Genomic DNA, 114,280 nt, shown 5'->3' on the forward strand with positions numbered 1-114,280 from the left:
CCTTGGCGGCATCCAGGAAGGCACGCACCCTGACCTGGGATTGGATACCCACCCGCTGGGTGAAATAACCGACCATGCCGGGGACTTTTTTCAGCAGGTAGTTGAACTGCCGAGCCTCGCGAAAACTGATGCCATCCGGTGCATTGGGGGTGTAGAGCAATGTCGGGAAATCGGTGTGACTGAAGAGGAAATTGCCCATTACCCATTCGCCGTCCAGCATCAGACGATGGATGGCATAAGTGGTGCGCGTGGAGGGCGCGGTCTCGCCCATGCTGGCGATACTGCGCTCCAGCCAGGCCCAATCAACCCCGGCGATCTCGCCCTGCAGGCGGCATTCAAGGCCGGCGTTCTGCATCTGGAGCTGAGTGATGGCCAGGGTCGCATTGCGTCGCAGGCCATAGTCCGCACTGCCGACGTTCAGCAGTTCAGCCTTGACCTTGTTGATGTAGCGTTGGCCGACCCAGGTGCCGGTCACCGAGCGCGCGACCATGAGCGCGCCCGTGGGCCCCGTGAGCGGGCTCAGGTCAACACCTTTCGGGCCTCTGAACTGCGCTGAGCGGGAGAATTTCTCGTCGAGAAAACCTACACCGTCGGCGTAACCGTCGCGGTACAGCTGCGTGTAGGTCAGGGGCTCAGGGGTCGATGAGCCAATCAATGCGGGGGGCGAGAAGGCCCACACGGTGTCGGGGTCCACATCGTTGCCCCTACGTCCCAACAGCAGGTTCAGGCGCTGTTTGGCCTGTTCATGCAGATAGTCGTTGAAGCTTTGGAACTTCGCGTCAGACAGCGGAAATTCATTGTAGGTGAGCTGCGCGCCCTCGCTGTCGTCCACCAGTTTCAATAGCTTCTGGCGGGTGTCGATGCTGGTGGAGCGGAACCAGTTCGGTGTGCTGAATTCATAGTCATCGACCCGTGTGGCCAGCACATGCTCCGCCATCGCCTTGAGGCACGCGGCGTGGCTGCCGATGTGGCCGAAGCTGATTTCTTTGTAGTCATGCGCGCGTGGCTCGATGCTCAAGCCGGTCAATACGAGTTTCATTGCTCTGCGAAAACGCAGCGCGACCCGCTTGATCAGGTAGTCGGTGAGGGCGCCAGGCGGTTGTCGCGTGCCGCTGTCCAGGCTCCAGCCAAGGAGATGGTTCCGGCACTCGACCTCACTGTTGAAGGCCAGGAATTGCTGTTCCCGTGGCGCCTGTGGCGTGCACAGCAGCAGGCGGGTCACGGCGCCGCTGGCGTCGGTCTCGCGCAGCACCCACAGGTCCTGCAACTGCGCTTCGTGCAGCGACAGGGTCGCGGCGCTCAGGTGCGGGTCGCTGCCTTGGCGCAGACGAGAGATCAGCCCGTAGTCTTCATCGCTGAGATGTCCCTGAAGCAAGGCGGTGTACGCCAGTGCGTTGATGCGTTGGTCGAGCATCCGCTCGATTGCCTGGCTGACAGCCGGTTTGGCATGCATCTGTTGTTGCAGGTCGGCGAACGCTATACGTGGCTGCAACGTGCTCAGCGTCTGCACCAGCCAGGTGGATGTCAGGTCCTGGTAGGCCTTGGGCAGTGGTGCGCCTTGATAGGTCAGCGTGGTTTTGCTCAGGAAGTCCGAGCCTGCCAGCGCGTCGCCGGTTTGCAGCCCACGCAGGGCCAGGTCGATCAGGGTGCGCTCGTGTTCGTATTCGCCGATGGGGGGGACGTAGCGCCGGGTGCTGATGACCAGGTCTTCCGGTGCCAGGTCGTGGATGTCCAGTTCATCGCTCAAGCGTTCGAGCAACTGATAGCGGGCCAGGGCTTCAGGTGTGGTCACCGGGCTCAGCAGATCGAGCAGTTGTTGGCGAGCCTCGTTGTAACTTTCCAGGTGGGTGGCGAGCAGGGCGCGGCGGGTCTCGCTGGCGCTGCGATACCAGTCCGGCGCGCTCTGGCGCAGGTAGTGTTCCACCAGAAGCCGGGCGCGCCACGCCAAGCGTGCGCTGAAGTCCGGCAGGGCTGCGGTAATGGCACGGTCCAGCGCGTCGATCAGTTGCGTGGCGTCCTGCGCCGGATTGTCCTCCAGGCTCAGGGCTCGCTCGATGTCCAGCGTGCGCTTGTCGATCAGCGCGTTGTAGGTGTGTTCAAACAGCGGTTTGTCGTTGATCGGCGTCAGCACCAGCGGCCAGATCGCCCCCGGCGTGATATCGCCATAGCGCGCGGGTAGCAGTTGCATAAAGGCGCGCCGTTGCTCGGCATCGTCCATCGCCTGCAGCCACTGCGTGTTCAGCTGCGCCAGTGAGCCGAAGCACTCGATGCCACGCGCAGGGGTGTACAGCATCACTTCGCCTACCGGGTGCGTAGACGTCAGGTCGGTGACCTCCGGGCTGGATTTTTCCGTCAGCACAAAGGCGCCCGCCAGTTCGACGGTGCGTTGCTGGTAGAGAAAGCTCAACGCATACAAGCCTGGACGCAACGTGCTGCCCAGTGGCACACGTTCAAGCATGGCTTGTTGCTGCGGATGCAGCAGGCGGTCCTCGGCACTGAGCGCCGTTTCGTTGGCCAGCGCCGTGTACCCGGCGTCAAACGTCATGAAGGATTTACGGGGTTTGCCATCGATTTGCTCATAGTGATCGAGGTGCTGCAAGTGGGCGTTCAGTGTGGTCTTGAGCGCCGTCACTTGGGTGGGCAGATTGCTCGACGTCAGCCCTTGATAGAGGGGCCGGCTCTTGGCCAGGAACTGCTGGCGATAACTCGCCAGGATCCGATTGGTTTTCTCCAGGTAGGCCAAGGCTGCGGACGGCGTGTGTTCGGGTAATAATGGCGATTCGACTTGGAGCAGATGATGCCCGATCTGATTGAGGTGACCTTTGATGCCTTCAAAGGTCTGGGGTGTGGTGCTCACAGGTACGCTCTCCATGCTGTGGGTAAGAACCCTCAGCATGCGCAGGCGTGCAGTTGACCAGGCGGTAGATAAATAGCGCAGGCGGGTGCCGGCACTTCACGCAGACTTGCCCGGCGCCCATGGGGAGCGAGGTGCCATGAGCGCAGCGTGCGCTCGGAGATTTCCCACAAGTCTTTCGGGTTGTCCCTCGGAACTTGCCTCACTAATCTTCGCCGGTCGTTGTCCATTCAGCGACCGGGACTGCAAGCCCGCCGAAAGTATGTTGGAGCTCATAAGCGCCGCTATAATCGTGGCGCTTTTCATGGTCATCGCTTTTATGGTGGCTGTGTGCGGGAGACCTTTGGGTCTACCCGGGATGCTCCTTCCTTGGTCTTGCAGGCCCGCACACAGCTGCCACCCATCATCTGCAAGTGATGTTGGTAGTTCCCATTATTTGAGGAGCATTACCATGATCAAAGACAGTCCAAATCCCCCATCCGACACTCGAACCACCGACCACCTCTTCAGCGTACTTCCCCATCTGAACAGCGAAACCTTGCTCGCCAATGCATCCCAGGACCTGGCATCCGTGCAGGCGCTGGCGGGGACTCTGGCGTTTGACGTCGACGGCCCGCAGCGTGACGCGGTGCTGGGGATTTATCGGATGGTAGAGGGTATCCAGTTGATGGTGGACCGGGTGCTGGATTTATCTGAGGTGCCTGCGCAGCCGTAATTCGGCGCCTATCAAGCCCATTCGCGGGCAAGCCCACTCGCACATTTGAGCGCATTGCCAAGTCGGGCACCGATCAACAAGTGGGCTTGCCCGCGATTGGCCGCGAAGGTCACCGCAGCTCTATACCCTGGCGCCGACGTCACGGCTACTGACCAACCGTTCCATTGCCTGCCCCAACCCCGAAGCCTGGCCACCCACCAACAGGTGCCAAACACCGCTATCCAGCTGGCTCACACCCTGGCATCCCAGCGCCGTCAACTGAGCTTCGGACACCAGCGAATCATCGCCCAACTCCACCCGCAGCCGCGTCATCGCCACCGCTTCCAGCTGCCGCACATTTCCCCGACCGCCCAGCGCGCTCAGCCATTGCTCGGCTTCCTGCACATTCACGGCGGCCAACTTATCCCCAGGTGCCACCGCCACTGGTGGGCTGGCCACAAACGATGGCATCGCCAACCGGATCTCATCGGCAATGCTGTCCGCCAGCGGCCCGACCACCACCTGCAAACTTCCCCCATTGCCCGGCCGCACCACTGCCATTGCACCCAGGGCTTTCAACTCGGCATCCACCGCTTTGTTGCGGTCGACCATGTCCAAGCGCAGGCGCGTGGTACAGGCCCCCACACTGAGCAAATTGGCCGCACCGCCCAAGGCCCGGATGTAAGCCGTGGCGCGCTGGTTATCGGTCATTACTTCAGCCTGTGCCACCTGGATATCCTCACGCCCCGGCGTTTTCAGGTTGAAGCGACGGATGCAGTAACTGAAGACGCTGTAGTAGATCGCGGCATACGCCAGGCCCACCGGGATCACCAGCCAGCCGTTGGTGGACTTGCCCCAGCCCAGCACCATGTCGATAAACCCACCGGAGAACGTGAAGCCCAGGTGGATATTCAACATATTGGTCAGCGCCATGGACAGGCCGGTCAGCAACGCGTGGATCAGGTACAGGAACGGCGCCAGGAACATGAAGGCGAATTCAATCGGCTCGGTTACCCCAGTGAGGAACGAAGTCAGGGCCATCGACAGGAAAATCCCGCCCATCACCTTGCGCCGCTCCGGCAGGGCATTGCGGTACATCGCCAGGCAGGCGGCGGGCAGGCCGAAGAGCATCACCGGGAACATGCCGGTCATGAATTGGCCGCCTTTGGGGTCACCGGCAAAATAGCGGGTCAGGTCGCCGGTCACCACTGCACCCGTCACCGGGTCGGTGAAGGTGCCGAACACGAACCAGGCCATGTTGTTGAGGATGTGATGCAGGCCGGTGACGATCAGCAGGCGGTTGAATACACCGAAGACAAAGGCGCCGAAGCTGCCACTTTCCATCAGCAACACACCGAAGTTGTTGATGCCGTGTTGGATCGGCGGCCAGATCAGGCCAAAGATCACCCCCAGCGCCACCGCCGAGAATCCGGTGACAATCGGCACAAACCGCCGCCCGCCGAAGAACGCCAGGTACTCCGGCAGCTTGATGTCCTTGAAGCGGTTATACAGCGCACCAGCCATCAGGCCGCTGGCGATACCGGCGAGCATGCCCATGTTGATGCTGCTGTCCATCACCTTGAGGGTGGAGACCATCACCAGGTAGCCAATCGCCCCGGCCAGCCCGGCCGTGCCGTTGTTGTCGCGGGCGAAGCCCACGGCGATGCCGATGGCGAAGATCAGTGCCAGGTTGGCGAAGATCGCCTGGCCGGCATCGTGCATCACCGCGATGTTCAACAGGTCGGTGTCACCCAATCGCAGCAGCAGGCCGGCAATCGGCAAGATGGCGATGGGCAGCATCAGCGCGCGGCCCAGGCGTTGCAGCCCTTCGATAAAAAGTTGGTACATGGCGGGTCTCCTTTTTCTTGTTGTTGTCAGCTCAGCGGCCAGTGGTGTTGACAGGCTTGGCGAACCGCTTTGGCGCTGCTCAGGTCGAGCAGCCCTTGGCTCAGTTGCCGGCATTGCGCCGCGTCCAGGTGACGGACGCGGTCCTTGATTTCTCCGATTTGCGGCGGGCTCACCGACAGTTCGCTGACCCCCAGGCCGACCAGCACCGGCGTGGCCAGCGGGTCGGACGCCAGGGCGCCGCACACGCCGACCCAACGTCCGTATTTCGCCGCGCCGGCACAGGTCTGGGCGATCAGCCGTAACAGCGCCGGGTGCAGCGCATCGACACGCGCGGCGAGGCCCGCGTGGTCGCGGTCCATGGCAAGGGTGTACTGGGACAGGTCATTGGTGCCGATGGACAGGAAGTCCGCATGCCGGGCCAATTGCTCGGCCATCAGCGCTGCGGCGGGGACTTCGATCATCACCCCCAGCTCGGGGCGTTGGGTCAGTTCCAACTCTGCACACAACTCATCCAGGCGCTGGCGAATCTGCAGCAGTTCGTCGACTTCGCTGACCATCGGCAGCAGGATGCGGCAGCGCGCCAACGGGCTGACTTGCAGCAGCGCGCGCAGTTGCTGGTCGAGCAATTCCGGGCGTACCTGGGCCATGCGGATACCGCGCAGGCCCAGTACCGGGTTGGCTTCGACGGGCAGCGGCAGGTAGTCGAGTTGTTTGTCGCCACCGACATCGATGGTGCGGATGATCACCGATTTATCACCCATGGCATCCAGCACGGCTTGATAGGCCTGGCGTTGTTCCTGCTCATCCGGCGCGGTGCGGCGGTCGACGAACAGGAACTCGGTGCGCAGCAGGCCGACGCCGTCGGCGCCGTTCTCGAACGCCACCTGGGCCTCGGCACTGGAGGCGACATTGGCGGCCACTTCGACGCTCACGCCGTCTGTGGTGCGCGCCTGTTCTTGGGCTTGCGCCTGTTGTTGCTGACGGCGCAGTGCCTGCGCGTCGCGAAGCTGATGCACTTGGGCATGGCGCGCCTCGCTGGGGGCCAGTTCGAGGCGACCGTTGCCAGCGTCGAGCACCACGCGTTGGCCTTGCGGCACATTGAGCACCTCGGCCCCCAGGGCGACCACACAGGGCAGGCCTTTGCCCCGCGCCAGGATGGCGACGTGGGACGTGGCGCCGCCTTCGGCCATGCAGATCCCGGCAGCCTGTTGCGCGCTCAGTTGCAGCAAGTCCGATGGCGTCAGTTCGTGGGCGCTGACAATTGCCCCAGCAGGCAATTCAAAGTGCCAGGCTTCGCCCAGCAGCGCGCGCAGTACCCGTTGTTGCAGGTCGCGCAGGTCATTGGCGCGCTCGGCGAACAGCGGTTTGCCCAAGGCCAGCAACACCGCGCACTGCGCCTGGATCGCATCCCGCCAGGCGTGGGTAGCGGCGCTGCCGTGCTCGATGGCGGCGGTGGCGGCGTCCAGCAGTGTCGGATCTTCCAGCAGCGCAAGGTGGGTGGCGAAGATCTCTTCTTCCTCGACGTTCTTGCGTTGGCGGGCATGCCCCAGGGTGCTGCGGATTTCGCTGCGCACCTGCTCCAGGGCGACGTCCAGGCGTTGCAGTTGTTCGTCGGCCACATGCCTGCCGGGGTCTGCCGGCAGTTCGATACCGCTCAGGCGGAACAACGGCCCGCAAACCAGGCCCGGTGCCGCACACACGCCTTGCAACACACCGGCTTCGGTAGCCCCACGGCGCGCAGTCGCCACCACCGGCGTATGGGTTTCTTCGTTGAAGGGCACCGACAGCGCGGCCACCAAGGCCTGCAACGCGGCCTCGCAATCGTTGCCACGACAGCTGACGTGAACTTCATCCCCTTCGCCAATCCCCAGTCCCATCAGGCCAATCAGGCTATCGCACGCGGCTGACTGACCGGCGAAATGCAACTGTGCCTGGCTGCTGAAACCTTGGGCGGTCTTGCGCACCAACGCGGCGGGGCGCGCATGTAAACCGCCACGGTGGGTAATGCGCACACGGGCGCGGGCTTCGCTGACGGAGTGATCCACAGCCGTCTGCAGCGGCGCCGTCGAGCGAGCCACAATGTGCAGCAACGGTTCGCCGACGTTGATGCGGGTGGCCGCCACCGAACGCAGCTCAAAACGCTCGCCGTTGGTCAGGATGATCAGGCTGACCAGGCTCTTGCACTGGCGCGCAATGCGATCCAGATCAAACTGCACCAGCGCCTGGCCCTGGCTCACCCGTGCGCCTTGCTTCACCAGCAGCGCAAAGCCTTGGCCGTTCAATTCCACGGTGTCGATGCCCACATGCATCAAGACCTCGGCACCGTTCCCGGCACGAATCGTCAGCGCATGCCCGGTGCGGGCCACATGAATGATCTCCCCGTCACAGGGCGCGTACAGGCAATCGTTGAGTGGGTCGATGGCGATACCGTCGCCCATGGCGCCGCTGGCGAACACGTCATCGGGGACGTCGCCCAGGGCCAGCAACGGCCCGCTGAGAGGCGCGTTGAGGGTCAATTCATTATTGTTGTAGGACATGGCACGGTACTCATCAGGAAAGCGCGACTCAGTGAGTGCGGGTAACTTTGCTCAGGTGGCGCGGCTGGTCCGGGTCCATACCCCGAGCGACCGCCAGGCCGGCCGCCATGACGTAGAAACTCATGATCGCCAGGATCGGATCCAGGCTCGGGTGTTCGGCGCGGCTCAGGGTCAGGTCGCGTTCGGCGATATCGTCCGGCGCGGCCAGCAGCACGCGGGCACCGCGTTGGCGCATATCGGCGGCCAGGCTCAACAGGCCGGCTTGTTCGGCACCGCGCGGGGCGAACACCAGCAGTGGGTAGTTTTCATTGATCAAGGCCATCGGCCCGTGACGGACCTCGGCACTGCTGAAGGCTTCGGCCTGGATCGCCGAGGTTTCCTTGAGCTTGAGCGCGGCTTCCTGGGCGATGGCAAACCCGGCGCCACGGCCGATCACCATCAGTTGCTGGCAACCGCGCAGGGTATCGATGGCGCTGCTCCAGTCTTGCCCGGCGGCTTCGCGCAGGCCTTCGGGCAGGGCTTGGCAGGCGAGCAGCAAGTCGGCCTCCTGGTTCCAGTGGCCGATCAACTGCGCGCTGGCGCTGAGGGTGGCGATAAAGCTCTTGGTCGCAGCCACGCTGAGTTCCGGCCCGGCGCACAGGGGCACATGGAATTCGCAGGCGGCTTCCAGCGGAGAGTCTTCGGCGTTGACCAGCGAAATGCTCAAGGCCCCCCGCTTGCGCAGCAGGCGCAGGCTGTTGACCAGGTCCGGGCTCTGCCCCGACTGGGAGAAACCGAACGCCACCTGACCGCTGACTTTCATCGGCGCTTGCAACAAGGTCACCACCGACATTGGCAACGACGCCACCGGGATGCCCACATGCTGCATGGCCAGGTAGGCGAAGTAGCTGGCGGCGTGGTCCGAGCTGCCCCGCGCAATGGTCATCGCCACTTGCGGCGGCTGGCGGCGCAGGCGGCCGGCGACTTCTTCCAGCAACGGTTCCAGGCGTTGCAGTTGCGCCGCGACGGCGTCACAGGAGGCCAAGGCCTCTTCAAGCATTTTTGAAGACAATGGTTTCTCCTTCGACCATGACGTCGGTGAGGTGCAGGGAGCGGTCCAGGCGCACGCAGTCGGCGAAGCTGCCGGGTTGCAGGCGGCCGCGTTGTTCCAGGCCCAGGTAGTCCGCCGGAAATTGCGACAGGCGTTGTGAGGCTTCGATGATGGGCAGGCCGATTTTCACCAGGTTGCGCAGTGCCTGATCCATGGTCAGGGTGCTGCCGGCCAGGGTGCCGTCGGCCAGGCGCACGCCGCCCAGGCATTTGGTCACGGTGTGGCTGCCCAGCTTGTATTCGCCGTCGGGCATGCCGGCGGCGGCGGTGGAGTCGGTGACGCAGTACAGGCACGGGATCGCGCGCAGGGCCACGCGCATGGCGCCGGGGTGCACGTGGAGCAAATCCGGGATCAGCTCGGCGTACTTGGCGTGGGCCAGTGCCGCGCCGACGATGCCGGGTTCGCGGTGATGCAACGGGCTCATGGCGTTGTACAAATGAGTGAAACTGGTGGCGCCGGCGGCGAGGGCGGCGACGCCTTCTTCATAGCTGCCCAGGGTGTGGCCGATCTGCATGCGCACGCCGCGCTCGCTGAGGGCGCGGATCAGGGCGTCGTGGCCGGCGATTTCCGGGGCGATGGTGATCACCCGGATCGGCGCCAGGCGCAGGTAGGCTTCGACTTCGGCCATCAAGGCGGTGTGGGCGAAGTTGGGCTGCGCACCGAGTTTTCCCGGATTGATGTAGGGGCCTTCCAGATGCACGCCGAGTACCCGGGCGCTGCCCGTAGGACGCTGCTCGCAGAAGCGCCCGAGTTGGCCGAGCACGCTGGTAATTTCCTCCACCGGCGCGGTCATGGTGGTGGCCAACAGCGACGTCGTACCAAAACGCACATGGGTGCGGGTGATGGTCTCGAAAGCGTCGGCGCCTTCCATGATGTCTTTACCGCCGCCGCCGTGGACGTGCAGGTCGATAAAGCCCGGCAGCAGGTACGGCAGGTCGTTTTCAGCCGGGTCGCAAGGCTCGCCTTCAATGGCGATGACCTTGCCGTGCTGGTGCACCAGGCGGCCGCGAATCCAGCCGTGGGGCGTGAGGATATTGTCTTCGGACATGGGCAGTTCTCTAAGGCCGCAACTCGGCGGCAAAGTCATAACGGCGAAGCTCTGCGACAAAGTCGTAGTAGTCGTTGCGGCAGTAGGTGTCGGTGATTTCGATCGGCGTGTTGTCGGCGGTGTAGCCGACCCGCGTCATCAGCAGCATGGCGGTGCCGGGGGCGATGCCCACCAGCTTGGCGAACTCGTCGGAGGCGTTGATCGCCTGGATGTGTTGCAGCGCACGGACGATGGGTTTGCCGATGCCTTCCAGGTATTCGTACAGCGAATTGCCGATGGCTTGCGGCTGCGGCAGTACCGAGGCAGGCATGGCGGTCATCTCGATGGCCATCACGGTGTCGTCGGCCTTACGCAGGCGTTTGAGGCGCGCCACCTTGTCGGTCGGCGACAGGCCCAGGCGGATCAGTTCTTCGTGGGTCGGCGGCGTGATCTCACGCTCCAGCCATTGGGAGCTGGGCACAAAGCCCTTGAGGCGCAACATCTCGCTGAACCCCGACAAGCGCGACAGCGGCTGCTCCAGGCGTGGCGTGATAAAGGTGCCGGAGCCCTGGCTGCGGCGGATCAGGCCTTGGGCGAACAACACTTCCAGCGCTTTTCGGGCCGTCACCCGCGAAATGCTCAGCTGTTCGCTGAGGGCGCGCTCCGAGGGCAGGGCCTGTTCGGATTTCCACTGGCCGGCATGGATCGCCGCTTCCAGGTTGCGGGCCAGTTGCAGGTACAGCGGCGTGGATTGTTTGTCGTCGGGACGCAGCGTCAGGATGGGGTTCATCTATGAGGTTTCCGATGCGGTTATTGGAGTGTTGTCGCCCGGTATTGGTCGGAAGCTAATACCACTTAAATACCATGTCAATGCTGCCAAAACGGTGCAAGTACCGGTTTCAGGGCACCTTAACGGTGCCTGGTATCAAGTGGTATTAGAGAGGTCTTTATTGCGCGCAGAGGTGCGCAGCCCGCGCGGTGAATTGGTATTCACCGGCAGGTGCTGCCGAGGGCAGGAATCTTTTTTGATTTATTTTACGAACGGTCCAGCGTCAGGGCCGAATCTCGATCAGCGTGCCGTCCTTGACCAGGTTCCAGACTTCGCGCATGTCGACGTTGCGCATGCCGATGCAGCCGTCGGTCCAGTCCAGGGTGTGGAACCACTGCTCCGGGTAGTCTTCGGTGTCGGGGGTGCCGTGGATCATGATCATGCTGCCGGGCTTCACGCCTTCGCGGCGGGCGCGGGCGGCGTCGCTGATATTCGGGTAGGAAATGTGCATGGACAGGTTGAAACGGTCGCTGGTCTTGCGCCAGTCGATCCAGTACAGGCCTTCCGGGGTGCGGCGGTCGCCCTCGATCAGCTTGTGGCCCTTGGGGTTTTTGCCCAGGGAAATCCGGTAGGTCTTGAGGGGCTTGCCGTCGTTGATCAACTGCAATTGGTGGGCGGACTTGAGCACCAGGACTTTTTCGACCGTCTTGCCGCCCAGGGTTTCCACGGTAGAGGCTGGCGACAGCGTGGCGAACGACAGGCAAATCAGAGCAAGCAACCAACGCATTAAAACGGTATCCCTATGGCGACGAGCTGCCGAATGGTTATTGGGCGGGCTTTGAAAGAGGTGGCACGGCTTCGCTGCGCACCGGGAACGACTGCTGGCGGCGGTCAGCGAAAAAGTATTCTAGGGTACGCCCGACCGTGCGGAAAGCCAGCTCGGACCAAGGGATGTCGGCCTCGTCGAACAGCTGTACTTCAAGGCTTTCGGGGCCTGCGGCGAAGTCCAGGTCGACCAGTTCGGCCCGGTAGAAGATATGCACCTGGCTGATGTGCGGCACATCGATCAGGGTATAGAGGCTCAGGTTGCGTACGCGGGCGCAGGCTTCTTCCTGGGTTTCGCGCACGGCGGCTTGTTCGACAGTCTCGCCGTTCTCCATGAAACCGGCGGGCAGGGTCCAGTAACCCAGGCGCGGCTCGATGGCGCGGCGGCACAGCAGCACCTTATCGCCCCATACCGGCACGGTACCGGCGACGATATTGGGGTTCTGATAGTGAATGGTCGAACAGTGATCACACACAAAACGCAGGCGGGCGTCGCCTTCGGGAATGCGTTGGGTAACCGGTTTACCGCACTGGCTGCAGAAATTCATGCTGGGGTTCCTGGAAAGTGCGTCTATCTTGGCTTGGCCGGGAGGGGCCTGCAAGTTGTCGTTTAGCGACACCGCCCAGGTTTTGGGGTTGGGCGCCCGGCAGCTTTGGTGCATGATGCAAGGTAGCCAACAGACCGAGATGACTCATGCTGGACGAGCTACTTCGCCGGGTAAGCAATCACACTCCCCACACGCTGGAAACCGACGGGCGTTTCCCCGAGGCTGCGGTGCTGGTGCCGATTACCCGCAGTGACGAACCTGAGCTGATCCTGACCCTGCGCGCCAGCGGCCTGTCGACCCATGGCGGCGAAGTGGCCTTTCCCGGCGGGCGCCGCGACCCCGAAGACCCGGACCTGATCTTCACCGCCCTGCGCGAAGCCGAAGAAGAAATCGGCCTGCCCCCCGGCCTGGTCGAGGTTATCGGTCCGCTGAGCCCGCTGATCTCCCTGCACGGTATCCGGGTCACACCCTATGTGGGGGTGATCCCCGATTACGTCGAATACCTGGCCAACGATGCCGAGATTGCTGCCGTCTTCAGCGTGCCCTTGGATTTTTTCCGACAGGACCCGCGCGAACATACCCACCGCATCGATTACCAGGGCCGCAGTTGGTACGTGCCCAGTTATCGTTTCGGCGAATACAAGATCTGGGGCCTGACGGCAATCATGATCGTCGAGCTGATCAATTTGCTCTATGACGATGCCCAGATCAGCCTGCACCAGCCGCCCAAGAGCTTCATCAATATCTAAGCCGTCGTTTGAACGGTCAGCCGTGAGGGAAAACCATGAAATACCGCCTGGGCGACGCCCGCGTCGAAACACATCCACACAGCTGGGTCGCGCCGAATGCCACGCTGGTGGGCAAGGTCAAGCTGGAGGAGGGCGCCAACGTCTGGTTCAACGCGGTGTTGCGTGGCGACAACGAACTGATCCTGATCGGCAAGAACAGCAACGTCCAGGACGGCAGCGTCATGCACACCGACATGGGCTATCCGCTGACCCTCGGCACCGGCGTGACCATCGGCCATAACGCCATGCTGCACGGTTGCACAGTCGACGATTACAGCCTGATCGGTATCAACGCGGTGATCCTCAACGGCGCCAGGATCGGCAAGCACTGCATCATCGGCGCCAACTCGCTGATTGGCGAAGGCAAGGAGATTCCCGATGGTTCGCTGGTGATGGGCTCGCCGGGCAAAGTGGTGCGTGAATTGACTGACGCACAGAAACGCATGCTCGAAGCCAGCGCCGCGCACTATGTGCATAACGCCCAGCGTTACGCGCGGGATCTGGTAGAGCAGGAAGAATGAGTGCAGTTGAACGCCCCGTCGCCTCGCCGTGCGTGAGCATTTGCGCGCTGGATGATGACGATATTTGCACCGGTTGCCAGCGCACCGTGGATGAAATCACACGTTGGAGCCGCATGGACAACGCCGAACGCCGGGTGGTGTTGGGGTTGTGTCATGAGCGGGCGGTGGCGGGGGGGTTGGTGTTTATGGCTTCTGGTAAATCCGGCGCCTGATGGATCGCCATCGGGAGCAAGCCCCCTCCCACACTTAACCGCGTTTGATCTGTAAGCATGCGGTCAAGATGTGGGAGGGGGCTTGCCCCCGATAAGGCCCTCCCAGACGACATATTTCAAAATGTGAAGTACCCTGTGCCCCTTGTTCACAGGTCCCTCGCCCCATGCTCTTCCTGATCGCCTACATCAGCAGCGTCGTGCTGATCAACTTCGCCTTCTCCACCGCCCCGCACCTGGATGTCATCTGGTCGGCCTGGGGTGGCCTGGTGTTTATCCTGCGCGACATGGTGCAAACCCGCTTCGGCCACGGTGCGATCATCGCCATGCTGGCGGCGCTGGTGTTGTCGTATATCACTTCGGACCCGTCCATCGCCCTGGCCAGCGCCACGGCATTCGCGGTGTCCGAGTGCATCGACTGGCTGGTGTTCAGCATCACCAAGCGCCCGCTCCACGATCGCCTGTGGATAAGTTCGGCGCTGAGCATTCCCCTCGACACGTTTATCTTCTTCGGCCTGATCGGCGCACTCACCCCTGCCGTGGTGGGCACGGCCTTGGCGTCGAAATTCGCCGGGGTCACGGTGGTGTGGCTGATCATGGCCTGGCGCATCCGCAAGCGGGCCGTCGCCAACTGAGGCCAATTTTTACAGTTCATGTAAAATGCCGGCCTTTCTCCCCATGATCCGCTCCCCTGAGGACCTGAGATGACCCGAATCGGAACTCCATTGTCGCCAACCGCGACCCGCGTTTTGCTGTGTGGCTGCGGTGAGCTGGGCAAGGAAGTGGTGATCGAACTGCAACGCCTGGGCGTTGAAGTGATTGCCGTGGATCGCTACGCCAATGCGCCGGCCATGCAGGTTGCGCACCGCAGCCATGTGATCAACATGCTCGACGGCGCTGCCCTGCGTGCGGTGATCGAGGCGGAAAAACCGCATTTCATCGTGCCGGAAATCGAAGCCATCGCCACCGCGACCCTGGTGGAGCTGGAGGCCGAAGGCTTCACGGTGATCCCGACCGCCCGTGCCACGTCGCTGACCATGAACCGCGAAGGTATCCGTCGCCTGGCCGCTGAAGAGCTGGACCTGCCGACCTCGCCGTACCACTTCGCCGACACCTTCGAAGACTACAGCAAGGCCGTCCAGGACCTGGGCTTCCCCTGCGTGGTCAAGCCGGTGATGAGCTCGTCGGGCAAGGGCCAGAGCCTGCTGCGCAGTGCTGATGATGTGCAGAAAGCTTGGGACTACGCCCAGGAAGGCGGGCGTGCCGGTAAAGGTCGGGTGATCATCGAAGGCTTTATCGATTTCGACTATGAAATCACCCTGCTGACTGTGCGTCACATCGGCGGTACCACCTTCTGCGCGCCGGTCGGCCACCGTCAGGAGAAGGGCGACTACCAGGAATCCTGGCAGCCACAAGCGATGAGCCCGATTGCCCTGGCCGAGTCCGAGCGTGTGGCCAAGGCAGTGACCGAGGCGTTGGGCGGTCGTGGCCTGTTTGGCGTGGAGCTGTTCATCAAAGGCGATCAGGTGTGGTTCAGCGAGGTGTCGCCGCGCCCCCATGACACCGGTCTGGTGACCCTGATTTCCCAGGACCTGTCGCAGTTTGCCCTGCATGCGCGCGCCATCCTGGGCCTGCCAATCCCGTTGATCCGTCAGTTCGGGCCTTCGGCTTCGGCGGTGATTCTGGTGGAAGGGCAGTCGACCCAGACCGCGTTCGCCAACCTCGGCGCCGCCTTGAGCGAGCCGGACACGGCGTTGCGTCTGTTTGGTAAGCCAGAAGTGAATGGCCAGCGCCGCATGGGCGTGGCGTTGGCGCGGGATGAGTCGATTGAAGCGGCTCGGGCCAAGGCGACCCGTGCTTCGAAAGCGGTTGTTGTAGAGCTCTAAAAGCATCGTGCCGGTCAGTTAAGCGTACATCGCCTCCTGTAGGAGCGAGCTTGCTCGCGAAAAACGTCAACGATAACGCGTGCTTCCTGAATGAACGCGGCGTCTGTGAGTTTTTCGCGAGCAAGCTCGCTCCTACAAAAAGCCTTAACTGACTGGCATTCGGGCTTGCCCCCGATAGCTGTTTATCAGGCAACCCTGTTCAAATCATTATCCCGCGTCTCTTTCAGGCACAGCACAGCAATCAAGCTGAGCAACGCTGCCGCCGACACATATCCGCCGACATAACTCAGCCCACCCATCGCCACCAGCTTGGTTGCGAAGAACGGTGCGGCCGAAGCGCCAACAATCCCACCCAGGTTATACGCCGCCGAAGCCCCGGTATAACGCACGCGTGTCGGGAACAATTCTGGCAACAGCGCACCCATCGGCGCGAAGGTCACGCCCATCAGGAACAGCTCCAGGGCCAAAAACAGTGCCACAGCCCAAGTCGAACCGTGGGTCAGCAACGGCTCCATGGTGAAGCCCGACAGAATCGCCAGGACCGCACCGACGATCAGCACCGGCTTGCGCCCGTAGCGGTCACTGGCCAACGCCGCCAACGGTGTCGCCAGGCCCATGAACAGCACTGCAAAGCACAGCAATCCAAGGAACGTCTCGCGGCTGTAGCCCAGGGTCGAAACGCCATAGCTCAGGGAAAAGGCCGTGGTGATGTAGAACAGCGCGTAGCACACCACCATCGACGCGGCGCCCAGCAGTACCGGCAACCAATGCTGGCTGAACAGTTCCACCAGCGGCACTTTCACCGGGGCTTCTTTCGCCACGGCATTGGCGAACACCGGGGTTTCATGCAGCTTCAGGCGCGCATACAGGCCGACCATCACCAATGCTGCGCTGAGGATGAACGGGATGCGCCAGCCCCAACTGCGGAACTGCTCGTCATTCAGGCTCATGGCCAGGATCAGGAACAAGCCGTTGGCCGCCAGGAAACCGATCGACGGGCCCAGTTGCGGGAACATGCCGAACCAGGCGCGTTTGCCCTTGGGGGCGTTCTCGGTGGCCAGCAACGCCGCGCCACCCCACTCGCCGCCAAGCCCCAGGCCCTGGCCGAAACGCAGCACGCACAACAGGATGGGCGCCCAGGCACCGATGCTGTCATAGCCGGGCAGCAAGCCGATCAGCGTGGTACACACGCCCATCAGCAGCAACGAGGCCACCAGGGTCGACTTGCGGCCGATGCGGTCGCCAAAGTGGCCGAACAGCGCCGAGCCCAGCGGGCGGGCGATAAAGGCGATACCGAAGGTCAGGAACGACGCCAGCATCTGCGCGGTACCGGAGGTCTGCGGAAAGAACACCGGCCCGATCACAAGGGCGGCAGCCGTGGCGTAGATATAGAAGTCGTAGAACTCGATGGCGGTGCCGACGATGCTTGCGGTGGCGACACGGGCGGTCGAGTTGGTCGGGGCGGCGGTCGCGGCCTCGTTATAGGTGGTGCTCATGGAGGTATCCCTGACGGTCGTTGCGCGTTTGGACGCGGATTATTATTGGGTCGAACCCCCTTGGATCAGGGTAGTGCGCGGGGCGGCTCGGGATGGGAGCGAACACCGGTCAGACAGAATGCAGCGGTGCCTGGACGCGCTCAGTGCGGATAGCACACGGTCGGGCGGGGCTTGGGTAAGCCGCAGGGATTATAGGAAGGGGTGTGGAAATACAACAAGTGGCTCGAGCACCCCTCCCACACTGGAGTGTGGTTTGTCAGGAAATCAGGCGGCGACCGGCACCCGGCTGGTGTGCCAGATCAGGACCTTGCTTACCCGGTTGTCCTCGGTCTCGAGGATTTCCAAGCGGTAGCGACCGATTTTTACGCACACCGCGCAATCCGGAATAGTCTCCAGTGCTTCGGTCACCAAGCCGTTGAGGGTCTTGGGCCCGTCGCTGGGCAGGTGCCAGCCCAGGCTCTTGTTCAATTCGCGGATCGAGGCGGCGCCGTCGATGATGTAGCGGCCATCGGGTTGCGCTTCGATATGCGGGTTGTCCGCACTTTGCTCGTTTTCGAATTCGCCGACGATTTCTTCGAGAATATCTTCCAGGGTGACGATACCCAGTACTTCGCCGTATTCATCCACCACCATGCCCAGGCGTCGTTGCTGCTTGTGGAAGTTCAGCAGTTGCAGTTGCAGAGGTGTGCTTTCCGGGACGAAGTAGGGCTCGTAGGAAGCCTCGAGCAAGGCTTCCTTGGTCAGGCTGGCGTCCGGCAGCAGATGCTGGATCAGCCGGGTGTTCAGTACGGCTTCGACCTGGTTGATGTCACTGTGGAACACCGGCAGGCGAGTGCGCGGGGAGGTGCGCAGTTGCTCGATGATTTCTTCGATCGAGTCATCCAGGTTGATACCGTCCACTTCGCTGCGGGGTACCAGGATGTCATTGACGGTGATGTTGTCCAGGGCGTGGATGCCTGGCATGCCAGGTGTGCGGCCTTCGTCGGCCTCAGGCTGCGGTTCGTCGTGGTCGGGCTGTGGCGCGTCGCTGTGTTTCACTACCCCGGCCTTGCGCGCAAACGGGCGCAGCAGCAACAGGCTGATGCCATTGAGCAACCAGGCGGCGGGGTAGAGGATTTTCAGTGGCACGCCCAGCAGCGTGTTGCCAAAACCCAGCACCGCTTGCGGATGACGGGTTGCCAGGGCGCGGGGCAGGTAGTCGGCCAGGATCAGCAGGACGGCGCAGGAGATCAGCCAGCCGAGCCACGGGCCGTTCTGCGCCCAGGCATAAATCGCCAGCAGGGTGCAGAGGATTACCACGGCTGCGCGGCACAGGCTGTTGCACAGGATCAGACTGTGGCGCGGGAAACTCAGGCGGGCGGCAGCCTTGTCGCCCTGGCGTGTGCCGGGGCGCAAGGCCAACAGGTGTTGTTGTGCGGCTTCGATGGCGGTAAACAGCGCCGCCCATAACACCAGCAAGGCGATTACTGCGAGCATCGGCCCCAAGGGCAAATTGTCCATTTTTTGCTGCCCGTCAGATATGCAGGATGTATTCGCGAACCAGCTTGCTGCCGAAATAGGCCAGCATCAGCAGGCAGAAACCGGCCAGGGTCCAGCGAATCGCCTTGTGCCCGCGCCAGCCAAGGCGGTTGCGGCCCCACAGCAATACGCTGAACACCACCCAGGCCAGGCATGCCAGCAGGGTCTTGTGCACCAGGTGCTGGGCAAACAGGTTTTCGACGAACAGCCAGCCGGAGATCAGCGACAGCGACAGCAGCGTCCAGCCGGCCCACAGGAAACCGAACAGCAGGCTTTCCATGGTTTGCAGCGGCGGGAAGTTCTTGATCAGGCCGGAAGGGTGCTTGTGCTTGAGCTGGTGGTCCTGCAACAGCAGGAGCAAGGCCTGGAACACCGCAATGGTGAACATGCCGTAGGCCAGGATCGACAGCAGGATATGAGCGAGGATGCCTGGCTCTTCGTCGATCACCTGCACCGTACCGGTGGGGGCGAACTGCGCGAGCAGCACCGTCAGCACACCCAGTGGGAAGAGCAGGACCAGCAGGTTCTCGACGGGAATCCGATAACAGGCCATCAGTGTCAGCGCAATGACCGCCGCCGCGATCAGGCTGGCGGCGCTGAAAAAATCCAGGCCCAGGCCAACCGGCGTCATCAGATGGGTGAACAAGCTCGCGGCATGGGCCAGCAGGGCGAGGACGCCAAGGCCGACCAGCAGGCGTTTGTCCGCCTTGGCGCCTTTGGCCAGACGAGAGCCCTGATAGAGGGTCGCAGCGGCATACACGATGGCGGCGGCGAGGCTGGGTAGCAAACTGGGTGACAAGGGGAGCATAAATCCTGATAGACAAGCCCGAAAGGCGCTGAGTTTGGCACACACCTGCGCTCCACGAAAGACTCCCCGGCCAGACAGCGGGTGTGCATGGGCTCAGTCTTCGCTATAATCCGCGACCTGCCCACGCCGCAGGCTCGCCGAACGCTGTTTTTAATAGCGATTTACCACAGCCTGGGCCGCCATTACCTCGGTCTACCAATGCATTTCGATGAATAGGGCCTGAAAGGATCGCGCATGTTTGAAAACTTGACTGACCGTCTCTCGCAGACGCTGCGCCACGTAACCGGCAAGGCCAAGCTGACCGAGGACAATATTAAAGACACCCTGCGTGAAGTGCGCATGGCGTTGCTGGAAGCCGACGTCGCCTTGCCTGTGGTCAAGGACTTCGTCAACTCGGTCAAGGAGCGTGCGGTTGGCACTGAAGTGTCCCGCAGCCTGACCCCGGGCCAGGCCTTTGTGAAGATCGTCCAGGCCGAGCTCGAAAGCCTGATGGGCGCGGCCAACGAAGACCTGAACCTCAGCGCCGTGCCACCGGCCGTCGTATTGATGGCTGGCCTGCAGGGTGCAGGTAAGACCACCACCGCCGGCAAGCTGGCGCGCTTCCTTAAAGAGCGCAAGAAGAAATCGGTAATGGTGGTCTCGGCTGACGTGTACCGTCCGGCCGCGATCAAGCAGTTGGAAATGCTCGCGGGTGAAGTAGGCGTGACCTTCTTCCCGTCCGACCTGAGCCAGAAGCCGGTCGACATCGCCAACGCCGCCATTAAAGAAGCCAAGCTGAAGTTCATCGACGTGGTCATCGTCGATACCGCCGGTCGCCTGCACATCGATGAAGAGATGATGGGCGAGATCAAGGCGCTGCATGCCGCGATCAACCCGGTCGAGACGCTGTTCGTGGTTGACGCCATGACCGGCCAGGATGCGGCCAACACCGCCAAGGCCTTTGGTGATGCACTGCCGCTGACCGGCGTGATCCTCACCAAGGTCGACGGCGACGCCCGAGGCGGTGCCGCACTGTCGGTACGTGCCATCACCGGCAAGCCGATCAAGTTCATCGGTATGGGCGAGAAGAGCGAAGCGCTTGAACCGTTCCATCCTGAGCGTATCGCCTCGCGTATCCTCGGCATGGGTGACGTGCTCAGCCTGATCGAACAGGCCGAAGCGACCCTCGACAAGGACAAGGCCGATAAGCTGGCCAAGAAGCTGAAGAAGGGCAAGGGCTTCGACCTCGAAGACTTCCGCGACCAGCTGCAACAAATGAAGAACATGGGCGGCCTCGGCGGCCTGATGGACAAGCTGCCGAATATCGGCGGTGTGAACCTGGCGCAAATGGGCAATGCCCAGAATGCGGCAGAGAAGCAGTTCAAGCAGATGGAAGCCATCATCAACTCCATGACCCCGGCCGAGCGCCGCGACCCCGAGCTGATCAGCGGTTCGCGCAAGCGTCGGATCGCCATGGGTTCCGGCACCCAGGTGCAGGACATCGGTCGCTTGATCAAGCAGCACAAGCAGATGCAGAAGATGATGAAGAAATTCTCCGCCAAGGGCGGAATGGCCAAGATGATGCGCGGCATGGGCGGTATGTTGCCCGGCGGCGGCATGCCGAAAATGTAAAGTATTCGAGCGGGAGTTCACTCCTGCTCCGACCCACAGGGATGTGGGATCTCCAGCAAACCCGCCGTTGGCGGGGGCTGACCTGCCGTTTTAACCGACGGCTCTATAGCAGATCTGAATGGCACGCTGATAGGCGCCAGAAAAAGACATTTGCAAAAGTCCGGATATTCCTTAGAATATGCGGCCTTTCGGGCACCTATGCCCGCTGTGCATTTAGATTTGCAGCACCGACTACAGGAACGATGTTCACATGCTAACAATCCGTCTTGCCCTTGGCGGCTCCAAAAAGCGCCCGTTTTACCACTTGACCGTAACTGACAGCCGCAACCCACGTGACGGCTCTCACAAGGAACAAGTTGGTTTCTTCAACCCGATCGCTCGTGGTCAAGAAGTCCGCCTGTCCGTGAACCAAGAGCGCGTAGCCTACTGGCTGAGCGTTGGTGCACAACCGTCTGAGCGTGTTGCCAAGTTGTTGAAGGACTCGGCTAAGGCCGCAGCCTGAGCAATATGAACGCGACGCCAGCTGTTGCTGATGATTTGATCGTTATCGGCAAGATTTATTCTGTTCATGGCGTTCGCGGCGAAGTGAAGGTGTATTCCTTTACTGATCCGACTGAAAACCTGTTGCAGTACAAAACCTGGACGCTCAAGCGCGAAGGTAGTGTGAAACAGGTCGAGCTGGTCAGTGGACGCGGGAGCGATAAGTTCCTGGTCGCAAAGCTCAAGGGTCTTGATGATCGTGAAGAAGCTCGTCTTCTGGCTGGTTATGAGATCTGCGTGCCGCGCAACCTGTTCCCTGAATTGACCGACGGCGAGTACTACTGGTACCAGCTGGAAGGTCTGAAGGTTATTGATCAACTCGGGCAATTGTTCGGGAAAATCGATCATCTTCTGGAAACCGGCGCCAATGATGTAATGGTGGTCAAGCCTTGCGCTGGCAGCCTGGATGATCGCGAACGCCTGTTGCCCTATACCGAGCAATGCGTGTTGGCCGTCGACCTGGCAGCGGGCGAGATGAAGGTGGAATGGGACGCGGACTTCTAAGCGTGGCTAATTTGCGCATTGAAGTGATCAGTTTGTTTCCCGAGATGTTTTCCGCCATCAGTGAGTACGGCATCACCAGTCGGGCGGTGAAACAGGGGCTGTTGCAGCTTACCTGTTGGAACCCGCGAGACTACACGACGGATCGACATCACACTGTGGACGATCGCCCATTTGGCGGTGGCCCGGGCATGGTGATGAAGATCAAGCCCCTGGAAGACGCGTTGGCTCAGGCCAAGGCTGCAGCCGGGGAGAAGGCGAAGGTGATTTACCTGTCCCCTCAAGGCCGCCAGCTGAAACAGGCTGGGGTCCGCGAACTGGCGAATGAGGAAGCACTGATCCTGATTGCCGGTCGCTATGAAGGCATTGACGAGCGTTTTATTGATGCTCATGTCGATGAAGAGTGGTCGATTGGGGACTATGTCCTGTCTGGCGGCGAGCTGCCGGCGATGGTCCTGATAGATGCGGTTACACGACTGCTGCCTGGAGCTTTAGGGCATGCGGACTCCGCGGAGGAAGATTCCTTCACGGATGGTTTGCTGGATTGCCCGCATTACACCCGACCGGAGGTGTATGCGGATCAGCGTGTTCCCGACGTATTGCTAAGTGGCAATCACGCACACATCCGGCGTTGGCGTTTACAGCAGTCCCTTGGTCGGACCTATGAACGACGCGCCGATCTTCTGGAAAGCCGCTCGCTTTCTGGAGAAGAGAAGAAGCTGCTCGAGGAATACATCCTCGCGCGGGACGATAGTTAACAACGTATCGATGGTAGGTCCATTGACTTACCTTAGGAGCACAGCATGACTAACAAAATCATCCTTGCACTCGAAGCAGAGCAGATGACCAAAGAGATCCCTACCTTTGCCCCGGGCGACACTATTGTCGTTCAGGTGAAAGTGAAGGAAGGCGACCGTTCGCGTCTGCAAGCGTTCGAAGGCGTGGTAATCGCCAAGCGTAACCGTGGTGTGAACAGTGCTTTCACTGTTCGTAAAATCTCCAACGGTGTTGGCGTAGAGCGTACTTTCCAGACCTACAGCCCGCAAATCGACAGCATGGCCGTTAAGCGTCGCGGTGACGTACGTAAAGCCAAGCTGTACTACCTGCGTGACCTGTCCGGTAAAGCAGCTCGCATCAAGGAAAAACTGGCTTAAGTCCAGCTTCCCGATGCAGAAAAAAGCAGCCTACGGGCTGCTTTTTTGTGCCCGCGATTTGAGCTCTGTCTCTGCGGAAGATGCGGCCGGCTACGACGGTTCATGCCCTCAGGGATGTGTACGTGGCCGGGCTGCGATAGGATCTACCCGATACCACCCTTTTCCTTGCCTGAGCCCCCATGCCCGCCATTGACCACCCCCTGATCGACCGCTTCCTTGACGCCCTTTGGCTGGAAAAAGGCCTGTCAGACAACACCCGCCAGGCCTACCGCAGCGACCTGGCGCTGTTCAACGGCTGGTTGCAGGAAAAAAAACTGGAACTGATCAATGCCGGCCGCGAGCTGATCCTCGATCACCTGGCCTGGCGCCTGGAGCAGAACTACAAGCCTCGTTCCACTGCGCGATTCCTCTCCGGTGTGCGTGGCTTTTATCGCTATTTGTTGAGGGAAAAACTGATCGCCCTCGATCCGACCCTGCAAATCGATATGCCGCAACTGGGTAGGCCCTTACCTAAATCCCTGTCAGAAGCCGACGTCGATGCCTTGCTCGCTGCGCCCGACCTCAGCGAGGCCATCGGCCAGCGGGACCGCGCCATGCTGGAAGTTTTGTATGCCTGCGGCCTGCGGGTCACGGAGCTGATCAGCCTGACCCTGGAGCAAGTCAATCTGCGCCAGGGTGTACTGCGGGTGATGGGCAAGGGCAGCAAGGAACGGCTGGTACCGATGGGGGAGGAGGCCATCGTGTGGGTCGAGCGCTACATGCGCGATGCCCGTAGCGAACTGCTCGGCGGGCGTCCCAGCGATGTGCTGTTCCCCAGCCAGCGTGGCGAGCAGATGACCCGCCAGACCTTCTGGCATCGCATCAAGCACCAGGCCAAGGTCGCGGGGATCGGAAAGTCGCTGTCGCCCCACACACTGCGTCACGCCTTCGCCACGCATTTGCTCAACCACGGCGCGGATTTGCGTGTGGTGCAAATGCTCCTGGGCCACAGCGACTTATCCACCACCCAGATTTACACCCACGTGGCGCGTGCGCGATTGCAGGATATGCACGCCAAGCACCACCCGCGAGGCTGAAAACCGCCAATTTATCCCGCCACGGGCTGCCCTGCGGCCCAACTGTGGTAGGCTTTGCCGGTTAGCAAAGGGGACGGCCCGCACCCGTGTTTGCGTATCGGCGTACCTGCACCCGTCCCTGCATCTGCCTTCAGGAGTTTCCATGCGCTTGACCCAGATTATTGCCGCCGCAGCCATTGCGTTGGTTTCCACCTTTGCCGTCGCCGATGACGCTGCCGAGCAGACCATCCGCAAGAGCCTGGCCAACCTGCAGCTCGACACCCCGATCGAAAGCATCAGCGCCAGCCCGATGGCCGGCCTGTATGAAGTCAAGCTCAAGGGCAGCCGCGTGCTGTACGCCAGTGCAGACGGTCAGTACATCGTCCAGGGCTACCTGTTCCAGCTCAAGGACGGCAAGCCGGTCAACCTCACCGAGAAAGCCGAGCGCCTGGGCGTGTCCAAGCTGATCAACGGCATTCCAGTGGCTGAAACCGTGGTTTACCCGGCCATCGGCGAGACCAAGACCCATATCACCGTGTTTACCGACACCACCTGCCCGTACTGCCATAAGTTGCACGCCGAAGTGCCTGCGCTGAACAAGCTCGGCGTGGAAGTGCGCTACGTAGCGTTCCCGCGTCAGGGCCTGGGTTCGCCGGGCGACGAGCAGCTGCAAGCCGTATGGTGCTCGGCCGACAAGAAGGCGGCCATGGACAAGATGGTTGATGGCAAGGAAATCAAGGCGGCCAAATGTGCCAACCCGGTTTCCAAGCAGTTCGCCCTGGGCCAGTCCATCGGCGTAAACGGCACACCGGCCATCGTTTTAGCTGACGGCCAGGTGATTCCGGGCTACCAGCCGGCACCACAAGTTGCCAAACTGGCGCTGAGTGCCAAATAAACCAGCATTGTCGAACCTTTGACGATGCTGGCCCGTGGATAAGTCGGCGGGCCATTAATTGAAAGCCGCAGTTGTGCGGCTGTTTTCCACGGCCGACCTAGCGTCGGCCGTTTCATGGGGAGTTCTTCAGTGAAACCGGTCAAAGTAGGCATTTGTGGGTTAGGGACCGTCGGTGGCGGCACCTTCAACGTACTTCAGCGTAATGCTGAAGAAATTTCCCGCCGTGCAGGGCGTGGGATTGAAGTGGCGCAAATTGCCACGCGTTCGCCAAAGCCTCAGTTCCAAACGACCGGTATTGCGATTACCAACGATGTCTTCGCTGTGGCCACCAACCCTGAAATCGATATCGTCATCGAACTGGTGGGCGGTTACACCGTGGCCCGCGAGCTGGTGCTCAAGGCGATCGAGAACGGCAAGCATGTGGTCACCGCCAACAAGGCGCTGATCGCCGTACACGGCAACGAGATCTTCGCCAAGGCCCGCGAGAAGGGCGTGATCGTAGCGTTCGAAGCTGCGGTTGCCGGTGGTATCCCGGTGATCAAGGCAATCCGTGAAGGCCTGTCCGCCAACCGCATCAATTGGGTAGCCGGCATCATCAACGGCACCGGTAACTTCATCCTCACCGAAATGCGCGAGAAGGGCCGTACCTTCGAAGACGTGCTGGCCGAAGCCCAGGCCCTGGGTTACGCCGAAGCCGACCCGACATTCGACGTGGAAGGCATCGACGCGGCGCACAAGCTGACCATCCTGGCGTCCATCGCCTTTGGTATCCCGCTGCAGTTCGACAAGGCCTACACCGAAGGCATCACCAAGCTGACCACTGCCGACGTGAACTACGCCGAAGCCCTGGGCTACCGCATCAAGCACCTCGGTGTCGCGCGCAGCACCCCGGCGGGAATCGAGTTGCGTGTGCACCCGACGCTGATCCCGGCTGACCGCCTGATCGCCAACGTCAATGGCGTGATGAACGCCGTGATGGTCAACGGTGATGCCGCCGGCTCCACCCTGTTCTACGGTGCCGGCGCCGGCATGGAACCGACCGCTTCGTCGGTGATCGCCGACCTGGTGGACGTGGTTCGCGCCATGACCAGCGACCCGGAAAACCGCGTGCCGCACCTGGCCTTCCAGCCGGATTCGCTGTCGGCCCACCCGATCCTGCCGATCGAGGCATGCGAAAGCGCCTACTACCTGCGCATCCAGGCCAAGGATCACCCAGGCGTGTTGGCCCAGGTCGCCAGCATCCTGTCGGAGCGCGGTATCAACATCGAGTCGATCATGCAGAAGGAAGTCGAGGAGCAGAACGGCCAGGTGCCGATGATCCTGCTGACCCACCGCGTGCTTGAGCAGCACATCAACGATGCCATCACCGCTCTGGAGGCCTTGCAAGGCGTCGTCGGCCCGGTGGTGCGGATTCGCGTCGAACACCTGAACTAACCGATCTGTTCCAGAGGCCCCGTATGTGCGGCGGCCTCTGTTCGAGAATGTTTTAGAGGAGCCAGTCATGCGTTACATCAGCACCCGCGGCCAGGCACCGGCCCTGAATTTCGAAGACGTTTTACTGGCAGGCCTTGCCACCGATGGCGGCCTGTACGTGCCGGAAAACCTGCCACGCTTTACCCAGGAAGAAATCGCTTCGTGGGCCGGCCTGCCGTACCACGAGCTGGCGTTCCGGGTGATGCGCCCGTTCGTCACCGGCAGCATCCCCGATGCGGATTTCAAAAAGATTCTGGAAGAGACGTACGGCGTGTTTTCCCACAGCGCCATCGCGCCATTGCGTCAGCTCAATGGCAACGAATGGGTGCTTGAGCTGTTCCATGGCCCGACCCTGGCGTTCAAGGACTTCGCCCTGCAACTGCTGGGTCGCCTGCTGGACTACGTGCTGGAGAAGCGCGGCGAGCGCGTGGTGATCATCGGCGCCACCTCGGGTGACACCGGTTCGGCGGCCATCGAAGGCTGCAAGCACTGCGAAAACGTCGACATCTTCATCCTGCACCCGCACAAGCGTGTGTCGGAAGTGCAGCGCCGCCAGATGACCACCATCTTCGGCGAGAACATCCATAACATCGCCATCGAAGGCAACTTCGATGACTGCCAGGAAATGGTCAAGAACAGCTTCGCCGACCAGGGCTTCCTCAAAGGCACGCGACTGGTGGCGGTGAACTCGATCAACTGGGCGCGGATCATGGCCCAGATCGTCTATTACTTCCACGCCTCGCTGCAGTTGGGCGGCCCGGCACGTTCGGTGTCGTTCTCGGTGCCGACCGGTAACTTCGGCGACATCTTCGCCGGCTACCTGGCGCGCAACATGGGCCTGCCGATCAACCAGTTGATCGTCGCCACCAACCGCAACGACATCCTGCACCGCTTCATGAGCGGCAACCAGTACGTCAAGGAAACCCTGCACGCCACCCTGTCGCCGTCCATGGACATCATGGTGTCGTCGAACTTCGAGCGCCTGCTGTTCGACATGCACGGTCGCAACGGCGCAGCCATTGCCGGCTTGATGGACACCTTCAAGAGCGGCGGCGGTTTCAGCGTTGATGAAGAGCGCTGGACTGAAACCCGCAAGCTGTTCGACTCCCTGGCCGTGGACGACGCGCAGACCTGCGAAACCATCGCCGAAGTCTACGCCCAGACCGGCGAGTTGCTCGACCCGCACACTGCCATTGGTGTGAAGGCTGCCCGCGAATGCCGTCGCAGCCTGGATATCCCGATGGTGATTCTCGGCACCGCTCATCCAGTGAAATTCCCGGAAGCGGTGGAGAAGGCCGGTGTTGGCAAGGCGCTGGAACTGCCGGTGCATCTGACAGACCTGTTCGAGCGTGAAGAGCGTTGCACGGTGCTGCCGAATGACTTGAAGGCGATGCAGGCGTTTGTCAGCCAGCATGGCAATCGTGGTAAGCCTTTGTAAGACACATCACGAAGACAAAAACGCCGCTTTCCCTTCCTTGGGTCAGCGGCGTTTTTTGTTGCTGGCAGGCCCGGCCTCAGCGCCTGGCAAACCCCAAGAACAGCAGCCCATTGCGTAAGCATTTATGTGCTGCCGTTTTTTGCCTGTCATGTTGCGAGCGCATGCTGGTCCAAGTCACTCCCTGGCGAGCCTATAAAGACGAAAAAGCGAACTTTCCTACGTGGCAACCGGTCATTTAGGATAGATGCAGCTCCCGTTGAAACGATTGTTCCCGAACTATTGAGTGGTGATCGAGATGGAAAGTATCAGCCTATTGCTCGAAGAAGCACTGAGCCCTTATCAGGTTACGCTGACCACCTCTGGTGTGCAGGGCGAGTGCCTGGTGACTGTGAAGAATCCTGCTGGCGCGATCGTGGTCGAGCGTGACGTCGACCGGGCGCAATTGATGGACAAACGCGTGTTGGTCGATGTTGTGGATTGCCTGCTACGTGACCTCAAGATCGCTGAAGGGCGCCTGGAACCCTCGGTCATCGCAGCCTTGCGCAATGCCGCACAGACCCGCGGCGCCGCCGTTGCATGAAGAATTGTTTATCGATGGAAACTTCCTACTGGATGCCCTGTCAGATTTTGTAACAGCAAGAGCAAACATTGTGCTCCGGTGTTTGTGGCTTGCTGTACTGGTCTTTGTAGGCCACGTTTAACCCCGAAGTGTCTCCCCACTCTTCGGGGTTTCTTTTTGCCCGGGATTTGTCAGGGCTCTGGCGAATCCTGGAAAAAGCTCGGGTTATCTCGCAGATAGTGTTCGCGCATGACAGGGTCCAGCCATGAAGCGTAGGACTGCTGCATCTGTTCCAGTGGGGTGTCGCGCAGCACCTGGTCGATTCGTTCGATGGCCTGACGCCCCTCTGCTGTGTCTGAGCAGGCAATATGCGTGCGCTGGTAAGGCGCCGTGCCTTTAATCGGGTAGAAGCTCAGTTCGTCGGGCGCGATCCCCTGCTGCATCGCGTGATAGCGGATTTCCGGCCAGTACCCCAGCACGGCTTCCAGCCTTCCCAGGCGCTGCATTTGTAACAGGCTGCCAAGGGCGTCGTTGCCGTAGTGGAGCGCCAGTTTGCGTGGATCGGCCTGCTTGAGCCGTTCATCGATAACGGGACCGTAGCTGCGTTCTGCGGTAGCACCCAATCGTGCTTTATGGGTATCGAGAAAGGCCTGCAGGTCGAACTGGCCGTCCACTATAAATGGCGCCATGGCGGAGTGCTGTCTGCTTCGTATCGCGACGCCATTACTGGGAACCACGAACGCCTGACGAGAAAACACGACGTACTTGGCCCGCTCTGGCGTCCATAGCAGCGAGGGATCACAGGTGAACGAGGGCTCGCGCAACATTTGCGTGCCCCGCGCGCGGTTGACGTGGAGTACCTGGTGGCGATACTCCGGCAAACGCTCAATCAGTATGGGTAGCAACTGGTCCAGCGCTCCCTGGCCTTTGCGTGGTCCTTCGAAAATAGTCAGCGGCGGCAAGTCGCGCAGCAGCCAGATCAAGGTGTCCTCGGCATGCGCAGGCAGCAGCCAGCCGCTGCTCATCATGGCGGCGAGGCATAGCCGGATCAGCCAGCGCTTGCAGCGAGAGGCCATCAGATCGCGCCGTCCTCACGCAAGCGGACAATGGCGGCTGCGTCGTATCCCAACTCGCCCAGCACTACGCTGTTGTGTTCACCCAGTTGCGGCCCCACCCATTCGCAACTGCCCGGTGTGTCCGACAGCTTAGGCACGATGCCCGGCATCTTGAAGTCCTTGCCGCCTGGAAGCTGGGCCTTGAGGAACATTTCCCGCGCCAGGAATTGCGGGTCGCCCAGCATGTCCTCGGCACTGTAGATACGGCTCGCGGGCACTTCAGCCTGGTTCAGCTGTTCCACCACCTGCTCCAGCGACAGCGAATTCACCCAGCGATCAATCACCCCGTACAGTTCGTCACGGCGACTGTCACGCCCGTCATTACTGGCCAGTTGCGGATCGTTGGCCAGGTCGTCGCGACCAATGGCCGCCATGAAACGCTTGAAGATCGCATCACCATTGGCGCCAATCTGCACATGCTTGCCGTCCGCAGTGGTGTGGATCGACGACGGCGTAATGCCGGGCATGATGTTGCCGGTGCGCTCGCGAATAAACCCGAACACGTCAAACTCGGGAATCATGCTTTCCATCATGGCGAAGATGGCCTCGTACAGGGCCACATCCACCACCTGGCCCAGGCCACCGTTGACCTCGCGATGACGCAGCGCCATCAAGGCACCGATCACCGCCCACAAAGCAGCAATCGAGTCGCCGATGGAGATCCCGGTGCGCACCGGCGGACGGTCCTCGAAGCCAGTGATATAGCGCAGCCCGCCCATGGACTCGCCCACCGCGCCAAATCCCGGCTGGTCCTTCATCGGCCCGGTCTGGCCAAAACCCGACAGACGGACCATCACCAGCTTGGGATTGAGGGCGTGCAGGGTTTCCCAGCTCAGCCCGAGCTTTTCCAGTACGCCGGGGCGAAAGTTCTCGATCAGAATGTCGGCGTCCGCCAGCAACTGCTTGAGGATTGCCAGGCCGTCCGGATGCTTGAGGTTCAGCGTCAGCGATTTCTTGTTGCGCGCCTGCACAAACCACCACAGCGAGGTGCCTTCATACAGCTTGCGCCATTTGCGCAGCGGGTCGCCGCCGTCCGGGGATTCGACCTTGACCACCTCGGCGCCGAATTCGGCGCAGATACGTGAGGCGAACGGCCCGGCGATCAGGGTGCCGAGTTCTATGACTTTCAGGCCTGCAAGGGGTTTGGCATTCAACGACATGGGGATCCTTTAGGGCATAGAGCGGGTGTATGAAGCCTTTTAACATAGGCGAGCGGCCCAGGGATAAGGATGATGCAGCGCAGTATTCGTTGAATGACCTCGCCATCGGTTAGACTGGCCGCCTTTCCCTGTCTCTAGAAGCCCGTTCATGGCCCAGCCGTCCACGACCTACAAATTCGAACTCAACCTCACCGACCTTGACCGTTCGGTATACGAGAGCGTCAAACAGACCATCGCCCGCCACCCTTCGGAAACCGAGGAACGCATGACCGTGCGTCTGTTGGCCTACGCCCTTTTTTACAACGAACAGTTGGCGTTCGGTCGTGGTCTGTCGGATGTAGACGAACCAGCCTTGTGGGAAAAAAGCCTGGATGATCGGGTTTTGCACTGGATTGAAGTCGGCCAGCCGGACGCCGACCGCCTGACCTGGTGCTCGCGCCGCACTGAGCGCACCAGCTTGTTGGCATATGGCAGCTTGCGCGTTTGGGAAGGCAAAGTGGTGCCGGTGGCGAACAACCTGAAGAATGTGCACATCGCAGCGGTGCCCCAGGAGATTCTGGAGGTCCTGGCCAAGGACATGCCCCGGGTGATCAAGTGGGACGTGATGATCAGCGAAGGCACGATCTTCGTCACCGACGACCGTGGCCAGCACGAAGTGCAACTGCAATGGCTGGTCGGCGAACGCGGTTGAAAACGTGGGAGGGGGCAAGCCCCCTCCCACATTTGATCTGTGCTGTCTTCAGAGTTGTCGTTTAACCGTTGTATTAAAGAGAAGCTCCCGTCACCCATGCGTATCGACCCCCGTCCATTGCCCGCCGTCTTGCCCTTCCTTGGTGAATTGCCACCGCTGTTGACCCGTCTGTACGCCGCCCGTGGCGTGCAGTCCGAGGCCGAGCTGGACAAGAGCCTGGCGCGGTTGATTCCCTATCAGCAGCTCAAGGGCATCGATGCGGCGGTGGACTTGCTGGTGACGGCATTGGAACAGCGCCAGCGCATCCTTATCGTCGGTGACTTCGATGCCGATGGCGCCACCGCCAGCACCGTAGGCACGCTGGGCTTGCGTTTGCTCGGCGCGGCCCATGTCGATTACCTGGTGCCCAATCGCTTCGAATACGGCTACGGCCTGACTCCGGAAATTGTCGCCGTGGCCCTGCAGCGCGAGCCGCAGTTGCTGATCACCGTGGACAACGGCATTTCCAGTGTCGAAGGGGTGGCGGCGGCGAAAGCGGCGGGGTTGCAGGTGTTGGTGACCGATCACCACTTGCCCGGTGATGAGTTGCCGGCGGCGGATGCCATCGTCAACCCGAACCAGCCGGGCTGTGAGTTCCCGAGCAAGGCCCTGGCCGGCGTGGGGGTGATCTTCTACGTGCTGATGGCCCTGCGCGCGCGCTTGCGCAGCCTGGGCTGGTACGAGAACAAGCCTCAACCCAACATTGGCGAGCTGCTTGACCTGGTCGCCCTGGGCAGCGTCGCCGACGTGGTGCCCCTGGACGCCAATAACCGCATCCTCGTGCATCAGGGCCTGGAACGTATTCGCGCCGGTCGCGCGCGGCCTGGGATCAAGGCGATCCTCGAAGTCGCCAAGCGCGATGCGGCGCGTATCACCTCCACCGACCTCGGCTTTATCCTCGGGCCACGGCTCAATGCGGCCGGGCGCCTGGATGATATGAGCCTGGGCATCGAATGCCTGCTCACCACGGATTTCGCCGCGGCCCGGGAAATGGCCGCGCAACTGGACGGCATGAACCAGGACCGTAAATCCATCGAGCAAGGCATGCAGCGCGAGGCCCTGGCCCAGCTCAAGGACTTGCCGGTGGAGTCGATGCCCTACGGCTTGTGCCTGTTCGACCCGGAATGGCACCAAGGCGTGATCGGGATTCTCGCGTCGCGCATGAAAGAGCGCTATTTCCGTCCCACCATCGCCTTCGCCGATGCCGGGGATGGCCTGCTCAAGGGCTCTGGACGCTCTGTACAGGGCTTTCACATCCGCGATGCCCTGGCGGTGGTCGCCAGCCAGCATCCCAACCTGATCACCAAATACGGCGGCCACGCCATGGCGGCGGGGCTGACCTTGCCTGAGGAAAATTTCCCACTGTTTGCCGAAGCCTTTGATGCCGAAGTGCGTCGGCAGCTGCGCGAAGAAGACCTAACCGGGCGCCTGCTGTCCGACGGCACCCTGGCGGTGGAAGAGTTTCACCTGGAGCTGGCGCGCGCGTTACGGCATGCCGGACCGTGGGGGCAACACTTTCCCGAGCCGCTGTTCCATGGCGTGTTCCAGTTGGTGGAGCAGCGAGTGGTGGGGGAGCGGCACCTGAAAGTGGTGCTCAAGAGCGAGTGCGGGTCGGTGAAGCTCGATGGCATTGCGTTTGGCGTCGACCGTGAAGTCTGGCCGAACCCGACCGTGCGTTGGGTGGAGTTGGCCTACAAGCTGGACGTGAATGAGTTTCGTGGGAATGAAACCGTGCAACTGATGATTGCCCACATCGAGCCGCGCTAGATTTTACTAACACCGCAAAACAACTGTGGGAGGGGGCAAGCCCCTCCCACAGTTTGTTTGGCGTACAGCCCGGAATTACTCGGACTTGGCCTGATGCTTCACGATGATGTCTACCAGACGCTTGGCCAGTGCCGGGTAGTTCTCATCGAAGTGATGCCCGCCCGGCAGCTTCACAGCCTCGCCCACGGCGGTCTTATCGGTGCAGCCACTCTCGTCGACTTCTTCTGCGCCGTAGATGCACACCACCTTGTCAGCCGGCAGCTTGGCCATTTCCGGCCCCGTCGCGGCTTCTTTGCCGGCGTTGCCCAGCCAACCTTCTACTTCGATTTCAAAGCTGCCGGTGCGGGCGAAGGCCAGCAGGATGATGACGTCCACACGCTGCTGCTCGTTTTCCGGCAGGCGGTTGTAGATCGCCGGCAGTACGTCGGCGCCGAATGAGTAACCGGTCAGCACGAAGCGCTTGGTGCCCCACTTCTGCCGGTAGTGCTGCATCAGCTCGGTGAGGTCCTTGGCGCTTTGTTCCGGGGTCTTGTGCTGCCAGTAGTAGCGCAGGGTGTCGATGCCGACCACCGGGTAGCCGATCTTGGCCATTTCGCCGGCCACATCGCGGTCCAGGTCACGCCAGCCGCCATCACCGGAAAGGAACAGCGTCACGGTGTCCTTGGCCTGGCCAGCCGGCACTTCCACCACGGGAATCGCCAGGCCGCCGTTGTCCGAACCCACCAGTTGCTTGCGCAGTTCGTTGTTCAGCACTTGCGGGTAGTGAATGTCGTAGTCGCTGATGCTGGTGGTGGCGCGCGGGGTGTCACGTACGAAACTGGCGCTTTCATCGTCAGGGTTGTCGTTCCAGGCCACCAGCCAATTACCGTGCGCGGCGGTTTTCGGCAGTGGATCCTTGCAACCTTCCTGTACCAGCGCGAAGCCGACGGAGATGGCGTTGGCCTTGTCGTCGTTCTGTGTGGCCAGCCAGCGCCAGGCGAGGGCGGCGCCAGGGCCGATGCCGCTGACCAGGGTCGCGGGCCCTTTGAGCTGGCCCAGGGCGCTTTGCAGCGCTTGTTCCTGCAACTTGCAGTCATCCTTTGGCAGGATCACTTGGACGATCTGCGCCTTGCCGCCCTGGCTCAGGGTAATCAGCTGGCTATCGGTCAGGGTTTCGTCAGCCATCACCGCCACCGCGACGCGGGCTTTCGGGGTGCCAGCCGGGGTCACGCGGGTCATCACCGAGCCGTCGGCCTGGGGCAGTTGCTCCAGGGTCGGCTGCGGGGCAGGGCGGTTCCAGAACCAAAAGCCGCCACCCAGGACCAGGGCGAGCAGCACTACAAAGGCCAATACATACCGCCAGGAGCGTCGAATCATCAGCGTTTCACCAATCCAGTCAAGCCGCCCGCGATCAGGGCGGCGGTATCGGCCAGTGCCACCAGCGGGTCAAGTCCTGCGGGCACGGCCATGTAACGGGGTTCCCAGTCAGGCTGGAACTTGTCTTTGAAGCGGCGCAAGCCTTGGAAGTTATACAGTTGCTCGCCGCGACGGAACACCATTGAGCCCAGGCGCTGGGTCAGTGGCGCGCCGCGTCGCGGTTGCAGGCCCGACAGCGGCACCATGCCGAGGCTGAAGCGGGCGTAGCCGTGACTCTTATAGTGTTGAATCAGGCCGACCATCATGAATTCCATGGTCAGCTTTGGCGCATCCGGGTGGGCGCGCATCAGGTCGAGGCTGGCCAGGTCGTGGTTGTAGGTCTCGAGCAGGTTGGCGAAGGCCACCGGGCGCCCTTCGAAGCGAATGATCGCGATACGAAAGTGCTTGAGGTAGTCGTCGCTGAAGCGGCCCAGGGAAAAGCCTTTTTCCCGCACATTCTTACCGGTCAGCCAGGCATCCGAGATGACTTTTAATTCATCCATCGGCGCCGTGCCGGGTTCAAAGATCTCCAGGGACAGACCGTCCCGGGTGCCCCGGTTCCAGGTGTAGCGCAGGTCCTTCATCTCTTTGCCCTTGGCTTCCAGGTCAAAGCGTTTCAGGTCGACGCGGGCCTCTTCGCCCAGCTTGATGGCGGTGAGACCGATGTCCATGTAGTAGGGCAGGTTCTCGGCGCGTACCTGATAGAACACGGGGCGCGCATGGTGGATATCGCACAGGTCGCGGAACTGCCAGATCATCTCGGCGCGGGGCTGGGTCGGGCCGATCGGATCATACAAGGCCACCAGGCTGCGCCCGCGACGGGCGTACATCAGGAAGGCTTCGTCATTCGGGTGGAACAGCAGCGCCTTGTCGCCGGTCAGCGCCAGGCCGCCGTCGGGTTGCGACGACGCCATCAGGATCTTGGTGGCGCGTTCCAGCTCGTCGGGGGTTGGCAGGTGGATCACCGGGCGTGCGGTGCGCAGCAGCCAGGTCAGCGATACGATCACCAGCAGTACGGCGGCGCCCAACAGCGAGCGCAGGCCGCGCGGGGCGTTCGCATCGAGGGTGAACTGCCACCACAGTTGGTGGCTGTAAGGCACATCTTGATAAGCAAACAGCAGCAGCCAGATCGAGGCACCCAGCACGCAGACACTGGCCACCAGGTACAGCGGCGAAAACGGCAGTTCGGTCAGGCGGCTGGCGCGATAGAACGAGCGGCGGAAGATCGCCAGCAGTATCGCCGTCATGGTCATCAGGCTGGCTTCTTCCCAGTCAAAACCCTTGAGCAGCGAGAGCAGGGCACCCGCCAGCAGCAGCACCATGGTCAGCATCCAGGCCGCCGACAAACGCCGGCGCAGGCCCTGGGCCAGCAACAGGCACAGCACGCCGATCAGGCTGGCGCCAAAGTGCGAGGCGTCAATCAGGCGGTGGGGAATCAGGAAGCCGATGTTTTCCAGGCGTGAGTCGATTTCTGGCGTGGCGCCGGAAAACAGCAGGACCACGCCGGACAAAAAAACCAGTACGGCCAGCACCGGTGCCGCCAGGCCAGAAGCCACTCGCAGACTCTGTTGGGTCTGGAACAGGCGCTGCGCCTCGTTGACCAGCAGGAATACACAGGCGATCAGCAGCGGCAACACCACATAGATCATGCGATACAGCAGCAGGGCGGCCGCCAGTGGCGCTGCGCCGAGCTTGTCGGCGAAGGCGGCGAGCAGGATGGCTTCGAATACGCCTACGCCACCTGGCACATGGCTGAGCACACCTGCGGCCAGGGCCAACAGGTACACCAGCAGGAATGGGCCGAATGGTGGCGCTTCCGGCAGCAGCATATAAAGGACGGCGGCGGCAGCGGCCACGTCCAGTGCGGTGATGATCAGTTGCAGGAAGGTCAGGCGTCGGCCGGGCAGGCGCAGGGTACGACGGCCGGCTTTTACCAGCAGGTTGTCCGGGTAGGGTTGTTCCGGCAGGTGGCGGCGATAGATGCCGATGCACAGCACGGCCGACAACAGCAACACCGCGCCGGCAACGCCGCCGAGCAGACTTTGTGGCAAATGCAGGTAAGTCGAGGCTGCCGGCAAGTTGCTCAGCGTGGCCAATGCGGCCAGCGGTGGCAGGGCGCAGCCCAGTGCCAGGCTGGCGAACACGGTCATGTGGGCGACTTCCGATGCCCCAATGCCATGGCGTGCGTATAAACGGTAGCGTACCGAGCCGCCCGAGAGCATCGACAGGCCAATCGCATTGCCGATGGCAAAGGCGGTAAAGCCGCCGAGGGCCAGGGTCTTGGCGGGCAGCTTTACGCCGGCGTAACGTGCGCCGGAAAACTCGTAGCCCAACAGAATGACGAAACCCGCGACAGCCGCGGCAAATGCACCGAGCAACGCGGGCTTGGGCACTTCCAGGATCGAGTCGTGGAGGGCGTAGAGGTCCAGTTCCAGCAGCAGGTGTCGGCAGGCGATCAGGGCGATTGCGAACAGCAACAGGGTCACGGCCAGCCCAATCGGTTGCCGGTACTTGCTCAACAGATCCAGCCAACGCAAACGGGTGGGAGCGATCGGTTGTTCCGCTGTGACGGTGTCTTGTGGTTCAGACGAGTTGGCGCGCATCAATCACCTCTTGGATTGTGCGCGACAGGATGGAGGTATCCAGCCAAGTTACCAATCCCTATGGACAAAATAATTACAAATATTAACGCGGATCACCGGGGTCGGCGACAGCGGCCATTGGTCGTAGAGGGCAGCGCTTGAGCACTGAGCATAGCTTGCAATGAGATGGACTCTACAAACCGTGTACGGTTTCATGAAAGATGCCATGCCATTGTTTCAGAAGAACTTTTTCACCGGATACAAAAAAGGCCACTCTTTCGAGTAGCCTTTTTTGATGTTTGGTTGCGGGAGCCGGATTTGAACCGACGACCTTCGGGTTATGAGCCCGACGAGCTACCAGACTGCTCCATCCCGCGTCTGTGGGCGGCATTCTACAGCCAAGCGGCGAGGTGTCAACCGTTAATGAGCCGATGGGTCAAATAAGTGTGAAATGAACGGTAAAGGTCGGCTGCGGAAGGTAAGTGCGCGATGGGTAAAGATTTTTTTGTCTTACAATTTTCGTACAAGCACAAAACAGATGCGCACAAAAAAGGCCACTCTTTCGAGTAGCCTTTTTTGATGTTTGGTTGCGGGAGCCGGATTTGAACCGACGACCTTCGGGTTATGAGCCCGACGAGCTACCAGACTGCTCCATCCCGCGTCTGTGTGTCGGCATTCTACAGAGGATCGCGAGTGTGTCAACCTGTGAATCGAAGAAAAGCGCTTGTGGTTCAATCGGTTAGCTCTCCATGGGAAGCCATTTGAGTCGCGCGGGCCAGTCGGGCCAAGGGTTTCAGCTCTATTGGGACACTGATTTCGATTGAAAAAATAAATTCATCTGGGAAATTTCCTACCGCTCAGACGGAAGAATCAAACTACTGGTGCTATATACAGGGGTGAGTGCGATACTGCCCATCCGTTGGATTACACCCCCTCTATCTATGACGCAGCGCAAAATCATCCACGTCGACTGTGATTGCTTCTACGCCGCCATCGAGATGCGCGATGACCCGAGCCTGGCGCAAAAGCCCCTGGCGGTGGGGGGATCGGCAGATCGAAGGGGCGTGATCGCTACGTGCAACTACGAAGCGCGCGCGTACGGGGTGCGTTCAGCCATGTCGTCGCGCCATGCCCTCAAGCTCTGCCCGGACCTGACCATCGTCAAGCCGCGCATGGATGCTTATAAGGAAGCGTCGAAGGAAATCCAGACGATCTTTCGCGACTACACCGACCTGATCGAGCCCTTGTCGCTGGACGAGGCCTACCTCGACGTCTCCAACAGCCCGCACTTTGGCGGCAGCGCCACGCGCATCGCCCAGGACATTCGACGCCGCGTCTCCAACCAATTGCACATCACCGTGTCTGCCGGTGTGGCGCCGAATAAATTCTTGGCCAAGATCGCCAGCGATTGGAAGAAGCCCAATGGCCTTTTTGTGATCACCCCGGACCAGGTCGAAGACTTTGTCTCGCAGCTACGGGTAAGCAAGTTGCACGGCGTGGGCAAGGTGACGGCAGACAAACTGGCGCGTCTGGGCATCGAAGACTGCCTGCAATTGCGCGAATGGAACAAGTTGGCGCTCGTGCGTGAATTCGGCAGTTTTGGTGAGCGGCTCTGGAGCCTGGCCCGTGGGATAGATGACCGTGTGGTGCAGAACGACAGCCGGCGGCAGTCCATCAGTGTGGAAAATACCTACGATGTGGATTTGCCGGATCTCTCAAGTTGCCTGGCGAAACTGCCCGAACTGATGGAAACCCTGGCCGGGCGCATGGCGCGTATCGACAGCAGCTATAAGGCGGGCAAGCCGTTCGTTAAGGTGAAGTTTCATGACTTTACCCAGACGACGTTGGAGCAGGCGGGGGCGGCGCGGGATCTTGAGAGTTATCAACAACTGATGACCCAGGCGTTTAATCGCGGTGGGAAACCGGTGCGGTTGTTGGGGATTGGGGTGCGGTTGCTGGACCTGAGTGGCGGCAACGAACAGTTAGAGTTCTCTTGGTAGAAACCGGAAACAAAATGTGGGAGGGAGCAAGCCACCTCCCACATTTGGATCTACAGTGTTTTCGAAGTCTCAGCGTGCTCCGGGATCTGCGACTAACCGCCCCGCATCCTTGGTCAGCGCCTGCAGGAATTCCTGCTGCAACTCGGGATCATTGCGGGTCAGTTCGATCAGGCTTTGTTCCAGTTCACTGGCTTCTTCTTCCAGGCCCAGCTCCGACAGGCGCTTGACCCGGTGCACCCACTGGTTGACTTCATCGTCTTCCAGGTCGTCGTAGATCAGGCCGTGGGCTTCGAGCAACTTGCCGCGCAGGGTGCTGCTGATCGCCAGGGTCGAGTCCGAGTGCACGTCGTCCTGGCCATCTTCCACGCTGATCTTCAAGGTCGTGACGCGGTTCAGGTCCTGCTCGGCAAACGGGCTGTCCAACAGGTTCAGGCGCAGTACGCCGTTGCGGTCGGTGGTCAGCTCATGGGTCTGTTTGCCGGCGATGACCTGCACCGGGCGTTCGCTCCAGGGCAGGCTCGAATACTCCACGCGCTTGTCGCGCTGGACCTCATCGATACCTGCCAGGTTCTGTTGCGCACGGCCATGGGACTGCACGTTCATGAACGGGTTGAGACCGTCCACGCCGTAGGTCAGCCAGTCGTGGGTCATGCTGGTCGGCAGGTTGCCGAGGGCGAAGATGTTCGCCACGTTGGCGCCCGCACCCGCCACCAAAGCCACTGCACCCAAGGGCATCTCATAGAGTTTGCGCCAGGGCTGGTAAGGCGTGTAGCGGTCGTAACGACGGGTGACTTCGAATTCGGTGACCTCAAAGGTCTTCTGCTCGTGAATACGAACCCGGCGTTGCGGCAGTTCCAGCACTTTGGGTTCGCCGACATCGATCTGCAGGCTGTGGTCGAGCAACTTACGCTCGACCCGTTCCTCGTGCTCGCTGCGTTGCGACATCTGATTGGCGCAGCCGCTGACCAGCAGGGCGCCGCACAAGGCGGCGCCCCCCAGGGCTCTGGTGTTTCGCTTGAACATGACTTCTCTTGATCTGGTTTTCAGCGACGAATACGCGCCTGAAGGAAAGACAGCACGTCAGCCACCGGCAACGGTTGGGCTTCGGCTTCGGTCCGGCTCTTGTATTCCAGATTGCCATCGGCCAGGCCGCGGTCACTGACCACGATCCGGTGCGGGATGCCAATCAGTTCCATGTCGGCGAACTTGATGCCCGGGCTGGTTTTCTTGTCCCGGTCATCCAGCAGCACTTCAAAACCAGCTGCCGTCAGTTCGGCGTACAGTTTGTCGGTGGCTTCGCGTACTTGCTCGGTTTCGTAACGCAGCGGTACCAGGGCAACCTGGAACGGCGCCAGGGCGTCACTCCAGATAATGCCTTTCTCGTCGTTGTTCTGCTCGATGGCAGCGGCAACCACACGGGATACGCCAATGCCGTAGCAACCCATGTCGAGGGTGATCGGCTTGCCGTTCTCGCCCAGCACTTCGCACTTCATCGCCTTGCTGTACTTGTTGCCCAGCTGGAAGATGTGCCCGACTTCAATGCCGCGCTTGATTTCCAGGGTGCCCTTGCCATCCGGGCTTGGGTCACCGGCCACCACGTTGCGCAGGTCGGCTACGGTCGGAACCGGCAGGTCACGCTCCCAGTTCACGCCGAAGTAATGCTTGTCGTCGATGTTCGCGCCGATAGCGAAGTCGCTCATCAGCTCGACCGAACGGTCGATGATGATCGGCAGCGGCAGGTTCAGCGGACCGAGGGAGCCGGCACCGGCGCCAATGGCGTCGCGCAGTTCGGCATCGCTGGCCATGACCAGCGGGCTGGCCACGCCAGGTTGCTGGGCCGCCTTGATTTCGTTGAGTTCGTGGTCGCCACGGATCACCAGGGCGATCAGCTTGCCTTCTTCTTCGGCGTGCACGATCAGGGTCTTGATGGTCTTTTCAATCGGCAGATTGAATTTCTCCACCAGGGCCGCGATGGTCTTGGTCTCTGGCGTATCCACCAGGCGCAGTTCTTCAGCCGGGGCGGGACGGGACGTTTCCCGAGGTACGGCTTCGGCTTTCTCGATGTTCGCCGCGTAGTCGGAACCGTTGCTGAACACGATATCGTCTTCGCCGGAATCGGCCAGCACGTGGAATTCGTGGGAGCCGGCACCGCCGATGGAACCGTTGTCTGCTTCAACCGGGCGGAACTTCAGGCCCAGGCGCGTGAACACATTGCAGTAGGCCTGGTGCATGCGGTCGTAGGTGACCTGCAGCGATGCCTGATCGGCGTGGAACGAATAGGCGTCCTTCATGATGAATTCGCGGCCGCGCATCAGACCGAAGCGTGGGCGGATTTCATCACGGAATTTGGTCTGGATCTGATACAGGTTCAGAGGCAGCTGTTTGTAGCTGCTCAACTCATTGCGCATCAGGTCGGTGATCACTTCTTCGTGGGTCGGGCCGGCGCAGAAGTCGCGGCCATGACGATCCTTGAAGCGCAGCAACTCAGGGCCGTACTCTTCCCAGCGCCCGGATTCCTGCCACAGCTCAGCCGGTTGGGTGCTCGGCATCAACACTTCCAGAGAGCCGGCCGCGTTCATTTCTTCACGAACGATGGCTTCGACCTTGCGCATCACCTTCAAGCCCATGGGCAGCCAGGTGTACAGGCCGGAGGCCAGTTTGCGGATCATGCCGGCGCGCAGCATCAGCTGATGGCTGATCACGACCGCGTCGGAAGGCGTTTCTTTCTGTGTGGCGAGCAAATATTGACTGGTACGCATGGTAGGCCGTTGTCGGTTGCTTGGACTTGAAATGACTTGGGATTGTACGGGCGCAAACTGCCGGCGTACAGGCGTCAGAATCTAGGGCTGTCTGTAGGAGCAGAGCGTGCTCGCGATGGGGGCGCCGCGGTCTGGCTTTTAAAGGGCCCCCAAAATCAGTCTTCGGCGGGCGGATTCAACCGAATCCGCCGATTTTCCTGATACCAGTGCAACGCAATCAGCAGCAATGTCGGCACACCCAGCATGCAGGTGATCAGGAAAAAATTGTGGTACCCGAACTTCTCCACCATCACCCCCGAATACCCGCCGATCAGGCGAGGCAGCAACAGCATGATCGAGCTGAGCAGCGCATATTGGGTGGCAGAAAACTTGAGGTTGGTCAGGCTCGACAGATAGGCCACAAACGCCGACGTGGCCAGACCCGAGCTGAAGTTATCCAGGGAAATGGTGAAGATCAGCATCTGCAGGTCCGGGCCCATGTCTGCGAGCATCACGAACAGCAGGTTGGTGCCGGCCGAAGCGATCCCGCCGATAAACAGGATCGGCAGGATGCCGAAACGAACAATCAGCAGGCCACCCATGCCGGCGCCGAGCAGGGTCATGATCAGGCCGAAGATCTTGCTGACCCCGGCGATCTGATCCTTGGTAAAGCCCTGGTCGATGTAGAACACGTTGGCCATTACGCCCATCACCGTGTCGGACATGCGATAGGTGGCGATCAGCCCCAGCAGCAGCAGTGCCTGCCAGCGGTAGCGCAGGATAAAGTCGTTGACCGGCGTCAGCACCGGCGCAAGGCCGCGACGGCCCATTGCCGAGAGGCACAGGGCGGTAAGCGTTATATAGAGGATGGCGCGCAGGAAGGCGCGGTCTTCCATCAACAGATCCCAGAAGCTGGTGTCATGGAACACCACGCTACCGAAGTCGGTGTTGTACAGCTGGGTAAACATGGCAGGCACGGAGACCAGCAGCACGATCAGCACAAACACCGACATCAATTGATGGGCAAAGCTGTAGCGCCCGGCCTGCAACTGGGTGCGCAGTGGCACATTGGGTTCGCGCATGAACAGGGTGGTCAGCAACGCCGGGATCATCAGCACGCCGAACAGCACATAGGTGCCGGTCCAGGCCGAGTGCTTATAGTTGAAGCCGGTGGAGCCGAAGCCTTCGGCAAAGAACAGTGCACCCGCCGTAGCCAGCAGGGCGGCAATACGGTAGCCGGACATATAGCTGGCGGCCAGGGCGGCCTGGCGGCTGTCGTCGGCGATTTCCAGGCGATAGGCGTCGACCGCGATGTCCTGGGTAGCCGATGCGAAGGCGACCACCACGGCAATGGCGATCAGCCAGGACAGGTGCTTCTGCGGGTCGCAGAAGCCCATGCCGATCAATCCGAGGATCACCAGCGACTGGGCAAGCACCAGCCAGGAGCGACGACGTCCGAGTTTACCGAGCAGCGGCAGGCGCCATTGGTCGAGCAGCGGCGACCAGACCCATTTGAAGGCATACGCCAAACCGATCAGGCTCGCATAGCCGATGGTCTCGCGGGCCACACCGGCCTCACGCAACCACACCGAAAGCGTCGAGAACACCAACATGTAAGGCAAGCCGGCGGCAAAGCCGAGCAACAACAGCACTAACGTCGAGGGGCTGGCATAGGCGGCGAGCGCGGCGCGCCAGGTTTTACGGGGCATGGGCTGGAGTCTGCCTCAGATTCACGGAAACAAAGCGCGCACTCTAACCGCTGTGCTCTACCGGGCGCCAGCCATGGCGCTGAATATCCACGCGATTGTTGCGGACAGTGACGCCTTCTTCGCGCAAGCGTGCCCGCTGCTCGTCGCCTGAGGCGCTGCCCACCGGCAGACTTATCCGACCACCGGCACCCAGCACACGGTGCCAGGGCAATGTCGTGCCCTCGGGAAGCTGACTCAAGGTACGCCCCACCCAGCGTGCCGCGCGCCCCAGCCCGGCCAGTTGCGCCAGCTCGCCATAACTCACCACGCACCCTGGCGGGATTTGCGCCAGGGTCAGGTACAGCGCGGTGCGGCGCATCTCGGCCGGGCTTTGGGGGGCGTCTGCAGGTTGCGTCACGGTGGATATTTCCGCTCAAATCGTCGGTATGGTTGTAAGAAATGTCTGTAATCATGCTGATGAGAATTGAACTCAATATAAATACTTGAGTCAGTCCTAGCTATCTAACACGATAATCGCCCTTTTTCGCCAATCTTGAGCTCCCTATCCGCTTATGTTGTCCAGAACCCTGCTGTGCCTCGCTGTTTTCAGTGCATCCACGCCCCTGTTGGCCGATACCGTCTGGTTGAAAAACGGTGACCGCCTGACCGGCAAAATCAAGGTCTTCGACGGTGGCAAGCTGCTGATCCAGACCGAGTACGCGGGCGCCATTCCGGTGGACTGGAAACAGGTGAAAACCCTGGAGAGCGACCAGGAGCTGTTGGTCAAGCAGGACGCCTACACCGGCGAGAAGGCCAAGTCTTTAAAAGCAGCGGACGATGGCAAGGTGGTGCTGGCCAATGGCGAGGCGCCGAAGACCGTCGAGCTGGCGAGTATCCAGCAGATCATCAAGCCCAAGCCTGTGATCGAAGACCTGGTGTGGAAGGGTAATGTCGACATGGCGCTGGACTACAAACGCGCCGAAAAAGACACCAACGACTACGACATCGACTTCAAGACCACTGCGCGCCACGGCCAATGGCGCCATACCGGCCAGGGCGAATACAACCGCGAATTCCAGGATGACGTCACCACCACCGACAACTGGGCCCTGGAATATGACCTGGACCGTTTCATCACCGAGCACTGGTTCTGGCAGGGCCGCCTGACCTATAAGCGTGACAAGGTCGAAGACCTGGCGCGCCAGCGCACCGTGGGTACCGGCCCGGGCTACCAGTTCTGGGATGACGAACTGGGCGCGTTCTCCCTCGGCTCGCTGGTCAACCGCACCGATTACGAATACGCCGATGGCGGCAAGGACAACTTCTATTCGCTGGCCATGAAGTGGAATTACAACCGCTACCTGGTGGGCAAGACCGTTGAGTTCTTCACCAATGGCGAGGTCGGCAAACCTATCGACGGTCCGGCGGAGTACTCCCTGGATGCGGAAATGGGCCTGCGCTACAAAGTCACCGAGTGGGCGTCGCTCAACCTCAAGGCCGAGCGCGACGTGATCAGTGGCGATTCGGAAAGCAGCCTGAGCAAGACCCGCTACACCGCAGGGTTCGGTGTGGCCTGGTAAGAGAGGCGCTGGCAACCGGCGCGTAGATTGATTACCTTGTATTGAGATCCATTCCCATATGCCATGGGCGGCTGAATACCCGAGGAGTCATACGTTGAGCGCGCACGTTGCCAAGAACGCCCGAGAGCTGTTGCTCAAGGAATACCGTGGGGCTCTCTCCACATTGTCCAAAGCCATGCCCGGCTTCCCGTTTGGGTCGGTCGTGCCGTATTGCCTGGACGAGCAGGGCCGCCCACTGATCCTGATCAGCCGCATCGCCCAGCACACCCATAATCTGCAAAAAGATCCGAAGTGCTCGCTGCTGGTCGGCGAGCGCGAAGCGGATGATGTGCAGGCGGTGGGGCGCCTGACCTACCTGGCAGAAGCCGAGAAACTGCAGGAAGGCGCCGCCATCGAAGCCGCCGCCGAGCGCTATTACCGCTACTTTCCAGAGTCGGCCAACTACCACAAGGCCCACGATTTCGATTTTTGGGTGCTCAAGCCAGTACGCCACCGTTACATCGGCGGATTTGGCGCGATTCATTGGCTCGACCAGTTGACCCTGGCCAACCCCTTCGCGGGCAAGGGCGAGCGCAGCATGATCGAACACATGAACAGCGATCACACCAAGGCCATTGCCCATTACGTCGAGTTGGCCGGCTTGCCGACCGTCGAACCCGCGCAATTGGCCGGCATCGACAGCGAAGGCATGCACCTGCGTATCGGCCAATCCCTGCATTGGCTGCCATTTGCCGAGTCTTGCAACACGCCGACACAAGTGCGCGAAGCCTTGGTTTCATTGGCTCACGCCGAGGTCTGGCCGAAAAAAGCCGCTGCTGACGCTTGAATTCACGAAACGGCGACGTCATCTAAGGTGGACTGGCAAGGCATTCTTGCGTTGAGGAACCATTTGATGCGCCCTTTTTTATTGCTCTTTCTGCTGTTCCCGGTGTTGGAGCTGTTCGTATTCGTTCAAGTCAGCGGTGCGATCGGGTTTTTCCCGGCCCTGTTGCTGATCATTCTCGGCTCGATGCTCGGCGTCCTGGTGCTGCGCGTCGCCGGCCTGGCCACGGCGCTGCGTGCCCGTGAAAGCCTGAATCGCGGCGAACTGCCGGCCCAGACCATGCTGGAAGGCTTGATGATGGCTTTGGCGGGCGGTCTGTTGATCCTGCCGGGTTTTATCAGCGATGTAGTAGGCCTGGTGATGTTGCTGCCGTTCACCCGCAAGCTGCTGGCCGGCAAGATGCGCCAGCGCGCCGAAGAAGCGGCGATTCGCCAGCGTGCATTCGCCGACGACCTGCAACCCCGAGGCGGTCCGGCTCCGCGCCAACCGTTGGGGCGAGAAGGTGATGTGATCGAAGGCGAGTTCGAACATCGCGACAGCAAATAACCACTTCACTGGCACGGCACCTTCGGGTGCCGTGTTGCTTTTATGGGCCGACAGACGCAAAAAAAATCATCTTCGGCCCCTTGTAATAAGCTTATGCGCCCTTATGTAACGGTCACCGCAAGGTTTCTGGTGGCGACACCAGACAGACTTCCGCGTTTCGCCCAGCGAACCGCGACCGGCACCGCCGGAATACAACCAGCCGGTACCGATACCGGCCGATGAAAAACACAATTAGGAGAGATCGACAATGAGCAAGCTTCGTCCTCTGCACGACCGCGTCGTAATCCGTCGCAGCGAAGAAGAAAAGAAAACCGCTGGCGGTATCGTTCTGCCAGGTTCGGCTGCTGAAAAAGCCAACCACGGTGTGATCGTCGCTGCAGGCCCAGGCAAGACTCTGGAAAACGGTGACGTACGTGCGCTGGCCGTTAAAGTCGGTGACAAGGTTGTATTTGGTCCTTACTCCGGCAGCAACACTGTGAAAGTCGACGGCGAAGACCTGCTGGTAATGGCTGAGAACGAGATTCTCGCCGTACTGGAAGACTGATTTCCCCGCTCATTTTCCCGTTACTACAAAGTATTTAAGGAATATCGATCATGGCTGCTAAAGAAGTTAAATTCGGCGATTCCGCCCGCAAGAAAATGCTTACCGGTGTCAACATCCTGGCTGACGCAGTAAAAGCGACCCTGGGCCCGAAAGGCCGTAACGTGATCATCGAGAAGAGCTTCGGCGCTCCGACCATCACCAAGGACGGCGTTTCCGTCGCTAAAGAAATCGAACTGGAAGACCGTTTCGAAAACATGGGCGCGCAGCTGGTCAAAGACGTTGCCTCCCGTGCCAACGATGACGCAGGCGACGGCACCACCACCGCTACCGTTCTGGCTCAGGCAATCGTCAACGAAGGCTACAAGGCCGTCGCTGCCGGCATGAACCCGATGGACCTCAAGCGCGGCATCGACAAGGCGACCATCGCCATCGTTGCTGAACTGAAAAACCTGTCCAAGCCTTGCGCTGACACCAAGGCAATCGCTCAGGTAGGCACCATCTCCGCCAACTCCGACAGCTCCATCGGCGACATCATTGCCGAAGCCATGGAAAAAGTCGGTAAAGAAGGCGTGATCACCGTTGAAGAAGGCACTGGCCTGGAAAACGAACTGTCGGTTGTTGAAGGCATGCAGTTCGACCGTGGCTACCTGTCCCCGTACTTCGTCAACAAGCCGGAAACCATGGTTGCCGAGCTGGACAGCCCGCTGATCCTGCTGGTCGACAAGAAGATCTCCAACATCCGCGAAATGCTGCCAGTGCTGGAAGCCGTTGCCAAAGCCGGCCGCCCACTGCTGATCGTTTCCGAAGACGTTGAAGGCGAAGCCCTGGCGACTCTGGTTGTGAACAACATGCGTGGCATCGTTAAAGTCGCAGCCGTCAAGGCTCCAGGCTTCGGCGACCGTCGCAAGGCCATGCTGCAGGACATCGCCGTCCTGACCGGCGGTACCGTTATCTCCGAAGAGATCGGCCTGAGCCTGGAAAGCGCCACCCTGGAAAACCTGGGTAGCGCCAAGCGCGTGACCATCTCCAAGGAAAACACCATCATCGTTGACGGTGCTGGCGTTGAAGGCGACATTCAATCGCGCATCACTCAGATCCGCGCCCAGGTTGCCGAGACTTCCTCGGACTACGACCGTGAAAAACTGCAAGAGCGTCTGGCCAAGCTGTCCGGTGGCGTTGCAGTGATCAAGGTTGGCGCTGGTTCCGAAGTTGAAATGAAAGAGAAGAAAGCCCGCGTTGAAGACGCCCTGCACGCAACCCGCGCAGCCGTCGAAGAAGGCGTGGTACCTGGCGGTGGCGTTGCGCTGATCCGTGCTCTGGAAGCCCTGACTAACCTGACCGGCGACAACGCTGACCAGAACGTCGGTATCGCTGTACTGCGTCGTGCTGTTGAAGCACCGCTGCGCCAGATCGCTGCCAACTCCGGCGACGAGCCAAGCGTTGTGGTCAACGAAGTCAAGAACGGCAAGGGTAACTACGGTTACAACGCTGCGACTGGCGTCTACGGCGACATGATCGAAATGGGCATCCTGGACCCTACCAAGGTGACTCGTTCCGCGCTGCAGGCTGCAGCCTCCATCGGTGGTCTGATCCTGACCACCGAAGCTGCCATCGCTGACAAGCCAAAGGCTGAAGGCTCGGCTGGCGGCGGTATGCCAGACATGGGCGGCATGGGTGGCATGGGCGGCATGATGTAAGCCAGCCTTACCCCAGTACTGAAAAAGCCCCGCCTGCAGTGATGCAGGCGGGGCTTTTTTGTGGGCCTTGGGTTCAGGTGGGGGTTGCGCGCGTGGATGGCCGGTACAGCAACAGGCAATACAGCCCCAGGCAGATCAGCCAGCAGAAAATCGCCGTCCACACATTATGGGAAAAGAAGTGGGCGCCTTGCATCATACGGCTGACGGAAAAGACGCTGCCCAAGCCGACGGCAAAGATGAATGCGCCGCGCGCCATCCGCGGCTGTCGGTCACGCAATGCAAAAAACAGGGCGAACACGGCGAACCCGGTGGCGGCATGACCACCAGGCCAGCAGCGTCCGGGTTTCTCGGTGGGTGGGCGAGGGCTCAGCAGTTTGCTGTAGGTTTCCTGACCGCCGAATTCCTGGACGCTCCACGGGCACTGGACGCCGGTGATGGTTTTCAGCGGAGAGACAAACGCGGTTGCCAGCCCGAGGGACAGCACCAGGCAGCCCAGTTCACGCCGATAGGGTTTGAGCCGCCGGAGGATAAACGTGCCGGCGAACCCCAGGATCGCCAAGACCGAGAACAGGATGACCAACTGTTTGGCGCGGTCATGCAGGATGTCTTCGAGGAAGAAACTGTAACGCCCGATGAAACCACCCTCCGCGCCGTTGTAGAACAGCTTGGCGAGATCCATGTCCAGCGACGTCAGTTCCAGCAACAGCAATAGAAGCGCAGCGCCGCCGGGGATGCCCAGGCAGAGCCATAAGTTGAGAGGTTTGGAGACCGGTACGGCGGGGGTGGTTCGCATGGTGAACCCTGGTGAAAAACCTCCCGTACTGACCTGTACGGGACGTTTTGGTTAGCGCGTGCTCAGTGCCGGGGCCTCTTCCTTGGGCGCTCTCCAGCTCAGCAACTGTTGTTTGAAGTCATAGCTGGCGGCCTGGTAGTAGGTGATCGCCCGCTGGATCAACGGGTCATCGCTGCCGACCCGCAACTCCTGGCTCTCACCCAGGGCTTGGTCGTGGCGGCGCAGGCCCAGGCGAGGGCTGAGAATCGCCAGGTCCTTGCCGTCGAACAACCCCAGGTGTTGGTAGTTACCGACCACGACCCGAGGTGGCAGTGGGTTGTCCTGCAGCAGGTTGCGGCCAAAGAAGGTTGATTCGTAGCTCAGGTTGAGCAGGCCCAGCAGCGTCGGCGCCAGGTCGATCTGGCTGGCCAGTTGTGCGCTTTCCCGTGCGTCGATCAGCTTGGGCGCATAGATGAACAGCGGAATCTGGTAGTTGGTGATGGGCAGGTCTTCCTTGCCTGCACTGCCGGCAGTGTGGTCGGCGACGAAGATGAAGATCGTGTTATCGAACCACGGTTTTTGACGGGCGGCTTGCAGGAATTGGCCGATGGCGTGGTCGGTGTATTTCACCGCGCCGTCGCGGCCATTACCGGATTTGATGTCGATACGCCCATACGGGTAGGTGTAAGGGCGGTGGTTGGAAGTGGTCATCAGTTGCAGCAAAAATGGCTGCTGCTTGGCGTAGTCGGCGTCGGCCAGTTTCAGGGTTTGGTTGTACAAGTCCTCGTCAGCCATGCCCCAGGCGTTCTTGAACGAGATTTCCGACTCGGGCACGCTGCTTTGGTCCACGACGCGATAACCGTTGCCGCTGAAAAACGCGTTCATGTTATCGAAGTACCCGCGCCCGCCGTACACAAACACGCTGTCATAACCGACGGCCGTGAGTTGCTGGCCCAGGCTGGCGAAGCCGCTTTCACGACCAATGCGCTTGACGATCGAACGCCCAGGCGTAGGGGGGATCGCCAGGGTAATCGCTTCCAGGCCACGGTCGGTGCGGGTGCCGGTGGCATAGAAATTATTGAAATACAGGCTCTGTTTGCGCAGTGCATCCAGGTTGGGCGTGAGGTTGCGTTCATCACCGTTGCTGCCCATGTACTTGGCGCTGAAGCTTTCGATGGTGACCAGCACGATATTGGGCTTGCGCAGCGTGCCCGGGTTGGTGATGGCGCGGCGGATATCCAGCGGGTCCTGGCCGATAAAGCGGGCGTTGGGTTCGCTGAGTTCTGCACGCAACTGCTTGGCGACAACGTCGATGGGCAGGCTTTTGTAGAACTGCGGGTAGTCCAGTTCGTTGTTACGGAATGCGGCGAAAAACTGATACGGACCATTACTGGCCAGTTCGTTCTTGTAGGCGTTGCCGCCCTGGGCTCGCGGGCTGTCCTGGCTGATCAGTTGCAGGCTGAGGCCGGCAACGACCAACAGGGCCAAGGCATTCACCAGGCGGCCACGCATTGCCGGCAGTGGGGCGCTCATCGCTGCATTGAACGGCTTGCGCAAGGCCAGGCTCAAGACGATGGCCAGCATCGCAAGCAGGCTCAACAGCTTGCCGATCGGATAAGACTCCAGCAGGTTGTTCAACACCTCATCGGAGTACACCAGGTAATCGACGGCGATGAAATTGAAGCGCACGCCGAACTCATCCCAGAACAGCCACTCGGCCACCGAGGTAAACAGCATGGCGAACAGGCTGACGGTGAGCACCGCCTGCAGGAACCAGCGGTGGCCGCGACGGCGCCATAGCGCGGGTGGGCACAACAGCAAATACAGGCCCAGTGGCAGTGCCGCATAGGCCAGGAAACCCAGGTCGTACAGCAGGCCCACGCCAAACACCGGCAGCAGGTTGCCGCCGACTTCGTCCAAGTGAGTGATGAGCAGCACACTGCGAGTGAGCAGGAAAATAGCCAGCCAGGCACCGGTTACCAACAGCAAATAGCGCATTGGCGCTGTTTTGACAAAACCCATGTCTATGTTCCTTATATCAATGGGTGGCGATCTTCTGCCTGACACTGTGGTCAGTTTGTGAAGCTATAGTGAAAAACTTGTTCAACTCTGTACTAGGTTGAAAACCTTTATCGTCGGACCTCTCAGCCCTATCCCTGAGCCACACTTGGCCTTAAGCTGCGCGAGCCAACACGGCCGTTACCGCGTACGGAGACACTGCCCATGCGAATTCTATTGGTTGAAGACAACCGCGATATTCTGGCCAACCTGGCCGACTACCTGGGGCTAAAAGGCTACACCGTGGACTGTGCGCAGGACGGTTTGTCGGGCCTGCACCTGGCCGCGACCGAGCATTACGACTTGATCGTGCTCGACATCATGCTGCCTGGCATCGATGGCTACACCTTGTGCAAACGCCTGCGTGAAGACGCCCGCCGCGACACGCCGGTGATCATGCTCACCGCCCGCGACCAGTTGGATGACCGGCTGCAGGGCTTCAAGTCCGGCGCCGATGATTATTTGCTCAAACCGTTTGCCCTGTCGGAATTGGCCGCGCGCATCGAAGCCGTGCTGCGCCGTGCCCAAGGCGGCGGTCGCCGCGCCCTGCAAGTGGCCGATCTGAATTACGACCTCGATACCCTGGAAGTGACTCGCGAAGGGCGCCTGCTCAAACTCAACCCGGTCGGCCTGAAACTGCTCGCGGTCTTGATGCAGAAAAGTCCCCACGTACTGCGTCGGGAAGTGCTCGAAGAGGCGCTGTGGGGCGATGACTGCCCGGACAGCGACAGCCTGCGCAGCCACGTCCACCAGTTGCGCCAAGTAATCGATAAGCCGTTCGCCAAACCGTTGCTGCAAACGGTGCACGGTGTGGGTTACCGCTTGGCCGAGGGCCGTGATGGAGTTTAAGCAAAGCCTTGCCCAGCGGATCATCATCGCCTTTGCCTTGATGAGTGCGTTGGTGGCGGGGGCCTTCGCCATGGGCATCGTCGCGACCGTGCACCTGGTGGAAGAGAAGTTGATCTCGGCAGGCTTGGGCGGTGACTTGCAGCGCCTGCTGCTGATGGACACTGTCGAGGACTGGCGGCACCGGCCCGAGCCGGACCAGCTGTTTTACTTCAGCGGTGGCCCCGGCGATTTTGAATTGCCCAAGGACCTGCGGCATCTGGAACCCGGTTTTCATGAAGTGTTTCGCGAGGCGCTGTCGTACCACGCGATGGTCGAAGTGGTCGACGGTCGGCGCTATGTGCTGCTGCAGGATCAAAGCGATTTCGAAGAGCGCGAGCGCGTGCTGTTTGCCGTGGTGCTGGTGGGCTTCGTGCTCAGCCTGGCGCTGGCAGTGTTCCTCGGCTGGGTGCTGGCCCGTAAAGTGATGGCGCCGGTGGTGCGCCTGGCCCGTCAGGTGCGGCACCGCGACCAGTTGCTGGGCCTGGCGCCGCCGCTGGCACCGGACTACGCGGCCGACGAAGTGGGTGAACTGGCGGTGGCCTTCGACGCCACGCTGGGGCGCCTGCGTCAGGCGTTGTCCCGCGAGCAGTTGTTTACCAGCGATGTCAGCCACGAACTGCGCACGCCCTTGATGGTGCTGGCCAGTTCCTGCGAATTGCTGCTGGAGAACCCCGCCATCGATCAGCGTGGGCGTAACCAGGTCGAGCGAATCGCCCGTGCCTGTGAAGAAATGCGTGAGCTGGTCCAGACCTTCCTGATGCTCGCCCGTGCCCAACATGACGACGGCAGCATGTCGCCCAAGGCCAACCTGTTGCAGGTGGCTGATGACCTGCTCGGCATTTGGCGTGAGCCCATCGAGCACAAGGGCCTGGAGTTGATCTATCAACCGGGCAACCCGCTGGAGACCCGCTACAACGCCACCTTCCTGCATGCCGTGATGGGCAACCTGTTGCGCAATGCCCTGCACTACACCGAGCGTGGCTTTATCCGCCTGACCCTGGAACCCACCGGGTTTGTGGTGGAAGACAGCGGCGTCGGCATTCCCGAAGACAAGCGCGAAGCGATGTTCGAGCCGTTCGTACGCGGCAGTGAGAAGCGCGGTGAGGGCCTGGGGTTGGGGTTGTCGCTGGTTCAGCGCATCTGCGAGAACCAGGGCTGGAGCGTTACCCTCAGCACCATGGAGCCCCATGGCTGTCGCTTTCATGTCCAATTGAGTCAGGTTAACGCCTGACCGTTCCCACTGCCGTTATCCTGCCAGAGATCCCCGTAAATCGGCGAACATGGCCCGATGATATTGCTTGTTTCTGTAAAGTCTTGAAATGTATGAGATTGGACAGGACAAGTTTTTCACAACGGGTTGACCTGTTGATCACAGGTCGCTGCTTAAGGTTGTAGGCATCAGTAACTGGAGATCCGTTGATGCCTACCCCGATCAAGCTCGAATTTTCCGATAAGTACGACGACCAGCACGCCCACGAATATTTGCTCAAGCATCAGGACAATCTGGCTCGCCGGTTGTCCCACAAACGCGACGAGCAACTGGCCCGTTGTGCGCTGGCGATGGCCGGTGAGCCTGGCCTGGTGCTGGACCTGCCGTGCGGCGCCGGGCGTTTCTGGCCGCTGCTGGCGGAAAAACCCAACCGCGTGATCATCGGCGCCGACAATTCGGCATCGATGTTGAAGGTAGCGACGGCCGCCCAACCCGCCGAAGTGGTGAAACGGGTACGGCCCTTGCAGACATCTGCCTTCGATATCGATTTGCCGGATAACTCGGTCGACAGCATTTTCTGTATGCGTCTGCTCCACCACATTGGTGATCCAGCGCACCGGCAGGCAGTTTTGCGGGAGTTTCAGCGGGTTACCCGCGACAGCGTGATCATTTCGCTGTGGGTCGATGGCAATTTCAAAGCCTGGAAACGCAAGCGTCTTGAAGGGCGGCGTCGCAGTAAAGGTGAGCAGGAAGGTTACCAAAATAGATTTGTGTTACCGGCTGCTACTGTTGAAGCAGAGTTTGAGCAAGCCGGCTTCCGTGTTCAGGAATCCCTGGACTTCATACCGCTCTACGCCATGTGGCGGGTGTATGTATTGCGCAAGAGGTAACAGGATGGCAGTTGAGTGCGTAGCAGGCAGTCACGTAGCTCCCGAAGAACGCTTCGATTATTTCTGGCGTCAGCAAGGCGAATGGGTCGAAGAACCCAATCGCCGGCGTGGCGGTGAAAGTGGTGTACAGCGCGTACTCAGTGCCAATGGCCGGTTGCTCTACAGCAAGCGCCAGACAGGCCATATCTACCGCAGTTGGCTGCACCCGTTTGGACGCCCCACGGTGCTGCGCGAGCGTGATGCTCTAATGGGCCTGCGGGGGTTGGATGTACGTGTCCCCGAAATGGTCTTTTGTGAAGCACGCCGTGACCCCGAGCACCGCTGGAAGGCACTGTTGGTGACTGCCGCCCTCGACGGCTTCGACGAAATTGAAAACTGGTACGCCGCCGGCGGTCGCCAACAGTACGGCGAGCAGGTGCACGAGCGCTTGCTCAAAGAGTTGGCCGGCACCCTGGCTCGTATGCACAAAGGGCGCTGGCAGCACGGCTGCCTGTACATCAAGCACATTTTCGTGCGGGTCACGGGCGAGGGTGACTCTGCCCAGGTGGAAGTGGCGCTGCTGGATTTCGAGAAATGCCGCCAGCGCTTGACGGCTTATCGGGCTGCTTCCCATGACATGTTGCAGTTGCGCCGCCATTCGTCGTGGAACAGCACCGACTGGGAAAAACTCAGCTACTTTTACGAGGCGGCGTTTGGCAGCGCTATCAAGGGTTTACTCAAATGAAGCTAGAAATAGCACGAGGTTTGTTCCTGGTCGGGGCGATGGGCATTGCTGCCTTGGCCCTGGCAGCGTGGGAGCAGCCTCGCACACAAGTGCTCAGCGCGGTGCAAGGCGGCGCGCAATGCCTGTTGCCGCGCGTCGCCAAGGCGAGTGTGGCGGCCAAGCCTGATCATGAGCTGTTGCTGTTCATGTTTGGCATGTCTCAAGGCATGAGGCCGCAGAGTTGAAACGATTCAAACCCCCGAAAAGGGCCTCGCGATGCGAGGCCCTTTTTTTGTCCGTCAAACCTTATCGGGCTTGGCCAGCAACGTATAAACACAGGGCAATACAAACAGTGTGAACAAGGTGCCGATCGACATCCCCGTGGCGATCACCATGCCGATATCAAACCGGCTCACCGCGCCTGCGCCGGTCGCGAGAATCAATGGCACCATGCCGAACACCATGGCGGCGGTGGTCATCAACACCGGTCGCAGGCGAATCGCCGCGGCTTCCTCTACCGCCTGACGCGGGCTGAGGCCCTTGTCCTTGCGCAGTTGGTTGGCAAATTCAACGATCAGGATGCCGTGTTTGCTGATCAAGCCGATCAGCGTCACCAACCCCACCTGGGTATAGATATTCATGCTCGACCAGCCCAGGAACAGCGGGATCAGTGCACCGCAGATCGACAGCGGCACCGTCACCAGAATCACCAGCGGATCACGGAAGCTTTCGAACTGGGCCGCCAGCACCAGGAAGATAATCGCCAGGGCCAGGGCGAACGTGACCCACAGCGCGCTGCCTTCCTGGATAAATTGCCGCGACGCGCCGCTGTAGTCGAAGGCATAGCCCGGTGGTGTTTCCTCAATCGCGATCTGGCGCACGGTGTCGATGGCTTCGCCCATGCTCACGATAGGAAAACCGGAGATCAGCGCCGAGTTGAGTTGCTGGAACTGGTTTAGCTGACGGGGCCGGGCGCGGTCGGTGAGGGTGATCAGGGTCGACAGTGGCAGCAGTTCACCCTGGGTGTTTTTCACGTAGTAGTTATTCAGCCAGTCAGGGTTGTCGCGGTAAGCGCGCTCCACTTGGGCGATCACCTTGTAGCTGCGTCCGTCGAGGGTGAAGCGGTTGATTTCCGCCTCGGCCAGCAAGGTCGCCAGGGTACCGCCGAGGTCCTGCATCGACACGCCCATCTGCGCAGCCTTGGCGCGATCGATGTCGACCACGACCTCCGGCTTGTCGAAGGCCAGGTCGATGTCCACAAAGGCGAACTTGCCCGACTCCATCGCACGTTTTTTCACGCGGTTGGCCACTTCCAGCAAGGATTCATAATCGTTGGCCGTGTTGATCACAAAGCCAAACGGCAGTCCTTCGCCTGTGCCCGGCAGGGACGGCAGGTTAAAGCCGAACACCTGCAGGCCCGGGATCTGCTCCAGGCGGTGCTGGACGTCGGGCAGGATTTGCATCTGGGTACGGCTGCGCTCGTTCCACGGCTTGAGCAGGAAACCGCCGATGCCCGATTGCACGCCATTGAAGCCGTTGATCTGGAACGACGCGTAGTACTCCGGGAACTCCTTGAAGACCTTGATGAACTCGTCGGTGTAGGTGTTGAGGTAGTCCAGGTTGGTCGGTTGCGGCGCGCTGGCCATCATGAAGATGACGCCCTGATCTTCGTCGGGAGCCAGTTGCGACTGGGTGAACTTGAGGAACACCGGGATCAGGCACAGCACAATCAGCGCAAATACGATCACCACCGGCCGCGTATTCAGGGTGCCATGCAGCATGCTCTGGTAACGGCGCTTGAGGCTTTCGAACGTCCGGTCAAGGCGATGGGCCAGGCCCGAGGGGTTTTCATCGTGACGCAACAACAGTGCGCACATCATCGGCGACAGGGTCAGGGCGACGATGCCAGAGATGATCACCGCCCCGGCCAGCGTCAGGGCGAACTCCTTGAACAGCGCCCCGGTGAGGCCTTCGAGAAAACCGATGGGCGCATACACCGCCGCCAGGGTGATGGTCATCGACACCACCGGCAGGGCGATCTCCCGAGCGCCCTCCAGCGCCGCATCCAGAGGCGTCTTGCCTTCCTCGATATGGCGATGGATGTTTTCCACCACCACGATTGCATCGTCCACCACCAGGCCGATGGCGAGCACCATCGCCAGCAGGGTCAGCAGGTTGATCGAATAGCCCATCAACTGCATGAAAAACAGCACGCCGATCATCGACAGCGGGATGGTGATCACCGGAATCACCACCGAACGCAATGCGCCGAGGAACAGGAACACCACCACGATCACGATCAGCACCGCTTCAAACAGGGTCTTGACCACCTCGTTGATGGACGCCTGGATAAACAGGGTCGCGTCGTAGGCAATTTCTGCCTTGAGGTTGGGCGGCAGCTGGGACTCCAGCTCCGGCATCAGCTTGCGCACTTCCTTGATCACGTCCAGCGGGTTGGCGCTGGGCGTGGCCTTGATGCCGATATACACCGAGGGTGTGCCGCCGAACGAGCTGATGGCGTTGTAGTTTTCCGCGCCCATTTCCACCCGCGCCACATCCCGCAGCAGCACGCGGCTGTCACCGTCGGTTTTGACGGTGATGGCACCAAAGGCCTCGGCCGACTTGAGGTCGGTGTTGGCATTGATGCTGGTGACCACGAACTCGCCTTTCACCTCACCGGCGGCGGAGAGGAAGTTGTAGTGGCGTACGGCGTCGGTGATGTCGCTGGCGCTGAGGCCAAAGCCGGCGAGTTTGATCGGGTCGAGCCAGATGCGCATGGCGAACACCTGGTTGCCGAGGATCTCTGCTTCGGCCATGCCGGGCAGGGTGGCAAGCTTGGGCTGGATGACCCGCGACAGGTAGTCGGTGATCTGCGGGTTGCTCAACTGCTGGCTGGAGAAACTGATGTACATCAGTGCCGAGGCGTCGGCTGCTTCTTTGCTCAGCACCGGGTCTTCGGCGTCCTGCGGCAGTTTGTTCTTCACCTCGTTGGCCTTGGCCAGCAACTCGGTAAACAAGCGGTCGCTGTTGGAGCCGATGCGTGCGTAGATCGAGATCACCGAGAAGTTCTGGCGACTCACCGAGGTCATGTAGTCGATGCCCTCGGCGCTCGCCAGGCTTTGCTGCAAGGGCTGGGTGATGTAGCCCTGGATCGTTTCGGCATTCGCGCCGGGGTAGGCGGTGGTCACCGTGATCAGGGCGTTTTCCATACTGGGGTATTGGCGCAACGGCAGCTTGCTGTAGGCCTGGAACCCGAGCAACACAATGAGCAGGCTGACCACCATGGCCAGTACCGGACGGCGGATAAAGGCATCTGTGAACTTCATGGCTCAATGCCCTGCCGGCAGGTTTTTGTCCGGGCTGATGGCGATGGGCGTGCCGTTGTCCAGTTTGAGCTGACCGGCGCTGACCACCTGTTCAACGGCTTTCAAGCCCTTGCTCACCAGCACCAGGCCACCGCGTCGCTCGCCGGTCTCGACAAAACGTCGTTCGGCGATCAACAGCGGCTGGCCGTTGGCGTCTTTTTCCACCGCGCCGTTCTCGGCCTTCTTCTCGGCCACGGCGTACACCGAGTTGCCGTAGAGCGTGTAGGTAATTGCGCCTTCCGGCACCACGATTTGCGCGGTCGGGTTGGGCAGCATCACCTCCAGGCTGGTGAACATGCCGGGCAGCAGCTTGCTGTCCGGGTTGGCCAGGGTGGCGCGCACCAGCACGTTGCGCGTGCTGTTCTCCACCTTGGGGTTGATCGCACTGACGCTGCCGGGAAATTGCTGGCCGGGGTAAGCCGAAACCTGCACCTGCACGGGTTGCCCGATGGCGACTTTGGGCACCGAATGTTCAGGGATATAGAAGTCGACGTAGAGGCTGCTGATGTCTTGCAGGGTGGCGATCACCGTGCCGCTGGCGAGGTAGTCGCCCACGTCCACCTGGCGAATGCCGATGGTGCCGCTGAATGGCGCAACGATGTGTTTCTTGGCCAGGGAAGCCTTGAGTTGGTTGACGGTGGCCTTGTTCTTTTGCAATTGGGCGCTGAGGCGGTCGAACTCGCCCTTGGAGATCGCCTGGCTGCCCACCAATTGGCTGCCGCGCCCGTAATCCAATTGCGCCAGGCCCAGATCGGCCTGGGCGGTTTCCAGCAGGGCGCTTTCCACGGCGCTGTCCAGCTGCACCAGGGGTTGCCCGGCCTTGACCTTCTGCCCGGACTCGAACTGCACGTCCTTGACGGTGCCGGCCACCTCCAGGCTCAGGTTGACCCCTTGCAACGCCTTGAGCGTACCCACCGATGGCAGGCGTTGCTGCCACGCCTGCTCGGTCGCGGTCGCGACAGCCACACTGACGGGCGGTTTGGGTGTGGAAAAGACCTGGATCTGCTGATAGATGGCAAAGACTTTATAGCCCGCCAGCAGCAGGACGATTAACAGGACGACACCTAACATGATCAGCATGCGACGGCGCAGCATATTCCGGTTCCTTGGAAAAACTGGGACAGACGAAGACAGACAGTGTCGGAACATTACTCCGAGTAATCAGGGGATTCCACCCGGCAAGCCGGGCCCCTGCAGGGTGGTGGGTCAGATCAGGTGCAGATGGTTATCCCAGAGCCCCGCCGGCAATTCCAACGGCTTGGCGACCAGCTGTTTCTGGCGGCAATCGTAGTAGCGGCAACGGCCCTGGCCCGAGGTGACGACAAACCCGTCGGCCACGGCACCGACGCCTGCGCAGTCGGGCAACGGTCCATCCAGGCGCAGTTCGCCGCTGTCCATGTCCCAGATAAAGAAGCGGTTGCCGCGCGGTGCGGTCAACGCCACCAGGCGCAATTCGCTGTGCACCGCGACGCTGGCGGTGTAATGCCCCATGGCCTGCAACTGCTCATCGGCCACCGGGAAGGCCACGAACGGCTGCCCCGGACGCTTGATCGCGAGCAGCTCGGAACGCTCCTGGGACGGGCCCATGAACTGCTGGCCGGTGAGAATGGTGCCGTCGCTGGCGATGCCCATATGGCGCACGCTGTTCATCTGCTGGCCGAGGGTTTCCTTGCTGATCAAGGTGCCGTCGCGCTGCATCAGCACCAGGCTCGGCTCCATGGCGTTAAGGTTCATCTCCACGCGGCTTTCGGCTTCGGTGCGGATGCCGCCGTTGGCCACCACCAGGGTTTCGCCGTCAGGCATCCACGACACCTGGTGCGGGCCGATGCCATGGGTGGAAATCTCGCCACTGTGCACCAGGCGCTCGCCTTCGAACTGATACACACCGAGCAGGCCACGGCCGGGGTCGGATGTGTCGTTCTCGGTGGCGTACAGCCAGTCGCCGCTCTTGTGGATGACCGCATGGCCATAGAAGTGGCGGTTGGCGTTTGAGGTGATGGTTTGCAGCAGCGCGCCATCACGTAGATCAATCAGATAACTCTCGGTGCCCGGGCGGCGGGCAACAAACAGCGCAATCGGCAGCGTCGGGTGGTTGATGATGTCGTGGCAGCGCTGGCCGACCTGGGTGGCGAACACTTGCTTGCCGTCCAAGTGAAAGCCCACGGCGTAGTGCTTGCCGTCGGCATCATCGCGCGCCGACAGCAACAGCGGGCGCTTGTCTTTCCCTTTGAACAGCGTCCAGCCACCCAGTGTGAGTGCGCTGAGCAGCACGCTGCCAATCGCCAAAGCCTGTCGCCTGAGCATCATCAGTCACCGTCGTTGGCATTGAAGCCCAGTTGGATCCCCAGCGCCTTGGCCAGCTCGCCTTCGTGCAGGCGGTGGACCACGTTGAGGCTGTCGTAGATATCGTTGAGTTGCTGGCGCCCGGCGTCATCGTTCAACAGCTCGTTGAGGCTGCGCTGGTTGCTGGCGAACAGTTTCAGCGAGGCGGCATAGGCCGCGTCGATCTTGTCGGCCAATGGCTTTTGATCCGCCGGCAGCAAACCACGCAGGCCCTTGTTGTCGACGCCGACCCACACGGTCTGGGCGGCGGCGAGGCTGGCCTCCAGGCTTTGCAGGGACGACTGGCTGCGCCATGCATCGGCCTGGAACGGCTGCGGGATGCCCTTGGTCTGGCGGCCCATGGGCGTGCCGAGTTTTTTCTTCAGGGTGTCCAGTGCGGTCACTTGTACGCGCAGCAGATCGGCGATTGCTTCGTGGGAATCAGCGTAGCGCTGGTTCGGAAACTTACTCATCTGCGCGAGCATGCCGTCGGTGCTGTTCCAACTGGCCAGGATCTCTTCGGCCAGGGCTTTCTGACGATCACCGATGGCCACCAGCAGCGGGCAGTAACGGGCTTTCTGCGCCTCGTCGGCGATGTCGGTCTTGGCGTCGTAGAGGATGTATTCGTAGGCCGACAGGCCCTGAACCACCACGCTGGACTTGGCCAGTGCGGCGCCGTCGATCTGCGGCTGGGCGGCGACCAGTTGCTCGACCTGACGGCCCACAAGGTTCTTCTTGTCCGGCCAGAACTGCACCTGCCACGAACGGTTGCCCTCGGCCAGTGGACCGATCAGCAGCGGTTGCAACTCGGCCCAGGCTTTTTGCGCGTGGAGGAAGTCGGCGCGGGCGGTGTCCAGGCTTTGCTTGCCCTGGCAGTAGGCCAGGGCGCTGACGGCCAACTGGCGATCGGCTTCGACCCAACGGCTATAGGTCGGCAGGATCACTTGCTTGGCGATCGCCGCCGAGGTCACGGCTTGCGGGTCTTGTGGCGAGCAGGCACCCAGGGCGAGGGCGGCCAGGCTGGTGAACAACAACTTGGGACGGAACATGTCGAGCTCCCTTCTGTAATTGGGGCGAAGCTTATAAAGAATTCAGGAACGCCAGCAACGCAGCGCGCTGCTCGGCATTGAAGGACAACACATGCTGCTGCGCCGCCTGTGCTTCACCGCCGTGCCACAGCACGGCTTCGAGCAGGTTGCGGGCGCGGCCGTCATGCAGGAACTGGGTATGGCCGCTGACGGTCTGCGTCAGCCCGATGCCCCACAACGGCGGCGTGCGCCATTCGCTGCCACCGGCCTTGAATTCCGTGCGGTTGTCGGCCAGGCCTGGGCCCATGTCGTGCAACAGCAAATCGCTGTAGGGGCGGATCACTTGGTTGGCCAACTCGGGTTCGGCGGCATTCGCAGCGGTGGTGAACATCGGCTTGTGGCAACCCTGGCAACCGGCCTGGTAGAACAGGTTTTTCCCGGCCAGCACCTGCGGCGTATTGACGTCGCGGCGCACGGGCACGGCCAGGTTGCGGGTGTAGAACAGCACCAGGCGCAGGATGTTATCGCTGACTTCCGGCTCGCCATCGGGGCCATTGCCGTTGGGCGCCTGTTTGCAGGCGACTTGGGCGTCGGTGCAGTCATCGAAGGGTCTCAGGGAGGTGGTGAGGCCCATATCACCAGAGAACGCGTGAACATTTTGTTGATTGAGGTTCGGTTGCCCGGCTTTCCAGCCAAACCGTCCGAGTACGGTTTTTTGCTCGGCGTCATCCCAGACCCAATTCGCCCGGCCGATGATGGCTTCCTTGTCGGCGGTCTTCGGCTCGGTATTGCGCAGGATATCCGCGTCGCTGATGGCTTCGAGCAGGCCCAGGCCGATCATCGGCGGGGCGATACGCGCGGAAAACCGTGTGTCCGGGTGCATCGGGCCATAGCCGAGCTGGGTGATCTGCAGGTTAGGTTTGCGTAACTCGACGACGCTGCCGTCCTTGAACGTAACGTTGACCGGCGTGTAGTCGACGCGCACCTTGCCTTCTGGTTCGACGCCGGGCACGGCCATGTCCTGCAATTGCCCGCCGTAGACGGGCTCGGGCACCACCCCGGCTTGCTCGATGAGCTTGGCGTAGGACGGCTGCTCCTGGATAGACAGGGGGATCGACAGGCGCACCAGCATCGACACCGCATTGGCCGCGTCGGGCAGCGGCGGATGGCCACGGCCGTCCTTGATATGGCAGTTCTGGCAGGCGTTGGTGTTGAACAGCGGGCCCAGGCCATCACGGGCGGTGGTGGTGGACGGCGCAATCACCCACGGGCTGCGAAAGAAACTGTTGCCCACACTGAAATCCAGGCGGCGCGTGGGTGACAGGTTGGCCGAGGGCAGGGAAAACGCATTCTGGTCGCGCTTGTTCACCGTCGTCGCGCCGCCCGCTCGCGACTCACCCGGCTCTGCCTTGGTGAAGCGCGGGGCGTCGTCGCAGGCAGTCAGGCTCAAGGCCATCAACGCTGCGCACAGGCGAAAAAGCGAACGAAACATCGAGTTTCCCGGACGAAGGCTGAAAATAAGGTCGCAAAGTCTAACAGGGCAGGGCGGATTGAATAAGAGCAATTATCGTTTGGTGGCATCCCGATTCATTCCCGCTAGAATGACCGCACATTTTTCTCTGGAGGTGGCCAATGCAGGCTCTCGACGCTTTGCTCAACCGTGTTTCCGTGCCGCGTTTGCTGGAACCGGCACCGACCCAGGAGCAGCGCGATGTGCTGTTCGCCGCAGCCATGCGTGCGCCCGACCACGGCCAACTGCGCCCTTGGCGTTTCCTCACCGTGGAAGGTGCCGCCCGTGAGCAGATGGGCACGCTGTTGGCCGAAGCCGCCCGCCTGCAAGACGCCGATGCCCCGCAAGCCGCCATCGACAAGGCCCAGAACGGCCCGTTGCGCGCGCCGCTGGTGGTGGTGGTGATTGCCCGCCTGCAGGAGCACTTCAAGGTACCCAAATCCGAACAATTGCTGGCAGCCGCCTGCGCGGCCCACGGCATTCTGCTGGCGGCCTATGCCCAGGGGATTGGCGCGGTGTGGCGCACGGGTGAGTTGTCCTACTCGGCCCACGTCGCCAAAGGCCTGGGGCTGACGGCGGATGAGGAAGTGATTGGCTTCCTTTATTTGGGGACACCGCAGAATCCGCCGCGTACGGCGGCGAAGGAAGATGTGGCGGCGTTTGTGCAGGCTTGGACGGGTCTCTAAGCAGTACGCGGTCAAAATGTGGGAGGAGGCTTGCCCCCTCCCACATGGGGCCTGTGGTGTTTGTTAAACCTTGAACTGATCCATGAGTTTCATCTGCTGGCTGGCCAAGGCATTGAGCTGGCTGCTGATGGCCGCCGATTCGGTGGCCTGGCCGGTGAGGGTTTCGGTCACGGTGCGGATCGCCGAGACGTTGCGGTTGACCTCTTCGGCCACGGCGCTTTGCTGCTCGGCGGCGCTGGCGATTTGCAGGTTCATGTCGCTGATCACCGTCACCGCATCACTGATCTTGCCCAAGGCTTGCGCGGCTTGATGGATCTGCCCGGCATTGCTCTGGGCCTGGCTTTGGCTGGAGTGCATGGTCGCCACCACGCCACGGGTGCCGCTCTGGATGCGTTCGATCACCTGGCGGATTTCCTCCACCGAATCCTGGGTGCGCTTGGCCAGGTTACGCACTTCGTCGGCCACCACCGCAAACCCACGGCCGCTTTCCCCGGCGCGTGCGGCTTCGATCGCCGCGTTGAGCGCCAGCAGGTTGGTCTGCTCGGCAATGCTGCGGATCACCTCCAGGACTGAACCGATTTGCTCGCTGTTGACCGCCAGGGCCTCGACTTCGCCCACGGCCTTGCTGACTTCTTCGGCGAGGGTGGTGATGTCGCGGGTGCTCTGCTCGATGATCGACATGCCTTCACGCGCGGACTGATCGGCGCCGCGTGCCGCGCTGGCGGCATTGGAGGCGCTGTTGGCAACGTCATGGGCGGTGGCGCTCATTTCGTTGGACGCCGTGGCCACTTGGTCGATTTCGCGGAACTGCACCTGCATGCCTTCGCTGGTCTGGCGCGCGATGGCCGAGGACTGGTCGGCCGTGCCGCGCGCTTCGGTGATGCTTTGCTTGATCTGGGCGATGGTCGGTTGCAGCTTGTCGAGGAAACGGTTGAACCAGTTCACCAGTTCGCCCAGTTCATCCTTCTTGGCGTAGGCCAGGCGCTGGGTGAGGTCGCCGTCGCCGCTGGCGATGTCCTTGAGCATGGCGGCCACGCTGTTGATCGGACGGGTCACACCGGTGGCGGTGAGCCAGATCAGCAGCAAACCGAGCAGGCCGGCAGCGGCCGCCACCAGCAAGGCCTTGAGCGTACCGCTGGCCTGGGCGTCATCGAGTACCGCTTGCAGCTTGACGCTATCGGCCAGCATCACACTTTTAGGCAACTTGATGACGACGCCCCAGGATTTGGCCTCGGCAATCGGCTTGACCGGGTAGACGGCGCGAATGGTGTCGTCCTGTTCGCGGATCATGCGGTTGTCACTGGCCAGCAGTTGCACGATGTCCTTGCCTTCGGCGCCGAGGGTGTCGATCAGGTTCTTGCCGACCTTGGCCGGCTCGCCGCTGTAGGCGGCAATCACACCGCTGCTGGAAAGGATCTCCAGGTGCGCTGAGCCGTTGAACAGGTCTTTCTGGGCGGCGTCGGTGGTTGCCTGCAGGGAGGTCAGGGCAATGTCCACACCGACGACGCCGATGAGTTTGCCGTCCACAATCAGTGGCGAGGCGATGGTGGTCATCAGCACCTTTTTGCCGGCCACGGTATCTTCATACGGGTCCAGCAGGCAGGTATTGCGGGTGTCCCGTGGGCAGGTGTACCAGATGTTGTAGGGCGTGCCGTTGAGGGTGAGGGTGGTCTTGTTCAGGTCCTCTTCGACCATGATGGTGTTCACGCCTTCACCGCCGGCACGGCTCCAATAGCTGGAGAAGCGCCCTTTTTCGTTGGAGACGCGCGCCTTGTCATCGACGAATTCGCTGTCCTTGCCGTCGAGGCCGTTGGGTTCGAATGACAACCAGAAACCCAGCACTTTGCTGTTGCGATCGAACGTCGTTTTCAGGCTCTGGTTGATTTCTTCGCGCAGCGCGCCGGCTTCCAGGCCACGCTTGCTGGCCATGATGCGCAAGTCCTTGATCTGGTCGTTCAGTGCGGTCAGCGCCATCAGGCTGTCGCCGAAGGTTTTCTGCAACTGCACTGCCTGTTCGCCGGCCTTGGCTTGCAGCAGTTGTTCGACGCTGGCGGTGAGCATGTGCGAGCTGGAATCGCTGACCAACTGATCGTTCTGGTTGGTGTTGTAGATGTTGATGCCCACCACCAGTGCAATCACCCCCAACAGGCAGAGCCCGGACAGCAGCACGATTTTCAAGCGGATAGAGAGGGTGTCGAACATAGGTTCACTCACGAATGGACTTGTTGGAAGGCACGCAGTGCACGCCAAGTCCATTCAGCGCTATGTCTGAAACATCGGCGTAACAAATCAATTCATGAGAGATAGGCGATGGGCGGTAGGAAAACACCTACAGCCAGCGTCACACGGGCTGTGCGAGTCGTTCGGGGCGTGACCAGATCCACAGGTTGCCCAGGCTCATCCCGGCAATCGCCAGGTAGATCGGCCAGCCGTGATCGAGCATCACCAGCATCAGGATCGCGCACAGCAGCATGCTCACGGTGGCGCTGACTTTGGCCCGGCGCGCGATGATCTTGCCGTTGCGCCAGTTGAACAGGATCGGCCCGAACAGGCGGTGGTTTTCCAGCCAGGCACTGAGGCGCGGCGAGCTTTTGGTCGCGGCCCAGGCGGCCAGCAGGATGAATTCGGTGGTGGGCAAACCCGGCACGACAATCGCCACCAGCCCGATGCCCAGGCTGACGTAGGCCAGCAGGCCGAAGAGGAACCGTGCGATTTTCGAGGTGGATTGGGTTTTGCCGGTCATGGTGTGTGCAAAGTAGGGGATAACAAAAGAGTCGGCATTGAAATGCGGTTTAAATGTGGGAGGTGGCTTGCTCCCGATAGCGGTGCATCAGCCAACAAATAGGTACCTGACCCTCCGCCATCGGGGGCAAGCCCCCTCCCACAGTTGATTGCATTTCAATGTGGGCGATCAGGCCAGTTCAGGGGCGCTAGCGTACGCCTGTTCCAGCAAGACGGTGAAGCGCACAAACGCATCCACCGCGCCTTTTTCCGCTGCGGCTTCTTCTTCGGCGCTCAACTCCAGGCCGTCGAGGGTGCGGGTGAAGCTTTTCCAGCCTTCGGCGCGACCGCCGGCCGGCTCACCCAGGTGGCGGGCACCGAAGGTTTCGCTCAGGCCCAGGCCTACGGCGCGCTTGATCAGGAAGGCAGCACCCAGCTTGGAACCTTCGGACACGAACAGCCAGCCCAGGGCTTCGGCCTTGCTCGGGTTCTTCAGTGCGCCCGCGACCGGGGCGGGCACTTCGGTGTCCAGGTCAGCCAGGTCCAGCTTGGCGGCCTCGGCGCGGCAGCGTTCGGCCAGGTCGGGCACGATCTTGATCAGTTCGGCATCGTTGTACAGGGCTACCAGTTCTGACTGGAACAGGTATTGCGCCACCACGAACCGCGCGAAGTTGGCCTGGGTTTCAAACGGGGCGTGGGCCTTGACCAGCGCATCCAACTTGGTATGCGGCTCGTTGGTGATCTGGTTCAGGCGCTGGGAGCGCAGGTTTGGGCGTTCTGCGGTAGGAGAAGCGGTCATGAAAAAGTCCTTGGGAAGGGGAGCGCCTTGTTGCCCTAAAGAGAGCTGTTATCAACTAGACGAACAAGAAGACGCGGCACAGTAAAAAATCCTCACCTCGCCGCTGAAATTTCGACGAGGTGAGTCGGGTCTCGTCAGATGTCCCAGATCAGGTTGATCGCAACGTTGCGGCCCGGCTGAGTCAAGCGGTCGAGGTTGGCCGGGCCGGTCACAGCGGCTTCGCCGACACTGTCGTAGCTGCGCACGTCATCCCAGTTCCAGTATTTCTTGTCGGTGAGGTTGTAGAGGCCGCCGTTGATGGTCACGTCGTTGGTGACCTTGTAGAAGGCGGTCAGGTCGACAACACCGAAGCCAGGGGTCTTGAAGGGGCCGCTGGTGTCGCCGTCCGGCGCGTGGAAGGTCGTGCTGTCGACGCGGTCCTGCTTTTTCACCAGGGTCCAGCTCAACAGTGCGCCGTAGTTGTCCTGGTCGTAGCCCAGGCCGAAGACGCCCTTGAGTGGGTTGACGCTGTTCAGCGGCTCGCCGTTATCGTCGTTACGACCGTAGGCATAGGAAACCGAACCCTGGGTGTAGAGGCCTTGCGGGGCTCCGAACGCATCGAGGTTCAGGCGGCCCTTGGCTTCTGCTCCCTTGATGGTGGCGCGCTTGATATTGACGGCCTGGAACTGTTCAACCGTGCCGCCGACGACGGCGTTGTCTTCGTCGATAAAGTCGCGGTACTTGTTATAAAACACGGCGATTTCGAAGGAGCCTTCGTCGAATTTGCCGCGAATCCCGGTTTCGACGCCTTTACTGGTTTCTGGCTTGAGGTCGGGGTTCGGCTCGACGGTGTAGCCCAGGTTCAGGTTTTCAAAGCGGCCGTACAGCGCCTTGGCGGATGGCGTACGGAAACCTTCGGCATATTGGCCGAACCAGGTGTATTGATCCGTCAGGGCGTAAGTCAGGCCAAACTTGGGCGTCACACGGTGCCAGGTTTTTTCCTTGTCGCTCACCGGGTCCGCGCCTGTCGGGTTGACGGTGTTGAGGAACTCCTGGGTCAGCTTCGGTTTGAGCTGGGTGTAGTCGTAGCGCACGGCGGGCAGGAAGGTCCATTTATCCCAGGTGATCTGGTCTTGTGCGAACAGCGAGTAGGTGTTGATGGTCGGGTCGGGGAAGTCGCTGGACTTCTTCACACTGTCGGAGGCCATCGGGCTGGGTGCGCCGATGGCGGTGCAGCCACTGCCGACGGCCACGCACGTCGCATTGCCTTCGCGCGAGCCCGTGACTTTCTGCTGCTTGAGGGTGGTGCCGTAGGTCACTTGGTGATCGGTTTCACCGAGGCTGAACGCTTTGTCCAACTGCGCATCGAAAACCCACTGTTTTTCCTGGTAGAGCGTGTCGCGGGTGCGCAAGACACGCCGGCCTGACTGATAGATCTCGGCGGTGGTCTGGTCGGTCTTGGCGATCTGGTAATTGAGGCTGGTCTTGATGCGGTCGGCAATCGGTGACTCAAGGGCGAAGCTGTTTTCCAGGCCGAAACGTTCACGGGTAATAGTGTCGTTACCACGACGATCACGGTACAGGTTGAAGCCTCGGCCACCGATGAACGGACCGCCCACCGCGTTCTTCAGGTTGACGTCGCGGTCGTCCTTGTACTTCTCATAGGTCAGGCCCAGGCGGTTGTCATCGCCATAATTCCAGCCGAGCTTGGCCAGGATGTTGGTGGTGCGTGCGTCCTCGGGGTTGGCGCCGGTACGGGCCAGGCCGGTGGCGTTGTTGCCGTCGTAGGATTCGGTCTCATGGCCATTGCGCTGGCTCAGGTGCAGCAAGCCATCGAAGTCCTGCACGCGGCCGGCGACGGTGCCGGAGGTCAGCCAGCTTTCGTCGGCGGAGCTGTAGCCGGTCTTCAGGCGTGCGCCGACGTCCTGGCCGGGCTTGATGATGTCGTCCGGGTCGAGGGTGAAGTAACTCACGGCGCCGCCGATGGCGCTGCTGCCGTACAGTGCCGAGGCCGGGCCGCGGAGGATTTCGACGCGCTTGACGATCTCCGGGTCGACATAGTTGCGGCGGGTCTTGGCATAAGGGCCGTTGAAGAAGTTGTCGGGCACTTCTACACCGTCCACCTGGGTGAGGATGCGGTCGCCGTCGATACCGCGGATGTTGAACCCGGCATTGCCGGCACGGGTACCGGCGCCGCCCACCGAGACGCCGGGCTCGTAGCGCACCAGTTCGCGGATGTTGTTGACGTTCTGGCGGTCCAGCTCTTCGCGATCATGCACGCTGACGGTGCTCGGTACGCTGTTCACATCCTGCGCGTTACGGGTGGCGCTGATGGTCACCTGTTGCAGGTTGAGGGTGCTGCCCGCGCTGCGCTTTTCCAGGACGATGTTGTTATTGCCCAGCTTGCGGTAGCTCAGGTTGGTCCCCACCAACAGCCGGTCCAGGGCTTTCTCCGGCGACAGTGCGCCGCGCACGCCAGGGGACGACACGCCCTGGCCCAGTTCGGCGGGCAGGCCGACTTGCCAGCCGGTCACGCTGGTAAAGGCGTTCAGCGCCGAGACCAGTGGCTGTTGTTCGATGCTGAAGCTGTAGTTGCCGTGGCTGCGGGCGGCCGGTTCGGCGGCAGTCGCGGCCATCACTGGCGCACCGGCCAGCAGGATGGCGGCGGTCAGCAAGGACAGCACGGGCGAGGAGGACCGGCGGTTGAAACAAGAGGACATCGAGAGCGCTCCGGAAGGTACGAATCTTATAGTTGCGAACCGAATCAAATAGGAATCAGTTGCATTGGCTAAGACGAGACGTACCGTCGGAGGCTATCGAGTAAAAATAATTCTCATTTAGTTCAGGATGACCAGCGCGGGGTATTCCGACAACTTGGCTGAGGTGATGTGGGCCAGGGAGCGCACCACGTCCAGGGGCTGGTCGAGGCGGTAATTGCCGGTGACAGCAACGCTGGCGAGCTTGTCGTTGGTGTTGACGATCCAACCGGGGTAGTAGCGACGCAGTTCGGCAAGCACTTCGCTCATCGGGCAGTTTTCGAAAATCAGCCGGCCTTGCACCCAGGCCAGGTCCTTGTTGGCATCCAGCCTGGCCGGTTGGCCAAAGCCCTTGGGCCCGATGCGGATGCTTTCGCCGGCGCGCAGGCGTACGCGGGCATCGTCGAAGGTGTTGCTCAGGTCGACATCGCCGCGCTGCACCTGCACCTGGGCTTCGCCATTGAGGTAACGCACGGCGAAGGCGGTATCACGCACGCTGGCGCGCACGGGGCCGGCGTCGATTTCCAGGGGCAGGCCATGGCCGGGCATGATTTCGAAAAAGGCTTCGCCCTGATACAGGCGGGCGATGCGCTGGTGGTCCTTGATGCTGCTGGAAAACGCCGAATTGGTGTTCAGCAACACTTTCGAGCCATCGTCCAGTTGCAGGCGCTGGCGTTCGCCCACCACGGTGAGGTGGTCGGCTTGCAGGCGTACCGGCAGGTTGCTGAAACTGAACAGGCCGATCAACAGCACCGCGGCGGTGGCCAGTGGTTTCCAGTGCGGCTTGATCCGGCGCCAACCGCTGGGCGTGCGCGGCGCAGCCAGGGCAACGGCGGCGCTGTGCACCGGCGCCCCACCCCACGCGGCCTGGGCCTTGCCGAAGGCGTGGACGTGGGCGGGGTCTTGGGCCAGCCAGGCTTCAAACTCGGCCTGCTGCCCAGGCGCAGGGCACTGCAAGGCGATCAGCCAGTCGAGGGCTTGGTCCATAGCCGTGTCTTGCAACACCTCATGAGCCAGCTCATGGGGGCGCAGTTTATTCGGGTCCGTCACGGTGTTCCTCGGGTCTTCGCCACGTTCTATTCATCTTTCCTACAGCTTGGGTCGAGACTTCTGTCGGCTGAAGCTTAAGGCTGATCCAGTCTTTCGGCCACACCTACGCAAATAGCCATGATCAATTTCAGTTCCTTTTGCACGGTGCTCAAGGACACGTGCAACTGATCGGCGATCTCCTGGTAACTGCAACCATGCAGGCGGCTGAGGATGAAAATCTGCTGCTGGCGCGCGCTCAACTGGCCGAGGCTGATGCTCAGGTGCTCAAGCAATTGCTCGGCCTGGGTGGCGTCTTCGGGGGTGCTGATGGGGGCGGCGACGCTTTGCAGGATGTCCAGCGGGACATCTTCCTGCAGCGTGCGCGCCTGAATCCTGCGCGAACGCAAATGATCCAGCGCCAGGTTCCGCGCGGTTTGGTAGACGAAGGGTTCGAGGTGATCGATCGGCCGCTCGCTGAGGGCCCGGGTGACGCGCAGGTAGGTTTCCTGCAACAGGTCCTCGGCGGTGCTGTGGTTATTCACCATCCGCTGCAAGGTGCGTAGCAGAATCACCCGTTGGGTGAGAAAGACTTGGTTGAAGCGAGATTGGCTCACAGTGATACCAGACCGATTTGCAGTTAATGATAATGCTTATCATCAACTGAAATGGCAAGTGGCTATTTCTCTGTGTCTACATACAACAAATGTGGGAGGGGGCTTGTACTGCCCCTCCCACAGGACCGCGTTACTCGGCGTTGCACAGCGCCAGGCAGTTATCCAGCATGCGGTTCGAGAAGCCCCACTCGTTGTCATACCAGGCCAGTACTTTCAGCAACTTGCCGCTGACCTTGGTGTGGTTGGCATCGAAGATCGACGACAGCGGGTTGTGGTTGAAGTCACTGGAAACCAGCGGCAGGGTGTTATAGCCAAGGATCTTCGAGTGTTGGCTGGCTTCCTTGAGCAGTGCGTTGACTTCCTCGGCCGTGGCGTCTTTCTTCAACTGCACGGTGAGGTCCACCAGCGACACGTTGATCACCGGCACACGCACGGCCATGCCGGTCAGCTTGCCTGCCAGTTCCGGCAGCACCAGGCCCACCGCTTCGGCAGCGCCGGTCTTGCTCGGGATCATGTTCTGGGTGGCCGAACGCGCGCGGTACGGGTCGGTGTGGTAGACGTCGGTCAGGTTCTGGTCGTTGGTGTAGGCATGAATCGTGGTCATCAAGCCGCTTTCGATGCCCAGCTCACGGTGCAGCACCTGCGCGACCGGCGCCAGGCAGTTGGTGGTGCACGACGCGTTGGAGATGATCTGGTGGGATTGACGCAGAATGTCGTGGTTCACGCCGTAGACCACGGTCGCGTCCGCGCCTTTGGCCGGTGCGGAGATGATCACCTTGCGTGCACCAGCGGTAATATGGGCGGCAGCCTTGTCACGGTCGGTGAACAGACCGGTGCATTCGAACACCACGTCGACCTTGTGCGCAGCCCACGGCAGGTCGGCCGGGTTGCGAATGGCACTGACGGCAATCCGGTCACCATTGACGGTCAGGCTTTCCTGATCGTGGGCGACCTCTGCATCGAAAGTGCCATGCACGGTGTCGTATTTAAGCAGGTGGGCATTGATCGAGCTGTCGCCCAAATCATTGATGGCGACGATCTGCAAATCCTGGCGATAGCCTTGGGTATACAGTGCGCGCAGGACATTACGGCCGATACGGCCAAAACCATTGATTGCGATACGAAGAGTCATTGGAAAGTGCCTGTCGTCGATTTGTTGTAAGAATTACAAGATTATTCGCATAAAAATAGAAAACAAGCCTTTTTAGTGGCAATATTTTGTTCAATCTACAACGAGTGACCTGAATCAACTGGTCCGATGATCCAAACGACTCTCTGCCATCCCATGAGCTGCGGGCGTTTGATCAGCATAGACACTCAGGTCGCCACATCCGTTAGCCTGGAGTTCTACACATGCATCCCCGCGTCCTTGAGGTCACCGAACGGCTTATCGCCCGCAGCCGCGCCACTCGTGAGGCTTACCTTGCGCTCATTCGCGGCGCAGCCAGCGACGGTCCGATGCGCGGCAAGCTGCAATGCGCCAACTTCGCCCACGGCGTGGCCGGTTGCGGCACCGAAGATAAAAACAGCCTGCGCATGATGAACGCCGCCAACGTGGCAATTGTTTCGTCATATAACGACATGCTCTCGGCGCATCAGCCGTACGAACATTTCCCTGAACAGATCAAAAAAGCCCTGCGCGAAGTCGGCTCGGTCGGCCAGTTCGCCGGCGGCACCCCGGCCATGTGCGACGGCGTGACCCAAGGCGAGCCCGGCATGGAGCTGAGCCTGCTCAGCCGTGAAGTCATCGCCATGTCCACGGCGGTAGCGCTGTCCCACAACATGTTCGACGCGGCGCTGATGCTCGGCATCTGCGACAAGATCGTGCCAGGCCTGATGATGGGCGCACTGCGCTACGGTCACCTGCCCATGATCTTCGTACCGGGCGGGCCGATGCCGTCGGGCATCTCCAACAAGCAGAAAGCCGACGTGCGCCAGCGCTACGCCGAAGGCAAGGCCAGCCGCGAAGAGCTGCTGGAGTCGGAGATGAAGTCCTACCACAGCCCCGGCACCTGCACCTTCTACGGCACTGCCAACACCAACCAATTGCTGATGGAAGTGATGGGTCTGCACTTGCCGGGCGCCTCGTTCGTCAACCCGTACACGCCGTTGCGTGACGCCCTGACCCGCGAAGCCGCGCACCAGGTCACGCGCCTGACCAAGGCCAACGGCAACTTCACGCCGATCGGCGAGATCGTCGATGAGAAATCCATCGTCAACGCCATCGTTGCGCTCAACGCTACCGGCGGTTCCACCAACCACACCCTGCACATGCCGGCCATCGCCATGTCGGCGGGCATCATCCTCACGTGGGACGACATGGCTGACCTCTCTGAGGTAGTGCCGACCCTGTCCCATGTGTATCCAAACGGCAAAGCCGACATCAACCACTTCCAGGCGGCGGGCGGCATGTCGTTCCTGATCCGCGAACTGCTCGAAGCCGGCCTGCTGCACGACGACGTCAACACCGTGGCCGGCAAGGGCCTGAGCCGTTATGTCCAGGAGCCATTCCTGGTCGATGGCGAGCTGGTCTGGCGCGACGGCCCGATCGAAAGCCTCGACGAAACCATCCTGCGCCCTGTGGCGCGCGCGTTCTCGCCGGAAGGTGGCTTGCGTGTAATGGAAGGCAACCTCGGCCGCGGTGTGATGAAAGTCTCTGCTGTAGCCCCTGAGCACCAGATCGTCGAAGCACCGGCGGTGGTGTTCCAGGACCAGCAGGACCTGGCCGATGCGTTCAAGGCCGGCCAGCTGGAAAAAGACTTTGTCGCGGTGATGCGCTTCCAGGGCCCGCGTTCCAATGGCATGCCGGAACTGCACAAGATGACGCCGTTCCTCGGCGTGCTGCAGGACCGTGGCTTCAAAGTCGCGCTGGTGACAGACGGGCGTATGTCCGGCGCGTCGGGTAAGATCCCCGCCGCGATTCACGTCAACCCCGAAGCCCAGAGCGGCGGGCCGCTGGCGCGGGTGCGCGATGGCGATATCATTCGCGTGGATGGCGTGAAGGGCACCCTGGAGCTTAAGGTGGACGCCGAAGAATTTGCAGCGCGCACGCCTGCCACGGGCCTATTGGGCAATAACGTGGGGGCCGGTCGCGAGCTGTTTGCATTTATGCGCTTGGCCGCAAGCTCCGCAGAGCAGGGCGCCAGCGCCTTTACCTGTGCCTTGGAGACGCTTAAGTGAAGCTAGCGCTGGTCGGTGACATCGGGGGTACCAACGCCCGTTTTGCGTTGTGGCGAGATCAGGCGCTGCACTCGATCCGAGTGCATGCCACGGCTGATCACCAAAGCCCTGAGGACGCGATCAAGGTCTATCTCAAGGAAGAAGGCCTGGAAATCGGGGACATCGGTGCGGTGTGCCTGTCCGTCGCCGGGCCGGTGAGCGGGGATGAATTTAAATTCACCAACAATCACTGGCGCCTGAGCAAAACTGCGTTTTGCCAGGCGTTGCAGGTGGATGAACTGCTGCTGGTGAATGACTTCTCGGCCATGGCACTGGGCATGACTCGCCTTAAACCCGACGAATTTCGCGTGGTCTGCGAAGGCACGCCTGAACCGTTGCGCCCGGCGGTGGTAATCGGTCCGGGCACCGGCCTGGGCGTCGGTACCCTGCTGGACCTCGGCGCAGACCGCTTTGCGGCGTTGCCGGGGGAGGGTGGCCATGTCGACCTGCCCCTGAGCAGCCCACGGGAAACCCAGCTGTGGCAGCATATCTACAGCGAGATCGGCCACGTCAGCGCCGAAACCGCCTTGAGCGGTGGCGGTTTGCCGCGTCTGTACCGGGCGATTTGTGCGGTCGATGGCCACACACCAGTGCTCGACACGCCGGAAGCCATCACGGCGGCGGGCCTGGCGGGCGACCCGGTGGCCATGGAAGTGTTGGATCAATTCAGCATCTGGCTGGGCCGGGTGGCCGGCAACAATGTGCTGACCACCGGTGGACGCGGTGGTGTGTATATCGTCGGTGGGGTGATTCCGCGGTTTGCCGACTTCTTTATCAACAGCGGCTTTGCCAAGAGTTTCAGTGACAAAGGCTGCATGAGCGACTACTTCAAAGGCATTCCGGTGTGGTTGGTGACCGCGCCGTATTCCGGGTTGACCGGGGCTGGCGTCGCATTGGAACAGGCGTTTGCCTGATCCGCACCGCCTATAACAACAAGGAGGACCCCGTGAGCGTAATCAGTAAATCGATTCTCCTCGTCGACGATGACCAGGAAATCCGCGAATTGCTGCAAACCTACCTCAGTCGCGCCGGTTTCCAGGTGCGTGGCGTGCCGGATGGCGCGGGGTTCCGCCAGGCGATGAACGAGGCGCCGTGTGACCTGGTCATCCTCGATGTGATGCTGCCGGACGAAGACGGTTTCAGCCTTTGCCGCTGGATTCGCCAGCACCCGCGCCAGGCGCAGGTGCCGATCATCATGCTCACCGCCAGTTCCGACGAAGCCGACCGCGTGATCGGCCTGGAACTGGGGGCCGACGACTATATCGGCAAGCCGTTCAGCCCCCGCGAGTTGCAGGCACGGATCAAGGCCTTGTTGCGTCGCTGCCAGTTCGGCCAGGAGCGCAGCGGAAATGGCGATGTGCTGGTGTTCGATGAATGGCGCCTGGACATGATCAGCCACCGGCTGTTCCACGTGGATGGCGAAGAGGTGATCCTCTCCGGTGCCGACTTTGCCCTGCTCAAGCTGTTTCTCGATCACCCGCAACAGATTCTCGACCGCGACACCATCGGCAACGCCACCCGTGGCCGTGACCTGATGCCGCTCGACCGCATCGTCGACATGGCGGTCAGCCGCTTGCGTCAACGCCTGCGCGACACCGAAAAACCCCCGAGGCTGATCCGCACCGTGCGTGGCAGCGGTTATCAACTGGCAGCCAGCGTGGTTGCCGGCAATGCCCACTGAACTGCTGACCGAGCGCCGCCGCCGCTTCCCGGTACCGCGCTCGTTACTGGGGCGCATGCTGCTGCTGACCTTGCTCGCGGTGTTGTTCGCGCAGGCGCTGTCCAGCGTGATCTGGGTTTCGCAGTTGCGCGCCACCCAGCTGGAAGGCCTGGTCACCAGCGCTCGTAGCCTGGCGCACTCGATGACCGCCAGCGTGAGTTATTTCCGTTCCTTGCCGGTGGCCTATCGCCCGTTGGTCCTTGACCAACTGCGCAGCATGGGCGGCACCCGTTTTGTCGTGACCCTCAATGATCGGCCACTCGACATGCAAGTGCTGCCGCAAACCCCGCGTAAACAGGCGGTGCTGGTGGCCGTGGATGAAGTGCTGCGCCAGACCTTGGGCGCCAACGTGCCAATCTCGGTGGAGTTCGTCAGCGCTGAAGACCTGCGCATCTTCAACGCCGGCTTGAAACTCGATGAGCTGCCGCGCTCCTGGGCGCATTACGCGCTGACCCTGGAGCCCGTCAACCCGCCGGTATTGGTCACCCAGATCGAACTGGCCCCCGGCGAATGGCTGTACATCGCTTCGCTGTTGCCCGAGCCCTACACCAGCCTTGAAGAACAGGGCCTGCCGTCCCAGCAGGTGTGGTTTATCGTGCTGACCAGCGGCTTTTTGCTGCTGTTCATCGGCCTGCTGGTGCACTGGCAGAGCCGGCCGCTCAAGCGCCTGGCGCGGGCGGCGCGAGACATGTCCCTGGGCGCCGATGTGGAGCCGGTGGCCGAAGGCGGCGGTAGTGAAGTGGTGGAAGTGGGCCGCGCGTTCAATGCCATGCGCGAACGCATCAGCCGTTACCTCACGGAGCGCAGCCAATTGTTCAGCGCGATCTCCCACGATCTGCGCACACCGATTACGCGTCTGCGCCTACGTGTGGAACTGCTTGAAGACGAGAACCTGCAAATCAAGTTCGGCCGTGATCTGGATGAATTGGAGTTGCTGGTCAAAGGCGCGCTGCAATGCGTGAAAGACACCGATATTCACGAGAATATCCAGCCGGTCGACCTTAACCATGTGCTCGAATGCCTGGTGGAGCCCTACGTGGCGCCCAACGGCAACGGTCGGGTCACCCTGGACGGCGCAGCAGTGGCGGCGTACCCGGGCAAGCCGCTGGCGCTCAAGCGCTGCATCGGCAACCTGATCGACAATGCCTTGAAGTACGGGCAGAACGCCCATTTGCATATCGAGGACGATGGCGCGGAGTTCATCCTGCACGTCGACGACGAAGGCCCCGGCGTGCCGGAACAGCGCCTGGAACAAGTCTTCGAACCGCACTTTCGCCTGGCCGGCCAGCAGCAGGGTTACGGTTTGGGCTTGGGTATTGCTCGTAACATCGCCCACAGCCATGGCGGTGAAGTGAGTTTGCAGAATTTGCGCGAAGGTGGCTTGCGGGTGACGTTGCAACTGCCCCGGACCCTGGACTGAAAAACACGGTTGGGCAAATGTGGGTCAGACGCTTTGGCGCAGCCTGGCCAAATCCCTCAGCGGCGGTGCCCCGAACAACCGGCTGTACTCCCGGCTGAACTGCGACGGGCTTTCATACCCCACCCGATACCCCGCCGCCGACGCTTCCAGCCCTTCGGCAATCATCAGCCGACGTGCCTCCTGCAAGCGCAGCTGCTTTTGGTACTGCAGCGGGCTCATCGCCGTAATCGCCTTGAAGCGGTGGTGCAGGGTCGAGACGCTGAGGTTCACTTCCTTGGCCAGGTCATCGATGCGCAGCGGTTGTTCGTAGTTGCCATTGAGCCACTTGATCGCCTGGCTGACGCGATGGCTCTGGCTGTTGGCCACGGCAATTTCATACAGGCGATAACCCTGTGGCCCGCGCAGCAAGCGGTAGAGAATTTCACGATTGATCAGCGGTGCCAGCATGGCGATGTCTTTGGGCGTATCCAGCAGGCGCGCCAGGCGTAGCACGGCGTCGAGCAGTTGGGGGTCGATACGGTCCACATACATGCCGCGCGATGTCGGGCGCGTGGGCACACCCATGGGGCCGGCCTCGGCGATCAAGGCGGTGAGTTGCGCCGGGTCGATATTGATGCGCACTGACAGGTTCGGATCTTCCGGCGTGGCATCGATGATCCGCCCGGCCACCGGCATCGCCACCGAGAACACCAGGTAATTGAGCGGGTCGTAGGCAAAGATTTCGTCGGCCAGACGCACTTCCTTGCTGCCGTTGGCGAGGATGCACAACGCGGGCTCCACCAGCACCGGCATGAAGTCACGCGGCGTGTTGTGGCGGTTCAGGAACAGTGAGGTAATCGCCGTGCCATAGGAGCCGTCTTCCCAGGTATGGCGATGCACGATGCCCGCCAGCTCGGCGCGCTGTTTTTCCGTCTCGGCATCGAGGGGCATGGGCGGGTGTTCGGGCGACGACATGGGACGTCCTCTGCAGGCTTTTTTGATGGGCTCAGCTTAGCGGCGGCTTTTCAAACAGTGTTAGGTCGATTCTGCACAATCCTTGCCTGATCCTGCGACACATCGTGAATCAGGCAAGCCCCTGGACTGTCATCTCCCTGAAACAAGGCATTGGCCTGTGCAATAAAAGCGGCGGGCCGCGTGTCCTGTCTACGCTTCTCGCAGGATTGTGCAATAAGCCAGCAGGAATTGACTAACCGCGCCCGCACTCGCGCCGTTATCTTTGATCCTGTGGCAACACGCCCTCACAGTGCTTGCCGAGCATCACTTCTCAACGGGAGAGTCGAACATGTCCACCCCCATTCCCGCGAGCCATATGGCCTTTATCCGCGCCCGCACCGGGTGCAGCACCGAACTGGGTGCACGCTTGAGCAGTTTGATCGAACCGGGCCGTCAGGCTCAGGGTTGCCTGCAATTCTCGTTGCAGCATTCCCAGGTCGATCCCGATGTCTGGTTGATCTCGGGTTTCTGGAGCAGCGAGCAGGCGATGAGCGCCTACTTCAACTCGCCGGCCCTGATGATCTTTACCGAGCTGTTGAACGACATGGTTGTGCGCAGCATGGACTTCCAGACCTTCACCGATGCAACCGCCGCCAATGCCTACGGCGAGTACCTGCAACTCGCCGGTTGAGGGTTAGAATGGCCAACTTTTCCATTGGCCAGGACCTGCAACATGGCACGTAAACAATTTGCCCATCACGAAGCCGTTTCCGCCGTAGTACCAGGAGAGGGTGGCTACAGCGCCGCCGTCGCCGTCAAGGCGCTGGATGGCATGGGCGCACCGCAGTTTCACAAGATCCTGGATGGACAGACCTTCAAGACCGCCTCCGACGCCGATGATGCCGCCACTGTGCAGCTTGAGCGGCTGATCGATGTGGATGAAGAGGGTCAACTGACCTGGGCGAGCGCCGCGAGCTGAACAACGCCGACCATCGAATGTGGGAGGGGGCTTGCTCCCGATAGCAGTGTGTCAGTCAACAACGATGTTGGATGTGCCATTGCCATCGGGGGCAAGCCCCCTCCCACTTTTTTGGTGTATTTCAGTCAGGGTTTGCTGGCGCCTGGGCGGTACATCTTGAACAACGCCTCCGGCCCCAGTTGGAAGTAGTCTGCCGGGCCGCCACCGCGCAAAATCGGCTCGGCGGCAGCGGTGTCGTATACCCCATCCTTGAGCAACCACTTGGCAATGTGCACCGCGACCACTTCGCCCAGCACCAGCCAGCTCGGCACCAGCGCTTTGTCGGCGCGCTGCAGCTGGATGATCTGCGTCACCTTGCACTCGAACGAGACCGGGCTCTCGCCTACCCGCGGTACGCCGACGATTTTCGACGCCACCGGCGTCAGGCCGGACAACTCGAACTCATTCACATCCGGTGAAACGGCCGCGCAACTCTGGTTCATCTGCTCGGCCAGCGGGCGGGTGGCCAGGTTCCACACAAACTCGCCGGTCTGTTCGATATTGTTCAGGCTGTCTTTGCGCCCGACGCTGGAAAACCCAATGATCGGCGGAATGTAGTTGAACGCATTGAAGAAACTGTAGGGCGCCAGGTTCAGGCGACCCTCGCGGTCGTGGGACGAAATCCAGCCGATCGGCCGTGGTCCGACGATGGCATTGAAGGGGTCATGGGGCAGGCCGTGGCCGTTGGCGGGTTCGTAGAAATGGATATCGTCAGGCATGGCCGGGGTTCCTGCTGCGGGGTTCGGGGAGGCAGCCATAGTGCAATCCATGGCGACGAATTTCCATCGACCGTATGGAATTTTGCGCGCTTGGGCGACGTCCTGACCAAACCCCATGAAAAGGGCGGGTTGGATTTCGGCACCATTGGTTCATCGGCGGTATTGGCGGCGGTACTGGTGCTGATGATTGCGGGGGCGTCGTATGCGCAGCGGCGGTATGGGCGGAGCGAGCTGGCGGAACTGTCCTGATTAACCTCGCGATAAAACCAATGTGGGAGGGGACAAGTGCGAATCGTCGCACCGCCCCTCCCACATTTTTAGTCCGTGGTAATCCGCGAATGCTTGCGTGTGTCCTTCATGGTCACATAGACCACCAGCGACACCGCGATACACGCGGTCACGTACCAGTAGTAACCGGTTTCCATGCCGATGCTCTTGAACCACAGCGCGATGTATTCAGCGGTACCGCCGAAGATCGATACGGTCAGTGCATACGGCAGGCCAACGCCCAGGGCGCGGATTTCGGTCGGGAACAGTTCGGCTTTGACCACCGCGTTGATCGAGGTGTAGCCGCTGACGATGATCAGCGCCGCCATGATCAGGAAGAACGCGCCCCACCAGGTCTGGATCGTGTGCAGGGTGGTGAGGATCGGCACGGTGAACAGGGTGCCGAGGATGCCGAAGGCGATCAGGATCGGCCGACGACCGACTTTGTCCGACAAGCCGCCGACGATCGGTTGCAGGCACATGAACAGGAACAGCGTCGCCGCCGAGATGGTGGTGGAGTCGGAAATGCTCATGCCGACGGTGTTCACCAGGTATTTCTGCATGTAGGTGGTGTAGGTGTAGAAGGCCAGGGTGCCGCCCATGGTCAGGCCGACCACGGTCATCAGTTCCTTGGGGTGACGCATCAAGGTGCGCATGGCGCTTTCCTTGGCTTTTTCCTTCTTGGTGAACGACTCGGTTTCTTCCATGCCGCGACGCAGGTACAGCGCGACCACTGCGCACAGGGCGCCGATGGCGAACGGGATACGCCAGCCCCAGTCGTACAGTTGCTCGGTGGTCAGGATCTGCTGCAGCACGATCAGCACCGCCAGGGCGATGAGTTGGCCGGAGATCAGGGTCACGTATTGGAAGCTGGAGAAGAAACCGCGACGCTCCTTGGTCGCCATTTCACTCAGGTAGGTGGCCGAGGTGCCGTATTCGCCACCCACCGACAAGCCTTGCAGCAGGCGGGCGAACACCAGCAGGATCGGTGCGCCGACGCCGATGGTTTCGTAACCGGGGCTCAGGGCGATGATCAATGAGCCGAAGCACATCAACAGGACCGAAGCCATCAGTGCCGCTTTACGTCCCGCACGGTCGGCGTACAGGCCCATCAGCCAGCCTCCGATCGGGCGCATCAGGAAGCCCACGGCGAAGATCGCGGCGGTGTTGAGCAGTTGGGCGGTGGTGTCGCCTTTCGGGAAGAAGGCTTTGGCGAAGTACAGCGAGAAAGCGGCGTAGACGTACCAGTCGTACCACTCGACCATGTTGCCGACCGATCCGCTGAAGATCGATTTGATCCGGCTGGAGGTGGTGCGTTCTTTAGCCGGCGCGGCTGCCGACCCCAGAGGCAAGGTGTTGGAGTTATCCATCGAAGGATCCTTCATCTAGTTGTTTTTATGGAGCGGCGCGTGCGCAGCCTGGCTGGGGCTATAGCAGGAGCTGTGCCAGGTGGATGAAGGTCCGGTCTAGAAGGGTTTGCGGATTTTTTTGAGCGGAAAGCCGCTGATGGTTTTGAGGGGAGTGAGCGGAAATCCGCTCATTCGTCTTTCAGGAACATGTCCCTGGCCAACCCATGGCGCTGCATTTTTTCGTTAAAGGTGCGCCGTGGCAGCTGCAACTCCGCCAGCACTGCCTTGATGTCGCCTTTATGCCGGGTCAATGCTGCCTTCAGGCAATGGGCCTCGAACGCCTCCTGCTGCGCGGCCAACGATTGCCCGGCTTCGATCCCTTCCGGTTCCGGTTCGCCAAGGCCCAGCACCTGGCGTTCGGCGACGTTGGCCAACTCGCGCACATTGCCCGGCCAGTCATGGCTGAGCAGGCGGCCTAAATGCGCGCCGCTCAGCGGCTCCACGCTGCGGCCCAGGCGCTCGGCGGCGTTTTGGGCAAAGTGGTCGAACAGCAATGGAATATCTTCACGACGCTCGCGTAGTGGCGGCAGGCGCAGTTGTGCAACGTTCAGCCGATAGGCCAGGTCTTCGCGAAAGCGCCCGGCGCGGGCCTCTTCGAGCAGGTCCGGCTTGGTGGCGGCGATGATGCGTAAATCCACATGAATGCTTTGATTGGAGCCCAATCGCTCCAACTTTTGCTCTTGCAGCACGCGCAGCAGCTTCACTTGCTGGGCCAGGGGCATGCTTTCGATTTCATCGAGGAACAGCGTGCCGCCATGGGCGTACTCCAGTTTGCCGATGCGCTTGCCCTGGGCGCCGGTGAAGGCGCCGCTTTCGTGGCCGAACAGTTCGGCCTCGAACAGTTGCTCGGGGATTGCCGCGCAATTGAGTGCCACAAACGGTTTTTTCGCGCGTGGGCCGAAGTCATGCAGGCAGCGGGCGACCAGCTCCTTGCCGCTGCCGGTCTCGCCCCGGATCAGGACGTTGACCGGCAAGGTCGCCAGGTCGAGTACCTGTCGGCGCAGGTTCTGCAAGCCGCGAGAAACACCGAGCAGGCTCGACTCCAACTGCGCCCGATGATCGGCTTGTTGGTGCAGGCGGCGGTTTTCCAGGATCAGCCTGCGCTTGTCCAGCGCGCGGCGCAGGCTGTTGAGCAACGCTTCGGGGCTGAAGGGTTTTTCGAGGAAGTCGTAGGCGCCGTCGCGCATGGCTTCGACGGCCATCGGCACATCGCCATGCCCGGTCAGCAGGATCACGGGCAGGTCGACGTCACGGCGCTGCACTTCGGCCAGCAGCTCCAGGCCGCTGAGACCGGGCATGCGCACGTCGCTCAGGATCACCCCGGGAAAGTCCCTGGGCAGTTGCGCCAGGCAGGCTTCCGCGCGGCTGAACAACTGCACCTCGAACCCCGACAAGCTCAGCCATTGTTCGACGGCCGTGCGAATGCTGGCTTCGTCATCGACCACAATCACCGCGTTCAACATAAGTCGGGTGTCTCCAGCGCGATAGGCAAGGTCAGGGTAAATACCGCGCCGTCGCCATGGTTACTCGCGATCAGGCGCCCGCCCAGTTCGTGCACGATAGCGTAGGAAACCGCCAGGCCCAAACCGAGCCCGTCACCCACCGGCTTGGTGGTGAAGAAGGGGTCGAACACGCTGTTGAGGTGCTCTTCGGCAATCCCGCCGCCGCTGTCGCTGACCGTGAGTTGCCACAGTTGCTGATCGGCGTGCAGGCGGATTTCCAAGCGCTTGCGTGGTTTGTCGGCCATGGCGTCGAGGGCGTTGCGCAGCAGGTTGATCAGCACCTGTTCAAGGCGGATCGCATCGCCGCGTACCCAGGCGGGACGGGCGAGGTCCAGCATGGTACCGATGGCTTCGTCACGCAGGCGTGCGTCGAGCAGTTGCAGGGACTGGTCGACCACGTTGGCCAGGTCCAGGCGTTCGCGCAAGCCGCTGGGGCTTTTGCGCGCGAAGGTTTTGAGGTGGCCGGTGAGGGCGGCCATGCGGGTGAGCATGTCGTCCAGCGGGGTGAGGGCCTTGTAGGCGTCGTCCACCCGACCGTGGTCCAGCAGCAATCGCAAAGTGGCCAACTGCATGCGCTGGGCAGTCAGCGGCTGATTGATCTCGTGGGCGAGGGCGGCGGACATTTGCCCCAACGCCGCTAATTTGGCCGATTGCACCAGGCCATCCTGGGCGGTGCGCAGGGCCTGGGTGCGCTCTTCGACAAGCTGTTCGAGTTCTTCGCGGCTGCGCTGGCGCAAACGGGCCAGGCGCCAGCGTTGGCTGAGGAACAGCGCCAGGAACACCAGCGCCAGCCAGGACCCGGCGGCGGCAAGGCCGGCGTTGCGCTGGTCTTCAAAGGCGAACTGGGGTTTGCGCAGCAGATGCAGGGTCCAACCCTCGGCCTTCAGCGGCAGGGATTCCCAGATGTAATTGGCGCTGCCATCGGGGCCGTTGACGCGCATCAGGTGGCTGTTTTCATCAAAGCGTTGCAAGACCTGGGTATCCAAGGGTTGCAGTTGTTTCTTGTCATATTGGCGGGTGGCCTTGAGTTCGGCGAGGTCGCTGGGCGACAGCGCGCGCAGGTTGCGATAACGCCAGTCCGGTTGGTTGGCGATAAACACGATGCCGCGCGCATCGCTGACCAGCAGCAGGTCATTGCCTTGGGCCCACTCACGCTCAAGCTCGGGAAATTCCAGCTTTACCACCATGGCGCCGAGGAACTGCTCGTGTTCATCGAGCACCGCGCTGGAGAGGAAATACCCTGGAATCCCCGTGGTCACGCCTACCGCGTAAAAGCGCCCGGTGCCTTGGCTCTTGGTCTGGCTGAAATACGGCCGAAATGCGTAGTTATGCCCGACGTAACTGCTCGGCAAGTTCCAGTTACTGGCGGCCACGGCCAGGCCTGTGCGGTCCATCAGTTCCAGGGTCGAGGACTGGGCTGCACCGTTGATGCGTTCGAGCTTGCGGTTGAGCAGGTCCTGGGTGCTGGCGTCCAACGGGCCTTTGAGCGCGTTGATCATTTCCGAGTCCAGCGCCAGCACAGCGGGCAGGGCGCGGTAGCGTTCGATCAGGGTGTGCAACGAGTTGGCATACAGCGCGAGCTGCTGGTTGGCGCGGGCCGCATCGTCCACCAACGCCTGGCGTTCGGCATGGCGCGTGGCCAAGGCAGCGGCCAGCAACGCACCGGCGATGATCAGTAGGGAATAGAAGGTCAGGCGCAGGGGACGCGGTATCACGATCATACGGTGATGGGCAGGCACAGTAAGGGGAGTGCACCATAGCATGCGCCATAAAAAAGGCGACTGGGCCATGGGGCCGCAGTCGCCTTTATCCTTGCGGGAAAAGTGCTTACTGCACTTCTACCGCCAGGCTTTCACTGATCTTTTTCTGCCAGATGGCAGGACCGGTGATGTGGACGGATTCGCCCTTGCTGTCCACCGCAACGGTGACTGGCATGTCTTTCACGTCGAACTCGTAGATCGCTTCCATGCCCAGTTCGGCGAAGGCAACCACACGCGACTTCTTGATGGCCTGCGCCACCAGGTAAGCGGCGCCGCCCACGGCCATCAGGTACACGGCCTTGTGGTCCTTGATCGCTTCGATCGCGGTAGGGCCTCGCTCGGATTTGCCGATCATGCCCAGCAGGCCGGTTTGCTCGAGGATCTGACGGGTGAACTTGTCCATCCGCGTCGCGGTGGTCGGGCCCGCCGGGCCAACCACTTCTTCGCGCACCGGATCAACCGGGCCGACGTAGTAGATAAAGCGACCCTTGAGGTCCACCGGCAGGGTTTCGCCCTTGTTCAGCATCTCGACCATGCGCTTGTGCGCGGCGTCGCGACCGGTGAGCATCTTGCCGTTGAGCAACACGGTTTCGCCCGGCTTCCAGCTCTGTACTTCTTCCGGGGTCAGGGTGTCGAGGTTGACGCGACGGGCCGATGGGCCGGCTTCCCAGACGATTTCCGGGTAGGCGTCCAGCGGTGGCGCTTCCAGCGACGCCGGGCCCGAACCGTCGAGCACGAAGTGCGCGTGACGGGTGGCGGCGCAGTTGGGGATCATGCACACCGGCAGCGAAGCGGCGTGGGTCGGGTAGTCCATGATCTTTACGTCGAGCACGGTGGTCAGGCCACCCAGGCCCTGGGCGCCGATGCCCAGTTGGTTGACCTTCTCGAACAGCTCCAGGCGCATCTCTTCGATGCGGTTCTGCGGGCCGCGCTTTTTCAGCTCGTGGATGTCGATGGATTCCATCAACACTTCCTTGGCCATCACCGCGGCTTTCTCGGCGGTGCCGCCAATGCCGATGCCGAGCATGCCCGGTGGGCACCAGCCGGCGCCCATGGTCGGAACGGTCTTGAGCACCCAGTCGACGATCGAGTCGGACGGGTTGAGCATGGCCATTTTCGACTTGTTTTCGGAACCGCCGCCCTTGGCCGCCACGTCCACTTCCACGGTGTTACCCGGGACGATGGAGTAGTGGATCACGGCCGGGGTGTTGTCCTTGGTGTTCTTACGTGCGCCGGCCGGGTCGGCCAGGATCGATGCGCGCAGGACGTTTTCCGGCAGGTTGTAGGCGCGACGCACGCCTTCGTTGATCATGTCGTCCAGGCCCATGGTGGCGCCATCCCAACGTACGTCCATGCCCACGCGCACGAACACGGTGACGATACCGGTGTCCTGGCAGATAGGGCGATGGCCGGTGGCGCACATGCGCGAGTTGATCAGGATCTGCGCGATGGAGTCACGGGCTGCCGGCGATTCTTCACGCAGGTAGGCCTCGTGCATCGCCTGGATGAAATCAACGGGGTGGTAGTAGGAAATGAATTGCAGGGCGTCGGCAACGCTCTGAATCAGGTCGTCTTGCTTGATCACGGTCATGAGTCGCGCTCCTCTATAAGGGAACATTCAATAAAGGTGGGCTCAGTGGGGTGCATCGGTCGGCTGAGTCCACCTTTCCAAGGCACGCCAAGTGGTGCAGGCGCGACGCTAAAAAGGCGCGGCAGTATAACCCGGCGCGGTGGCCGATACACCCGACTATGGTCATGAACCTCCGGCTCGGTTTATCTGTGGGAGCGGGCGTGCTCGCGAAAAACTTGAATTTGATGGGTTTCGTCAGACGGCCCGCGTTATCGTTAGCGATCTTCGCGAGCAAGCTCGCGCCTACAGTTGAAGAGTTATATGCCTGATCTACATGTCGGCGAACGCCATTGGTCGGTAGCCACCGGCAGCAACCTGCTGGATGCCTTGAACCAGGCGGGTGTAGCTGTGCCTTACAGTTGCCGGGCCGGCAGTTGCCATGCGTGCCTGGTGCGTTGCCAGGGCGAGGTCGAGGACCTGCAGCCCGAAGCGCTGAGCCCGGCACAACGCCAGGAGGGCTGGCGCCTGGCGTGCCAGTGCCGGGTGATCGGCGATCTGCAGGTCGAAGCGTTCGACCCGCTGCGTGACGGTTTGCCGGCCCAGGTGGTGGGTGCTGATTGGTTGAGCGCCACTGTGCTGCGCCTGCGTCTGCAACCGGAGCGCGGGTTGCGGTATCGCGCCGGGCAGCACCTGGTGTTATGGGCAGGGCAGGTGGCACGGCCTTATTCGCTGGCGAGCTTGCCGCAGGAAGATGCATGTCTGGAGTTTCATATCGATTGCCGTCAACCGGGTGAATTCAGCGATGTTGCGCGAGGGTTGTTGGTGGGGGATCGTCTGCGCCTGGGAGAATTGCGTGGCGGCGCGCTGCAATACGATCCCGACTGGCAATCCCGACCGCTATGGCTGCTGGCTTCGGGTACCGGCCTGGGGCCTTTGTGGGGCGTGCTGCGCGAGGCGTTGCGCCAGGATCACCAGGGCGCCATCCGCGTGATTCACCTGGCCCATGAGGCCGACGGTCACTACCTGGCCGGGCCCCTGGCCGAGTTGGCGGCGCAGCATCCAAACCTGACGGTGGAGTTGTGGAGCGCGGCTGAGTCGACCCAGGCATTGGCGCAACTGCGGCTTGTTTCCCGGCAAACACTGGCTTTGCTTTGCGGTCACCCTGCCAGCGTCGAGGCTTTTTCCAAGCGCCTGTTCCTGGCGGGACTGCCGCGCAATCAACTGTTGGCCGATGTGTTTCTGTCCCGTGGTTGAGCGCTGAATTCCACGGTCGTGAGATTCGCGATAACCCGAGTTGCTGTGACTGGACGAGGGGTTTAGCGGCGAGCAGGCGGCGCAGGGGCCGTGCTGGTGGTGGGGCGGGGTTGTCGGGGGGGGATTGCCAGGCGCTAACCCAGTGCGGGAGGAGGCAAGCCCCCTCCCACAGTGGTGTTTCAGCGTTTAACTCAGACCTGCGGGTCGCCCACGTGCAGGATCTTCATGCCATTGGTGCCACCGGTGGTGTGGTAGCTGTCGCCCTTGGTCAGGATGACCCAGTCGCCTTTCTCTACGACGCCGCGCTTGACCAGCTCGTCGATAGCCTTCTGGCTGACTTCGTTCGGCGCCAGTGAAGCCGGATCGAACGGAATGGTGTATACGCCGCGGAACAGCGCCGCGCGGGCCTGGGCTTCGCGGTGGGGAGTAAACGCGTAGATCGGCACCGAAGAACGGATACGCGACATGATCAACGGTGTATAGCCGCTTTCGGTCAAGGCGATGATCGCCTTCACGCCCGGGAAGTGGTTGGCGGTGTACATGGCTGCCAGGGCAATGCTCTGGTCGCAGCTCTCGAACACTTTGCCGATGCGGTGGCTGGAGGTCTTGCTGGTCGGGTGCTTTTCGGCACCGACGCAGATACGCGCCATGGCCTGCACGGCTTCCAGTGGGTACGGGCCGGCGGCACTTTCGGCCGAGAGCATCACGGCGTCGGTGTAGTCGAGCACGGCGTTGGCCACGTCGGACACTTCGGCGCGGGTTGGCATCGGGTTCTGGATCATCGACTCCATCATCTGGGTCGCGACGATTACCGCTTTGTTATGGCGGCGTGCGTGCAGGATGATCTTCTTCTGGATACCGATCAGTTCGGCGTCACCGATTTCCACGCCCAGGTCGCCACGGGCAACCATCACGGCGTCGGACGCCTTGATCAGGCCGTCGAGGGTTTCGTCATCGGCCACGGCTTCGGCGCGTTCGATCTTCGCCACCAGCCAGGCGGTACCGCCGGCCTCGTCGCGCAGTTTACGGGCGTATTCCATGTCGGCGGCGTCGCGCGGGAAGGACACGGCGAGGTAGTCCACTTCCATTTCAGCAGCGAGCTTGATGTCGGCCTTGTCTTTTTCAGTCAGGGCCGGGGCGGTCAAGCCACCGCCGCGACGGTTGATGCCTTTGTGATCGGACAGCGGGCCGCCGATGATCACGGTGCAATTCAATTCAGTCGGTGTAGCGGTGTCGACGCGCATCACAACGCGACCGTCGTCCAGCAGCAGCTCGTCACCGACGCCGCAATCCTTGACCAGGTCCGGGTAGTCGATACCCACGACGTCCTGGGTGCCTTCGGTCAGCGGGTGGCTGGTGGAGAAGGTGAACTTGTCACCGATCTTCAGCTCGATACGCTTGTTGGCGAATTTGGCGATACGGATTTTCGGGCCTTGCAGGTCACCCAGCAGTGCGACGAAGCGGCCGTGCTTGGCGGCGAGGTCACGCACCAGCTTGGCGCGAGCCTTGTGCTCGTCCGGGGTGCCGTGGGAAAAGTTCAGACGGGCAACGTCCAAACCAGCCAGAATCAGCTGTTCGAGGACTTCCGGCGAGTTGCTGGCCGGGCCAAGGGTGGCGACGATTTTGGTACGACGGACGGACATGCACAGACTCCTGAGTTCAAGCGCTGAGGAAGGCTACTATGCTCTTTGGTTGTAGTCATTGTTCGTTTGCACTACTTATCGACCAATCGCTTGTTTTCGCGTTGATCGAATAGACGAACATCCTTGAAGATTTTCGACGTGGGGTCGATACACTGCACAAGACAGGAGAACCCTCATGCGAATTTTGCTCATTGCTGCCCTCGCCGTCAGTGTCGTCGGCTGCACCCGCTGGTCGATGGACCATCATTTGAACAACGCCTACCGCGCCTATGGGGTCGGCGACTGCCAGCGCGTTACCCTGGAATTGTCCCAGGTCGACCGCGAAAGCCGAACCCGGCGTTATGTGCAGCCAGAGGTTTCGATGCTGCGCGGGCAATGCCTGGAGCGGCAGAAATTGTTCGTTGATGCTGTGCAAACCTATCAATTCATCATCAATCAGTACCCGTCGAGTGAGTATGCCTATCGTGCTCGCGCGAGGCTCGATACCCTCCAGCAACTGGGGTACTACAAAGGCGCCAGCGCTGCTCAGCCGCGTCCGGCGTCATTGTGATGATATTCGTCATTTAATAACTGGCCCGTTGCCAGTCTTGGGCTATTCTTTGGATGTTCGTTTGTATAAGTTTCTATCCGAACGAATGCGGGGTCTGGATTCGGCAGCTGCCTAGTGACAAGCGTTGTCTGTTGTCATACCGAGATCCAGGAGAGCGAGCGTATATGCTCGTTCCGAATCACTGGTACGGCCAGAGTCATGGCCATTGGATGGCGATCTCACCATGTTTACCGACCGACGGATCGAGCGGCATCAGCTACCTTACTTCCTTCAAGTGTTTAATCGCCTTACCGACAAACCCATCGGCTTCTTGGGGAATGTCTCGGAAGATGGGCTGATGTTAATCAGCCAGTTGCCCATGATGGTCGACGTGGACTTCGAGCTACGCTTGAAGATTCCTGGGGCTGATGACACCTTCCACGCTATTGACCTGACGGCCACTTGCCTGTGGAGCCATGAAGATATCAACCCCCAGCATTACGACTCCGGGTTCAGCGTGCGCCATGCGCCCGAGGAATACGGGCAGTTGATCAGTGTGTTGTTGCAGTACTTCAGTTTTGATCCCTTGCAGGCTTCGGCCTAGAGACAGCGCGTTGTCGACCCGGCTTTGAGGTTGTTGCCCTGGCCGTGGTCGTGCGCTCTTTTTCAGCGCGTCGCTTAGAATACGCCGGCTTTCTTCCACCCCAGGTAGCGTGTCACCAAGGCCGCTCCCAGTCCCGATGGCGAGGTGTCCAGCACCGACAGCCCATGGGCGCTCAGTCGGTCATGCAGTTCATCCCGAGTATTGAGGTAATCGACGGTGCCGCTGTAGGCGAGCGCTTCGGGCAAGGTTTGCACTGGAGATTGGCGCAGTTGATCGAGTACCTCCTCCCGCAAGCTGGCCACCAGCACCCTATGCTGGCGGCTGATGCGCTTGATGGCGGTCAGCAGCGCTTCATCGTCCTCATCGCGCAGGTTGGTGACCACGATCACCAACGCGCGACGTTTCTGCCGGGCTAACAGCTGGCTTGCTGCCGCCTGGTAATCGGCTGTTCGTCGAGTGGTGTCCAGGTCATACACCGCGTTGAGCAACAGGTTCAGCTGGCCGCTACCCTTTACCGGCGCCAGGTAGCGTGGAGCGTCACCGGCGAAGGTGCACATCCCCACCGCATCACCTTGGCGCAAGGCGACATAGCTGAGTAACAGGCAGGCGTTGAGGGCGTGGTCAAAATGGGAGAGCTCGTCATCCTGGCTGCGCATGCGTCGGCCACAATCGAGCATGAATACGATTTGTTGGTCGCGCTCATCCTGGTATTCCCGAGCGATGGGGGTGCGTTGTCGGGCGGTGGCCTTCCAGTCGATCTGTCGCAGGCTATCACCCTCGCGAAACTCGCGCAGTTGATGAAACTCCAGCCCCAACCCTCGCCGTTGACGTTGGCGTACGCCTAGTTGGCTCAGCCAGTTATCCACGCCAAGCAGCTGTGCACCGTATAGGCGGGCGAAATCCGGGTAGACGCGGGTGGCATCGTTGGCCTCGATAAAACGTCGTGCCGACCACAGGCCTAACGGACTTGGCAGATGGATCTCGCAGCGGCTGAAACTGAAGTGCCCGCGGCGCACGGGGCGAAGGCGGTAGCCCAGCTCGCTGCGTACACCGGGGCGCAGCGTAATGGCCTGGGGCATGTTCTCCACGGTCAGCCCGTCGGGGACGTGATCGAACACCTGCACGGTCAATGGTTGTGGATAGTCGTGTTCCAGGCTCAGGCGCACTTCTCCCCAGCGTCCCAGCGCCAGGCTGCCGGGCATCTGCCGTCGCAGCCGTGGGGCTGGCCGGCGACGCAGTCGCAGGGCATCCAGCATGGACAGCAGCAACAGTGCCAGGAGCAAGCCCCACATTACCGAGTGCAAGGTATCGGGCACCTTGAACTGCAACGCTTGTGCAGCACCCAGCAGAATGCTCAAGCTCAGCAGTACGCCAAGCCAGATCAACAGCAGACGGGATGGTTTCATGGGCGCGTCATTGCCGGGGTGCCGGAATCTGGTCGAGCAACTGTTTGAGCACCTGGTCGACCTCCAGCCCGTCGATATCCAGTTCCGGCGCAATGCGTACCCGATGGCGCAGGACTGCCAGGGCGCATCCCTTGATGTCATCCGGGGTGACGAACTCGCCGCCGCGTAACAAGGCGCGCGCACGTGCACCACGAACCAACGCAATGGAGGCCCGCGGGCCGGCGCCGATCGCCAGCCCCGGCCAACTGCGGGTGGCGCGTGCCAGGCGTACGGCGTAGTCGAGTACCTGCTCATCCAGGGCCAGCTCACTGGCGATCTGCTGCAGCTGCAATATGTCTTCGGCCTGCAGCACCTTGTGCAGGGGATGAACATCCAGCATGTCGGCCCGGGACGAACGCGTCACTTCGCGCACCATCTCCAGCTCCTGTTGGGCGTCGGGATAGTCCATGCGAACCTTCAGCATGAAGCGGTCCAGTTCTGCTTCCGGCAACGGGTAGGTGCCTTCCTGCTCAATCGGGTTCTGGGTCGCCAGCACCATGAACGGCTGTCCGATGGGCAATGCCTCGCCCTCCAGGGTGACCTGCCGTTCCTGCATCGCTTCGAGCAGGGCCGCCTGGGTCTTGGCCGGGGCGCGGTTGATTTCGTCGGCGAGCAGCAGGTGGGTGAATACTGGCCCTTTGCGCAACTTGAATTGCTCGGTGTGCAGGTCATAGACCGCGTGGCCGGTGACATCGCTGGGCATCAGGTCAGGGGTGAACTGGATACGTGCGAAATCGCCGTCGAAACAACGCGCCAGTGCCCGCACCAACAAGGTTTTTCCCAGTCCAGGCACCCCTTCGAGCAGCACATGGCCGCCGGCGATCAACGCGGTCAAGACATCGTCGATCACCTGGTTCTGGCCGATCACGGCCTTGCGCAGTTCAACGCGCAGGGCCTGGGCTTGCTGACTGGCGCGCTGCAGGGCTTCGCTGGTCAAAGCGGTAGCGCTTGGAAATTCGCTCATAGGGCATTCCTGAGAGTTTGCAGGCATGCCACCTGTCGGCTGAAATCGGCGCTGGAAAGCCGTTTTGCCGGAAGTGGGCCGAGAGCCTGGCTGATGACGTGAGAGGGTTGGCGCGTCAGGTGTGCGAGTACTCGCCATTGTTCCGTGTTGTCGAGATGTTCAAAGCCGGGATGGCGCCGCCGTGCGGTGCGCAGGATATCGTGCTGCAACGCCTGCAATAGGGTGCCTTGGCCGCTGCGACGCAGCAGGAAGTCGGCGCTGGCTTTCAGGTGCTCCTGCAACTGCCGACGGGCCTTGGGGGCGGGCGCATGGATGGGGCCCTGGCGCATGCCGGCCTGCCAGAGTGCCAGGGCAAGCAAGGCAATGAGCGTCACCAGCGCCTGGGGGAAATAACGCAACAGCAGGGTGAACAGGTCATCCACGTCGCTGTTGAACAACAAGGTCACGGCGGTGCCCTGGTTCAGATACCACAGCAGCCAGGCATTATCGTGTTTGCCAATGTCGGGCGTTTTCCACAGGTCGCTGTCGGTGATCACCGTTACGCGGCCTTGCCCGAGGTCGAGTTGCATCAGGTGGCTCGACCTGGCGCTATTGGCTGAAAACTGTGCCAGGTGCTTGGGGTCGATGAGATTGAAGTCGGTGTCGAAACTGAAATAGACCGGGGCGGTGTCATTGTCGACATACAGTTTGGTCAGGTCCGGTGCTTTGTTTTTGCGCGCCGGGGCGGGGTCATCGGGTTCGTCGCTGAGGGCTTGGTGGATATGCAGGCGATCGAGCAGCAGGTCGCCGCTCTTCCCGGTTTCTTCATCCCACAGGGCCTCGGCGACTACCAGTAGATGGCCGCCGGATTTGGCCCAGTCCAGGAGTTGCCCTACCTGGCGTGGCGACATGTTGCCGCGTTCGCCCAGTAGCAACAGGCTGTTGCCCCTGGCGGGCAGGGTAGTCAGGCGTTCCAGGCCATTGGCGTGCTCCACGGCCAGGCCTTGCTGGCGCAGAAAGTGTTCGGCCGCCAGGTAAGGGTTGGCCATGGCTTCCGGGGAGGGGCCGCGGTCCACGACCTCTTCATAGGGGGTCGCTTTGCTCCAGGCGTAAAAGCCGCCCGCTCCAATCAGGCACGCCACCATTAGGCCCACCCACAGTAATGGCCGGTTCATCGGGCACCTCCCGAACTGAACAGGGCGCGCCAATCGTTGCATAATTTCTGCTGGGCTGAGACCGGGGGCAGGTGATGGCCATAGGCAAGGTTTTGCCAGTGCCGAGTCAATTCGTCACTGAAGGCCAGTAACTGCGGCTGCTGCAACTGGTGAATGCGTTGCAGGACCTGACCTTCCGTGTCAGCGCTTTTAAGGGGCAGGTTGAAGTCATGCAGCAACCTGCTCAGCAGGCCACGATACAAAAGGCCGAGGGCTTCCCGTGGCTGGGTAGACCAGAGTTGCTCGGCGGTGCTGGCGATATCCTCAGGCAGGGTCTCGGTGCCCAGTTCCAGGCCGAACAATTGCGCGGGCACTGGTTTGGCCGCTTTGGGCATGCGTGCCCCGCGCTGGCCGACAAACGTGCGCAACCAGTCCCGATAACGCCACACCAACAAGGCCAGGCCACCGACCAGCAGGCTCCATAACAGTACTTCCATGCCTTGGGCGACATGCTTGAAAGTATTGCTGTTGAAGTTGTCCAGCAGTGCCTGCAGCCACGCCGGAAGTTTGCCGTCACTGTGTGCCTTGTTTTTAACGACGGGTTTTTCTTTGTCAAAGCGATAGCGGGTGACGGTTTCCGGATTTTTGAAGGGAGGCTTGTCCAGCAGCGACTTGATGGACTGGCTGGCATTCTGGGGGGGCAGTGGTTTGGCCTCATCCGCCATGGCGGGCGAGTTGAATGACAGCCATGTCAGCCCGATCACCAGCAGTAACAGTGGGGCCACATTGCTCAGGCGTTGGCGCAGGCGGCGGAACACCAGCTCCAGGTCCCATGCCTCCAGTACGGTGCGACGATTGAGATAAAGGCTGAAACCACAGGCGACATAGATAGGCTCCCAAAACACCAGGATCAAGGCGTAGAAGGCGTTGCTCAAGTGTTCCAGCCAGACCCCTTCAGAGCCCGTCGCCAGCGCCAGCCTTTGCCAATCCCAGTCCAGTTCAAGTTGTTGCGGAATGAATAGATAGAACAGCGCCATGCAGCCGAACCACAACCCGATTTCCAGGTGCACCCCGACGGTGGTCAACCAGCGCGCGGCACCGGCATTGCGCTGCTGCAGCACGCCCAGGCGTTTCTGGCGCGCCTCGCCGTCCAGTCCTTCGAGCTGGCTGACCGGCATCACAAAACTGCGGCTGAGGCTAAATCGGCGCCAGGTCAGGCTCGCCACCAGTTGGTGGTTAAGTAATCTTGGCCATTGGCGTACAGCCTGCTTGAGGCTGGGCGTTTCGCCGAACAGGGCTTTGGAGAGGATATATAAAGGCAAGCGGTCAAAGGCCGGTTTGAACCACCAGAACAGGAACATGGCGGCAGATGGGTATTTCCATAGCAATGCGGTGAGCAAGGCAAAAACCGGCAGGGTCACCAGCGCCCAACTGCTCATAAGCAGCAGGCGATGCTCGCGGGCCATTAATACCCCAAGGTCCATGGCCTCCCATGCGGTACGCGGGCGAATCGCCACGCTGGCATCACTCAGGCGCATGGCGAGTCCGTCCGGCAAAGGTCAGGTAAGTCGCCACCAGCAGCCAAAGTGCAGCGCCCACCAGGTATTTGACCCAAGGGGCGATCTGGGTGGTGGAGGACCAGTAGGCTTCGATAAATGCCGCAATCAGCAGGAACACCATGACACCGCACAGCAGTTGCACGCTCTTGCGAGCGGCGAGGCGTAGGGATTCGCCACGGGTCAGTTGCCCCGGTGCGATCAACGCCCAGCCCAGTTGCAAGCCTGCTGCGCCGGCGAGTGCAATGGCCGTCAACTCAAAAGCCCCATGGCCGATGACAAATGACCAGAAGGTCTGGCCATAGCCGATTTCGGTCAGGTGCCCGGAAATCGCGCCGATGATCAGCCCATTGAATATCAGGAAAAACACACTGCCCAGACCGAACAGCAAACCGGCGGCAAATGTCTGAAAAGCGATACCGGTGTTGTGCATGACGTAGTAGCCAAACATCATCCAGTCTTCGCTCGATGCGCGTTCGGCAGCACGCCCCAGCCGGCTGGCATCGGGGTCATACATGCCCTGCATTTCGGCCACTTGCTGGGGGCTGACAATGCTGTAGATCAGGTCGGGAAACAGGTAGACCAGCAGGGCAATGCCCAACAGGCTGCCAAAGAACAGCAGGCTGGCAATCCACACGAAGCGCCACTGTTCTCGCACCAGTCGTGGAAAGTCGGCCAGTATGAAACTCAGCACATTCGCCGCCAATTGGCTGCGGTGGCGATACAGTTGTTGATGGCCGCGCAACGCCAGTTGTTGCAGGGGGTCCACCAGGTAACTGCTGTAGCCGCGTTCCTGGGCGAGGGCCAGGTGCTGGCATAGACGCCGGTATTGATGTGGGAAATCGGCCACGTCATTGGCCTTGGCCTTGCCTTGTTCCAACTGCTCCAGTATTTCGGCGAAGGATTGCCACTGGGATTGGTAACGGCTTTCAAAGAGACTCTGCTTCATGTCGGCCCCAACAGGCCGCGGGCCACGCCATTGAGCTGCTCCACGGCGCGGGCCGGCGACACTTGCAGCGGCGTCGCAAGGATCGAGGCGAGCTCGTGTACCCGTTCGGCGGACAACTCACCCTGGCGTTCGGCGAAGCCAAGAATCGCTCGCTGCTCACTCAGTTCCAGGGCGAAGGGTAAGCGCAATGGTGCGGCTTGCGGTACCTGGGGACGTGCCAAGGGCTGTTCGCGGTAGACCACCAACGTGCCAGCGGCCAGGTCGCCGAGGCGTTTGAAGTGAGGATGATGCAGGCAACTGATTGCGCCGAGAAAGTAGCCGAAAGGCAGCATGTCGACGAACCGCAGGAGGTTGCGGATCAACGACGCTGACCAACCGATAGGTGTGCCGTCATCCTGCACTACCCGCAAGCCCATGACCTGCTTGCCCGGTGAGCAGCCCTGGTTGAGTACCTCGAACAGCACCATGTACCACCAACTGACCAGGAACAGCAGAAGCGAGCCCAGGCCGATACCAATATTGCCGAGCAACGCCAATGGCACCAGCAGCACGCCCATGACCACCGCGCGTGCGCCCAGGTCGAAGGCAAATGCCAGCGCCCGTGGCACCAGGCCGGCTGGACGCAGTGGCAGGTCGATACCCTCCGGGGTCTCGATCTGGTAGCGGGTATCCAATGGGGCTGATGGCATCGCGATCCTTGGCAGTGCAGAGCGTTTGGGAGACACGGATGCTAACAGCGTCGGCGATGGAAGCAACCATTCGAGGTTTTGCTGGATGTTTGTACAGTCTATTTGGTGCTGGCCCCGGGCACGGCTCAACGCCTAGACTTTGTCGATCTTCAGCACAGGAATAGCCCGTGACCTCCATTTTCTGGTACGACTATGAAACCACCGGCATCAATCCGCGCAGCGATCGCCCACTCCAGGTTGCCGGCATTCGTACGGATCTCGATCTCAACGAGGTCGGTCCGCCGGTCAATCTTTACTGCCAGCCCAGCGACGACATCCTGCCCCATCCGGCGGCGTGTGCTATTACCGGGATCACCCCTGTAATACTGGCGGAAAAAGGCCTGGCCGAGGCCGATTTCATGACCCGTGTACATGCCGAACTGGCGGCCCCGGGGACGTGCGGCGCCGGTTACAACACCTTGCGGTTTGACGATGAAATGACGCGCTACAGCCTGTATCGCAATTTTTTCGACCCTTACGCACGGGAATGGCAGGGCGGTAACAGCCGTTGGGATCTGATCGACGTGGTTCGCACCGCCTACGCCCTGCGCCCGGAAGGCATCGAGTGGCCGCAGCAGGACGGGCGGGTGACCCTCAAGCTTGAGCGCCTGACCGCCGCCAACGGCATTGACCACGGTCAGGCCCACGATGCGTTATCCGACGTGCGTGCCACGATCGCCCTGGCTCGATTGGTTCGCGAGAAGCAGCCCAAGCTTTACGACTGGTTGTTTCAGCTACGCAGTAAACAACGCGTGATGGATCAAGTGCGCTTGCTGCAGCCGATGGTGCATATCTCCGGGCGTTTTTCCGCCGAGCGTCATTACCTGGGGGTTGTACTGCCCTTGGCCTGGCATCCGCGCAACCGCAATGCGCTGATTGTCTGCGACCTTGGGCTCGATCCCCAGGCGCTGCTGGACATGGATGCCGCTGCCTTGCGTCAACGCCTGTACACCCGTCGTGATGACCTGGCCGAAGGTGAGCTGCCGGTACCGCTCAAATTGGTGCATATCAACCGTTGCCCCGTGGTCGCGCCCTTGAACGTGCTGCGGGCCGAAGATCGTGAACGCCTGCAGTTGGATATGGATATGTATCAGTCGCGGGCTCTGCGGCTAACTGACGCACAGGAACTTTGGCGCGATAAGTTGGCGCTCATTTACGCTGAGGAAGATTTTGCCCCGAGTGCAGACCCGGAACAGCAGCTTTACGACGGTTTTATCGGGGATCGTGATCGACGGTTATGCGAGCAAGTCCGGGCGGCTGAGCCTGCACAATTAGCCAGCCAGCAGTGGCCTTTTGATGATCACCGTTTGCCTGAATTATTGTTTCGTTACCGGGCGCGTAACTTCCCCGATACGCTGAACAGCGAGGAGCAACAGCGCTGGAAACTTTTCTGTCAGCAACGTTTGGAAAAACCTGAATTCGGTGCGCCGAATACCCTGGAGGCATTTAATCAAGCTCGGCAGGAGTTGGCCGTTAGTGCGACGCCGTTTCAGCAGCAGGTGCTGGAGCAGTGGCAGGAATATGCTGACGCTTTAGCCGCTCGTGTGAATACGTAATAGCGGGCTGTAGAAAAGACGATCAATAAAAAACGCCAGCAAGCTGGCGTTTTTAATGGGTCGCGTATCAAGCGCAGACCTGGCGAAGCTTAGCCCAGCAGGGTAGCCCAGCCTTCAACCACATCACCGCCCCACTTGGCTTTCCACTCTTTCAGGGTTTTGTGGTTGCCGCCTTTGGTTTCAATCACTTCGCCATTGTGCGGGTTTTTGTATTGCTTGACCTTGCGAGCACGCTTGGTACCGGTAGTTTTCACGGCGCCACCACGTGGTGCTTTAACTTTCGACTCTGGATCCAGCAGCGCAATGATGTCACGCAGGGATTTGGAGTACTCACCCATGAGGGTGCGCAGTTTGCCTTCGAATTCCAGCTCGGTTTTCAGTTTGTCATCTTGGGACAGGTTCTTCAAACGAGCTTGCAGCTCTTTGATAGCTTCTTCGGTGGCACGGTATTCGTTGATCAGAGACATGTGGACTACCTTATGTAGAACGCTGATTGACAGGGATAGTGGCCCAATAATAGTCAGGCGGTTTGCCCAAGTAAACATTTAAGGACGCATTTAGGTGAATTAGTTTGAATGTTTGTGGAGGCGCTATGCAATCGAGTTAATTATTAGGTGCTACGCGGAAAATAATGTCCTTAATTTCTTCATAATTGCTTGAGCTTGCGCTGTTCGTTCATATAGCTGCGGTAAAACCATACGCTATTAAGGGATGTGGCCAGGACGTCGGATCAGAATAACCCTCATCGAATACTGCAGTTTTTCTGCACAATCGCTAGAATGGCGGCCTTTGCGAAGTTCTGGAGTTCCCCCCTAATGCGCACTTTTCGGCTGGTGATTGCTTGCCCGGACCGGGTTGGCATCGTTGCCAAAGTCAGTAACTTTCTGGCCTCCCACAACGGCTGGATCACCGAGGCGAGCCATCACTCGGACAATCTCAGCGGTTGGTTCTTCATGCGTCACGAAATCCGTGCCGACACGCTGCCCTTTGGTCTTGAGGCTTTCCGCGAGGCATTTGCGCCCATCGCAGAAGAGTTTTCGATGACCTGGCACATCACCGACACCGAGCAGAAAAAGCGCGTGGTGTTGATGGCCAGTCGCGAATCCCACTGCCTCGCCGACTTGCTGCACCGCTGGCACAGCGATGAACTGGACTGCGAGATCGCTTGCGTGATCTCCAACCATGACGACCTGCGCAGCATGGTCGAGTGGCATGGCATCCCTTACTACCACGTGCCGGTCAACCCGCAGGACAAGGAGCCGGCGTTCGCCGAGGTCTCTCGCCTGGTCAAGCAGCATGAGGCCGACGTGGTCGTGCTGGCGCGCTACATGCAAATCCTGCCACCGGAGCTGTGCCGCGAATACGCGGGCAAGGTGATCAACATTCACCACAGCTTCCTGCCTTCGTTCGTGGGGGCCAAGCCTTACCACCAGGCTTCCCTGCGTGGCGTGAAGTTGATTGGCGCAACCTGCCATTACGTCACTGAAGAGCTGGATGCCGGGCCGATCATTGAGCAGGACGTGGTGCGCGTCAGCCACAGCGACAGCATTGAAGACATGGTGCGGTTTGGCCGGGATGTCGAGAAGATGGTGCTGGCCCGTGGCCTGCGTTATCACCTGGAAGACCGCGTGCTGGTGCACGGCAACAAGACTGTCGTGTTCTGATCAACGCGTTTGGATTGAAGAATGGAGGGCCTGGGCGTTAAATCGCGGCAGGCCCTTTTTCTTGCCTGCCGCTGAGGATTGACCCATGAGTGATCCCCTGGACAAAGCCACCTCCAAAGCACCCGCGACACTGGGGGAGGGGTGTTTGAGCCGGTATGACCCGGATGACCTGGACAGTGAGGATGGCACCGACTTTCCAGGTGCCGCCGAGTTGTGGGAGCAGGAACAGGAAAAGTCCCAATCCAAAGAAGAAACATAACCCGCCGCTGAATCCAGCGACGGGTGCCTGGATCAGATCCGGAAGCTGCCCACCAGTTGTTTCAACCGTGACGCCTGCTGTTCCAGGTCGGCGCAGGCGCGCAGCGTCGATTGCAGGTTTTCGACGCCTTCTTGGTTGAGGGTGTTGATCTCGGTGATGTCCATGTTGATCGACTCCACTACCGAGGTCTGCTCTTCGGTTGCGGTGGCAACCGACTGGTTCATGCCGTCGATCTCGCCAATGCGTTGGGTCACGCTGTTAAGGCGCTCACCGGCCAGGTTGGCGATTTCCACGCTGTCATGACTGTGGCGCTGGCTTTCGCTCATGGTGCTGACCGAGTCCCGCGCACCGACTTGCAGCTCCTCGATCATCTTTTGTACTTGCTGTGCCGATTCCTGGGTGCGATGAGCCAGGTTGCGCACTTCATCGGCAACTACCGCAAACCCGCGCCCGGCTTCACCGGCACGTGCGGCTTCGATGGCGGCGTTCAGTGCCAACAGGTTGGTTTGCTGGGAAATACTGGTGATCACTTCGAGAATCTGGCCGATATTCACCGTCTTGCTGTTAAGTGCTTCGATATTGCTGCTTGAGGCGCTGATCATTGCCGACAGCTGAGTCATCGCCTTGATATTACGTTCAACCACCTGTTGCCCGTCTTCAGCCAAGTGCCGCGCATCGCTGGCCTGGTTGGAGGCTTGTGCGGCGTTACGGGCGATTTCCTGGGCGGCGGCGCCCAGTTCGTTGATCGCGGCGGCAACGCTGTTGGTGCGGTTGGCCTGTTCGTCGGAGTTGACCATCGACGAGTTGGACGCGCTGACCACCCGCAGTGCGACTTCGTTGACCTGTTCGGTGGCCGAGGACACTTCGCGGATGGACGTATGAATCCGCTCCACGAAGCGGTTGAATGCAGTGCCCAGGGTGCCGAACTCATCGTGATTCTGGATGGTCAGGCGGCGAGTCAGGTCGCCTTCGCCATCGGCAATGTCTTGCATGGCACGGGTCATCACGTGCAGCGGTTGCAACAGGACGCGAATCAGCATGCCCAACAAGGCAATGATGATCACCACAGCAATGAGCGTGGCGATCACCGCCGAGGTGCGGAATTCGCTGAGCATGGCGAAGGATTTGTCTTTATCCACCGAAATGCCCAGGTACCAGTTCACCGACGGCAGGCCCTTGATCGGTGTAAAGGTCACGATGTTGTCCTTGCCATTGGCTTGGACTTCACTGAAGTCGCCGCTGATCTTCGGCGTGTTTTTTGGATACATGTCGGCCAGGGTTTTCATCACCAGGCTTTTGTCCGGGTGTACCAGCACCTTGCCATCGGCACTGACCAGGAACGCGTAGCCCATGCCGCCGAAGTTCAGCGCGCCAATGTTATCTACCAGGGTTTGCAGGCTCAGGTCGCCGCCCACCACACCAATGCTTTGGCCGCCTTTGGCGCTGGGGGTCGCGATGGAAATGATCAGTTGCCCCGTTGCGGCATCGATATACGGTTCGGTCAGCGTCGAGCCGTTGCTGCTTTGGGCACCCTTGTACCAGGGGCGAACACGCGGATCGAAGCCATCTGGCATCTTGGTGTCGGGGCGGATGGTGAAGGCCCCTTTGCTGTCGCCCACGTAGGTAGCCATGAAGGACGACGTCAGGGTTTTCTGTTCCAGCAGGCTGGCAACGGTCGACGGCTCGGGGTTGATGGCGATGTTTTGTGCCGCGTTTTCCACCAGTGCAATGCGCCCGTTAAGCCAGGTCTGAATGTTGCTGGCGGTGACATCGCCCATTTCATGCAGGTAATTGTTAAGGTCGTCGCGAATGGCATTGCGTTGCAGGTAGTCGTTGTAGAGGGTGAACAGTGCGAAGGCCGCGATGACGATAAGGGAGGCTGCAAGCAGGATTTTATGGCTGAAACGTAGATTTTTATTCATAGCTTGAAGGGTCCGCTAAGGTCTTAATATCCGAAGCGTGTCCTTGTGGAACACGCGAAAGGGTAGTGTCAAAAAAGCTTTGATATTCCCGTTGGTCCATGTAGGAACTATCTGAGCGATTTTTAGACTTTGTGGGTCTCACACCTGTCTTATCGACCTGGCGACACTAAAGATTAACCATGGGTGACAAAATGCCTGACTCCACGCAACTCCTTATCGGTGCCGGTCTTGATGGCCAGCCCATTGCCCAGGCCATGCGCCTGGCCAACCGTCATGGGTTGATTGCCGGCGCTACCGGCACGGGCAAGACGGTCACGCTGCAACGCCTGGCCGAAGCCTTCAGTGATGCGGGCGTGGCGGTATTTGCGGCTGATATCAAAGGTGACCTCTGTGGCCTGGGTGCTGCCGCCACCCCCGAGGGCAAGGTGGCCGAGCGTATCGCCGGCATGCCTTTCCTTAATTACACGGCCAAGGCCTACCCCGTCACGCTGTGGGACATCCACGGGCAGTCCGGCCATCCATTGCGCACTACCATCAGCGAAATGGGCCCGCTGTTGCTCGGCAGTTTGCTGGAGCTCACTGACAGTCAGCAGTCGGCCCTCTATGCGGCATTCAAGGTGGCGGATCGCGAAGGTCTGTTACTGCTGGATCTCAAAGACCTCAAGGCACTGCTCAACCACCTGCGTTATCACCCGCAGTTGCTCGGCGAAGACGCGGCGCTGATGACCACCGGCTCCAGTCAGGCGCTGTTGCGGCGTCTGGCCGTATTGGAGCAGCAGGGCGCCGAAGCCTTGTTTGGCGAGCCGGCCCTGCAGCTTGAAGACATCTTGCAGCCCACCAGCGATGGGCGCGGGCGTATCCACCTGTTGGACGCCAGTCGCCTGGTGCATGAGGCGCCAAAGGTATACGCGACCTTCCTGCTGTGGCTGCTGGCGGAATTGTTCGAGCAACTGCCAGAGCGCGGTGATGCTGACAAACCGCTGCTGGCGCTGTTCTTCGACGAGGCGCATTTGCTGTTCGCCGACACGCCCAAGGCTTTGCAAGATCGCTTGGAGCAAGTGGTGCGGCTGATTCGCTCCAAGGGGGTTGGAGTGTATTTCGTCACCCAATCGCCGGGCGACCTGCCGGACACGGTGCTGGCGCAACTCGGTTTGCGCGTCCAGCACGGCCTGCGGGCGTTCACCACGAAAGAACAGAAATCCTTGCGGGCGGTAGCCGATGGATTCCGGCCGAACCCCGCGTTTGATGCTTTATCGGTCTTGACCGAGTTGGGCACGGGTGAGGCATTGGTGGGCACCTTGCAGGAAAAAGGCACGCCGGAAGTCGTCCAGCGCGTGCTGGTCGCGCCGCCGCAATCGCGAATCGGGCCACTCAGCACGGCTGAACGCGCCGCATTGGTGGCCAGTTCGCCGTTGCAGGGGCGCTATGACAAGCCGATTGATCGCGAGTCGGCCTATGAAGTATTGATGGCGCGCAAGGAGCTTGGACCCGCCGAGGAGGCCACGCCGGCCGCCGAGGAGCCTAGCTTTGCTGACAAGGCCGGGGCGTTTCTGGGAACCACCGCAGGCAAGGCATTGAAATCAGCGATGCAGCAGGCGGCCAATCAGATGGGGCGCCAACTGGTACGTGGTTTGTTGGGGTCTTTGCTGGGGGGCAGCAAGCGCAAGTAGCGGTTCAGGGTTTGGGTTTGCCATGGGCGGCCAGCCGCTCAAGTGCTGCGCGCAAGCCCGGATCGCTGATGCCGTCGGCCGTGGCCTGAATCGTCTCGGCCGCCGTCTCCGACAAGTCCATGGTGTGGCCTGCCGCGCCTTGTTGCACGGTCGGTGGTTGTACCTTGAACTGGATGCGCGTCAAGCTGGCGAACTCATCGAATGCCATCAATTGACGCTGCAGGCGTTTTTGCTGATAGCGCAGACGGGTGGCCCAATGGCCGTCTGTGACAATCAGCAGCAGGTTGCCTTCTCGCCAGGACGCCACATGGCAGTGTTCGCGGGCGGCTGGTTGCAGTTGGCTTTCGAGCAGGCGTTGCAAATGGCCCAAGCGTTGCGCATGGCCAAAGATGGCTTTCAACGGCTTGGCTTCGCGAAGCAACACGCTGGGCGCGCGGGCTGTAAGAGGGCGAAATGCCATGTTTGGACACCTTAAGTAACAGAGCGGCCATCTTAGCAGAAAGCGTCTGCGCGGCCCCGGGCAATGCATTGCCGGGACTTTATCCACAAAATCAATCGACTCCACGGGTTGAAGTTCGCGCAAAAGCCCTTATTTTAAACAAGCCCTCTCACAGCACCATGCCAGCATCGGGGAACAACGCCACTTTCCTCACCCACGATTCCGGGTAGAATGCGCGTTCGCATGCGGCCGTGAGGGCTGCTCGGGCCACTCACGGTGCGCCCTCCATCCCTATGTGTGGAAGAACCTGCCGATATGTTTGCGCCTTTGTTAAAGAAACTTTTTGGAAGCAAGAATGAGCGCGAAGTCAAACGCATGCTCAAGACGGTGCAGCTGGTCAATGCCTTCGAAGAGCAGATGGTTGCCCTGTCGGACGAGCAATTGCGCGCCAAGACCGAAGAGTTCAAGGCCCGCATAGCCAAAGGTGAAACCCTCGACAAGCTGCTTCCCGAAGCCTTTGCGGTTGCCCGTGAAGCCGGCAAGCGTGTCATGGGCATGCGCCACTTCGACGTCCAGTTGATCGGCGGCATGACCTTGCATGAAGGCATGATTGCCGAAATGCGTACCGGTGAAGGCAAGACCCTGGTAGCCACCCTGGGTGTTTACCTCAACGCACTGTCCGGCAAGGGCGTGCACGTTGTGACGGTGAACGACTACCTGGCTCGCCGGGACGCCAACTGGATGCGCCCGCTGTATGAATTCCTCGGCCTGACCGTCGGCGTGGTAACGCCGTTCCAGCCGCCGGAAGAGAAGCGTGCGGCCTACGCCGCCGACATCACCTACGGCACCAACAACGAATTCGGTTTCGACTACCTGCGCGACAACATGGCGTTCAGCATGGAAGAAAAATTCCAGCGCGAACTCAACTTTGCCGTGATCGACGAAGTCGACTCCATCCTCATCGACGAAGCCCGTACCCCGCTGATCATCTCCGGCCAGGCCGAAGACAGCTCGCGCCTGTACACCGAGATCAACAAGTTGATCCCGCGTCTTGAGCAGCACATCGAGGAAGTGGAAGGCGTGGTGACCAAAGAAGGTCACTTCACCATCGACGAGAAGACCCGTCAGGTCGAGCTCAACGAAGCCGGTCACCAGTATGTAGAAGACATGCTGACCCAGATCGGCCTGCTGGCTGAAGGCGAAAGCCTGTACTCGGCCCACAACCTGGGCCTGTTGACCCACGTATATGCTGGCCTGCGCGCCCACAAGCTGTTCCATCGCAACGTCGAATACATCGTGCAGGACGGCCAGGTTGTACTGGTTGACGAACACACCGGACGTACCATGCCGGGTCGTCGTCTGTCCGAAGGCCTGCACCAGGCCATCGAAGCCAAGGAAGTGCTCAACATCCAGGCCGAAAGCCAGACGTTGGCGTCCACCACCTTCCAGAACTACTTCCGCCTGTATAACAAGCTGTCCGGCATGACCGGTACGGCTGACACCGAAGCGTTCGAATTCCACCAGATCTACGGTCTGTCGGTAGTGGTCATCCCGCCGAACAAGCCGCTGGCCCGTAAAGACTTCAACGACCTGGTGTTCCTGACCGCCGAAGAGAAATACGCGGCGATCATCAACGACATCAAGGACGGCATGGCCCAGGGTCGTCCGATCCTGGTGGGTACCGCCACCATCGAAACTTCCGAGCACGTCTCCAACCTGCTCAACAAGGAAGGCATCGAGCACAAGGTCCTCAACGCCAAGTTCCACGAAAAAGAAGCCGAGATCATCGCCCAGGCCGGTCGCCCAGGCGCGCTGACCATCGCCACCAACATGGCCGGTCGTGGTACCGACATCCTGTTGGGCGGTAACTGGGAAGTGGAAGTGGCCTCGCTGGACAACCCGACCCCTGAGCAGATCGCCCAGATCAAGGCCGACTGGCAGAAACGCCACCAGGCCGTGCTGGAATCCGGTGGCTTGCAGGTGATTGCGTCCGAGCGTCACGAATCCCGTCGTATCGACAACCAGCTGCGTGGCCGTGCCGGCCGCCAGGGTGACGCCGGTTCCAGCCGCTTCTACCTGTCCCTGGAAGACAGCCTGATGCGCATCTTCGCCTCGGATCGGGTGAAGAACTTCATGAAAGCCCTGGGCATGCAGTCCGGTGAAGCGATCGAGCACCGCATGGTGACCAACGCCATCGAGAAGGCACAGCGCAAGGTAGAAGGTCGTAACTTCGACATTCGTAAGCAACTGCTTGAGTTCGATGACGTCAACAACGAACAGCGTAAAGTGATTTATCACATGCGTAACACGTTGCTGGCCGCCGACAACATTGGCGAGACCATCGCTGATTTCCGTCAGGACGTGCTCAACGCCACCGTCAGCGCCCATATCCCGCCACAGTCGTTGCCTGAGCAGTGGGATGTCGCCGGTCTGGAAGCTGCGTTGAAGAACGACTTCGGTGTCGATCTGCCGGTCCAGCAATGGCTCGACGAAGACGACCACCTGTACGAGGAAACCCTGCGCGAGAAGCTCATGACCGAGCTGCTGGCCGCGTACAACGAGAAAGAAGAGCAGGCGAGTGCCGAAGCACTGCGCACCTTCGAGAAGCAGATCGTACTGCGCGTGCTGGACGACCTGTGGAAAGACCACCTGTCGACCATGGACCACCTGCGTCACGGTATCCACCTGCGCGGCTACGCCCAGAAGAACCCGAAGCAGGAGTACAAGCGCGAGTCGTTCACGCTGTTCTCCGAGTTGCTGGATTCGATCAAGCGCGATTCGATTCGCGTGCTGTCCCACGTTCAGGTGCGTCGCGAAGACCCGATCGAGGAAGAAGCTCGCCTGCGTCAGGAAGCCGAGGCACTGGCGGCGCGCATGCAGTTCCAGCACGACGAAGCCCCGGGTCTGGAAGCGCCTGAGGTGTTGGGCGAAGAGGTCGATGTGGCCTTGGCCCAGTCCCCGGTGCGCAACGAGCAGAAGCTGGGCCGCAACGAACTGTGCTATTGCGGTTCGGGCAAGAAATTCAAACACTGCCACGGCCAGATCGAATAAGATTTTCGCCTGACGCTGCAACACCCCGCGCCGCGACCGGCCTCTGCCGTCGCGGCGTTTTGCCATTAATTTCACCGTCGATCACGACGGCACAGACATCACCTAATTTTAAGGAGCGCATTCATGGCTGTTGGTCTTGGTCCTTTGCCCACATTGCACCCGGTTGCCGGTTTTGAGCTCGGTATCGCTTCGGCCGGCATCAAGCGCCCAGGGCGCAAGGATGTAGTGGTGATGCGCTGTGCCGAGGGCTCGACCGTTGCAGGCGTGTTCACCCTCAATGCCTTCTGCGCCGCGCCGGTGATCCTGGCCAAACAACGCGTTGCCGGCCCGATCCGTTACCTGCTGACCAACACCGGTAATGCCAACGCTGGTACCGGCGAGCCAGGGCTGGTCGCCGCTGCGCGCACCTGCGCCAAGCTGGCCCAACTGGCCGGTGTGGACGCAAGCCAAGTGCTGCCGTACTCCACCGGTGTCATCGGTGAGCCGCTGCCGGTCGAGAAAATCGAAGGCGCCCTGCAAGCCGCGCTGGATGACTTGTCTGTGGACAACTGGGCAGCTGCCGCCACCGGCATCATGACCACCGATACCCTGCCAAAAGGCGCGAGCCGCCAGTTCGTGCACGACGGTGTGACGGTTACCGTGACCGGTATCAGCAAGGGCGCAGGCATGATTCGCCCGAACATGGCCACCATGCTTGGCTATATCGCCACCGACGCCAAAGTCTCCCGTGACGTACTGCACAGCCTGATCCTGGATGGCGCCAACAAGTCGTTCAATCGCATCACCATCGATGGCGATACCTCGACCAACGATTGCTGCATGCTGATCGCCACCGGTAAAGCCGACCTGCCGGAAATCACCTCCGCCAGCGGCCCGCTGTTCGCGGCGCTGAAGCAAGCGGTGTTCGACGTGTGCATGGAAGTCGCCCAGGCCATCGTGCGTGACGGCGAAGGCGCGACCAAGTTCGTGACGGTTGAAGTCAACGGCGGCGGCAATCACCAGGAATGCCTGGATGTCGGCTACACCGTGGCCCACTCGCCGCTGATCAAGACCGCGCTGTTCGCCTCCGACCCGAACTGGGGCCGTATTCTGGCCGCCGTCGGCCGTGCCGGCGTGCCGGACCTGGACGTGAGCAAGATCGACGTGTTCCTGGGCGACGTGTGCATCGCCAGCCGTGGCGCCCGTGCCGAAACCTACACCGAAGCCCAGGGTTCGGCGGTGATGCAGCAGGAAGAAATCACCATCCGCATCGAACTCGGTCGCGGTGAGTGCAGCGAAACCATCTGGACCACCGACCTGTCCCACGAGTACGTGAAGATCAATGCGGAATACCGTACCTGATAGAAGAGGATAAGCGCGGTGAAACGAGTGCATGTAGCAGCAGCGGTGATCCGCGGTGTCGACGGCAGGATCCTGCTGGCGCGCCGTGCCGATACCCAGCATCAGGGCGGCCTGTGGGAGTTTCCCGGTGGCAAGGTGGAGGCCGATGAGTCGGTCGCCACGGCCCTGTCCCGTGAGTTGCAGGAAGAACTGGGGATCCAGGTCACCACGGCGCGACCGCTGATCAAGGTGCAGCATGACTACCCGGACAAGCAGGTGTTGCTGGATGTCTGGGAAGTCTCGGCCTTTACCGGCGAGCCCCACGGCGCCGAGGGACAACCGCTGGAATGGGTGGCCCCGCGTGATCTGCCCAACTATGAGTTCCCCGCAGCCAATGCGCCGATTGTGGCTGCTGCACGCTTGCCCGCCGACTACCTGATTACTCCGGGCGAGCTGGAAACGCCCACGCTCCTGCGCGGGATTCAGAAGGCTATCGCCGGTGGCACCAAGCTGATCCAGCTGCGGGCGCCCAACGGTTATGACCCCAAATACCGCGACCTCGCGGTAGATGCGGTGGGCCTGTGCGCCGGTAAGGCGCAGTTGATGCTCAAGGGACCGTTTGAATGGCTCGGGGACTTTCCGGCGGCCGGCTGGCATATGACCTCGGCCCAACTGCGCAAATATGCGAGCAAAGGCCGGCCATTGCCGAAGGACCGCTGGTTGGCGGCTTCATGCCATAACGCGGAAGAACTGGCGTTGGCGGAATTGATGGACGTGGATTTTGTCACGCTATCGCCGGTGCAGCCGACCCAGACCCATCCTGATGCACAGCCGTTGGGCTGGGAGCAGGCGGCAGAGTTGATCCGTGGGTTCAGCAAACCGGTGTTTCTGTTGGGTGGGGTTGGGCCTGCGCAGCGGGAGCAGGCGTGGGAAGCCGGCGCTCAAGGTGTCGCAGGGATTCGGGCGTTCTGGCCTGAGGTTTGATGGTGCTCTGAAGGGCCCTATCGGGGGCTTGCCCCCGGTGAAGCCCTGTCAGTCACAGCATCATCATCAGTGTGGCTTTGCCGCCGCCTGCCACAACACTTCTGCAACCCCCTGGCGCTTGGCAATCACCCGCGCCGCCACAAACAGCAAATCCGACAACCGATTGATATACGCCAACCCCACCCCTTCCAACGGTTCAACCGCATTCAAATGCTGACAGCGCCGCTCGGCACTGCGCGCCAGGCTTCGGCACACATGGGCCTGGGCAATCAGCGCTGAACCACCGGGCAAGATAAAGTTTTCCAGCGGTCCGACTTCCTCGTTCCAGCGATCAATCGCGGCTTCCAGCCGATCCACTTCTGCCGCATTCAGTGCCTTGTACTCCGGCATAGCCAACTCGCCACCCAGATCGAACAACCGATGCTGGCAAGGTGTAAGTACCTCGACCACGTCCTGCAAGCCCGGATGCTGTCCGCCCAGGGCTTCGAGATAGGCCAGCAGTAAGCCGAGCTGACTGTTCAGCGTATCCACTTCGCCAATGGCCTCCACCCGGGGATGGTCCTTGGGCACGCGGCGGCCGTCGCCGAGGCCGGTTTCGCCTTTGTCACCGGTACGGGTGTAAATCTTCGACAGGCGAAAGCCCATGGTCAGTGCTCCAGTTGGGTAAGTTCGTAAGGTGGCAGTTGGCTGCCGGCCAAGGGCAGGCGCAGGGTGAAGCAGGTGCCTTGGCCGAGGGTGGAATGCACCTCCATCTGGCCCTTATGGTTGTTGGTGATGATGAAATACGACACCGACAGCCCAAGCCCGGTGCCCTGGCCGATTTCCTTGGTGGTAAAGAACGGCTCGAAGGTGCGTTTGCGCACGTTCTCGCTCATGCCGATGCCGTTGTCTTCCACCTGGATCTCTGCCCACGGCGGGTTAAGGCGGGTGCGCAGGATGATGCGCCCCGGCTCGCTGTCGTCTTCGCGCAGGTGAATGGCTTGGGCGGCGTTTTTCAGCAGGTTGAGCAGCACCTGTTCCAGTTCGTTGGCGGTGCCCGGTACGGGGCCCAGTTGCGGGTCGAACTGACGGATGATCGCCTGGCCCTTGAAGTCGAAGCCAATGGCGAGGTCAAAGTCGTTACCGGCGATTTCTACGGCCTGGTCGATCAGTGCCGGTAAGTCGCAAGGAGCCATCTGGCGGTTGCTGCGGCGGCTGAAGCTGAGCATGTGGGTGACGATTTTTGCCGCCCGTGCCCCCGCCTGCTGAATGCCGTCGAGCAGTTGCGGCACTTCGCGGCTTTGCAGGTAGCGGTTGACGATGCCCAGCTCAACGCCCACTTGTTCGGCGTGTTCCAGGTTCTTGGGCAGGTCTGGGGACAGGCGCCGGCGAATGTTCTGCACGTTATGCAGGATCGCCCCCAGTGGGTTGTTGATCTCGTGGGCCATGCCGGCAGCAAGCCCGCCGACGGACAGCATTTTTTCTGACTGCACCATCATTTCTTCCAGTGAAAGACGCTGGGTGATGTCGTCGATACGGATCACTACACCGCGCCCGGCACCGCCCATCAGTGGATAGAAGGTCAGGGCGTAATGCTTGGGCTCGTCGTCCTTGATCCAGGTGACGCGCTCGATGCGCTCCACCGTGTGTTGTTCCACCGTGGCCTTGATCTGCGGCAGGTACGGTTTGAGCGGCTGGAAGGCGAGGTAGATCGGTTGATTCAGCGCTTCATCCAAGCGCGTGCCGGACAAGGCCGTGGCCTCTTGATTCCACTGAGTGACGTAGAGCTGTTCGTCCAAGGCGATCAGTGCCGAAGGCATCGAGTCGATGATGCTGTTGAGGTAGTTCTGGAAACCGGTGAGCTTTTTCTCGATCTTGCTGCGCACCTGGACTTCGAGCTCCAGCTTGCGGTTGGTGTGGCGCGTCTCTTCGGCCAGACCTTGTGCCTGGTCGTAGGCCGCTTGTGAGTCATCCCGAGCGCGCTTGAGCTGCTGCTCACGGGCTTCGATACGCGACAGCATGGTGTTGAAGGCTTCGGCCAGACTGCCGATTTCATCGTGGTTGCCCCGGCTGGCGCGCAGGGCGTAGTTCTCTTCGCGGGTCACTTGGCGTGACAACTCTTCCAGCTCATGGATCGGCCGGGTGATCAGGCGTTTGATCTGCCGGGCGATGATCATCCACAGCAACACACTGAAAATCAGGATGCCCAGGCTGGCTGTCAATGTGCCGGTATAGAAGGCCATCGGCAGCTCACTGCTGGCCACCAGCAGCAGGTGGCCGGACGGTTGGCCGGGGCGGGGCAGGGTGATGATCTGGTTACTGCGAAATTCGGTCACTCGCCAGGCTTCGATATGCCGGTAGTTGTCCGGCAGGTGCAGGCGATCGCCGTGTTGCATCTGCGCCAGGAGATTGCCTTCGCCGTCGTACAAGGCGGCGGCGCGCAAAGGCGAATAGCTGGTCAGTTCATTCAGCAGCGCGTCAGCCTTGGTCGGGGATTCGAGGGCTTCGGCGGCAAGGGCCGGGTTGGACACCAGCCGGCCGATGGCCTGCAAGGCCTGGGGTGCCATGCTTTCCTGGGAGATCCAGTAGGCGGCACTGATAAAGGTCAGGTTGGCCACCAGCAGGACGGTGGTCAGCAGCACCAGCAGGGCGGCCAGCAGTTTCTGCCCGACTGGTAGGTTTTCTAGACGCTGGCGCAGCGGCATCAGGGTTTTCCCAGGTGATAGACAGGCGGGCAGGGTAGCGCGTGGCTCAG

99 protein-coding genes, 2 tRNA genes and 2 pseudogenes (2 of these 103 only partly in view) are annotated in these 114,280 nt (G+C 61.0%); 47 read left to right on the forward strand and 56 right to left on the reverse strand.

Annotated elements, in window-relative coordinates:
- Positions 1–2,857, reverse strand: the 5' portion of a protein-coding gene (locus AD670_RS18680) for a membrane-targeted effector domain-containing toxin (protein ID WP_053135572.1). It extends 2,882 nt beyond the left edge of the window; the window shows 2,857 of its 5,739 coding nt (coding positions 1–2,857); the start codon lies at positions 2,855–2,857; its stop codon lies off the left edge, out of view.
- 448 nt (positions 2,858–3,305) lie between these two features.
- Between AD670_RS18680 and AD670_RS18685 the strand changes: the two genes are divergently transcribed.
- Positions 3,306–3,569: a DUF6124 family protein gene (locus AD670_RS18685; RefSeq protein ID WP_053135574.1), complete on the forward strand. Its 264-nt coding sequence runs from the start codon at positions 3,306–3,308 to the stop codon at positions 3,567–3,569.
- Between the two features lie 120 nt (positions 3,570–3,689).
- Here AD670_RS18685 and nagE read toward each other — a convergent pair whose 3' ends face one another.
- From nagE to AD670_RS18720, 7 genes are all read right to left on the reverse strand, one after another.
- The gene (gene nagE / locus AD670_RS18690) at positions 3,690–5,396 is read right to left on the reverse strand and encodes an N-acetylglucosamine-specific PTS transporter subunit IIBC (protein ID WP_053135576.1); all 1,707 of its coding nucleotides are present in this window, start codon (positions 5,394–5,396) and stop codon (positions 3,690–3,692) included.
- A 26-nt stretch (positions 5,397–5,422) separates the two neighbouring features.
- Positions 5,423–7,933 carry a phosphoenolpyruvate--protein phosphotransferase gene (gene ptsP, locus AD670_RS18695; RefSeq protein ID WP_053135579.1) on the reverse strand — a complete coding sequence of 837 codons (2,511 nt, stop codon included), beginning with the start codon at positions 7,931–7,933 and terminating at the stop codon, positions 5,423–5,425.
- Positions 7,934–7,961: 28 nt separating this feature from the next.
- Positions 7,962–8,972, reverse strand: a complete 1,011-nt coding sequence (locus AD670_RS18700) for an SIS domain-containing protein (RefSeq protein ID WP_053135582.1) — start codon at positions 8,970–8,972, stop codon at positions 7,962–7,964.
- Positions 8,965–10,071, reverse strand: a complete 1,107-nt coding sequence (gene nagA, locus AD670_RS18705; RefSeq protein ID WP_053135584.1) for an N-acetylglucosamine-6-phosphate deacetylase — start codon at positions 10,069–10,071, stop codon at positions 8,965–8,967. Before nagA ends, AD670_RS18700 begins: the two co-directional genes overlap by 8 nt.
- A 10-nt stretch (positions 10,072–10,081) precedes the next feature.
- Entirely contained in the window at positions 10,082–10,840 is a 759-nt protein-coding gene (locus tag AD670_RS18710; protein ID WP_053135586.1) for a GntR family transcriptional regulator, read from the reverse strand.
- 262 nt (positions 10,841–11,102) lie between these two features.
- A complete protein-coding gene (locus tag AD670_RS18715) occupies positions 11,103–11,606 on the reverse strand; it encodes a murein L,D-transpeptidase family protein (protein WP_053135588.1) in 504 nt (167 codons plus the stop codon).
- Positions 11,607–11,643: 37 nt separating this feature from the next.
- Positions 11,644–12,192 (reverse strand): NUDIX hydrolase, encoded by a 549-nt coding sequence (locus AD670_RS18720; protein ID WP_053135592.1) that lies wholly within the window; start codon positions 12,190–12,192, stop codon positions 11,644–11,646.
- A 146-nt stretch (positions 12,193–12,338) separates the two neighbouring features.
- Between AD670_RS18720 and AD670_RS18725 the strand changes: the two genes are divergently transcribed.
- The 5 genes from AD670_RS18725 (at position 12,339) to purT (ending at position 15,596) form a co-directional block, all read left to right on the forward strand.
- On the forward strand, positions 12,339–12,941 hold the full coding sequence (locus AD670_RS18725; protein WP_033898592.1) for a CoA pyrophosphatase: 603 nt from the start codon (positions 12,339–12,341) through the stop codon (positions 12,939–12,941).
- A gap of 35 nt (positions 12,942–12,976) precedes the next feature.
- Complete coding sequence (locus AD670_RS18730) at positions 12,977–13,501, forward strand: gamma carbonic anhydrase family protein (RefSeq protein WP_053135595.1); 525 nt, start codon at positions 12,977–12,979, stop codon at positions 13,499–13,501.
- Positions 13,498–13,713: a DUF1289 domain-containing protein gene (locus tag AD670_RS18735; RefSeq protein ID WP_027605451.1), complete on the forward strand. Its 216-nt coding sequence runs from the start codon at positions 13,498–13,500 to the stop codon at positions 13,711–13,713. Before AD670_RS18730 ends, AD670_RS18735 begins: the two co-directional genes overlap by 4 nt.
- Positions 13,714–13,877: 164 nt before the next feature.
- A complete protein-coding gene (locus AD670_RS18740) occupies positions 13,878–14,345 on the forward strand; it encodes a VUT family protein (protein ID WP_053135599.1) in 468 nt (155 codons plus the stop codon).
- A 69-nt stretch (positions 14,346–14,414) separates the two neighbouring features.
- Complete coding sequence (gene purT / locus AD670_RS18745) at positions 14,415–15,596, forward strand: formate-dependent phosphoribosylglycinamide formyltransferase (RefSeq protein WP_017139720.1); 1,182 nt, start codon at positions 14,415–14,417, stop codon at positions 15,594–15,596.
- Positions 15,597–15,781: 185 nt separating this feature from the next.
- Here purT and AD670_RS18750 read toward each other — a convergent pair whose 3' ends face one another.
- The 3 genes from AD670_RS18750 to AD670_RS18760 all read right to left on the reverse strand — a co-directional run bounded on the left by AD670_RS18750 (position 15,782) and on the right by AD670_RS18760 (position 19,418).
- Positions 15,782–17,092, reverse strand: coding sequence for an MFS transporter (locus AD670_RS18750; protein ID WP_053135602.1), 1,311 nt, complete (start codon positions 17,090–17,092; stop codon positions 15,782–15,784).
- A 264-nt stretch (positions 17,093–17,356) separates the two neighbouring features.
- On the reverse strand, positions 17,357–18,592 hold the full coding sequence (locus tag AD670_RS18755) for a transporter associated domain-containing protein (protein ID WP_053135605.1): 1,236 nt from the start codon (positions 18,590–18,592) through the stop codon (positions 17,357–17,359).
- A 13-nt stretch (positions 18,593–18,605) separates the two neighbouring features.
- Entirely contained in the window at positions 18,606–19,418 is an 813-nt protein-coding gene (locus AD670_RS18760; RefSeq protein ID WP_053135616.1) for a cytochrome c biogenesis protein CcsA, read from the reverse strand.
- A 234-nt stretch (positions 19,419–19,652) separates the two neighbouring features.
- Between AD670_RS18760 and ffh the strand changes: the two genes are divergently transcribed.
- The 10 genes from ffh (at position 19,653) to AD670_RS18810 (ending at position 28,665) form a co-directional block, all read left to right on the forward strand.
- Complete coding sequence (ffh, locus tag AD670_RS18765; RefSeq protein WP_053135619.1) at positions 19,653–21,029, forward strand: signal recognition particle protein; 1,377 nt, start codon at positions 19,653–19,655, stop codon at positions 21,027–21,029.
- A gap of 250 nt (positions 21,030–21,279) precedes the next feature.
- A complete protein-coding gene (gene rpsP / locus AD670_RS18770) occupies positions 21,280–21,531 on the forward strand; it encodes a 30S ribosomal protein S16 (RefSeq protein ID WP_003238923.1) in 252 nt (83 codons plus the stop codon).
- 5 nt (positions 21,532–21,536) lie between these two features.
- Positions 21,537–22,073, forward strand: coding sequence for a ribosome maturation factor RimM (rimM, locus tag AD670_RS18775; protein ID WP_053135622.1), 537 nt, complete (start codon positions 21,537–21,539; stop codon positions 22,071–22,073).
- Complete coding sequence (trmD, locus tag AD670_RS18780) at positions 22,055–22,828, forward strand: tRNA (guanosine(37)-N1)-methyltransferase TrmD (RefSeq protein ID WP_172681501.1); 774 nt, start codon at positions 22,055–22,057, stop codon at positions 22,826–22,828. Before rimM ends, trmD begins: the two co-directional genes overlap by 19 nt.
- Before the next feature lie 45 nt (positions 22,829–22,873).
- Positions 22,874–23,224: a 50S ribosomal protein L19 gene (gene rplS / locus AD670_RS18785; protein ID WP_003175895.1), complete on the forward strand. Its 351-nt coding sequence runs from the start codon at positions 22,874–22,876 to the stop codon at positions 23,222–23,224.
- Positions 23,225–23,403: 179 nt separating this feature from the next.
- On the forward strand, positions 23,404–24,300 hold the full coding sequence (gene xerD / locus AD670_RS18790; RefSeq protein WP_053135625.1) for a site-specific tyrosine recombinase XerD: 897 nt from the start codon (positions 23,404–23,406) through the stop codon (positions 24,298–24,300).
- A gap of 142 nt (positions 24,301–24,442) precedes the next feature.
- A complete protein-coding gene (locus AD670_RS18795; protein WP_003175893.1) occupies positions 24,443–25,174 on the forward strand; it encodes a thioredoxin fold domain-containing protein in 732 nt (243 codons plus the stop codon).
- Between the two features lie 129 nt (positions 25,175–25,303).
- The gene (locus tag AD670_RS18800) at positions 25,304–26,608 is read left to right on the forward strand and encodes a homoserine dehydrogenase (RefSeq protein ID WP_027605461.1); all 1,305 of its coding nucleotides are present in this window, start codon (positions 25,304–25,306) and stop codon (positions 26,606–26,608) included.
- Between the two features lie 67 nt (positions 26,609–26,675).
- On the forward strand, positions 26,676–28,085 hold the full coding sequence (gene thrC / locus AD670_RS18805) for a threonine synthase (RefSeq protein WP_027605462.1): 1,410 nt from the start codon (positions 26,676–26,678) through the stop codon (positions 28,083–28,085).
- Between the two features lie 295 nt (positions 28,086–28,380).
- Positions 28,381–28,665, forward strand: coding sequence for a DUF3509 domain-containing protein (locus AD670_RS18810; RefSeq protein ID WP_053135628.1), 285 nt, complete (start codon positions 28,381–28,383; stop codon positions 28,663–28,665).
- 170 nt (positions 28,666–28,835) lie between these two features.
- On the opposite strand, the gene AD670_RS18815 is transcribed toward AD670_RS18810, so the two are convergent.
- Both AD670_RS18815 and AD670_RS18820 read right to left on the reverse strand, forming a co-directional pair.
- Positions 28,836–29,720 (reverse strand): TIGR02285 family protein, encoded by an 885-nt coding sequence (locus tag AD670_RS18815; protein WP_053135630.1) that lies wholly within the window; start codon positions 29,718–29,720, stop codon positions 28,836–28,838.
- Positions 29,720–30,919, reverse strand: coding sequence for a CaiB/BaiF CoA-transferase family protein (locus tag AD670_RS18820; RefSeq protein WP_053135633.1), 1,200 nt, complete (start codon positions 30,917–30,919; stop codon positions 29,720–29,722). The genes AD670_RS18815 and AD670_RS18820 overlap by 1 nt, the downstream gene beginning before the upstream one ends.
- A 148-nt stretch (positions 30,920–31,067) precedes the next feature.
- On the opposite strand from AD670_RS18820, the gene AD670_RS18825 reads away from it, so the two are divergent.
- Both AD670_RS18825 and recJ read left to right on the forward strand, forming a co-directional pair.
- Positions 31,068–31,610 carry a YaeQ family protein gene (locus AD670_RS18825; protein ID WP_032890801.1) on the forward strand — a complete coding sequence of 181 codons (543 nt, stop codon included), beginning with the start codon at positions 31,068–31,070 and terminating at the stop codon, positions 31,608–31,610.
- A gap of 96 nt (positions 31,611–31,706) precedes the next feature.
- A complete protein-coding gene (gene recJ, locus AD670_RS18830) occupies positions 31,707–33,416 on the forward strand; it encodes a single-stranded-DNA-specific exonuclease RecJ (RefSeq protein ID WP_053135636.1) in 1,710 nt (569 codons plus the stop codon).
- 75 nt (positions 33,417–33,491) lie between these two features.
- On the opposite strand, the gene AD670_RS18835 is transcribed toward recJ, so the two are convergent.
- From AD670_RS18835 to AD670_RS18850, 4 genes are all read right to left on the reverse strand, one after another.
- Positions 33,492–34,772, reverse strand: a complete 1,281-nt coding sequence (locus tag AD670_RS18835; RefSeq protein ID WP_053135638.1) for a virulence factor family protein — start codon at positions 34,770–34,772, stop codon at positions 33,492–33,494.
- Positions 34,772–37,414, reverse strand: coding sequence for a bifunctional lysylphosphatidylglycerol flippase/synthetase MprF (mprF, locus tag AD670_RS18840; RefSeq protein WP_053135641.1), 2,643 nt, complete (start codon positions 37,412–37,414; stop codon positions 34,772–34,774). The genes AD670_RS18835 and mprF overlap by 1 nt, the downstream gene beginning before the upstream one ends.
- A gap of 279 nt (positions 37,415–37,693) precedes the next feature.
- A tRNA-Met gene (locus AD670_RS18845) sits at positions 37,694–37,770 on the reverse strand.
- 207 nt (positions 37,771–37,977) lie between these two features.
- A tRNA-Met gene (locus AD670_RS18850) sits at positions 37,978–38,054 on the reverse strand.
- A gap of 280 nt (positions 38,055–38,334) precedes the next feature.
- Here AD670_RS18850 and dinB point away from each other — a divergent pair.
- Positions 38,335–39,393 (forward strand): DNA polymerase IV, encoded by a 1,059-nt coding sequence (dinB, locus tag AD670_RS18855; RefSeq protein ID WP_053135644.1) that lies wholly within the window; start codon positions 38,335–38,337, stop codon positions 39,391–39,393.
- Positions 39,394–39,462: 69 nt separating this feature from the next.
- Here dinB and AD670_RS18860 read toward each other — a convergent pair whose 3' ends face one another.
- From AD670_RS18860 to AD670_RS18875, 4 genes are all read right to left on the reverse strand, one after another.
- Positions 39,463–40,416 (reverse strand): hypothetical protein, encoded by a 954-nt coding sequence (locus AD670_RS18860; protein WP_053135648.1) that lies wholly within the window; start codon positions 40,414–40,416, stop codon positions 39,463–39,465.
- Between the two features lie 20 nt (positions 40,417–40,436).
- A complete protein-coding gene (locus tag AD670_RS18865; RefSeq protein WP_053135651.1) occupies positions 40,437–42,152 on the reverse strand; it encodes a proline--tRNA ligase in 1,716 nt (571 codons plus the stop codon).
- Between the two features lie 155 nt (positions 42,153–42,307).
- Entirely contained in the window at positions 42,308–43,840 is a 1,533-nt protein-coding gene (locus AD670_RS18870) for an AmpG family muropeptide MFS transporter (RefSeq protein WP_053135654.1), read from the reverse strand.
- Positions 43,841–43,883: 43 nt separating this feature from the next.
- Complete coding sequence (locus AD670_RS18875; RefSeq protein WP_053135658.1) at positions 43,884–44,198, reverse strand: MGMT family protein; 315 nt, start codon at positions 44,196–44,198, stop codon at positions 43,884–43,886.
- Positions 44,199–44,391: 193 nt separating this feature from the next.
- Here AD670_RS18875 and AD670_RS18880 point away from each other — a divergent pair, with 193 nt between their 5' ends.
- The 5 genes from AD670_RS18880 (at position 44,392) to groL (ending at position 49,009) form a co-directional block, all read left to right on the forward strand.
- On the forward strand, positions 44,392–45,399 hold the full coding sequence (locus AD670_RS18880) for a DUF481 domain-containing protein (protein WP_053135660.1): 1,008 nt from the start codon (positions 44,392–44,394) through the stop codon (positions 45,397–45,399).
- A 94-nt stretch (positions 45,400–45,493) separates the two neighbouring features.
- Positions 45,494–46,225, forward strand: coding sequence for a HugZ family protein (locus AD670_RS18885; protein WP_053135663.1), 732 nt, complete (start codon positions 45,494–45,496; stop codon positions 46,223–46,225).
- Between the two features lie 66 nt (positions 46,226–46,291).
- On the forward strand, positions 46,292–46,768 hold the full coding sequence (locus AD670_RS18890) for an FxsA family protein (RefSeq protein WP_024077215.1): 477 nt from the start codon (positions 46,292–46,294) through the stop codon (positions 46,766–46,768).
- A gap of 247 nt (positions 46,769–47,015) precedes the next feature.
- A complete protein-coding gene (gene groES / locus AD670_RS18895; protein WP_003175874.1) occupies positions 47,016–47,312 on the forward strand; it encodes a co-chaperone GroES in 297 nt (98 codons plus the stop codon).
- A gap of 50 nt (positions 47,313–47,362) precedes the next feature.
- The gene (gene groL / locus AD670_RS18900; RefSeq protein WP_053135665.1) at positions 47,363–49,009 is read left to right on the forward strand and encodes a chaperonin GroEL; all 1,647 of its coding nucleotides are present in this window, start codon (positions 47,363–47,365) and stop codon (positions 49,007–49,009) included.
- Positions 49,010–49,082: 73 nt separating this feature from the next.
- On the opposite strand, the gene AD670_RS18905 is transcribed toward groL, so the two are convergent.
- Positions 49,083–49,802, reverse strand: coding sequence for a phosphatase PAP2 family protein (locus tag AD670_RS18905; protein WP_053135668.1), 720 nt, complete (start codon positions 49,800–49,802; stop codon positions 49,083–49,085).
- Between the two features lie 51 nt (positions 49,803–49,853).
- Positions 49,854–51,803: an LTA synthase family protein gene (locus AD670_RS18910; protein ID WP_053135671.1), complete on the reverse strand. Its 1,950-nt coding sequence runs from the start codon at positions 51,801–51,803 to the stop codon at positions 49,854–49,856.
- A 201-nt stretch (positions 51,804–52,004) separates the two neighbouring features.
- On the opposite strand from AD670_RS18910, the gene colR reads away from it, so the two are divergent.
- From colR to AD670_RS18935, 5 genes are all read left to right on the forward strand, one after another.
- Positions 52,005–52,688: a two-component system response regulator ColR gene (colR, locus tag AD670_RS18915; protein ID WP_027605482.1), complete on the forward strand. Its 684-nt coding sequence runs from the start codon at positions 52,005–52,007 to the stop codon at positions 52,686–52,688.
- Positions 52,678–53,958: a HAMP domain-containing sensor histidine kinase gene (locus AD670_RS18920; RefSeq protein WP_053135675.1), complete on the forward strand. Its 1,281-nt coding sequence runs from the start codon at positions 52,678–52,680 to the stop codon at positions 53,956–53,958. Before colR ends, AD670_RS18920 begins: the two co-directional genes overlap by 11 nt.
- 188 nt (positions 53,959–54,146) lie before the next feature.
- Positions 54,147–54,827: a class I SAM-dependent methyltransferase gene (locus AD670_RS18925; RefSeq protein ID WP_053135678.1), complete on the forward strand. Its 681-nt coding sequence runs from the start codon at positions 54,147–54,149 to the stop codon at positions 54,825–54,827.
- A 4-nt stretch (positions 54,828–54,831) separates the two neighbouring features.
- Positions 54,832–55,551: a lipopolysaccharide kinase InaA family protein gene (locus tag AD670_RS18930; protein ID WP_053135681.1), complete on the forward strand. Its 720-nt coding sequence runs from the start codon at positions 54,832–54,834 to the stop codon at positions 55,549–55,551.
- A complete protein-coding gene (locus AD670_RS18935; RefSeq protein ID WP_053135684.1) occupies positions 55,548–55,775 on the forward strand; it encodes a hypothetical protein in 228 nt (75 codons plus the stop codon). Before AD670_RS18930 ends, AD670_RS18935 begins: the two co-directional genes overlap by 4 nt.
- A 54-nt stretch (positions 55,776–55,829) precedes the next feature.
- Here AD670_RS18935 and AD670_RS18940 read toward each other — a convergent pair whose 3' ends face one another.
- The 5 genes from AD670_RS18940 to AD670_RS18960 form a co-directional block, all read right to left on the reverse strand.
- On the reverse strand, positions 55,830–58,856 hold the full coding sequence (locus AD670_RS18940; RefSeq protein WP_053135687.1) for a multidrug efflux RND transporter permease subunit: 3,027 nt from the start codon (positions 58,854–58,856) through the stop codon (positions 55,830–55,832).
- 3 nt (positions 58,857–58,859) lie between these two features.
- Positions 58,860–59,990 carry an efflux RND transporter periplasmic adaptor subunit gene (locus AD670_RS18945; RefSeq protein WP_053135690.1) on the reverse strand — a complete coding sequence of 377 codons (1,131 nt, stop codon included), beginning with the start codon at positions 59,988–59,990 and terminating at the stop codon, positions 58,860–58,862.
- A gap of 111 nt (positions 59,991–60,101) precedes the next feature.
- A complete protein-coding gene (locus tag AD670_RS18950; RefSeq protein ID WP_053135954.1) occupies positions 60,102–61,199 on the reverse strand; it encodes a DUF1513 domain-containing protein in 1,098 nt (365 codons plus the stop codon).
- Positions 61,200–61,201: 2 nt separating this feature from the next.
- The gene (locus AD670_RS18955) at positions 61,202–62,266 is read right to left on the reverse strand and encodes an imelysin family protein (protein WP_053135692.1); all 1,065 of its coding nucleotides are present in this window, start codon (positions 62,264–62,266) and stop codon (positions 61,202–61,204) included.
- 31 nt (positions 62,267–62,297) lie between these two features.
- Complete coding sequence (locus AD670_RS18960; RefSeq protein WP_053135695.1) at positions 62,298–63,737, reverse strand: di-heme oxidoredictase family protein; 1,440 nt, start codon at positions 63,735–63,737, stop codon at positions 62,298–62,300.
- Positions 63,738–63,877: 140 nt separating this feature from the next.
- Between AD670_RS18960 and AD670_RS18965 the strand changes: the two genes are divergently transcribed.
- Positions 63,878–64,441, forward strand: a complete 564-nt coding sequence (locus AD670_RS18965; protein ID WP_053135698.1) for an NAD(P)H nitroreductase — start codon at positions 63,878–63,880, stop codon at positions 64,439–64,441.
- A 63-nt stretch (positions 64,442–64,504) separates the two neighbouring features.
- On the opposite strand, the gene AD670_RS32290 is transcribed toward AD670_RS18965, so the two are convergent.
- The 8 genes and pseudogenes from AD670_RS32290 to gap form a co-directional block, all read right to left on the reverse strand.
- On the reverse strand, positions 64,505–65,260 hold the full coding sequence (locus tag AD670_RS32290) for a methyl-accepting chemotaxis protein (RefSeq protein WP_371263187.1): 756 nt from the start codon (positions 65,258–65,260) through the stop codon (positions 64,505–64,507).
- Positions 65,261–65,362: 102 nt separating this feature from the next.
- Positions 65,363–66,697: pseudogene (locus AD670_RS32295) on the reverse strand (HAMP domain-containing protein); the annotation flags it as partial.
- Positions 66,698–66,782: 85 nt separating this feature from the next.
- The gene (locus AD670_RS18975; protein ID WP_053135704.1) at positions 66,783–67,184 is read right to left on the reverse strand and encodes a YbaN family protein; all 402 of its coding nucleotides are present in this window, start codon (positions 67,182–67,184) and stop codon (positions 66,783–66,785) included.
- 168 nt (positions 67,185–67,352) lie between these two features.
- Positions 67,353–67,961, reverse strand: a complete 609-nt coding sequence (locus AD670_RS18980) for a biliverdin-producing heme oxygenase (RefSeq protein WP_053135707.1) — start codon at positions 67,959–67,961, stop codon at positions 67,353–67,355.
- 134 nt (positions 67,962–68,095) lie between these two features.
- A complete protein-coding gene (locus AD670_RS18985; RefSeq protein WP_053135710.1) occupies positions 68,096–70,660 on the reverse strand; it encodes a TonB-dependent receptor in 2,565 nt (854 codons plus the stop codon).
- A gap of 117 nt (positions 70,661–70,777) precedes the next feature.
- The gene (locus tag AD670_RS18990; protein ID WP_053135713.1) at positions 70,778–71,746 is read right to left on the reverse strand and encodes a FecR domain-containing protein; all 969 of its coding nucleotides are present in this window, start codon (positions 71,744–71,746) and stop codon (positions 70,778–70,780) included.
- Positions 71,747–71,820: 74 nt separating this feature from the next.
- Positions 71,821–72,339, reverse strand: coding sequence for an RNA polymerase sigma factor (locus AD670_RS18995; RefSeq protein WP_053135716.1), 519 nt, complete (start codon positions 72,337–72,339; stop codon positions 71,821–71,823).
- A 130-nt stretch (positions 72,340–72,469) separates the two neighbouring features.
- Positions 72,470–73,471 carry a type I glyceraldehyde-3-phosphate dehydrogenase gene (gene gap, locus AD670_RS19000; protein ID WP_053135718.1) on the reverse strand — a complete coding sequence of 334 codons (1,002 nt, stop codon included), beginning with the start codon at positions 73,469–73,471 and terminating at the stop codon, positions 72,470–72,472.
- 221 nt (positions 73,472–73,692) lie between these two features.
- On the opposite strand from gap, the gene edd reads away from it, so the two are divergent.
- Genes edd through AD670_RS19020 form a run of 4 tightly spaced genes read left to right on the forward strand, consistent with a single transcriptional unit; the run spans position 73,693 to position 78,698 of the window.
- Positions 73,693–75,519 carry a phosphogluconate dehydratase gene (gene edd / locus AD670_RS19005; protein WP_053135722.1) on the forward strand — a complete coding sequence of 609 codons (1,827 nt, stop codon included), beginning with the start codon at positions 73,693–73,695 and terminating at the stop codon, positions 75,517–75,519.
- Positions 75,516–76,472 carry a glucokinase gene (locus AD670_RS19010; RefSeq protein ID WP_053135725.1) on the forward strand — a complete coding sequence of 319 codons (957 nt, stop codon included), beginning with the start codon at positions 75,516–75,518 and terminating at the stop codon, positions 76,470–76,472. The genes edd and AD670_RS19010 overlap by 4 nt, the downstream gene beginning before the upstream one ends.
- Before the next feature lie 32 nt (positions 76,473–76,504).
- Positions 76,505–77,239, forward strand: a complete 735-nt coding sequence (locus AD670_RS19015) for a response regulator (protein WP_024077192.1) — start codon at positions 76,505–76,507, stop codon at positions 77,237–77,239.
- Positions 77,229–78,698, forward strand: a complete 1,470-nt coding sequence (locus AD670_RS19020) for an ATP-binding protein (protein WP_053135728.1) — start codon at positions 77,229–77,231, stop codon at positions 78,696–78,698. Before AD670_RS19015 ends, AD670_RS19020 begins: the two co-directional genes overlap by 11 nt.
- A gap of 24 nt (positions 78,699–78,722) precedes the next feature.
- Here the strand turns inward: AD670_RS19020 and AD670_RS19025 are convergent, their stop codons facing one another.
- The gene (locus AD670_RS19025) at positions 78,723–79,652 is read right to left on the reverse strand and encodes an AraC family transcriptional regulator (RefSeq protein ID WP_053135730.1); all 930 of its coding nucleotides are present in this window, start codon (positions 79,650–79,652) and stop codon (positions 78,723–78,725) included.
- A gap of 328 nt (positions 79,653–79,980) precedes the next feature.
- On the opposite strand from AD670_RS19025, the gene AD670_RS19030 reads away from it, so the two are divergent.
- A complete protein-coding gene (locus AD670_RS19030) occupies positions 79,981–80,322 on the forward strand; it encodes an antibiotic biosynthesis monooxygenase family protein (protein WP_053135733.1) in 342 nt (113 codons plus the stop codon).
- A gap of 42 nt (positions 80,323–80,364) precedes the next feature.
- Positions 80,365–80,610, forward strand: a complete 246-nt coding sequence (locus AD670_RS19035; protein WP_053135736.1) for a hypothetical protein — start codon at positions 80,365–80,367, stop codon at positions 80,608–80,610.
- 125 nt (positions 80,611–80,735) lie between these two features.
- Here the strand turns inward: AD670_RS19035 and AD670_RS19040 are convergent, their stop codons facing one another.
- Positions 80,736–81,368, reverse strand: a complete 633-nt coding sequence (locus AD670_RS19040) for a flavin reductase family protein (RefSeq protein WP_053135739.1) — start codon at positions 81,366–81,368, stop codon at positions 80,736–80,738.
- Between the two features lie 90 nt (positions 81,369–81,458).
- On the opposite strand from AD670_RS19040, the gene AD670_RS31050 reads away from it, so the two are divergent.
- Positions 81,459–81,617 carry a hypothetical protein gene (locus AD670_RS31050; RefSeq protein WP_371263189.1) on the forward strand — a complete coding sequence of 53 codons (159 nt, stop codon included), beginning with the start codon at positions 81,459–81,461 and terminating at the stop codon, positions 81,615–81,617.
- Between the two features lie 68 nt (positions 81,618–81,685).
- On the opposite strand, the gene AD670_RS19045 is transcribed toward AD670_RS31050, so the two are convergent.
- The 4 genes from AD670_RS19045 to AD670_RS19060 form a co-directional block, all read right to left on the reverse strand.
- Positions 81,686–83,005 (reverse strand): MFS transporter, encoded by a 1,320-nt coding sequence (locus AD670_RS19045; RefSeq protein ID WP_053135742.1) that lies wholly within the window; start codon positions 83,003–83,005, stop codon positions 81,686–81,688.
- A gap of 167 nt (positions 83,006–83,172) precedes the next feature.
- Entirely contained in the window at positions 83,173–84,507 is a 1,335-nt protein-coding gene (locus tag AD670_RS19050) for a sigma-54 dependent transcriptional regulator (RefSeq protein ID WP_053135744.1), read from the reverse strand.
- Positions 84,501–86,267 (reverse strand): ATP-binding protein, encoded by a 1,767-nt coding sequence (locus tag AD670_RS19055; RefSeq protein WP_053135747.1) that lies wholly within the window; start codon positions 86,265–86,267, stop codon positions 84,501–84,503. Before AD670_RS19055 ends, AD670_RS19050 begins: the two co-directional genes overlap by 7 nt.
- A 106-nt stretch (positions 86,268–86,373) precedes the next feature.
- Entirely contained in the window at positions 86,374–87,897 is a 1,524-nt protein-coding gene (locus AD670_RS19060; RefSeq protein ID WP_010208051.1) for a fumarate hydratase, read from the reverse strand.
- Between the two features lie 300 nt (positions 87,898–88,197).
- Here AD670_RS19060 and AD670_RS19070 point away from each other — a divergent pair, with 300 nt between their 5' ends.
- Entirely contained in the window at positions 88,198–89,130 is a 933-nt protein-coding gene (locus tag AD670_RS19070) for an iron-sulfur-binding ferredoxin reductase (RefSeq protein WP_053135754.1), read from the forward strand.
- Positions 89,131–89,321: 191 nt separating this feature from the next.
- Here AD670_RS19070 and pyk read toward each other — a convergent pair whose 3' ends face one another.
- Positions 89,322–90,773, reverse strand: a complete 1,452-nt coding sequence (gene pyk / locus AD670_RS19075; RefSeq protein ID WP_053135757.1) for a pyruvate kinase — start codon at positions 90,771–90,773, stop codon at positions 89,322–89,324.
- Positions 90,774–90,948: 175 nt separating this feature from the next.
- Here pyk and AD670_RS19080 point away from each other — a divergent pair, with 175 nt between their 5' ends.
- Positions 90,949–91,323 carry a tol-pal system YbgF family protein gene (locus AD670_RS19080; protein WP_053135760.1) on the forward strand — a complete coding sequence of 125 codons (375 nt, stop codon included), beginning with the start codon at positions 90,949–90,951 and terminating at the stop codon, positions 91,321–91,323.
- 223 nt (positions 91,324–91,546) lie between these two features.
- Positions 91,547–91,906: a PilZ domain-containing protein gene (locus AD670_RS19085; RefSeq protein ID WP_053135763.1), complete on the forward strand. Its 360-nt coding sequence runs from the start codon at positions 91,547–91,549 to the stop codon at positions 91,904–91,906.
- Positions 91,907–91,980: 74 nt separating this feature from the next.
- Here AD670_RS19085 and AD670_RS19090 read toward each other — a convergent pair whose 3' ends face one another.
- The 6 genes from AD670_RS19090 to AD670_RS19115 are packed head-to-tail and all read right to left on the reverse strand — an operon-like array spanning position 91,981 to position 98,642.
- Positions 91,981–93,312 carry a DUF58 domain-containing protein gene (locus AD670_RS19090; RefSeq protein WP_053135766.1) on the reverse strand — a complete coding sequence of 444 codons (1,332 nt, stop codon included), beginning with the start codon at positions 93,310–93,312 and terminating at the stop codon, positions 91,981–91,983.
- A 7-nt stretch (positions 93,313–93,319) separates the two neighbouring features.
- Positions 93,320–94,315 (reverse strand): MoxR family ATPase, encoded by a 996-nt coding sequence (locus AD670_RS19095; protein ID WP_053135769.1) that lies wholly within the window; start codon positions 94,313–94,315, stop codon positions 93,320–93,322.
- Positions 94,312–95,469, reverse strand: a complete 1,158-nt coding sequence (locus tag AD670_RS19100; RefSeq protein ID WP_053135773.1) for a DUF4350 domain-containing protein — start codon at positions 95,467–95,469, stop codon at positions 94,312–94,314. Before AD670_RS19100 ends, AD670_RS19095 begins: the two co-directional genes overlap by 4 nt.
- Positions 95,466–96,986: a DUF4129 domain-containing protein gene (locus tag AD670_RS19105; RefSeq protein ID WP_053135776.1), complete on the reverse strand. Its 1,521-nt coding sequence runs from the start codon at positions 96,984–96,986 to the stop codon at positions 95,466–95,468. Before AD670_RS19105 ends, AD670_RS19100 begins: the two co-directional genes overlap by 4 nt.
- On the reverse strand, positions 96,973–97,953 hold the full coding sequence (locus tag AD670_RS19110) for a stage II sporulation protein M (protein WP_053135779.1): 981 nt from the start codon (positions 97,951–97,953) through the stop codon (positions 96,973–96,975). Before AD670_RS19110 ends, AD670_RS19105 begins: the two co-directional genes overlap by 14 nt.
- The gene (locus AD670_RS19115) at positions 97,950–98,642 is read right to left on the reverse strand and encodes an RDD family protein (RefSeq protein WP_053135782.1); all 693 of its coding nucleotides are present in this window, start codon (positions 98,640–98,642) and stop codon (positions 97,950–97,952) included. Before AD670_RS19115 ends, AD670_RS19110 begins: the two co-directional genes overlap by 4 nt.
- 167 nt (positions 98,643–98,809) lie before the next feature.
- Here AD670_RS19115 and sbcB point away from each other — a divergent pair, with 167 nt between their 5' ends.
- Positions 98,810–100,237 (forward strand): exodeoxyribonuclease I, encoded by a 1,428-nt coding sequence (sbcB, locus tag AD670_RS19120; RefSeq protein WP_053135785.1) that lies wholly within the window; start codon positions 98,810–98,812, stop codon positions 100,235–100,237.
- 89 nt (positions 100,238–100,326) lie between these two features.
- Here the strand turns inward: sbcB and mvaT are convergent, their stop codons facing one another.
- Positions 100,327–100,704, reverse strand: a complete 378-nt coding sequence (gene mvaT / locus AD670_RS19125; RefSeq protein WP_053135788.1) for a histone-like nucleoid-structuring protein MvaT — start codon at positions 100,702–100,704, stop codon at positions 100,327–100,329.
- Positions 100,705–101,052: 348 nt separating this feature from the next.
- Here mvaT and purU point away from each other — a divergent pair, with 348 nt between their 5' ends.
- On the forward strand, positions 101,053–101,901 hold the full coding sequence (gene purU, locus AD670_RS19130) for a formyltetrahydrofolate deformylase (RefSeq protein WP_015885632.1): 849 nt from the start codon (positions 101,053–101,055) through the stop codon (positions 101,899–101,901).
- An 85-nt stretch (positions 101,902–101,986) separates the two neighbouring features.
- Positions 101,987–102,160: a hypothetical protein gene (locus tag AD670_RS31695; protein ID WP_172681503.1), complete on the forward strand. Its 174-nt coding sequence runs from the start codon at positions 101,987–101,989 to the stop codon at positions 102,158–102,160.
- A gap of 32 nt (positions 102,161–102,192) precedes the next feature.
- On the opposite strand, the gene AD670_RS32300 is transcribed toward AD670_RS31695, so the two are convergent.
- Together AD670_RS32300 and AD670_RS32305 are read right to left on the reverse strand one after the other, a co-directional pair.
- On the reverse strand, positions 102,193–102,957 hold the full coding sequence (locus AD670_RS32300; RefSeq protein WP_371263188.1) for a methyl-accepting chemotaxis protein: 765 nt from the start codon (positions 102,955–102,957) through the stop codon (positions 102,193–102,195).
- A 93-nt stretch (positions 102,958–103,050) separates the two neighbouring features.
- Positions 103,051–104,082, reverse strand: a pseudogene (locus tag AD670_RS32305) (cache domain-containing protein); the annotation flags it as partial.
- A gap of 191 nt (positions 104,083–104,273) precedes the next feature.
- Between AD670_RS32305 and AD670_RS19140 the strand changes: the two are divergent.
- Positions 104,274–105,752: a helicase HerA-like domain-containing protein gene (locus AD670_RS19140; RefSeq protein WP_053135956.1), complete on the forward strand. Its 1,479-nt coding sequence runs from the start codon at positions 104,274–104,276 to the stop codon at positions 105,750–105,752.
- A gap of 4 nt (positions 105,753–105,756) precedes the next feature.
- Here AD670_RS19140 and AD670_RS19145 read toward each other — a convergent pair whose 3' ends face one another.
- A complete protein-coding gene (locus tag AD670_RS19145; RefSeq protein ID WP_027605525.1) occupies positions 105,757–106,212 on the reverse strand; it encodes a DUF721 domain-containing protein in 456 nt (151 codons plus the stop codon).
- 294 nt (positions 106,213–106,506) lie between these two features.
- Here AD670_RS19145 and secA point away from each other — a divergent pair, with 294 nt between their 5' ends.
- The 3 genes from secA to AD670_RS19160 all read left to right on the forward strand — a co-directional run bounded on the left by secA (position 106,507) and on the right by AD670_RS19160 (position 111,546).
- Positions 106,507–109,242, forward strand: a complete 2,736-nt coding sequence (secA, locus tag AD670_RS19150) for a preprotein translocase subunit SecA (RefSeq protein WP_053135794.1) — start codon at positions 106,507–106,509, stop codon at positions 109,240–109,242.
- Between the two features lie 123 nt (positions 109,243–109,365).
- A complete protein-coding gene (gene argJ, locus AD670_RS19155; RefSeq protein ID WP_053135797.1) occupies positions 109,366–110,583 on the forward strand; it encodes a bifunctional glutamate N-acetyltransferase/amino-acid acetyltransferase ArgJ in 1,218 nt (405 codons plus the stop codon).
- Between the two features lie 18 nt (positions 110,584–110,601).
- On the forward strand, positions 110,602–111,546 hold the full coding sequence (locus AD670_RS19160) for a Nudix family hydrolase (protein ID WP_053135800.1): 945 nt from the start codon (positions 110,602–110,604) through the stop codon (positions 111,544–111,546).
- Positions 111,547–111,612: 66 nt separating this feature from the next.
- Here AD670_RS19160 and AD670_RS19165 read toward each other — a convergent pair whose 3' ends face one another.
- The 3 genes in view from AD670_RS19165 to AD670_RS19175 are tightly spaced (at most 46 nt apart) and all read right to left on the reverse strand, a layout consistent with a single transcriptional unit that may run on beyond the window.
- Entirely contained in the window at positions 111,613–112,191 is a 579-nt protein-coding gene (locus AD670_RS19165) for a cob(I)yrinic acid a,c-diamide adenosyltransferase (protein WP_053135803.1), read from the reverse strand.
- Between the two features lie 2 nt (positions 112,192–112,193).
- A complete protein-coding gene (locus tag AD670_RS19170; protein WP_053135807.1) occupies positions 112,194–114,230 on the reverse strand; it encodes a PAS domain-containing sensor histidine kinase in 2,037 nt (678 codons plus the stop codon).
- A 46-nt stretch (positions 114,231–114,276) separates the two neighbouring features.
- Positions 114,277–114,280, reverse strand: the final stretch of a protein-coding gene (locus tag AD670_RS19175; RefSeq protein WP_053135811.1) for a putative 2-dehydropantoate 2-reductase. It continues 914 nt past the right edge of the window; the window shows 4 of its 918 coding nt (coding positions 915–918); the start codon falls outside the window, past its right edge; its stop codon occupies positions 114,277–114,279.

Origin of the sequence: Pseudomonas sp. MIACH (genome assembly GCF_001269925.1) — a bacterium.
In the GTDB taxonomy this organism is placed as follows: Bacteria; Pseudomonadota; Gammaproteobacteria; order Pseudomonadales; family Pseudomonadaceae; genus Aquipseudomonas.

What these genes read in the sequence shown, in the direction of transcription:
- nagA (WP_053135584.1), bottom strand. Translation starts at nt 10,071, where the DNA reads ATGTCCGAAGACAATATCCTCACGCCCCACGGCTGGATTCGCGGCCGC.
- AD670_RS19040 (WP_053135739.1), bottom strand. Translation starts at nt 81,368, where the DNA reads ATGCCTGACGATATCCATTTCTACGAACCCGCCAACGGCCACGGCCTG.
- AD670_RS18740 (WP_053135599.1), top strand. Translation starts at nt 13,878, where the DNA reads ATGCTCTTCCTGATCGCCTACATCAGCAGCGTCGTGCTGATCAACTTC.
- AD670_RS18960 (WP_053135695.1), bottom strand. Translation starts at nt 63,737, where the DNA reads ATGTTTCGTTCGCTTTTTCGCCTGTGCGCAGCGTTGATGGCCTTGAGC.
- AD670_RS19055 (WP_053135747.1), bottom strand. Translation starts at nt 86,267, where the DNA reads ATGATCGTGATACCGCGTCCCCTGCGCCTGACCTTCTATTCCCTACTG.
- AD670_RS18955 (WP_053135692.1), bottom strand. Translation starts at nt 62,266, where the DNA reads ATGTTCCGTCCCAAGTTGTTGTTCACCAGCCTGGCCGCCCTCGCCCTG.
- AD670_RS18700 (WP_053135582.1), bottom strand. Translation starts at nt 8,972, where the DNA reads ATGCTTGAAGAGGCCTTGGCCTCCTGTGACGCCGTCGCGGCGCAACTG.
- AD670_RS18865 (WP_053135651.1), bottom strand. Translation starts at nt 42,152, where the DNA reads ATGCGTACCAGTCAATATTTGCTCGCCACACAGAAAGAAACGCCTTCC.
- AD670_RS19025 (WP_053135730.1), bottom strand. Translation starts at nt 79,652, where the DNA reads ATGTCGTCGCCCGAACACCCGCCCATGCCCCTCGATGCCGAGACGGAA.
- AD670_RS19140 (WP_053135956.1), top strand. Translation starts at nt 104,274, where the DNA reads ATGCCTGACTCCACGCAACTCCTTATCGGTGCCGGTCTTGATGGCCAG.
- AD670_RS19110 (WP_053135779.1), bottom strand. Translation starts at nt 97,953, where the DNA reads ATGAAGCAGAGTCTCTTTGAAAGCCGTTACCAATCCCAGTGGCAATCC.
- AD670_RS18860 (WP_053135648.1), bottom strand. Translation starts at nt 40,416, where the DNA reads ATGTTCAAGCGAAACACCAGAGCCCTGGGGGGCGCCGCCTTGTGCGGC.
- AD670_RS19085 (WP_053135763.1), top strand. Translation starts at nt 91,547, where the DNA reads ATGTTTACCGACCGACGGATCGAGCGGCATCAGCTACCTTACTTCCTT.
- argJ (WP_053135797.1), top strand. Translation starts at nt 109,366, where the DNA reads ATGGCTGTTGGTCTTGGTCCTTTGCCCACATTGCACCCGGTTGCCGGT.
- AD670_RS18910 (WP_053135671.1), bottom strand. Translation starts at nt 51,803, where the DNA reads ATGGGTTTTGTCAAAACAGCGCCAATGCGCTATTTGCTGTTGGTAACC.
- purT (WP_017139720.1), top strand. Translation starts at nt 14,415, where the DNA reads ATGACCCGAATCGGAACTCCATTGTCGCCAACCGCGACCCGCGTTTTG.
- AD670_RS18875 (WP_053135658.1), bottom strand. Translation starts at nt 44,198, where the DNA reads ATGCGCCGCACCGCGCTGTACCTGACCCTGGCGCAAATCCCGCCAGGG.
- AD670_RS19115 (WP_053135782.1), bottom strand. Translation starts at nt 98,642, where the DNA reads ATGCCATCAGCCCCATTGGATACCCGCTACCAGATCGAGACCCCGGAG.
- AD670_RS19105 (WP_053135776.1), bottom strand. Translation starts at nt 96,986, where the DNA reads ATGCGCCTGAGTGATGCCAGCGTGGCGATTCGCCCGCGTACCGCATGG.
- AD670_RS18735 (WP_027605451.1), top strand. Translation starts at nt 13,498, where the DNA reads ATGAGTGCAGTTGAACGCCCCGTCGCCTCGCCGTGCGTGAGCATTTGC.
- AD670_RS19100 (WP_053135773.1), bottom strand. Translation starts at nt 95,469, where the DNA reads ATGAACCGGCCATTACTGTGGGTGGGCCTAATGGTGGCGTGCCTGATT.
- AD670_RS18890 (WP_024077215.1), top strand. Translation starts at nt 46,292, where the DNA reads ATGCGCCCTTTTTTATTGCTCTTTCTGCTGTTCCCGGTGTTGGAGCTG.
- AD670_RS32290 (WP_371263187.1), bottom strand. Translation starts at nt 65,260, where the DNA reads ATGCAGGTGCAGTTCCGCGAAATCGACCAAGTGGCCACGGCGTCCAAC.
- AD670_RS18905 (WP_053135668.1), bottom strand. Translation starts at nt 49,802, where the DNA reads ATGCGAACCACCCCCGCCGTACCGGTCTCCAAACCTCTCAACTTATGG.
- AD670_RS18950 (WP_053135954.1), bottom strand. Translation starts at nt 61,199, where the DNA reads ATGCTCAGGCGACAGGCTTTGGCGATTGGCAGCGTGCTGCTCAGCGCA.
- AD670_RS18820 (WP_053135633.1), bottom strand. Translation starts at nt 30,919, where the DNA reads ATGTCGTTGAATGCCAAACCCCTTGCAGGCCTGAAAGTCATAGAACTC.
- dinB (WP_053135644.1), top strand. Translation starts at nt 38,335, where the DNA reads ATGACGCAGCGCAAAATCATCCACGTCGACTGTGATTGCTTCTACGCC.
- rpsP (WP_003238923.1), top strand. Translation starts at nt 21,280, where the DNA reads ATGCTAACAATCCGTCTTGCCCTTGGCGGCTCCAAAAAGCGCCCGTTT.
- AD670_RS18755 (WP_053135605.1), bottom strand. Translation starts at nt 18,592, where the DNA reads ATGGACAATTTGCCCTTGGGGCCGATGCTCGCAGTAATCGCCTTGCTG.
- recJ (WP_053135636.1), top strand. Translation starts at nt 31,707, where the DNA reads ATGCGTATCGACCCCCGTCCATTGCCCGCCGTCTTGCCCTTCCTTGGT.
- edd (WP_053135722.1), top strand. Translation starts at nt 73,693, where the DNA reads ATGCATCCCCGCGTCCTTGAGGTCACCGAACGGCTTATCGCCCGCAGC.
- AD670_RS18980 (WP_053135707.1), bottom strand. Translation starts at nt 67,961, where the DNA reads ATGACCGCTTCTCCTACCGCAGAACGCCCAAACCTGCGCTCCCAGCGC.
- pyk (WP_053135757.1), bottom strand. Translation starts at nt 90,773, where the DNA reads ATGTCCGTCCGTCGTACCAAAATCGTCGCCACCCTTGGCCCGGCCAGC.
- AD670_RS18725 (WP_033898592.1), top strand. Translation starts at nt 12,339, where the DNA reads ATGCTGGACGAGCTACTTCGCCGGGTAAGCAATCACACTCCCCACACG.
- AD670_RS19050 (WP_053135744.1), bottom strand. Translation starts at nt 84,507, where the DNA reads ATGTTGAACGCGGTGATTGTGGTCGATGACGAAGCCAGCATTCGCACG.
- AD670_RS18760 (WP_053135616.1), bottom strand. Translation starts at nt 19,418, where the DNA reads ATGCTCCCCTTGTCACCCAGTTTGCTACCCAGCCTCGCCGCCGCCATC.
- AD670_RS18685 (WP_053135574.1), top strand. Translation starts at nt 3,306, where the DNA reads ATGATCAAAGACAGTCCAAATCCCCCATCCGACACTCGAACCACCGAC.
- trmD (WP_172681501.1), top strand. Translation starts at nt 22,055, where the DNA reads ATGGGACGCGGACTTCTAAGCGTGGCTAATTTGCGCATTGAAGTGATC.
- groL (WP_053135665.1), top strand. Translation starts at nt 47,363, where the DNA reads ATGGCTGCTAAAGAAGTTAAATTCGGCGATTCCGCCCGCAAGAAAATG.
- nagE (WP_053135576.1), bottom strand. Translation starts at nt 5,396, where the DNA reads ATGTACCAACTTTTTATCGAAGGGCTGCAACGCCTGGGCCGCGCGCTG.
- AD670_RS18815 (WP_053135630.1), bottom strand. Translation starts at nt 29,720, where the DNA reads ATGGCCTCTCGCTGCAAGCGCTGGCTGATCCGGCTATGCCTCGCCGCC.
- AD670_RS18935 (WP_053135684.1), top strand. Translation starts at nt 55,548, where the DNA reads ATGAAGCTAGAAATAGCACGAGGTTTGTTCCTGGTCGGGGCGATGGGC.
- AD670_RS18710 (WP_053135586.1), bottom strand. Translation starts at nt 10,840, where the DNA reads ATGAACCCCATCCTGACGCTGCGTCCCGACGACAAACAATCCACGCCG.
- AD670_RS19165 (WP_053135803.1), bottom strand. Translation starts at nt 112,191, where the DNA reads ATGGGCTTTCGCCTGTCGAAGATTTACACCCGTACCGGTGACAAAGGC.
- thrC (WP_027605462.1), top strand. Translation starts at nt 26,676, where the DNA reads ATGCGTTACATCAGCACCCGCGGCCAGGCACCGGCCCTGAATTTCGAA.
- AD670_RS18730 (WP_053135595.1), top strand. Translation starts at nt 12,977, where the DNA reads ATGAAATACCGCCTGGGCGACGCCCGCGTCGAAACACATCCACACAGC.
- AD670_RS19170 (WP_053135807.1), bottom strand. Translation starts at nt 114,230, where the DNA reads ATGCCGCTGCGCCAGCGTCTAGAAAACCTACCAGTCGGGCAGAAACTG.
- ffh (WP_053135619.1), top strand. Translation starts at nt 19,653, where the DNA reads ATGTTTGAAAACTTGACTGACCGTCTCTCGCAGACGCTGCGCCACGTA.
- mvaT (WP_053135788.1), bottom strand. Translation starts at nt 100,704, where the DNA reads ATGTCTCTGATCAACGAATACCGTGCCACCGAAGAAGCTATCAAAGAG.
- AD670_RS18880 (WP_053135660.1), top strand. Translation starts at nt 44,392, where the DNA reads ATGTTGTCCAGAACCCTGCTGTGCCTCGCTGTTTTCAGTGCATCCACG.
- ptsP (WP_053135579.1), bottom strand. Translation starts at nt 7,933, where the DNA reads ATGTCCTACAACAATAATGAATTGACCCTCAACGCGCCTCTCAGCGGG.
- AD670_RS19045 (WP_053135742.1), bottom strand. Translation starts at nt 83,005, where the DNA reads ATGGATAACTCCAACACCTTGCCTCTGGGGTCGGCAGCCGCGCCGGCT.
- secA (WP_053135794.1), top strand. Translation starts at nt 106,507, where the DNA reads ATGTTTGCGCCTTTGTTAAAGAAACTTTTTGGAAGCAAGAATGAGCGC.
- AD670_RS19070 (WP_053135754.1), top strand. Translation starts at nt 88,198, where the DNA reads ATGCCTGATCTACATGTCGGCGAACGCCATTGGTCGGTAGCCACCGGC.
- AD670_RS19060 (WP_010208051.1), bottom strand. Translation starts at nt 87,897, where the DNA reads ATGACCGTGATCAAGCAAGACGACCTGATTCAGAGCGTTGCCGACGCC.
- AD670_RS19080 (WP_053135760.1), top strand. Translation starts at nt 90,949, where the DNA reads ATGCGAATTTTGCTCATTGCTGCCCTCGCCGTCAGTGTCGTCGGCTGC.
- colR (WP_027605482.1), top strand. Translation starts at nt 52,005, where the DNA reads ATGCGAATTCTATTGGTTGAAGACAACCGCGATATTCTGGCCAACCTG.
- AD670_RS19090 (WP_053135766.1), bottom strand. Translation starts at nt 93,312, where the DNA reads ATGAAACCATCCCGTCTGCTGTTGATCTGGCTTGGCGTACTGCTGAGC.
- AD670_RS18825 (WP_032890801.1), top strand. Translation starts at nt 31,068, where the DNA reads ATGGCCCAGCCGTCCACGACCTACAAATTCGAACTCAACCTCACCGAC.
- AD670_RS18810 (WP_053135628.1), top strand. Translation starts at nt 28,381, where the DNA reads ATGGAAAGTATCAGCCTATTGCTCGAAGAAGCACTGAGCCCTTATCAG.
- rimM (WP_053135622.1), top strand. Translation starts at nt 21,537, where the DNA reads ATGAACGCGACGCCAGCTGTTGCTGATGATTTGATCGTTATCGGCAAG.
- rplS (WP_003175895.1), top strand. Translation starts at nt 22,874, where the DNA reads ATGACTAACAAAATCATCCTTGCACTCGAAGCAGAGCAGATGACCAAA.
- AD670_RS18975 (WP_053135704.1), bottom strand. Translation starts at nt 67,184, where the DNA reads ATGACCGGCAAAACCCAATCCACCTCGAAAATCGCACGGTTCCTCTTC.
- AD670_RS18720 (WP_053135592.1), bottom strand. Translation starts at nt 12,192, where the DNA reads ATGAATTTCTGCAGCCAGTGCGGTAAACCGGTTACCCAACGCATTCCC.
- xerD (WP_053135625.1), top strand. Translation starts at nt 23,404, where the DNA reads ATGCCCGCCATTGACCACCCCCTGATCGACCGCTTCCTTGACGCCCTT.
- AD670_RS32300 (WP_371263188.1), bottom strand. Translation starts at nt 102,957, where the DNA reads ATGGTCAACTCCGACGAACAGGCCAACCGCACCAACAGCGTTGCCGCC.
- AD670_RS19030 (WP_053135733.1), top strand. Translation starts at nt 79,981, where the DNA reads ATGTCCACCCCCATTCCCGCGAGCCATATGGCCTTTATCCGCGCCCGC.
- AD670_RS31695 (WP_172681503.1), top strand. Translation starts at nt 101,987, where the DNA reads ATGAGTGATCCCCTGGACAAAGCCACCTCCAAAGCACCCGCGACACTG.
- AD670_RS19095 (WP_053135769.1), bottom strand. Translation starts at nt 94,315, where the DNA reads ATGAGCGAATTTCCAAGCGCTACCGCTTTGACCAGCGAAGCCCTGCAG.
- AD670_RS18965 (WP_053135698.1), top strand. Translation starts at nt 63,878, where the DNA reads ATGCAGGCTCTCGACGCTTTGCTCAACCGTGTTTCCGTGCCGCGTTTG.
- AD670_RS18795 (WP_003175893.1), top strand. Translation starts at nt 24,443, where the DNA reads ATGCGCTTGACCCAGATTATTGCCGCCGCAGCCATTGCGTTGGTTTCC.
- AD670_RS18870 (WP_053135654.1), bottom strand. Translation starts at nt 43,840, where the DNA reads ATGCCCCGTAAAACCTGGCGCGCCGCGCTCGCCGCCTATGCCAGCCCC.
- mprF (WP_053135641.1), bottom strand. Translation starts at nt 37,414, where the DNA reads ATGCGCGCCAACTCGTCTGAACCACAAGACACCGTCACAGCGGAACAA.
- AD670_RS18940 (WP_053135687.1), bottom strand. Translation starts at nt 58,856, where the DNA reads ATGAAGTTCACAGATGCCTTTATCCGCCGTCCGGTACTGGCCATGGTG.
- AD670_RS18715 (WP_053135588.1), bottom strand. Translation starts at nt 11,606, where the DNA reads ATGCGTTGGTTGCTTGCTCTGATTTGCCTGTCGTTCGCCACGCTGTCG.
- AD670_RS18985 (WP_053135710.1), bottom strand. Translation starts at nt 70,660, where the DNA reads ATGTCCTCTTGTTTCAACCGCCGGTCCTCCTCGCCCGTGCTGTCCTTG.
- AD670_RS18925 (WP_053135678.1), top strand. Translation starts at nt 54,147, where the DNA reads ATGCCTACCCCGATCAAGCTCGAATTTTCCGATAAGTACGACGACCAG.
- AD670_RS18920 (WP_053135675.1), top strand. Translation starts at nt 52,678, where the DNA reads ATGGAGTTTAAGCAAAGCCTTGCCCAGCGGATCATCATCGCCTTTGCC.
- AD670_RS19145 (WP_027605525.1), bottom strand. Translation starts at nt 106,212, where the DNA reads ATGGCATTTCGCCCTCTTACAGCCCGCGCGCCCAGCGTGTTGCTTCGC.
- AD670_RS19020 (WP_053135728.1), top strand. Translation starts at nt 77,229, where the DNA reads ATGCCCACTGAACTGCTGACCGAGCGCCGCCGCCGCTTCCCGGTACCG.
- groES (WP_003175874.1), top strand. Translation starts at nt 47,016, where the DNA reads ATGAGCAAGCTTCGTCCTCTGCACGACCGCGTCGTAATCCGTCGCAGC.
- AD670_RS18835 (WP_053135638.1), bottom strand. Translation starts at nt 34,772, where the DNA reads ATGATTCGACGCTCCTGGCGGTATGTATTGGCCTTTGTAGTGCTGCTC.
- purU (WP_015885632.1), top strand. Translation starts at nt 101,053, where the DNA reads ATGCGCACTTTTCGGCTGGTGATTGCTTGCCCGGACCGGGTTGGCATC.
- AD670_RS18750 (WP_053135602.1), bottom strand. Translation starts at nt 17,092, where the DNA reads ATGAGCACCACCTATAACGAGGCCGCGACCGCCGCCCCGACCAACTCG.
- AD670_RS19035 (WP_053135736.1), top strand. Translation starts at nt 80,365, where the DNA reads ATGGCACGTAAACAATTTGCCCATCACGAAGCCGTTTCCGCCGTAGTA.
- AD670_RS18930 (WP_053135681.1), top strand. Translation starts at nt 54,832, where the DNA reads ATGGCAGTTGAGTGCGTAGCAGGCAGTCACGTAGCTCCCGAAGAACGC.
- gap (WP_053135718.1), bottom strand. Translation starts at nt 73,471, where the DNA reads ATGACTCTTCGTATCGCAATCAATGGTTTTGGCCGTATCGGCCGTAAT.
- AD670_RS18945 (WP_053135690.1), bottom strand. Translation starts at nt 59,990, where the DNA reads ATGCTGCGCCGTCGCATGCTGATCATGTTAGGTGTCGTCCTGTTAATC.